We start from the raw sequence: 83,379 nt of genomic DNA on the forward strand, positions 1-83,379 counted from the left end.
GTGGCCGCCAGCGGCACCAATCTGGTTGAGCGTGACGGCATTTCCCATCGGCACTCGGCGAAGTTCGTGCTGATTGGCACCATGAATCCCGAAGAGGGTGAACTGCGTCCACAGCTGCTCGACCGTTTCGGCTTGAATGTCGCCCTTGGTGGCCACACAGCGCCGACCGAACGAGGCCAGATCATCCGTCGTCGCCTGGATTTCGACAGCGATCCGCAAGGATTCTGCGCCGAATGGGAGTCGGCGCAGTCATCTCTGCGCGAACGTTGCCAGCACGCACGCAACGCCCTGGCGAGTATTCCTCTCGACGACCAGGCGCTGGCCCGGATTACCGAGCGCTGCTTTGCCGCTGGCGTCGATGGTTTGCGCGCTGACCTGGTCTGGCTGCGTGCCGCCCGGGCTCACGCCGCCTGGCGCGGGGCGAACGCTATCGCCGAGGAAGATATCGACGCCGTTGCCGAGTTCGCCTTGCGCCATCGTCGTCGCGAGCATTCGCCGCCGGCACCTGCGCAATCTCAAACTGTGCAACAAACCGCGCCGCAGAACGACAATCCGGGTGAAGGGCAGGGCCAGTGGGGCGAATTGCCTGCCCAGGCGCTGGCGACCGGCGCACGACGCGAAGTGCCGAGCTGGCCAAAAAAGCCCTAGGCATTCGCCCTCGCTGCGACGCGGGGGCGAATGCCAGACCCCGAGCCGGGCGACTGGACCATGGCAAACAGGGCGTGCGTCACGCCGCCCGCAGCGGCTCGGTCAACTGGCCCGGCACCTTGCTCAATGGCCGGCCGCGTCGGCGCGACGACCTGATGTTTCAACTGCGCACGCGTTCGCCCCATGAACTGTGGCTGGTAATAGTCGATGCCTCCGCATCGACCCGCCGTCATCAGGCATTGAGTGATGCCAAGGGCTTGTTGGCGCAGTTGTTCGACGATGCCTATCGCCAGCGTGCACGTCTGGCCTTGCTAACGGCCAGCGGTGCTGCTCCCAAGTGGCAGGTGCAGGGATTGAAGGCTTCCACGGGGCTGCGCCATTGGCTCGACGGCCTGGGTGCCGGCGGTGGCACGCCGCTGCTGGCGGCATTGAGCGAAGCAGGGCGGTGGCTTGCCGCACGGCAGAAACGTTTTCCGGCAGAGCAGCAGCGGTTGCTGCTGGTGACCGATGGCAGGCTGAAGGACTGGTCGCTGTTGCCGACGCTTGCGTGTCCGGGGCTGTTGATCGACATCGAGCGCGGACCGATTCGGCTTGGGCGTAGCCGGGTGCTGGCGGCGCAGTTGCAGGCTGAGTATCGGCATATTGACGAGTTGCTGCCTGGTTGAGTTCTGTTTGGCAGTTCCGGCCTCTTCGCGAGCAGGCTCGCTCCCACAATTGATCGGTGTTGAACACAAGCTTTGTAATCGCCCGAAAACCCCTGTGGGAGCGAGCCTGCTCGCGAAAGCGGTGTACCTGCCAACCTCAAATTTGAGTCACTTGCCCATCGCCCGCCGGTACTGCCGGGTACGCTTGCCTATGTACAACCGGTCGACAATCAACGCCCATAGCGCCGAAACCTCAGGCCGGGTTTTGCGCCCACGGCTCAAGCGATGCAGCTGGAACTTCACCACCGCCATGCTCGCCAGCGCCGCCAGGGGTTTGCGCTTCCACTGGATCGGCGGCAGTTGTGGGTGGCTGTGCTTGCCTTCTCGCCAATGCTTGACCAGGTGCGGCTCCACGGCCAGTGCGGTGCCGATGCCGGCCATGGCGATGCCGCTGTCGAGGACCTGTTCGACGATTGCCAGACGCCGGATCCCGCCCGTCACCATCACCGGCATGCGCGCCACGCTGGCCAGTTCGCCGGCCATTTCCAGAAAGTACGCCTCCCGGGCCAGGGTCCGGCCGTCGCGCGCTTCGCCTTGCATGGCCGGTGCTTCGTAACTGCCGCCGGAGAGTTCCAGCAGGTCGATCGGTTGCTCGTTGAGCCACAGGATCACTTGCCGTGCATCATCGGCATCGAAGCCACCGCGCTGGAAATCCGCTGAGTTGAGCTTTACCGACACACAAAATTGCGGCGATACCGCCTGGCGAACCGCTTCGACGACGGACAACAGCAGGCGCGCGCGATTCTCCAGCGGACCACCCCAGCGATCAGTGCGTCGATTGGTCAGTGGCGACAGGAACTGGCTGAGCAGGTAGCCATGGGCGGCGTGGATCTGCACACCGGTAAAACCGGCTTTCTCCGCCAGTGCGGCGCTGGTGGCGAAACGTCGGATGACCTCCTGGATGTCGTCCTCGCCCATGGGCTTGGGTTCGGTGAACATCTTCGAGAATTGGCCGAGATCCAGCGCAACCGCCGAAGGCGCCAGTGCTTGCTGGCCGAGGTTGGCCATGGTCTGGCGGCCAGGGTGGTTGAGTTGCATCCAGAAGTGCGCACCACCGGCCCGGCCGACACTGGCCCACTGGCGGAAGCGTTTCAGATGCCGCTCGTCCTCCAGTGCGACACCACCAGGGCCGGTCATGGCGCGGCGGTCGATCATCACATTGCCGGTCAGCAACAAACCGGCTTCACCTTCGGCCCAGGCTTGATACAGGCGAAGCAGTGCCTGATCGGGTACTTGATCGGTGTTGGCGAGGTTCTCTTCCATCGCGGCTTTGGCAATGCGATTGGCGATGGTCTGGCCGTTGGGCAAATTCAAGATTCGGAAGGGTGACATGCTTGACTCCTCATACTGATGAGTAGAGGCTAAGCTTAAAGTTAACTTTAATGTCAAGCAGGAAAATGAGGCCGCAATGGAAATTGGTGAATTGGCGCAGTTGAGTAGATCAATAGGCAATAGGTGTGTAGCCGATCAAACTCATGCTGGAAAACTCGGCTTTAACCTCAGCCGGCGCCGATGTTTTTCAACACTTCGTCTTCAATGATTTTGTACATCACCGACCTTGCTCCACGCTTGAATTGACTCGATATTTTCCAGAGTTGCCCCAGCTATCCAGATGTCTTTTTTCTTGGAAACCTCGATTTTTCATTCTTGTTTTTTATTGGCAAGAACTGTTTGCGACACGAGGTAGGCAAACGACTCGTTGTTTTTGTTCTCCGCATAAACACGAGATTCATCTCCAGGCTGTAACGGAGCGACGGACATTTGATATGCAATGGTTCTGTCCGGCTTCCAATTGATAAAATTCAACCCCATAAAATTCGGGATAACCGTTGCGCCCCCAAAGACGTCTCCGGGGGGAAGCAAGAATATTGTGGTGATGGACGTTTTTATCGGGAAGAAAATCGCGCCAGGGTAAGTACCGCACAGTGGAAACCCGGGGGTGCCTTGCCTGCACTTCGCCGGGGGTTCTTGCCCAACGACCAGTTTGGTGGGAGGCGAACTGACATCGTTAACAAAAACCGAGATTGAAATCCCCTTGCCAGGCAGGCTCTGCAGATTTAGCGGGGTCATTGCGAAGTCACCATTGGCGAGGGTGGTGACCTGTTTAAGGATGGTTCCATCGCTGGTTAATGCAGTCACCATGAACGGCCCCGTTGTTCCGGTACCAACGATAGTTCCCGTAATCGATGTGGCGCTTTTTGACAGCGGTGTCGTGACGCAAACTTCCGGACCGTTTTGGCCGATAAATTTTCCGTTGACCAGATATTTGCATTCTTCGGTTACGGAGGTGACAGACATCTCCTGTTGAACGTTACAGCCTGCTAATCCAACTCCCAGTAAGGCACAGAAACATAATCCCTTTGGCGTCTTCATTTCACATTCCCTTGAATGGGGGGTATGAATCAGATGAGACTCCAGTATTTCTACATGTCTTGCGCAGGTCTACTGTCAGAGTTGACAGTAGTGACAGCCGGCCTGGACGCAGATGGAACTGTGGCATGTCGTGGTCATGTGCACACTGATTGAGCGTTATCACTTCACCCTGTAGCTATCGCTAGCACTTGTTTGACGGGAAGATGGCTTTGCCATGACACAGACTCAAAACCATGCACAAAATCCTGCTCAAAACGGCCAGCCCCCCCCAAGGACCTGTTCGAACGCCCGCAATCGCCACGACTGGCGGAATTTCTCAAAAGCCCCCGTTTTTGATCTTTCAGTTTTCAATCAGGAGAAACACTCATGAGCATTACTCGTTACGGCACCGGCAGTACCGCCGCTGGCGGTCAGCCTCGTCCTTTCGCCCGCGCCGTTGAAGCCGATGGCTGGCTGCACGTTTCCGGGCAGGTGCCGGCGGTGGACGGCGAGATTATTACGGGCGGAATTGTCGAACAGACCCACCAGACCATGAAGAACCTGATCGCGATTCTTGAAGAGGCCGGTTATGCCCTGGAAGATGTGGTGCGTGCTGGCGTGTGGCTGGAGGATCCGCGGGATTTCACCAGCTTCAACAAGGTCTTCGCCGAGTACTTCAAACCCGAGCACGCCCCGGCGCGGGCTTGTGTGCAGGCGAGCATGATGGTCGACTGCAAGGTCGAGATCGACTGCATTGCGTACAAGAAAAAGGCTTGAGGTTTGCGGTGAATTCTTCGCGAGCAAGTCCAATCGTCGCACCGCCGCTCCCACATATGGAATGCGTTTACCGATGGGTGCTGATCGCAAGCGCCAACAACCTGGCCCGTCGCATCAACGAATAACAGCGGCTACCTGCAGCCGCGTGAACGAGGAGTTCGACCATGTCTTCTGCCCCCCAAACTGCCAGCGTGGATAAAGGCGCGGCGCCCATCGGTGCCAGCCTGGTGCGTGATGTCAGCCTGCCTGCGTTGGTACTGCATCGCGAGGCGCTGGAACACAACATCCGCTGGATGCAGGCGTTCGTCAGCGACAGCGGAGCGGAACTGGCGCCCCATGGCAAGACCAGCATGACCCCGGCGTTGTTCCGTCGCCAACTGGATGCCGGTGCCTGGGGCATCACCCTGGCCAGCGCTACGCAAACCCGCGCTGCCTACGCCCATGGCGTGCGCCGTGTCCTGATGGCCAACCAGTTGGTCGGCACGCCGAACATGGCATTGATCGCCGACCTGCTGGCCGACCCGACGTTCGACTTCTATTGCATGGTCGATCACCCGGACAACGTCGCCGACCTCGGTGCCTACTTCGCCTCCCGTGGCGTGCGCCTGAACGTGATGATCGAATACGGCGTGGTCGGCGGGCGTTGCGGTTGCCGCAGCGAACAGCAAGTGCTCGACCTGGCCAAGGCCATCGCTGCGCAACCGGCCCTGGCCCTGACCGGGATCGAAGGCTACGAAGGGGTGATCCATGGTGATCACGCCGTGACCGGTATCCGCGATTTCGCCGCGTCGCTGGTGCGTCTGGCGGTGCAGTTGCAGGACAGCGGCGCCTTCGCCATTGCCAAGCCGATCATCACCGCGTCGGGGTCGGCCTGGTATGACCTGATTGCCGAGTCCTTCGAAGCACAGAACGCCGCCGGACGCTTCCTCAGCGTGCTGCGTCCCGGCAGTTACGTGGCTCACGACCATGGTATCTACAAGCAGGCGCAGTGCTGCGTGCTCGACCGTCGCAGCGACCTGCACGAAGGCCTGCGCCCGGCGCTGGAAGTGTGGGCGCATGTGCAGTCGTTGCCGGAGCCGGGGTTTGCGGTGATTGCCCTGGGCAAGCGCGACGTCGCCTACGACGCCGGTTTGCCGGTGCCGTTGCGACGCTACAAGGCGGGCGTGGTGCCGGCCAGCGGCGATGACGTGAGTGCCTGCAAAGTCACCACGGTCATGGACCAGCATGCGTTCATGACCGTGGCGCCGGGGGTTGATCTGCGGGTCGGCGACATCATTTCGTTCGGCACTTCGCACCCGTGCCTGACGTTCGACAAGTGGCGTGTCGGCTGTCTGGTCGATGAGCAACTGAACGTCATCGAGACCATGGAAACCTGTTTCTAAGGCTCAGGACCGAGGTGCTGCCATCGCGAGCAAGCTCGCTCCCACAGTTGGTCGCATTCCAATGTGGGAGCGGGCTTGCCCGCGAAGAGGCCCTCAAGCCAACTGCATCAATCCCGGTAAAACACCTGCACCAGGTGATACCCGAACTTGCTCTTGATCGGCCCATGCACCACCCGCAGCGGTTTCTTAAAGATCACCGCATCGATCACGCCAACCATCTGCCCCGGCCGCACTTCGCCGAGGTCGCCGCCGCGCTTGCCCGACGGGCAAGTCGAATACTTCTTGGCCAGCACATCGAACGCTTCACCCTTGGCGATGCGTTGTTTGAGCTGCTCGGCTTCTTCCGAGGTTTTCACCAGGATATGGCGGGCTTGAGCTTTCATGGGGCGGTTACCTTGCAACGATGCTGGTTATGTGGGTGGCAGCGGGGGGGCGCGATTATGCCTCAACTCAGTCCGGTTGACCGATCATCGTGCGAATCTTGTTGGCCAGCAGGTCGATGGAAAACGGTTTGGTCACCATGTCCATGCCTTCTTCAAGGAAACCCTGGCGCTCGGCAGCGATCTGCGCGTAACCGGTCATGAACAACACTTTCAGTCCGGGACGATGCTGGCGGGCGATTTCTGCCAGTTGTCGGCCGTTCATGCCCGGCAACCCCACGTCGGTCACCAGCAGGTCCACCCGCAGGTCGGACTCCAGCACCGGCAGCGCGTCTTTGGCATCTTCAGCTTCATGGGCGCGGTAACCGAGTTCCTTGAGCAGGTCCAGTACCAACATGCGCACCGCCGCATCATCCTCGACCAGCATCACCGTTTCGCCGGCAATCGCCGCTGGCGCCTCGCCGACCACGGGTGACAAGACTTTTTCCGGCTCGGTCGAATGCAGGCGCGGCAGGTACAAACGCACGCTGGTGCCCCGTCCGGGCAGGCTGAACAGGCTGACATGGCCCCCCGATTGCTGGGCAAAACCGTAGATCATCGACAAACCCAGGCCGGTGCCCTGGCCGATGGGCTTGGTGGTGAAGAAGGGGTCGAATGCCTTGGCTAGCACCGAGGGCGTCATGCCGGTGCCGTTGTCGTTGACGGCAATCATCACGTAGTCGCCGGCCTTGACCGGTTCCAGGGTCGTGATGTCGCTGCCGTCGAGGTACACGTTGGTCGTTTCGATCTGCAACTCGCCGCCGCCTGGCATGGCGTCCCGGGCGTTGATCACCAGGTTGAGCAGGGCGTTTTCCAACTGACTGACATCGGTGTTGACCCGCCAGGTGTGCTCGGCCAGTTGCAGCTTTAGTTCAATGTGGTCGCCCTTGGTACGTCTGAGCAGGTCCTCAAGCGAGCGAATCAGGTCATTGGGGTTCAGCGGCGTGCGATTGAGCGACTGACGCCGGGAGAACGCCAGCAAGCGATGGGTGAGGGCGGCGGCACGGTTGGCCGAGGACACTGCCGCCTCGGTGAACCGGCCGATCTCGCTGGCGCGGCCTTCGGCGATGTAGCGCTGCATCAGGTCGAGGCTGCCAATGATGCCGGTGAGCATGTTGTTGAAGTCATGGGCGATACCGCCGGTCAGCTGGCCGACGGCTTCCATTTTCTGGGCATGGCGCAAGGCGTCTTCGGCACGCTCACGCTCGAACATCTCGTTTTGCAGACGCTCGTTGGCCTCGGCCAGTTGTCGGGTGCGGGCGGCCACCCGTTCCTCAAGGGTTTCGTTCAGGTTGCGCAAGGCTTCTTCGGTCATTTTGCGTTCGGTTTCGTCGATCACGAAGATGTAGAAACCGTTGACCGCACCATCTGCACCGTGGCGCGGCAGGTAATTCATCAAGGCCTGGCGCAGGCTGCCGTCGCGGTGCGGTGTGCTGATGCTGAAACAGCAGGGCCGGCCGGACAGTGCCTCGGTGATGTACGGGGCGCGTAGCGCGTAGGCTTCTTCGCCGAGCACTTCAAGAATGGTTCGCCCGTATAGCTCTTGCGGCGTCAGCCCGTACCAGTCGAGGTACGCCGCGTTGTTGAGGCGAAAGCGTTCTTCGCGGTCGACGTAGCTGATCAGGACCGGCATGGCGTTGATGATCAGTTGCAGCTCGGTCTGGCTCTGGCGCAGGGCCTGTTCGGTGAGTTTGCGCTCGGTCAGGTCCAGGGCGGCGCCGAGGAATCGGATCGGCCGGCCGTGATGGTCCTTGTAGCAGCGACCGCGGGCAAACACCCAGCGCATCTGGCCGTCGGTTTGCAACAGGCGATATTCCTCGGCGTATTCGCTGCCGTGGGTGATGCAGTGCTTGATGCTGCGGGCAATCAGGGCGCGGTCCTGCGGGTGTACGCCGTGCAGGTATGCGCTGATCGGCAACTGGTTGGCCATGGCCGGGTCGACGCCGTGGAGCTGGGCAAAATGCACATCGGCGACGAAACGGTCCTCGCTGATGTCCCAGTCCCAAGTGCCGACCGCATCGGTGGCGGCGAGGGCCAGTTGCAGGCGTTCCTCGGTTTCACGCTGGGCCTTGAGGCTGGCCGCCGAGCGTTGTTCGAGTTCGAGGGCGATGCGCCGGCGTTCGTTGGTTTCGATGGCGGTGACCAGGATCCCGGCCACCTCGGCACCTTCGTCGCGGATCGGGCTGTAGGTCAGGTCGAGCCAGAAGTCGGACTCCTGGCCCTCACGTTGCAGGGTAAAGCGCTGCTCGCTGTAGGTTCGTACCTGACCTTGCAGGACGGCGCTGTAGATCGGGTCGGTAAAGTCTTTCAACTCTGGCCAGATCAGGTGTGTCGGTTGTCCGAAAGCTTGCGGATGCTTGCTTGCGGTGAGCAGGGCGAAGCCGTCGTTGTAGATCTGTGTCAGTTGCGGGCCCCATAGCAGCAGCATCGGCATCGGTGAGTGAATGACGATGTCCACGGCGGTTCGCAGGCTCTGTGGCCAGGTGCTGGCAGCGCCCAGCGGGCTGCTTGCCCAGTCGATCCGGGCGATCAGGGCCTGGGCATCGCTGGCGGTGGGTATTGCGTTCATCCGGGAGTCCTGCGCCTGAGTCGCTTTAGCTGGCGTCTATTCTTGCACAGGTGATCGATTGTGGAGGAACCGTCATGGTGAACGGTTAAGCGACACAGGACCCTGTAGGAGCGAGCTCGCTCGCGATGGTCGTCAACGATAACGCGGGTTGGCAGGTGCCCCGTGGCGCTCTCGGGTTTATCGCGAGCAAGCTCGCTCCTACAGTCAATCCTGGAGTTCTGGACGATCGCGGTACTGCTCCAGCGCTTCGGGATTGGCCAGGGCATCGGTGTTTTTCACCTTCTGTCCATGCACCACGTTGCGCACCGCCAGTTCAACCACCTTGCCGCTGATGGTCCGGGGAATGTCGGTGACCGCGACAATCTTCGCCGGCACATGACGCGGCGTGGTGTTGGCGCGAATCGTCTGGCGGATCTGTTGTTGCAATGCCTCGTCCAGCTCAAGCCCGTCGCGCAAGCGTACGAACAGCACCACCCGTACGTCATCCTGCCATTGCTGTCCGATGGCCACGCTGTCGAGCACCTGCGGGATCTTTTCCACCTGGCGGTAGATCTCTGCCGTGCCGATGCGCACGCCGCCGGGGTTGAGCACGGCATCGGAGCGGCCGTGGATCATCATCCCGCCATGGGGCAATTGTTCGGCGTAGTCGCCCTGGGCCCAGACGCCGGGGAACAGGCTGAAATAGGACTGGCGCAGCTTTTCGCCATCGGCATCGTTCCACAGGCCAACGGGCATAGCCGGGAAGTGCCGGGTGCAGACCAGCTCACCTTTTTCGCCGATCACCGGCTGGCCGGCGTCGTTCCATACCTCGACGGCCATGCCCAGGCTCTTGCCCATGATTTCGCCGCGCCGCACCGGCGACACAGGGTTGCCGTTGACGAAGCACGAGACGATGTCGGTGCCGCCGGACATCGAGGCCAGGCACAGGTCAGGCTTGAAGTCGCGATAGACGAAGTCGTAACTCTGGGGCGACAGCGCCGAGCCGGTGCACAGCAACGTCTTGAGGCTGCCCAGGTCATGACTGTCACGAGGCTTGATGCCGCTGCTTTCGAGGGTGGCGAGGTATTTCGGGCTGGTGCCGAAGACGCTGATGCCTTCGTCGTCGATCAGGTCGATCAGGCGTTGCGGGTCAGGGTGGAATGGCGAGCCGTCGTACAGCACCACCGCGCTGCCGACCGCGAGGGCCGAGACCAGCCAGTTCCACATCATCCAGCCGCACGTGGTGTAGTAGAACAGGCGCTCGCCGGGGCCAAGATCGCAGTGCAGGCCGTGTTCCTTGACGTGTTGCAGGAGTACGCCGCCGGTGCTGTGGATGATGCATTTGGGCACGCCGGTGGTGCCGCTGGAGTAGAGGATGTACAGCGGATGGGCGAAGGGCACCGGGACGAAATCCGGCTCGCCGCCGGGTGCGTAGAAATCGTCCCACAGCGTCACGTTGGCCGGGCTGTTGAAGTGTTCGATGTGCGCCTGTGGGCGAGCGTAAGGCACGACGATCAGCTGTTGCAGTGACGGCAGGCGCTGGAGGATCTCGTTGATCTTGGCGGTCTGGTCGATCTCTTTGCCGGCATAGCGGTAGCCGGCGCAGGTCACCAGCACTTTCGGTTCGATCTGGCCGAAACGGTCAACCACCCCCTGGGTGCCGAAGTCCGGTGAAGAACAGGACCAGACAGCGCCGAGGCTGGTGGTGGCGAGCATGGCCACCAGGGTTTGCCAGGTGTTGGGCATGCACGCGGCGACCCGGTCACCCACACCGACGCCGGCGGCGATCAAGCCGTTTTGAAAGCCGGCGACATGCTCTGCCAGCTCGGCCCAGGTCAAATGTTCACGCTGACCGTTTTCGCCAACGGCTACCACGGCGATTGCATCATCGCGGCGCTGCAGCAGGTGTTCGGCAAAGTTCAGCGTGGCGCCTGGGAACCACTGGGCGCTGGGCATCTGCGGGCCTTCGAGCAGCACGGCGTCGGGTTGTTCGTGGAAGCGGATGTCGAAGAAATCGACGATGGCCTGCCAGAAATCCGGGCGTTGTTCGATGGACCACTGGTGCAGGGCCGGGTAGTCGTCAATCTTGAGGTGATACCGCTGATTGATGAAGCGCCGGAAGGCCTCCATGCGGGTCTTGCCGATGCGTTTGACGTCGGGTTGCCAGAGGATGTCGGACATGGTTTGCCTCTTCTTATGTCTTTAGATCCATTCGCGGGCAAGCCCGCTCCCACAGGGGATCACATTTCCATGTGGGAGCGAGCCTGCTCGCGATGAACGATGATGCGGTCTAACAGATGATCACTGCGCCAACCACCCACCATCCACATTCCACGCCGCGCCCCGCACCTGGCTGCCGGCGTCGCTGCACAAAAACAGCACCAGTTCACCCAGTTGCGGCGGTGTCACGAACTCCAGCGATGGCTGCTTTTCAGCGAGCAGATCATGCTGCGCCTGCTGTGGGTCAACGCCTCTGGCGGCACGATCGTCGATCTGTTTCTGCACCAGCGGCGTCAGTACCCAGCCTGGGCAGATCGCGTTGCAGGTGACCTGGGTGGTCGCGGTTTCCAGCGCGACCACTTTGGTCAAGCCGATCACCCCGTGCTTGGCGGCGACATAGGCGGACTTGCCCACTGAACCGACCAGGCCATGCACCGAGGCAATGTTGATCACCCGGCCCCAGCCCTTGGCGCGCATGCCCGGCAGGCTCAAACGGGTGCTGTGGAACACCGACGACAGGTTGATCGCGATGATCGAATCCCAACGCTCCACCGGAAATTCATCCACCGCTGCCACATGTTGAATGCCGGCATTGTTGACCAGGATATCGACGCCGCCGAACTCACGCTCGGCGTAGGCGATCATGTCGGCAATTTGTGCCGGGTCGCTGACATCGGCCGGGTGATGGCCGACCTTGCCGCCAAACTGTTCCACCTCGGCGATTACTTGGGTGGCATCGCCGAAGCCGTTGAGGATCAGGTTGGCCCCGGCCCTGGCCAGGCTGAGGGCGATCCCCAGGCCGATACCGCTGGTGGAACCGGTGACCAGTGCGGTCTTGCCCGAAAGAGTCGTCATGTATACCTCACACAATGCCAGTGGCGTAGAAAGTGCCGATCACCACGAAAACCGCCAGGGTCTTGATCAGCGTAATACAGAAAATGTCTTTGTAAGCCTCGCGGTGGGTCAGCCCGGTGACCGCCAGCAGGGTAATCACCGCGCCGTTGTGCGGCAGGGTGTCCATGCCGCCGCTGGCCATCGCGGCGACCCGGTGCAGCACTTCCAGCGGAATGTTCGCCGCATGGGCGGCACTGATGAACTGCTCGGACATGGCCGCCAGCGCAATGCTCATGCCACCGGAGGCGGAGCCGGTGATGCCGGCCAGCAGGGTCACGGTAATCGCTTCGTTGACCAGTGGGTCGGGAATGCTCTTGAGCCAGTCGGCCAACACCAGAAAGCCCGGCAGGGACGCGATCACCGCGCCGAAGCCGTATTCCGAGGCGGTGTTCATCGCCGCCAGCAACGCGCCGCTGACTGCGCTTTTACTGCCTTCGGCGAGTTTGCGGCTGATCGCCTTGTAGCCAAACACCAGCACCATGAGGATGCCGACCAGCAAGGCTGCCTGTACCGCCCAGATCGCCGTGAGCTTGGCGATGTCCGTGGTTACCGGTGCGGCCATGCCTGGCAGCGAGAGGCTGTGGGTCTTGCCGTACACCTGCGGAATCCAATGGGTGAACAGCAGGTTCATGATGCCTACCGCCAACAGTGGCGACAGCGCGAGCCACGGGTTGGGCAGCTTGAGGTCGGGGGCGGTTTCCGGCTCGTTGCGCAGGTCGGATCCATAACCTTCACCGGCGCGCTGTGCCTTGTTGCGTTGACGCTGGAGAAACAGCATGCCGGCACAGAACACGAAGATCGTGCCGATCACGCCCAGCCACGGCGCCGCCCAGGCAGTGGTGTTGAAGAAGGTGCTGGGGATGATGTTCTGGATTTGTGGCGTGCCGGGCAGGGCGTCCATGGTGAACGAGAACGCGCCCAGGGCAATGGTCGCCGGGATCAGGCGCTTGGGGATGTTGCTCTGGCGGAACATTTCAGCGGCAAACGGGTAGACCGCGAACACCACCACAAACAGTGACACGCCGCCATAGGTGAGCAAGGCGCAGACCAGCACGATCACCAGCATCGCCTGGCGGGTGCCGAGCAGGCGAATCGCCGCGGCGACGATCGAGCGCGAGAAGCCGGACAGTTCGATCAGCTTGCCGAACACTGCGCCGAGCAGGAACACCGGGAAATACAGCTTGATGAAACCGACCATTTTTTCCATGAACACCCCGGTGAAAGCGGGGGCGACGGCAGAGGGGTCGGTGAGCAGGACTGCGCCGAGGGCGGCAATCGGGGCAAAAAGGATAACGCTATAGCCACGGTAGGCAGCCAGCATCAGCAGCGCGAGGGCTGCCAAGGCAATGATCACACTCATGGTGTGTCTCCTGGGTTGTTATTTTTGTAGGGTGGAACTGGGTAGCAGAGGTGTATAGCGGGTTTTGTGCCAAGTACTTAACTTGTTGAAATATAAGGATATATTCTGAAGTTGGTGAACTGATTTGGGATTGCTGTCTCTTGTTTGAGACTTGTATTGGGAGTGCCGGCCTCTTCGCGGGCAAGCCCGCTCCCACAGTTGACAGAGTGGGTCAGGCGGAATGCTTTCTCCTGTGGGAGCGGGCTTGCTCGCGAAGGTCTGTCTAACAATGGAGATTCATGTCTCTTTAGAGAGACTCAGCAATCCCCAACGCCACCATCTTCTTGTATAACGTCGACCGCCCCAGCCCCAGTCGCGTCGCCGCCTCAATGACCTTGCCCCCGCATTGCGCAAGGGTCGTTTCGATCAGTTGCCGGTCAAATCGCTCCCGCGCCGCACTGAAGGTTTCATGGGCAAAGGGCTCCTGGGCCAAGGGCGCCACGCGCTCAACCCGGGTGAACGTACCAATCGCCGCGCGGATGTCTGCCGCCGTCAGGCGCAAGTCATCGCTGAGCAGCGCCGCGCGCTCCAGCACATTGCGCAATTCCCGGATGTTCCCCGGCCAGGCGTGTTGCCCCAACAATTCCAGGGCTTCGTGATGCAGTTCATGCTGGCTGCGCAGTTCCTCGAGAATCGCTTCGCTGAGCGCCGGCACGTCATCTAGGCGCTCGCGCAGGGGCGGCACCTGGATCGGCAGCACGTTGAGCCGGTAGTACAAGTCGGCGCGGAACTCGCCGCGTTTGATCGCCGCTTCCAGGTCGGTCGAGGTCGCGGCGATCACCCGTACATCGCTCTGGATTACCTCATTGGACCCCACCGGTTCGAATTCCTTTTCCTGCAGCACCCGCAGCAGTTTGCTTTGCAGGGGCAGCGGCATGTCGCCGATTTCGTCGAGGAACAATGTGCCGCCCTGGGCGATCTGCAATTTGCCGGCGCGGCCCTTGCGGTCGGCACCGGTAAACGCGCCGGGGGCGGTGCCGAAGAATTCGGCCTCCAGCAGTGATTCGGGAATCGCCGCGCTGTTGATACTGACAAACGCCTTGTGCGCACGGGGTGAGGCATTGTGGATGGCCTGGGCCAATAACTCCTTGCCGGTGCCGGTTTCGCCGAGCAGCAGTACCGGAGATTCGGTACTTGCACTGCGCCGGGCGCGGCGTTTGACTTCCAGGCTGGCGGCGCTGGTGCCGATGAAATGGGCGAAGTTGTATTTGGTCTGCCGCGCCCGCAGCAGCGAGCGGGTGGAGGCCAGTTCTTCCTGCATGCTCATGTAGCGTTTGAGCATCGGCGACAGGCTGCGCAGTTCGTCGAACAGGGCAAAACCGATGGCGCCGATCACCACGCCGGCATCGTCGTGAATCGGCAGGCGCATGACCACCAGCGGTTCTTTTGGGGTGTCTTGCATGTCCAGCAGAATCGGCCGGCCGGTGCGCACCACTTCACGCAACAGGCTGCCGGGGATCACGCTTTCGCAGGGCTTGCCGATCGCCACTTGCGCCGATTGCAGGCCGAAGCGCCGGGCATAGCGCTCATTCATCCAGACGATGTTGGCATCGCGGTCGACAATCACCGTGCCCTCGCTCGATTGCTCGATGATTTCGAACAATGAACGGATCGCCAGCAGGCGAACGCGCTGGTAGTCCTTGAGGCTTTCGGTGGTGTTCATGGGGGCTGATCCTGATTATGTTTTGCCTGTACTGGCCCCTTCGCGGGCAAGCCCGCTCCCACAGGGGATTTGTGAACGACACAGATCAACTGTGGGAGCGAGCCTGCTCGCGAAGGCCGCGCCGCGGTCCAACGGCAAGATTATGCCTGCCCCAACAACGCCGCCGCCAACAGCTCCTTGGTATACGGGTGCTGTGGCGAATCGAACACCTCATGGCTGGCGCCGCGCTCCACCACTTTGCCGTCCTTGATCACGATCATGTCGTGGGCCAGGGCGCGCACCACCGCCAGGTCGTGGCTGATGAACAGGTAGGTCAGACCGTGCTTTTCCTGGAGCTGGCGGAGCAGGGCGACCACCTGTTTCTGCACCGTGCGGTCCAGCGCCGAGGTCGGTTCGTCGAGAAGGATCAGCGCCGGTTTGAGCACCAGCGCCCGGGCGATGGCGATGCGCTGGCGCTGACCACCGGAGAATTCGTGGGGATAGCGATGACGGCTTTGCGGGTCGAGGCCGACTTCGCTCAGTGCGCGGATCACTTCGGCGTTGCACTCTTGGGGGCTCAACTGGCTGTGCACTTCCAGGCCTTCGCTGATGATCTGCGCCACCGACATTCGCGGGCTGAGGCTGCCGAAGGGATCCTGGAACACGACCTGCATTTTCTTGCGCCACGGCCTTAGCTGTTTTTGCGTCAGGCCGTCCAGCGCCTGGCCCTGAAAGCGGATGCCGCCTTCGGAATCGAGCAAACGCAGGATCGCCTGACCGAGCGTGGACTTGCCGGAACCGGATTCACCGACAATGCCCAAGGTCTTGCCGCGCTGTATGTTCAGGCTGATGCCATCGACGGCACGCAGCCAGGTCTTGCGTTGGAACAGGCCGCCACTGACGGGAAACCGCACCTGCAGATCGTTCACCTCCAGTACGTTTTCGCGCTCATCCCGGGGCAAGGCTTCGCCCTCGGGTTCGGCGTGCAGCAATACGCAGCTGTAAGGGTGCTTCGGTTCAGTGAACAGGGTTTCGCACGGCGCTTGCTCGACGATTTCCCCGGCCTTCATCACGCACACGCGCTGGGCGATGCTGCGCACCAGATTCAGGTCGTGGCTGATCAGCAGCAGCGACATGCCCAGCCGCTGTTGCAGGGACTTGAGCAGCAGCAGGATCTTGCGCTGCACCGTCACATCCAGCGCGGTGGTCGGTTCGTCGGCAATCAGCAGTTCCGGTTCGCACGCCAGGGCCATGGCAATCATCACCCGCTGGCGCTGGCCGCCGGACAGTTGATGCGGATAGGCCTTGAGGCGTTCCTCGGGTTTCTGGATGCCCACCAGGTGCAGCAGTTCAAGGATCCGTGCCTGCGCCGCTTTGCCTGCCAGGCCTTTGTGCACCAGCAAGGTTTCGCCGATCTGTTTTTCGATGCTGTGCAGCGGGTTCAGGGACGTCATCGGTTCCTGGAAGATCATCGCAATGCGGTTGCCGCGCAGTTGTCGCAACTTGCCGGCATCGGCACCCACCAGTTCCTGGCCGCGATAGCGGATGCTGCCCGTTGTCCGGGTATCGGTTTGCGGCAGCAGTTGCAGGATCGAGTGGGCCGTCACCGACTTGCCCGACCCCGATTCGCCCACCAGCGCCAGGCATTCGCCGGGGCGGATGTCCAGGCACAGATTGCGCACCACGGTCTGGCCACTGAAGGCCACGCTGAGGTCACGGATTTCGATCAGGTTGGTCATTGCAGCCGTCCGCTCAAGATCTCGGATCGAAGGCATCTCGCAACGCCTCGCCGATAAACACCAGTAAAGAAAGAATCAGCGCCAGGGTGAAGAACGCCGTCAGGCCCAGCCATGGCGCTTGCAGGTTCTGCTTGCCCTGGCCGATCAGTTCGCCCAGGGAAGCGCTGCCCGCCGGCATGCCGAAGCCGAGGAAGTCCAGTGCCGTCAGGGTGGAAATCGCCCCGGTGAGAATGAACGGCAGGTAGCTCAAGGTCGCGTTCATGGCATTGGGCAGAATGTGCCGGACTATGACTTTGCGGTCGGTCAGGCCCAGCGCGCGCGCGGCCTTGACGTATTCCAGGTTGCGCCCGCGCAGGAACTCGGCGCGCACCACGTCCACCAGGGCCAGCCATGAAAACAGTGCCATGATTCCCAGCAGCCACCAGAAATTCGGCTCGACGAACCCCGACAGGATGATCAGCAGGTACAGCACCGGCAACCCGGACCAGACTTCCAGCAGGCGCTGGCCGAGCAAATCCACCCAGCCCCCGTAATAGCCTTGCAGGGCACCTGCCGCAATGCCGATCAGCGCGCTGACAAACGTCAACATCAAGGCAAACAGGATCGACACCCGGGCACCGAAGATCACCCGGGCCAGAACGTCCCGCGCCTGGTCGTCGGTGCCCAGCCAGTTGACGCTGGTGGGCGGACTTGGAGCGGGTTTGTTCAGGTCATAGTTGGGCGTGTCGTCACTGAATGGAATCGGTGGAAAGAGCAACCAGCCACCATCCTTCTTGATCAGCTTCTGCACGTAGTCGCTGCGGTAGTCGGCCTGGAACGGCAGTTGCCCGCCGAACTCCTGTTCGGTGTGGCGCTTGAACACCGGGAAGTACCACTGGCCTTGATAGCTGACCATCAGCGGTTTGTCGTTGGCGATCAGTTCGCCGCCCAGGGTCATCAGGAACAGGCCGACAAACAGCCAGAGCGACCACCAGCCCCGACGGTTTTTCTTGAAACGCTCGAAGCGCCGGCGCGCCAGCGGTGAAAGCTTGAGCATCAGGCGTTCCTCGCGGCAAAGTCGATACGCGGGTCGACCAGGGTGTAGCAGAGGTCGCCGACCAGTTTTATCAAAAGGCCGAACAGGGTGAAGATGAACAACGAGCCGAACACCACCGGATAGTCCCGGGAAACCGCTGCTTCGTAACTCATGCGGCCTAGGCCGTCGAGGGAGAAGATCACTTCGATCAGCAGGGAACCGGCAAAAAACACACTGATGAACGCCTGGGGAATGCCCGATACCACCAGCAGCATGGCATTGCGGAACACGTGCCCATAGAGCACCCGTCGTTCACTCAAACCCTTGGCCCGGGCAGTGACCACGTACTGGCGGGTGATTTCATTGAGGAACGAGTTCTTGGTCAGGATGGTCAGCGTGGCGAAGCCGCCGATCACCAGCGCGGTCACCGGCAACACCAGATGCCAGAAGTAATCGGCCACTTTGCCAATGGTCGACAGCGATTCGAAGTTGTCCGAGACCAGTCCACGAACGGGGAACCAGTTCAGCGAAGTGCCGCCGGCAAACACCACGATCAGGAACATCGCAAACAGGAACGCCGGCATGGCATAGCCGATGATGATCGCGGTACTGCTCCAGATATCGAAATGGCTGCCATGGTGCACGGCCTTGCGGATGCCCAGGGGAATCGACACCAGGTAAGTGATCAGCGTCGCCCAGAGCCCGAGGGATATGGTCACGGGCATTTTCTCGAGGATCAGGTCGGTGACGGTGGCACCGCGGAAGAAACTCTTGCCGAAGTCCAGGCGCGCGTAGCTGGTGAGCATCAGCCAGAGGCGTTCGTGTGCCGGTTTATCGAAGCCGTACTGTTTTTCAATGTCCTTGATCAGCTGCGGATCAAGCCCGCGACTGGCCCGGGACTTGCCGTTCATGGGCTCGCCGGAGCCGCCGCCGACCGCGGCACCGCCGATGCCCTGCAAGTGTGCGATGGCCTGTTCGACCGGACCGCCCGGTGCCGCCTGGACGATGACAAAGTTGACCAGAAGAATGATCACCAGCGTCGGAATGATCAGCAGCAGGCGCCGCAGTATGTAAGCCCACATCAGTGCGGCCCTCCGGGTTTGCCACGGCGGATACGCTCGGCCGTCATCTGTTGGTTGGTCAATGGCGTGGTGCTCATCTCCCACCAGCTCTCGATGGCTTCGTCATTGCTCGCTTGCACGTTCGGGATGCCGAAGCGGTTCCACCACACCGTCGAGGTGCCCGGCGGGTAATAGTTGGGAATCCAGTAGTAATTCCATTGCAGCACCCGGTCCAGGGCATGGGCGTAATGCAGCATGTCAGCCTGGGTGTTGGCCCGGATCAGCCCGGTGATCAGGGTGTCCACTGCCGGGTTCTTCAACACCATGTAGTTGTTGGAGCCCGGGTCGGTGGCCGCCTCGGAACCGAAGTAATTGAGCAGTTCGCCTCCTGGAGAAGTGGTGACGGGGTAGCCGGTGACGATCATGTCGTAGTCGCGGCTCATCAGGCGGTTGACGTACTGGGACGAGTCGATGCGGCGGATATTGAGGTCGATACCGATCTGTTTCAGCGTGCGTTTATAGGGCAACAGCAGACGGTCCATGCCGTTCTGGCTGACCAGGAAGGTGAAGCTCAACGGCTCGCCGTCGGCATTGACCAGTTGGTCGCCATCGGGTTTCCAGCCGGCCTGTTCGAGCAAGTCCAGGGCCTGTAGCTGCTTGTCGCGAATCACGCCGCTGCCATCGGTCTTCGGCGCCTCGAACACCTGGGTGAAGACTTCGTCGGGAATCTGCCCGCGCAGCGGTTCGAGAATCGCCAGCTCCCCGGCATCCGGCAGTTGCCGGGCGGCGAGATCGGTGTTGGAGAAAAAGCTCTGCTGGCGAATGTACATGTCGCGCATCATCTGCCGGTTGCTCCACTCGAAGTCCCACAGCATCACCAGCGCCTGGCGTACGCGTCGGTCCTGGAACATGGGCTTTTGCAGATTGAACACAAAACCCTGGGCCGGCTGCGGCGCCTCGGTGGCGAGGTGGGCCTTTTGCAGACGACCGTCGCTCAGTGCCGGACTGTCGTAGCCGATGGAATAGCCGGTGGCGGAAAATTCCCGGTTGTAGTCATAGGCGCCACCGCGCAGGACCTGGCGCGCCACGTCGGTATCGCCGAAGTACTCGATGCTGAAATGATCGAAGTTGTAAAGGCCACGGCTGACCGGCAGGTCCTTGCCCCACCAGTCGGGATTGCGTTCGAAGGTGATGCTGCGCCCGGAATCGATCTTGCCCACTTTATAGGGGCCGCTGCCCAACGGCGCTTCATAGCCGCCGCCACCGGCAAAATCGCGAGTCTTCCACCAGTGTTCGGGAAACACCGGCAGGGTCGCGATATCCAGCGGCAGGGTGCGATTTTCGTTGTTCTTGAAATCAAAGCGGATAGTCAGAGGAGATTCCACTTCCACGCCTTTGACGTCGGCGAACTGGGTGCGGTAACGCAGGCTGCCCTGGGTCATCAGCAGGTCGAAGGTATAGCGCACGTCTTCGGCGGTAATGGCTTTGCCATCGGCAAAACGCGCCTTGGGGTTGAGGTAGAAACGCAGTGACAGGCCGTCCTCGGAACGCTCCATCTTCTCTGCCACCAGGCCGTACACGGTGTACGGCTCGTCCAGCGAGCGCTGGGCCAGCGGCGAATAGAGCAAACCGTCGATCTGTGTGACGCCGATGCCTTTGTCGATGTAAGGCAAGACATGGTCGAACTGCCCGATTTCGATCGCCGATCGCCGCATCGTGCCGCCTTTGGGGGCCAGCGGATTGGTGTAGGCGAAATGACTGAAGCCGGCAGGGTATTTTGCCGGTTCGCCGTACACGGTCATTGCCGGTTGCGGTGCTGCATTCACACCCGCGGCACCCGACAGCAGGGCCACGGCCGTGAACAACAAGGTAGGGAAAGCCAGTCGCATTGTCAGCCTTAGAGCCGGGTGGTCGTTAACGACAATTTGTACGCTAGCGGCGCTTCCCTCGCCAGCCGAATTACGTGTGTGAAACACAACGGCCCACCAAAAGGCGGGCCGTTGAATAGCTCAAGCGTCGATCAGTCCTGACGGCTGGTCACTTCCAGCAGGTGGTAACCGAACTGGGTCTTGACCGGGCCCTGGACCACGTTGAGCGGCGCGCTGAAAACCACGGTGTCGAATTCCTTGACCATCTGGCCTGGACCGAACGAACCCAGATCACCGCCCTGGCGGCTGGAAGGGCAGGTGGAGTTTGCCTTGGCAACTTCGGCGAAATCGGCACCAGCCTCGATTTGGGCCTTGAGTTCGTTGCACTTGGCTTCCGAGGCAACAAGGATGTGACGGGCAGTGGCTCTGGCCATGGGAAAATACTCCATTCAATATTCGGTAAAATGCGCAGCCTACCGGATTCAGTGAGCTATTTCTCCTCAAAGTTCCGCTCCATGCGGGATTCGCGGCAGGTAGCCGCTTAAAGGCCGGCGGCTCTCAAGCGCTCGGCATGCTGGACATACAGTTCGACCGGGTCGACGCCTGTGCGCAACTGGCCTGCCGGCTGCCCAAGGGTGTCCAGGTGATCCAGCGCATAGTCGGAGCGGATAACCGTGCCCAGGTGAGAACTGAAGCGACCGACCAAACCGTCGTTCTGCCCGGCTTCCGTGACGAAATACCCGGAAAGGAGCCGACAGAAACCGTTGAGCGGATCGAGCGCATTGAGCCCCTCTTTGAGCACATTCGAAGGCACTATGCCGCTCCACGAGTAGTAACGAACACCGTTGACCCGTTCGTTACCCTTGCCACCCCAGGTGGCGGGCAGCCCTTGCGGGTATTTGTCATTGAAGGCGCCTACGCCGTCGGTGGTCAGTGCATTGAGGGCGGCAATGGCGTTGCGCGGCTGGTACCGGTTGTCGCTCAGGGTCGCGAGGAAGTCGGCGAAGAGGGTCACCACCGTCTCGGCCACATGTTCCGGCAGACGGCCCGGTGTCAATGCCTTGCGCAGGAAATCGGCGAGCTCCGAGCCATGGTTCGGCCCGCTGACGGAAGTCACCGATGCCACACTGCGTGGTGCAACCGCTGCGGCATAACGTGCGGCCAGTGCACCCTGGCTATGGCCTATGAGGTTGACTTTGCAGGCACCGGTTCCTTCCAGTACCCGCTCGATCTGCATGAGCAATTGCTTACCGCGTACTTCGTTGTCATGGATGGCCGACAAGTGGGGAACGAACACCCTTGCTCCGGCATTCCTCAGCGCCTGCCTGATGTCGTGAAACAGCTCGAACTTGCCGATTCTTTCGAAGCCGAAAAGGCCGTGGATCAGCAGTATTGGATAACGAGTGCTTGCATTCCTTTGCATATTCACACCTTTGCACAGAAGTTCGTCGGGACTGCATGGCGTTTCACTCTAAAACACTCGAGGTTGGCGCGATGTATGAAAAGTCCGCTGAAACCTCCGGAAAGCGGAATAGTGCAAGTGTGAATGCTGAAGATTTGCTGAGGTTTTAGTCGGAATCGTTTGACGATTTTTCACGGCAATCAGGTTGCTCTTGATCAAAGACCTACTTCGTATGTATCGATTTTCCGAGCGAGGCTGAGTGAGAGGCCGACATCACGGCGGGTAGTCGTGAGGTTAAATACACGTCACCCAAGCCGGCCACCCGTTCGGTGTTTATTCCAGGGACTGGAGCGAATGAATGACTGTTTATGAACCCGACACCTTGAATCTCGTACAGCGACCATTGCCACCGCCCTTACTGGAGCAGGCGGAAAACGGCGTTCTGAACCCCTCTGACCGAAAAGCCGTGATCAGGGTCTGTCCTTACCCAGGCATGACCTGTGGCGACAAATTGCTATTGAATTGGGTGGGGCTGGATGCCGATGGCCTCGCCTGCAATCATCAGGTGACGCGTTTCGTCAGTGACGACAGGGTCGGCGAGGACATGATCTTTGCTGTGGGTAGCGCTTATATCGAGGCGCTCGACGGTGGTTCACTCGAAATCAGCTACTCGCTCTTGAGCAGTCGTTTTACCGGGATCATGCACTCCCATCGTTTACAGCTGTGTGTGGGTGATGTGCAATCAGACCTGTTACCCGCGACGGTGGACGACGCGGTGGGCAGAACGCTTGATCCGGATCGGGTCAAGGAAGGGGCGATCGTTACAATCAAACCCTATGCGCGCATGACGGCGGGCGACTGGGTGTTGCTGACCTGGACGGGTGTTTCGCTCGAAGCAAGCTTCAGTGATGCACTCAAGGTCGAGTCCTTTGCTGTGGGCAATGAGTTGTCGTTCTGGGTCAGCCCGGAGTGCATTGCGCCCAATCTGGGGTCTTCCGTTTCCGTTGATTATTGCGTCAAGCAAGCAGGACATGGCCCTCGATACTCTGAAGTAACGACACTGATGATTGGCAAGATGGAGCGGGGACCACTGCCAGCACCCGTTGTGCTGGAAGCCGACGAAGGCTGGGTGGATCTGCATGACGTGCAGGATGGGGTGACTGTCGTCATCGAAAACCCCAGGGCTGAAAAAGGGGAGCTGGTTTGCCTGAGATGCGAGGGGGAGAAATTCAACCACTGTGACGAGCGAGAAATCACCAGAGACACCGTGGGCGAGCCGTTGATATTCATCGTTCCCTACCGGTTCTGGAGGGAGCATCGAGATTCTGCGATCCGTGTTTCCTGTTCGGTCGAGCGCCTTGATGACAGCTCTCAACAATCCGGGGTGACACGGGTTAAGGTGCAATCCCTGATGGGGCATTGATCGCCATTTGCCCTCCAGTCTTCAGATGAAGGCCGGAGGGCGGACAGGTGATGCCGGTTATTGGGCGTTGTCTTGCACTCGCAGCCGATCTGCCGCTTCAAGCAACAGCTGTTCTGTCCCGGCCCAACCAAGGCAGCCATCGGTCACTGACACACCGTATTGCATTGACGAACTCAACGGCTGACAGCCCTCGAACAAATGGCTCTCGATCATCATGCCGATCAGCGAACGATCACCTTGCAGACGCTGTTCAAGCACATCGTTGAACACGGCCGGCTGGCGCAACGGGTCTTTGCCGCTGTTGGCGTGACTGCAATCGACCATGATGCGGGCCGGAATCCTGAGCCGGGCCAAGTCACTGTTCACCCGGGCGATACTGGCGCTGTCGTAGTTCGGCCCGCGATGGCCGCCGCGCAATACCAGGTGAGTGTCCGCATTGCCCGGGGTTTGAATGATCGCCGGATGTCCCTGGCTGTCGACACCGAAATGGCGATGGGGATGGGCGGCGGAACGCATGGCGTCGCTGGCGACAGCGACACCGCCGTCAGTCCCGTTCTTGAACCCGACAGGCATGCCCAGGCCGCTGGCCATTTCCCGATGGATCTGCGATTCCGTGGTCCGGGCGCCGATCGCCACCCAGCTCAACAGGTCATCGAAGTAGCCGGCGGCCATCGGCTGCAGCAGTTCAGTGGCGACGGGCAAACCCAGGCGGAGCATTTCGCGCATCAGCTCGCGGGACAGCGTCAGGCCTGCGGCCATGTCATCGCTGCCATCCAGGTGCGGATCGTAGGCCAGGCCTTTCCAGCCAACCGTGGTACGGGGTTTTTCGACGTAGGCGCGCATCACCAGGAGCATTTCGTCGCTGACTTCTGTGGCGAGGCGGGCAAGGTTGCTGGCGTATTCGAGGGCTGATTCCGGATCATGGATCGAGCATGGGCCTACGATGACCAGCATACGGGAGTCTTCACCGTTGAGAATCGCGCGAACCGCCTGGCGGTGGGTGGCGACTTGCTGGGTCAGGAGGTTGCCGAGGGGCAATTGCTGTTTGAGTTGCAATGAGCTGGGCAGACGCAGGGTCAGCGCTTCATTGGCAGGGCTCAAGGTGGATAGCGGCAGTGCGGAGACGGACGAGTTCATATTCAAGGCTTCCTGGGCTGGTGGCGGGTTCGTGCCCGCTCGCTCGGCCCTACTGGGGTGTTCGACAATTGGCCAGACTGGCGGTGTGTGTGCGCTTGCCACCTGTGGGTGACCGATCGGAGGCGGCAGGCTGTCCCGAGCGGTGGGTGGTAAATCGCCAGGCGGTAAAACTGTCGTAACGGTAATAAGTGGCGTAGTTCATGTTCTGAATCCTCTAAATGTCTGGTGTGTCGCTAAAAACGTTGGGGCTGAAAAAACAAAACCCCCGGTCGGGAGGCCGACCGGGGGTTGAGAATTCTCTGGTGGCGACCCGTTTAAAGTGGGCGCCGTGTGGGTATCAGGCGCGCCAGTGGCTAAACCAATACCCAAAATAAAAGCTGACCGGAGCACAGCCGTCGTTCACCCGGACAGCCGCAACCGAGCGCAGGGCGCTGGCGGTACGAAGCTGTGAGAGGGTGCTGAACATGGTCTGTCTCCAATGGATGGGTCGAGCTTACTAGAGGCCGGTGCGCAGATTCAATCAGAAAATGCTATTGGCCGGCGACAGGGTTTTCTATCGCTTGAGTGGCCTGAGGGTTGTGACAAACTCTGCGTCTGTTCAAAAGCACATCGACACAAGGACGCTTCATGTTACCGCTGACCATCGCTGCAGCCCAATCGATCTCTATCGCCGGAGACATTGCTGGCAATATCGCCAGGCACCAACGCTTCATCGCGGCAGCCGCGGAGCAGGGCGTGCAGTTGCTGGTGTTCCCTGAATTGTCGCTGACCGGCTACGAGCGCGGGCTCGCGGCCGAGCTGGCCATTGTGTCGGATGACGCCCTTCTGCAACCGCTGCGAGACGTCGCCCGGGCAGTCGGTGTGACGGCTGTTGTCGGTATGCCGATTCGACTGCCGGATAACCAGTCGGTCCTGATCGGTGCGCTGGTGCTGGGGGCCGATGGTTCGCTTGGGGTCTACAGCAAGCAGCATCTGCATCCCGGGGAAGAAGTGGCGTTTGCACCGGGCGCCGGGGGGGCGCCCCTTACCATCGGGACAGACACTATTGCTCTGGCGGTCTGCGCCGACTTTTCCCACTCCAGCCATGCCGCTGCTGCAGCGTGCCAGGGTGCAGATGTCTACGCCGCAGGCGTGCTGATCACGGAAAACGGCTACGTCGCGGATACCGCGTTGCTGCAAGGCTATGCCGCGCAGCACGCCATGGTGGTGTTGATGGCCAATCATGGTGGTGCGACAGGTGGCTGGGGATCGGCAGGACGCAGCGCGATCTGGGCGTCGGACGGTTTGTTGATTGCGGCCGCCACCGGTACCGGCAGCCAGATGGTTGTGGCCCGGCGCAACAGCGAGGGCTGGAGCGGGGAAGTCGTCGCCGTGGAGCCAGCGTGATGGACTGCGCATGGCGTGTGGCCACGCCAGAGGATCTGGCTTTCGCCCGCCACCTGACCTGTAAAAACATGCTGCGCTACTACATTCGGCACGACCTGATATGGCAGGACGAAGCTTTTGACGTGGCCTGGGCAGGGCGGGACAACCGCATGCTGACAAGCGGTGATCAGTTGCCGGGTTATGTGAGCTTGAGCCGTGATGCCAGAGCGTTGTACATCCGCGAACTGCAGGTCGTCGAAGCGTTTCGCGGGCAGGGCATTGGTTCCTGGGCAATCGATCAGGTACTGTCAGTCGCGTACCAGGAGCGGCGACCGGCGCTACGCTTGACGGTTTTTGAAAATAACCCGGCGCGGGCGTTGTACGAGCGCAAGGGATTCACAGTGGTGGGTAAGGATGAATGTTTCCTGAGAATGCAGCTTGATATCAATCCATGACATTGGCGCAACGCGTTTGCGACCGGCCTTTCAAGATGAATTGAAACTTTTAATCTGATGCTTTCCGCTAGGTCTGCCAGATGCTTTTTGCTAAGGTGTCTGGCAACCCAATAAGACCATATCGCGAGGTGTCTGCTTGATTAGGGTGCTAGTAGTCGATGACCATGATCTCGTTCGTACAGGCATTACACGAATGCTGGCTGACATCGATGGCCTGCAAGTAGTCGGCCAGGCCGAGTCGGGTGAAGAATCCCTGCTCAAGGCGCGTGAGCTGAAACCCGATGTGGTGTTGATGGACGTCAAGATGCCGGGTATCGGCGGTCTTGAGGCCACTCGCAAATTATTGCGCAGTCATCCGGATATCAAGGTCGTCGCGGTGACCGTGTGTGAAGAGGACCCGTTTCCTACGCGGCTGTTGCAAGCCGGTGCGGCAGGGTACCTGACCAAGGGGGCAGGTTTGCCGGAAATGGTCCAGGCCATCCGCCTGGTGTTCGCCGGGCAACGCTACATCAGCCCGCAAATTGCCCAGCAACTGGCGATCAAGTCCTTCCAGCCCACCAACGACTCGCCTTTCGATGCCCTGTCCGAGCGGGAAATCCAGATCGCGCTGATGATAGTCGGCTGCCAGAAAGTACAGATCATTTCCGACAAATTGTGCCTGTCCCCGAAAACCGTGAACACCTACCGTTACCGCATCTTCGAAAAGCTTTCGATCAGCAGTGATGTCGAGTTGACGCTGTTGGCGGTGCGTCATGGCATGGTCGACGCCAGCCTCTGAAAATGACCGAAACCTTTGATCCGAGCGCCTTTCTGTCGACCGTCAGCGGGCGCCCCGGCGTGTATCGCATGTTCGACAGCGAAGCGCGGTTGCTTTACGTCGGCAAGGCGAAAAACCTCAAGAATCGCCTGTCGAGTTACTTTCGCAAGACCGGGCTTGCCCCCAAGACCGCCGCACTGGTCGCACGTATCGCCCAGGTCGAAACGACGATCACCGCCAACGAAACCGAAGCCTTGCTGCTCGAGCAGACGCTGATCAAGGAATGGCGCCCGCCCTATAACATCCTGCTGCGCGACGACAAATCCTACCCCTATGTCTTTCTCTCCGACGGAGAGTTTCCGCGCCTGAGCATTCATCGCGGTGCGAAAAAGGCCAAGGGCAAGTATTTCGGTCCTTACCCCAGCGCCGGCGCGATCCGCGAAAGCCTGAGCCTGCTGCAAAAGACGTTTTTCGTTCGGCAATGCGAAGACAGCTATTACAAGAACCGCACCCGTCCTTGCCTGCAATACCAGATCAAACGCTGCAAGGCACCCTGCGTCGGGCTGGTGGAACCCCAGGTGTACGCCGAAGACGTGCGCCACTCGGTGATGTTTCTTGAAGGACGCAGCAGCGCGCTGACTGACGAGTTGTCTGCCGGGATGGAAGAAGCGGCGATCAATCTGGAGTTCGAGCGAGCGGCCGAGCTGCGGGACCAGATTGCGTTGTTGCGCCGGGTTCAGGACCAGCAGAGCATGGAAGGCGGGACCGGGGACGTCGATGTGATCGCCGCGTTCGTCAACCCGGGCGGTGCCTGTGTGCACTTGATCAGCGTGCGGGGCGGGCGGGTGTTGGGCAGCAAGAACTTCTTCCCTCAAGTCGGTATTGAAGAAGATGTTTCTGAAGTCATGGCCGCGTTTCTTGGCCAATACTTCATCAGCAGCCCTGAACGCGACTTGCCCAGCGAGTTGATCGTCAATGTGGTCCACGATGACTTTCCAACACTGATCGCGGCCATCGACGAGCTGCGCGGTCGTGAACTGACCATCAGCCATCGCGTGCGTGGTACGCGAGCGCGCTGGCAGCAATTGGCCGTGACCAATGCCGAGCAGGCGCTGAATGCGCGCCTGGCGAATCGTCAGCACATTACGGCGCGCTTCGATGCACTGGCCGAGGTGCTGAAACTCGATGAGCCTCCACAACGCCTGGAGTGCTACGACATCAGTCATTCCAGTGGCGAGGCGACAGTGGCGTCCTGCGTGGTCTTCGGCCCCGAAGGCCCGATCAAGTCCGATTACCGCCGGTACAACATCGAGGGTGTTACGGCCGGCGATGATTACGCGGCGATGCACCAGGCGTTGACCCGACGCTTTAGCAAACTGAAGGACGGGGAGGGCAAGCTGCCGGATATCCTGCTGGTGGATGGTGGTAAAGGTCAGTTGTCCATGGCCCGTGACGTGCTCGATGAACTGGCCGTACCTGATCTGATCCTGCTCGGCGTGGCAAAAGGCGCGACGCGCAAGGCCGGTTTCGAAACCCTGTACCTGAACGATGCCGCGCACGAGTTCACCTTGCGCGGCGATTCTCCCGCGCTGCATCTGATCCAGCAGATTCGCGACGAAGCCCACCGATTTGCCATCACTGGGCACCGCGCCCGGCGTGGAAAAACCCGTCGGACGTCTACACTGGAAGGCGTCGCTGGCGTCGGTCCAACACGTCGGCGGGATTTGTTGAAACATTTTGGTGGATTGCAGGAGCTGTCTCGTGCAAGCATCGAAGAAATTGCCAAAACCCCCGGGATCAGTAAAAAGCTCGCAGAGTTGATTTATGCAAATCTGCACAGCGAGTAGAATGCCCCCTCACCTCGTAGCCAGTTGTGCCGATGAATATCCCTAATCTGATTACCGTTCTACGCGTTCTGCTCATTCCGATCTTCATTTTGCTGTTCTACCTGCCTTACCAGTGGAGCTACCTGGCTTCCGCCTCGGTCTTCGCCTTTGCTGCCGCCACCGACTGGCTGGACGGCTACCTGGCCCGCCGCCTGGAACAAAGCACACCGTTCGGGGCTTTTCTCGATCCGGTTGCCGACAAGCTGATGGTCGCGGTTGCGCTGGTACTGTTGGTGCAGGAACACGCAAACCTGTGGCTCACGCTGCCGGCTGCCGTGATCATCGGTCGCGAGATTGTCGTCTCGGCCCTGCGCGAATGGATGGCCGAACTGGGCGCACGTGCCCACGTCGCCGTATCGAACCTTGGCAAATGGAAAACCGCCGCGCAAATGCTCGCGCTGGTGATCCTGCTGGCCAATCCCAAGGATTTCAGTTTCTGGGTCTTGCTGGGCTATACGCTGCTGATGGTGTCGGCCGGCCTGACTTTGTGGTCGATGGTCCAGTACCTGCGGGCTGCCTGGCCACATCTGAAGACCGACGTTGAAAAGAAATAAAACTTTTTTGAATCAAAGGGTTGACGGGGCTTCTGGATTCTATAGAATGCGCCACACCAAGACGCGGGAATAGCTCAGTTGGTAGAGCACGACCTTGCCAAGGTCGGGGTCGCGAGTTCGAGTCTCGTTTCCCGCTCCAAGTTTGTACGCATTTGATGTCGCGCTACTAGATATCAAATGTTTTGAGGCCGAGTAGCAAAATGGTTATGCAGCGGATTGCAAATCCGCCTACGCCGGTTCGATTCCGACCTCGGCCTCCACTAATAAACAAGCTCCGTAGATCTATGATTTACGGAGCTTTTTTATTTTCAGCAGCCTGCAAGATTTAGTCTTGAAAAGGGTATTTGCGAACTTGCTTCACCGGGGCGGGATGTATATATTTCCACCTCTGCTGCACAGGCGTCAGAATTGCCAGATCGTTATTTGGCACAACCTGGACGCTTCACCGCGCTACCGCCCGAATGGCGAAACTGGTAGACGCATGGGACTTAAAATCCCCCGCTCGTAAGGGCGTGCCGGTTCGATTCCGGCTTCGGGCACCATGAATATCAAGGGCTTGCGTGAGATACCTCATGCAGGCCCTTAGTTTTTTCCGCCTTCAAAAAATCTTTTTCGCAATTCGCTAATGCCCGGACTGCATGCTCTGCAGGGAACCGGTAAATTTCGACACGCTGCCTGAAACGGGCTTTACTGAAACAAGTCGTGCGGATTATCGAGGGCTGCATGTTCTCGGCAGCCGGTACTGGCTGGATGCCGGGTCCACATCTACACCCGTCGATGTTGAGGGCCAGCCCATGTCCCGGTTCCTCTGCGCCATGTTGTTCGCGCTGTTGCTAGTCGGCTGCGCCACCACGCGCTTGCCCCATGACTTCAGCGAGGCGATCCCCGCCAGCGAATCGGCTTTCGGGCGTTCGATCCAGACTCAGGCCGCCGCGCATGAGGGGCGCTCGGGTTTTCGCTTGCTGCCCAACAGCAGTGAAGCATTCCGGGCGCGCGCCGAGTTGATCCGCAATGCGCAGAAAACCGTCGATCTGCAGTACTACATCGTGCATAACGGTCTCAGCACCCGGGCACTGGTTAATGAAATGCTGCTGGCTGCCGATCGCGGCGTACGGATACGTATGCTGCTCGATGACACGGCCACCGACGGCCAGGAAGAAGTCATCGCTACCCTGGCGGTGCACCCGAACATCCATATCCGCGTCTTCAACCCTTTGCATCTGGGGCGCAGTACCGTGGTGACTCGAACCATGGGTCGCTTGCTTGATCTCTCCCAGCAGCACCGACGCATGCACAACAAACTGTGGCTGGCTGACAACAGCGCAGCCATCGTCGGCGGACGCAACCTGGGGGATGAATATTTCGACGCCAAGCCCGATCTCAACTTCACCGATATGGACCTGCTTTGCATCGGCCCGGTCGCCGAGCAGTTGGGGCACAGCTTCGATCAGTACTGGAACAGCGCCTTGAGCCAGTCGATCAGTGACTTCCAGATCAACAAGCCGACAGCACAGGACTTGCTCGAGAGCCGCCAACGTCTGGAGCAATCGCTCCAGTCCTCACGTACCGAGCACAGGGCTTTGTACAACCATCTCATGACCTACCAGACTCGACCGCAATTCGAGACTTGGCGCAAGCAGCTGATCTGGGCCCATAGCACGGCGATGTGGGACGCTCCGAGCAAGGTCCTGGCTGACGGCGAACCGGCACGCGCGTTATTGATGGCCACACAACTGCGGCCTGAACTTGATGGCGTCAGCAACGAGCTGATCATGATGTCGGCCTACTTCGTCCCGCAAAAGTCGGGCATGGACTATCTACTGGGTCGTGCTGATGCCGGCGTTGATGTGCGCCTGCTGACCAACTCACTGGAAGCCACCGATGTGCCGGCGGTGCATGGCGGCTATGCACCGTATCGCAAGACGCTGCTCGAACATGGCGTGAAACTCTATGAGCTGCGGCGTCAGCCGGACGACCCCGGCCGCAGCTCTTCGTTTGGACTCAGTGGTGGCTCGGACTCCAGTCTGCACACCAAGGCCATGATCCTGGACAAGCAGAAGGTGTTCATCGGTTCGTTCAATTTCGACCCGCGTTCAGTGTTCTGGAACACTGAAGTCGGGGTCCTGGTCGACAGTCCCGAACTGGCCGGCTACGTGCGCCAGGCGGCGCTTGAGGGCATGGCGCCGGCCATGAGTTACCAGGCCCGACTGGAAAACGGCGAAGTCGTCTGGTTCACCGAGGACGACGGCCGCCAACATACCTTGCGCAAGGAACCCGGCGGCAAATGGCGCAGCTTCAAAGCCTGGCTCAGCGACAAGGTCGGTCTGGAGAAGATGCTCTGAATCAAAACCCGGAGTCCCCCTCTGGTCTCGTCGTGCAACAGGGATTTACAAAGAACCCGTTCGATAAGGGTGACGTGATCAAGCTGGAGGTCTTCTGACGTTTTTGCCTGCACCTGCCTGACTCAGGCGCCTTGCATGAGCTGGCTTGCCAGCAATGGTCGTTAACGAAAACGCGTGTGAACTGGATAAACGCGGCGCGCTTGAGTCCATCGCCAGCAGGCTGGCTCCTACAGTTTCAGCGTGGGCACGGTCCCTTGTGGGAGCTGGCTTGCCAGCGATGGTCGTTAACGATAACGCGGGGGAGCTGGATGAACGCGGCGCACTGGAGTCCATCGCCAGCAGGCTGGCTCCTACAGTTTCAGCGTGGGCACGGCCCCTTGTGGGAGCTGGCTTGCCAGCGATGGTCGTTAACGAAAACGCGTGTGAACTGGATGAACGCGGGGCACTTGAGTTCATCGCCAGCAGGCTGGCTCCTACAGTTTCAGCGTGGGCACGGTCCCTTGTGGGAGCTGGCTTGCCAGCGATGGTCGTTAACGAAAACGCGTGTGAACTGGATGAACGCGGGGCACTTGAGTTCATCGCCAGCAGGCTGGCTCCTACAGTAGTTACCCGGGATTGTGCGAAGAACCTTATTTTTGAGCGTGATGAATGACACAACGAAATATTTTGCTGTTGACTTTGTTGTTCATGTTTTTGACAGGTTGCACGACGATGCCACCCAAGGATCAGGACAATCTCTGCAGTATTTACCGTGAGTATCCCGACTGGTACGAGGACTCGCTGGAAATGCAGAGTGAATATGGGACACCACTGCATGTGGCCATGGCGATCCTGAAGCAGGAAAGCAGCTACGTGGCGGACGCATTGCCGCCGCGTGACTACCTGCTCTGGGTGATCCCCTGGGGGCGAGTCAGTTCGGCCTATGGTTATGCGCAGGCTCAGGACCCGGTGTGGGGTGAGTACAAGGACAGTACCGGCAACGGCGGTTCACGTGACAGTTTCGACGACGCGATCATGTTTATCGGCTGGTACACCACGGGCACGCAACGTCAGCTCGGAATCTCCAAATGGGACACCTACAATCAGTACCTGGCTTATCACGAGGGGCGTGGGGGCTTTAGCCGCAATACCTATCGCAGTAAACCGTGGCTGATGCAGGTTGCCCGGAAAGTGCAAAAGCAATCGGAGATTTACAACGCCCAACTCAAGCAGTGTCGCCAGGCGCTGGAAGATGATCGCGGTGGGTGGTTCTAGCGCGGCAGAGACTCCGCTAGCGGGCGTTATGCGGGATCAAGGGCTTGCCAGCGAAAGCCGATACAAGCCCTTGTCGGTTTCTGCGCCATCATTTCTGCCTTGATGGTGGTTGCCGGATTTTTTTCAGGAAACCGGGCCGGTCTTGCGACGATCGCTGCCGGTCGGGTTGCCGATGTTGATCAACCTTCTTTCCTGCAACACGTTTTCCAACGCCTGGCGGTCTGACGGGGTCAATTGATGCTCTCGCTCCTTGAGCTCCAGCAGGATCGGGGTGGACCACTGGCGGTAGGTTTGTTCGGCACTACGATTGAGTGACATGCGTTTTCTCCTTGATCAGGCTCCTGCCAATTAAGGCGCCGCAGTTCGATACGCAAGAGACCCTAGCCGACGTACCCTGTTCTCGCCAATGCATTACATCGTACGCCCATTTCCCCAGATGCCCGCAGCTGCCGTGGGCTGCACGTAGTCGCTGAAATCGCGGGCCGTCCGTCGAACTCCGTCATCCGAACGCTCGTCGAACGCTACAACGCTGAGAGCCGTCGTTGCATTGAACAGGGATTGGAGGCTGTCGAGGATGCCCAGGGTTTGCAGGCCGCCTATTGGCAGTTGCTTTTGATCTGGCACCTGGGCGAGGCGACCATGCGGCTGGCTGTCACTTGTACGCCAGAGGAAGGGCGCGCGCTGGTCGAGGCATTCAAGCGCATGTCCCTGCGCGAGGTCATGGAGCCAGCGTGCAGGGACATCTGATCGCAGTAAAAGCTGCCTAAACGAAAGGTTGGCCGGCAAATCCCCGTGGCAGTCGTTGCAGGCCGGCCATCGCAGTCAGTCGTTCGGTCCAGGCTGAACGCCAGTTATCGGCGGTGTGCACGGCTTTGGCTTTGCGTGCTGCGCGGCGGGCAGCGTTGCGTTCAGCCTTGCGGGCTTCTTTGTAGGCGTCGGTGTTTCGGCAGCTTCTGCATTTCACCCGATTGAGTTCGCGGGTCGATACCAGGTTGTTGCCGTGGTGACCGCAGGCCAGGTGCCCGCTGACTTTGAAATGAGTGACCATTGGAACGTCTCCTTGGTGACGTGTGATCGGTTGACCCCACGTGAGCGGTGACGTTCGATTGGTTTTGCGCAACAAAAAATCCCGGCACGAGGTCGGGTTGCAAGAGAGGGGGAAAACTCGGCAGGCAGACAGCTATCCGGAGGCGTTAGTGCCACCGGTCATGCTGCCCGAATCGGGCCTGTCCTCGTACCGCGAGTCCGTGGCGGATCATCTGAACCGAGGCAGAGGCCGGTCGACAGGCTGGAGAGAAGACAGCGTGTGCCGGATCAGCGGCGTGTCCTTCTCGATGTCGTTCAGGCGATCACGAATTCTGAGGGCGGTGGGGTGTCCGCCTTGATGATCGACCCAGTCGGCGATTTCCTTGCAGGCCGCAGCCAGGCGCGCCTGACGGGAGTCCAGCAAGGTGAGCAGGGTGGTGATGGACTCTTTTTCGGACATGGGAGACACCTCCGTTCAAGAAACCTGGAGTGGCAGCAAAAAGCCCGCTGGGAGCGAGCTTTCTGCCGTTGGGGTCGCTGTTCCTTCAGCCATTTCAGTATAGACCCGTTAAAAAATGGTGACAGGCCCTCAAACTTGTCGGGCTGTCACTTGTGATTTGGCGTTCAACTGCCGGCAAACACGCTGAGCGTCTTCTTCAGTGTCGTAGCCATCGCCGATAAACCCTTGGGTGCGGGTATCGGCGATGCGATACCAGACCTCTGCATCCGGAGGCAGATGGTCATTTTCACCCGCACGGCGGCCATGGATGATGATCTTGTTGCAACGCTTCACGACGAAAATGTCTTCCATGGCGTCTCCGCAGCGGATTCGTGTTCAGTTCAACTATAGAAGTCATTGGTGATCGTGCAAAAAATAGGCAGGTCAATTCGTCGGTTCAGGCGCGGCGGGCATTCTCTCAAGGAAGATCGCCAGCCTGACTTCCTCGGCCGATAGCCCCTTGCGCGCCCTGGTCCTTGGCAGTTGCGCCAGATCACCGAGAACAAAGCCATCCAGCACTGCCGGGTGGATATAGCATTTGCGGCACACCGCTGGAGTATTGCCGAGCTGCCTGGCCACATTCTTGACCATTTCCACCAGGTGCCGCCTGGCATCCGTTTCAGGCTCCCACTGCAGTTTGCGCAACATCGCCAGGGCCAGGACGCTGCCGGCCCAGGTGCGGTAATCCTTGGCGGTGAAATCGGCGCCGGTGAGGGTTTGCAAATAGCTGTTGATGTCGGATGAACTGACGGTGTGCCGGTCTCCGTTTTCATCCAGATACTGAAACAGGTTCTGCCCGGGAATGTCCTGGCAGCGTTTGATGATCCGCGCCAGTCTTCGGTCTTTCACGGTGATCTGGTGTTCGACGCCACTTTTTCCGCGGAACTGGAACAGGATGGCACTGCCGTTGATCTCCACATGGCGGCTGCGCAAGGTCGTCAGGCCGTAAGAGCGGTTGTCCCGGGCATATTGGCTGTTGCCGATACGGATCAACGTCGTGTCCAGCAGGGTGATGACCGTGGCCATGACTTTGTCGCGACTGAATCCCGGTGCCGCCAATTCGGCTTCCAGTCGCTGACGCAGTTTCGGCAAGGCCAGCCCGAACTCACGCAGGCGCAAGTATTTGTCGGCGTCGCGCACCTCCCGCCAGCGCGGGTGATAACGGTATTGTTTGCGACCCCGGGCATCCCGCCCGGTGGCCTGCAGGTGCCCGCATGGATCGGCGCAGATCCACACCTGGGTATAGGCGGGTGGCACCGCGAGTGCGTTGAGGCGTTTGATCGCCTCCGGGTCGGTGATGCGCTGGCCCGCCGGGTCGAAATAGGCGAATCTTCCGCGCAGTTTCCTGCGGGTGATGCCCGGCTGAGTGTCATCGACATAATGCAGGTCAGGTGGCAGTGCGTCGGGCATGACAGGCGTCCAGGGCGAGGAATCACGGGGCGTTACAGCCATGGACCGCGCCCCGCTGCAGTCGTGCCGGCGGATTTACGCCAGCACCGCGATCGCTTTGATGAGTGCCCAGAGTTGCTGGCCAGGGTGGATGTTCAGGTGATCACGGGAATAACGCGTGATCCGCGCCAGCAGCGGCGTACCGGCGGCGTCCAGGCGAATCAGCACATGGGCGGCGTTGTCGGCGTTCATTTCACTGACCACGGTGACCGGCAGGCGATTGAGAATGCTGCTTTGCCCGGCACTGTGCAGGTTCAGGCTGACATCCCGCGCCTGGACCTTGCAGCGCAGTGCCTGGCCTGTATCCATGGGCGTATGCGGTACTCGAATGTTGAGGCTGGTGCCGGGCAATTGCAGGCTCAGCAATTGATAGTCCGCGTCATAGGCGCTGACACGACCCTCGATCACCACGCCAGCGTCGTCCCCCATGGCCAGAGGCAAGTCGAGGCGCGCCAGGGTCTGGCCGATCGGGCCGCTGGCCAGTGCCTTGCCGTTGCTGAGCAACACGATATGGTCGGCCAGCCGCGCGACCTCATCCTGGGAGTGGCTGACGTACAGCACCGGAATGTCGAGTTCGTCGTGCAGGCGTTGCAAGTAAGGCAGGATTTCATTTTTGCGTTGGGCATCCAGCGCGGCCAGTGGCTCGTCCATCAACAACAGTTTCGGGCTGGTGAGCAAGGCGCGGGCGATGCCGACGCGCTGTCGCTCGCCGCCCGAAAGGTGTTGCGGGCGCCGATCCAGCAAATGGCTGATGCCCAGCAGCTCGCTGGCGTGGGCCATGTCGACCCGACGCTGCGGCTTCGGGATGCGCTTGAGGCCAAACTCCAGGTTGGCCAGCACCGACAGATGAGGAAACAGGCTGGCTTCCTGGAACACGTAGCCCAGCGCGCGTTTGTGCGGCGCGACGAAAACCTTGTTTGCGCTGTCTTGCCAGACTTCATCGTTGACCTGGATAAAACCCTGATCGGCTCGTTCCAGGCCGGCGATGCAGCGCAGGCAAGTGGTCTTGCCCGAACCGGAATGACCGTAAAGTGCTGTGACGCCACGGCCCGGCAGTTGCAGGTCGACGTCCAGGGCGAAGCCCGGGTAATCCAGTTTCAGGCGCATATAAATCATCGGTCAGCTCCAGCCCGCTTTGGTTTTTCGGCTGGAATACAGTGCCAGCAAGACGACAAACGAGAACACCAGCATCGCCCCGGCCAGCCAATGGGCTTGGGCGTATTCCATGGCTTCGACGTGATCGTAGATCTGTACCGAGACCACGCGGGTCTTCTCGGGAATATTGCCACCGATCATCAGCACTACGCCGAACTCGCCGACGGTGTGGGCGAAACCGAGAATGGCGGCGGTAATGAAACCGGGGCGTGCCAGGGGCAGCGTCACGCTGAAAAAGGTGTCCCAGGGATTGGCCCGCAGCGTCGCAGCCACTTCGAGCGGGCGCGTGCCAATGGCGGAAAAAGCGTTTTGCAGCGGCTGGACGACAAAGGGCATCGAATACAACACCGAACCGATGACCAGCCCTGCAAAGCTGAACGTGAGGGTGCCAAGACCGAGTGATTGGGTGAACTGGCCAATGAACCCGTGAGGGCCTAGGGCCAGCAACAGATAAAAACCGATCACAGTCGGTGGCAACACCAGGGGCAGGGCGACAATGGCCCCGACCGGGCCGCGCAACCAGGAGCGGGTGCGCGAAAGCCATAACGCAATCGGAGTGCCGACAATCAGCAGGATGACGGTCGTCAGGGACGCCAGTTTCAGGGTCAGCCAGATGGCGGAAAAATCGGCACTCGATAGCGACATTTTAGATTTCGTAGCCGTAGGACTTGATGACAGCTGCCGCTTTCGGCCCCTTGAGGTAGTCAACCAATGCCTTGGCGGCCGGGTTGTCCTTGCCCTTGTTGAGAATCACGGCGTCCTGTTTGATCGGGTCGTGCAGGCTGGCCGGAACGATCCAGGCCGAACCACTGGTGATCTTGCCGTCCTTGTAGATCTGCGACAGGGCGACAAAACCCAGCTCGGCGTTGCCGGTGGAGACGAACTGATAGGCCTGGGTGATGTTCTGGCCTTCAACGATCTTGTCCTTGACCTTGTCGGTCAGACCTTCTTTGGCCAGCACCTGGGTTGCCGCGAGGCCGTAAGGCGCAGCCTTCGGATTGGCAATGGACAGGTGCTGGTATTTGTTCTTTCTCAGCACATCGCCCTTGGCATCGACGTAGCCTTCCTTGGCCGACCATAGCGCCAGGGTGCCGACTGCGTAGGTGAAGCGCGAACCCTTGACGGTGTCGCCTTCAGCCTCGAGTTTTTTCGGGGTGCTGTCGTCTGCCGAGAGGAACACTTCGAACGGCGCGCCGTTTTTGATCTGGGTGTAGAACTGGCCGGTAGCGCCAAAGGCGGTGACCAGTTTATGCCCGGTGTCCTTTTCGAAATCAGCGGCGATGGCCTGGATGGGCGCTGTGAAGTTGGCAGCGACAGCCACCTGGACTTCGTCCGCCTGGGCTGAGCCGAAGGCGAATACGGCGAGCAGGCTCGTGAGGCACGCAGGGGCAAAACGTGAGACGCGAATGGACATGAAACGGCTCCGTTAAAGGCAATTGCAGCAAGGGTAAATCGTTATGTACATAAATATATAGCGAATTGCCTTTTAACGGAATGTATTGCCAAAAAACTGTATACAATTTTGACGAAAGTGAAGCTCAGGGGCGACCCAGCAGCCTCGCCAGTCCTTCTTCAGCCAGTTTTCGAGTCAGCGCCTCGGTGGTCAATTCAACGCCGAGAGTAAATGCCTGGCCGGCCCAGAGATTGCTGAAGTCCGCTTCACCTTTGGCCCGCAACGGCATCAACGCGCCACCGGCCAAAGGGAAGGCCGGAGCCTTGGCGCTCATGGGTCCCAGTTCGCGCATCACCCGATTAAGAATGCCCCGGGCCGGGCGACCGGTGAACACGTTGGTAACCGCCGTCTCGCTTTCCTTGGCGGTGCGCAACGCTTTGTGATGGGACGGGCTGACCTTGGCCTCCGGGGTGAACAGGTACGCGGTGCCCACCTGTACCGCCGAAGCGCCGAGCATGAAGGCGGCGGCGACGCCTCGTGCATCAGCAATGCCGCCAGCGGCAATTACTGGCACTTTCACTGCATCGACGACTTGCGGCACCAGGGCGAAAGTCCCCACCTGGCTGCTCAGGTCATCGCTGAGGAACATCCCGCGATGACCTCCGGCCTCAAAACCCATGGCAATGATCGCATCGCAACCATGCTGCTCCAGCCACACCGCTTCTTCGACGGTGGTGGCCGAGCACAACACTTTCGCACCGGTGGCTTTGACCCGGTCCAGCAGGGATTTTTCCGGCAGGCCAAAGTGAAAGCTCACCACTTCAGGGCGAAATTCTTCGATCACTTGGCAGGCCGCGTCATCGAACGGCGCCCGATTGGACACGGGGGTTGGCGCAGCGAAATCGGCACCGAGTTCCTGGTAGTAGGGCTGCAGCAGGTTTTTCCAGTCCTGCGCGCGTTGCTCATCAGGGGCTGGAGGCTGATGACAGAAGAAATTGACGTTGATCGGGCGCCGGGTGTGTTGGCGGATGGTTTTCAGCTCTTCGCGCAGTTGATCGATGCTGAGCATCGCCGCTGGCATCGAGCCGAGGCCGCCGGCATTGCAGGCCGCAATCACCATGGACGAGTTTGTGGCACCGGCCATCGGCCCCTGAATGATCGGCAGTTCGATCCCGAGCAGGTCAAGAATGCGGGTATCTGGCCATTGGTTCATGTGCTGTGTTCTCCGACGTTGAAGCAGGGCAGGGACGGTAGAACAGGATTTGTAACGCAACGATTGGCGCAAGGCCAGTCGTCTTTTCATTTCGCCAGGCTTGCTTCGCGCCCGATGGGGTGGCTGATTGGCTTATAGTCGAGTACGACAATCTGTTGCCATGTGTTATTTCAATTGCACCACAATCCGACTGATTCCATTGAGAGGCCTTAATGTTCAAAGGTATTTTGATCGACAAAGACGACAGCGGTTACCGGGCCACACTGCAAGAGATCCAGGACGATCAGTTACCCGAGGGCGATGTCACGGTGCGTGTCGCCTACAGCACGCTGAACTTCAAGGATGGCCTGGCGATCACCGGCAGCAGTCCGGTGGTGCGCAAATTCCCGATGGTACCGGGCATCGACCTGGCCGGTGTGGTCGAGGTCAGCGGGCATCCGGACTACAAGGTCGGTGACCATGTCCTGCTCAATGGCTGGGGTGTAGGGGAAGGGCATTGGGGCGGCCTGGCGCAGAAAGCCCGCCTGAACGGTGACTGGCTGATCCCGCTGCCCAAGGCATTCACCGCCGCCCAGGCGATGGCCATCGGTACGGCGGGCTACACGGCCATGCTGTGCATCCTGGCTTTGGAACATAACGGTGTGACGCCCGGGCAGGGTGAAATCCTGGTCACCGGCGCCAACGGTGGCGTCGGCAGTTTCGCCATCGCGTTGTTGAGCAGGCTCGGCTACCGGGTGGTCGCGTCCACTGGGCGTACCTCGGAGCACGACTACCTGAAGCAACTGGGCGCCAGCGAAATCATCGATCGCGCCACCTTGTCCGAGCCGGGCAAACCCTTGGCCAAGGAGCGCTGGGCGGCCGTCATCGATTCGGTTGGCAGCCACACCCTGGCCAATGCGTGCGCCAGCACCAAGGCCAATGGCACCGTCGCGGCCTGCGGTTTGGCGCAGGGCATGGACTTTCCGGCGTCCGTTGCGCCATTCATCCTGCGCGGTGTGACCCTGGCCGGCATCAACAGCGTGACCCAGCCCAAAGCCAAGCGCGTGGAGGCCTGGAGTCGCCTGGCCGAGGACCTGGACTTCAACCTGTTGCCGCTGATCAGTCACGAAATCGGCTTGAGCGAAGCCATCGACGCCGCGCCGCGCTTGCTTGCCGGGCAGTTGCGCGGGCGCGTGGTGGTGGATGTGAATCGCTGATTACCGCGATTCGCGCTCCAGCAACTGGCGTTTGCGCTCGACACCCCAGCGATAGCCCGAGAGATTGCCATCGCTACGCACCACGCGATGGCACGGGATCGCCACGGCCAGGCTGTTCGCGCCGCAGGCTTGAGCCACGGCGCGAACGGCTTTTGGCGAACCGATGCGTAGCGCGACATCGGCATAGCTCGCCGTGCTACCAACGGGAATCTCCCGCAGAGCTTGCCAGACCCGTTCCTGGAATGCGGTGCCGCGCACGTCCAATGGCAGGTCCAGGCCAATCGCCGGGGCTTCAATAAAGCCGACGACCTTGGCAATGAGCGCTTCGAACGCCTGATCGGCGCCAATCAAATTGGCTCGCCGGAACTTGTCTTGCAGATCACAGACCAGTTGGTGCGGATCATCGCCGAGCAAAATCGCGCAAACCCCGCGTTCACTCTGCGCCACCAGAATCGCCCCCAGCGAACACTGGCCCACGGCAAAACGAATGTCGTTGTTTTGACCGGCCGCGCGGTAGTCCCCGGGTTTCATTCCGAGCAGTTGGTCTGCCGCTTCATAAAACCGGCTGTTGGAGTTGAAGCCGGCGTCATACAGGGCATCGGTCACCGAGCCGCCATCTGCCAGGCGCTCGCGCACCTTGCGTGAGCGATGGGCATCGGCGTAGCCCTTGGGCGTCAGGCCGGTGACGGCTTTGAACACGCGATGGAAGTGGAAGCTGCTCAATCCCGCAGCTTCGGCCAATTCGCCCAGGGTGGGCAGCGTTTCGGCGCGTTCAATCTGGCGGCAGGCAGCGGCCACTGTGGCGGCATGCTGCGCAGCGAGTTCGCTCTGATCCTTTGCCGCGCGCTTGCTCGGACGATAACCCGCGGCCCGGGCCAGTTCGGCGCTATCGAAGAATTCGACATTCTGTGGCTTGGGCAGGCGTGCGAGGCTGCTGGGGTTGCAGTAGATGCCTGTGGTCTTCACGGCATAGACAAACTGCCCGTCAGCCTTGGGATCGCGCGCGACCACGGCGGCCCAGCGCGGATCGTTTTCGGTGGTGATCTTGGTCGATCGGGTTGTCATGGCGTCACGTCCTTTGAGGAGTTGCCTGCACATTAACCATGGGGCAATTCCCACACACTCCGGCGCTTGCGGTCAAATTCGAAGTCTTCATCCGGCGGTGCGGAAGGTGAAGTTGATGCGTTGCTCGCCCAGCCTCGGGTGGCAGCCGTCCTTGATCGGCAATACGCCGTGATAACGCAGGCGATCCACGCCACCCCAGACCACGATGTCACCATGCAGCAGGGGGATGCGCTGGCTTTTGTCGCTGCGTGCAAAACCGCCGAACAGGAACATCGCCGGCAAGCCCAGCGATACCGAAACGATGGGGGCTGCGTAGGAATGTTCGTCCTTGTCTTGATGCAATGACATTTTTGCCCCGGGGATGTAGCGGTTGATCAGGCAGGAATCGGGCACAAAGTCGCTGAACCCCGCTGTCTGTGCCGCCGCTTGGGCCAGTTGGAGAAACACTTCGGGCATCATTGGCCAGGGCTGACCGGTTTGTGGATCATCGCGGGTGTATCGATAGCCGCTGCGGTCCGTGGTCCAGCCGAATGTGCCGCAACTGCTCAGGGCGACCGACATGGTAAAGCCGCCGGGTGTGACCATCTGCCGAAACGGCGCGGCCTGCAGCACTGCCTCCAGGGCGGGCAGCAAACGCTCCAGCCAGGATAGGGCGAAGCCTCGCAGCACGTATGACTGTTCGCCGATTTGCTCGCGCCTGGGCTCTTGCTCGGGCTCTGCATCGGCAAACAGATCGAAAGTCAGCGAATTCATGGGCTCATGCCGCATCGTGAAAGATGATTCCAAGGGTATGCCGTTTGCCGCTGTGCAGGCGACTCACGCCGTGGCGCAGGGTCACGCGGTAGTAACCGCGGGTGCCTTTGACCGGCCGCTGGTTGACGGCAAAGATCAGCCCGTCACCTTTGTTCAGGTCGATGACCATCGGGCGTGATTGCATGCGCGGGCGTTGTTCGGTCATGACAAATTCGCCGCCGGTGAAGTCTTGATCGGGGTCTGACAGCAGAATCGCCACTTGCAGCGGGAAAACCTGCTCACCGTACAGATCCTGATGCAGGCAGTTGTAGTCCTGCGGACCATATTGCAGCAATAAGGGTGTCGGACGGTTCTGACCAGCGGCATGACAGCGCTCGAGGAAGGCCGGATGAGTGTCAGGAAAACGCTGCGGCAAGCCCATTTGTTCATGCCAGCGATTGGCGATGGGCACCAGGCGCAGGTAGAGCGCGCTGCGCAAGCGAGTCACAAGGTCCGGCAACGGGTAGCTGAAATACTTGTACTCGCCGCGGCCGAAGCCGTGACGAGCCATCACCACGTGCGAGCGAAAGGGCTCGGTCCGGGGGTACAGGGCGCTGACCTGATCACAAGCCTTGTGGCTCAGCAGTGAAGGGATGACGGCGTAACCGTCCAGGTCAAGTTGCTGTTCCAGCCGGGGCCAGTCCAGCCGGTCCAGATATTGCTCGCTCATTGCCGGGCCTCTTGTGGTTGAGGTGGCCAGTCTGCAAGACATGAATGAAGCAGGCACTCCGGCGCTTGCGGTCGAACTGCGAACGGGAGCCGACGTCCATTGTCGCTCCGGATTGCGTTACAGCGCTTTGCTGACGCTGATTTCGCTGATGACGTCGTCCGGTCCATGAATGGCATCGAGCGCCGCTTTGGCTTCTTCTGCGGTGCCGTTTTCAAGCTGGGCAAACTCGAAGCGGCGCTCACCGTTGAGTTTGTATTTGATGACGTACTTGGTCGTTTGGGCCACGGTCGTATCTGCCTGTCTTGTGTTTCGGGTGTGCTGATCAGCTCAGTTTCGTGCTGGAACGGCGAATGATTTTGATCGAATGCGTCAGGGTGGGCTTGCGCGTCACGCTGATAGCGCGGCGGTTGACGGTGTCGATCGTGATGTTCCAGAAACCGGTGCTGGGGGCGGTGATGCGCGCCGGAAACGTGTCGAACGCACCGCCGTGATAGGTGTGACGGCCACCATTCTTGAAGCTGCGGAAGTTGGCGTCGTTCATCAAACGGATGTTGCACATTTGGGAGCATTGAATGACGACGATGTCGTCTTCATTGAGGTGCTCGCGCTGATGGATAAATTTCATGGGGCGCCTCCAGAAGGGCTTTTTCTACAAAATCAAAACGATAGCATGGGCGATGGGCGCAGTTTATCAGCCCGAAGGCCTTATTATCCGGCCGCTTTGACAATAAAAAACGCTAATTTCACCTTTGATGAGCGATAAAGCAGTTTGCCTCGGAGAAAAAACGCATCTGCGTTGTCCGAGCCTCTTTATCGGAGGTTTTGTATGAAGTGGGGTTTGTGGGTTGTTTCGCTGGCGGCATTGGTGAGTGGTTGTGCGAACGTCTCTGACATCAACGAGTCACTGCCGACCATGAGCGTGATTTCTGGCAAGAACCCCCATGAATATGCGCAATGCCTCAGCGAAAAACTGACCGACAGCCGTGGCGCCTTGCAAATCGAGCCGCACAAGGATGGCCTGCGTGTGATTGTGCCGCTCAAGTTTTCCACGGGGCCGTCAGCCGTATTCGACATTGAAGAGCGCTCGGGTGGCAGCAGCATCAAGCTGCACGAAAGCATGTCCAACGTCCCGGTGCGTCCAAAGGATGTACAGAAGGCTGCCACCGAGTGCATTTCCGGCTGATAAACTATCGATCCACAGCACCGATGCCGCCAAAGCCTGGCTTTGGCGGCATCGTCATTTCTGGAGTCGACTATGAAACGAGAGCAGGTCCGGGAGCGCCATGCAGAGGGACTTATCACGGCCACCCATGTGATCCAGAATCCGGCGGAGCTGGGGGAATGGATCGTGTTTTTCAAGAAAAGCGCCGGGCGCAGCTATTTCCTGGTGGATGACAATGACGAAGTCGAGTCCTTTGGCAAACTCGACGAGTTGATCGAAACAGTACGCGGACTCGGGATCAAGTTCGCCGAAATTCATCTGTAGGGCCGAGCCCCTTATTTGCAGACCACCACGACGCTGCGGTTCTTGTAATTGCCGATATCGGCGCCGAGGGTTTTTTCACTGACCTTGAGCGCTGGCGTGCCGTCGGTGCCGACAATCCGGTAGCCGGTACCTGCGCAGGAGGCATCGGCCTTTTCGTAGCAGGCGGCCCAGGAATTCGCCTCTCCCGAGCAATCGATCGTCAGACCCTGCTCTCCGTTGCCCAGGTAGGTTTCTTCCGACGTTGCGCAGCCGCTCAGGGCCAATACCGCTAGCAAAGGCAAAATTTTATTCATGGTTTGATCATCGTCAGGGGGGTGGGCTAAGGCTGAGACAGCGTCGGACTCAAAAGGTTATAGCCAAAGGCCACTTCTTTTTCGGTGTTCATTAAAAAGCCCTGCGCCATGGCAGGGCTTTCGCATCGAGCGTCGATCAGCTCTTGTCCTTGCCGCGTCGCTTGGGTTCCGGGTGCTCAAGCTCCAGCACCGAGGCCACTTCTATTGCCAGGGCTTCGGAAGGGAAAGGCCCTGCGATATTTTCACCGGCGACACTGGCCACCCACCATTGGCCGTCTTTCACCTTGTTGATCAGGAATCCGTTGACGCTTTTTTCTTGCGACATCTATTTGCCTCGTTGTCTGGTTCAATCGCGCCATGATACCGGCAAACGCACGCAACGGGGCCGATGGGTGTATGGTGATGGGTTCCGGGCGGTAGAAGGCCGTGCATTTGCGCCAGTCTCTGCTATGCATAAGAGGCTGTGCACTCCCGCAGGGAACTATCGGCAAGATTATTTCTCTATGTTGGCATCGGTTAGCCAGAGCGGGGCATTGTAAGGTGCTCGCCGCCTGATTAGACTGCGCCGAAACTCGTACACGCACAGCCTTACAAGGACTTATATGATCAAGAAATGCTTGTTCCCAGCAGCCGGTTACGGTACTCGCTTCCTGCCAGCGACTAAAGCCATGCCCAAAGAAATGCTGCCGGTGGTGAACAAGCCACTGATCCAGTACGGCGTCGAAGAGGCACTGGATGCCGGCTTGAACGAAATCTCCATCGTCACCGGTCGCGGCAAGCGCGCCCTGGAAGACCACTTCGACATCAGCTACGAGCTGGAAAACCAGATCAAGGGTACCGACAAGGAAAAATACCTGGTCGGCATCCGTCGCCTGCTGGATGAGTGCTCGTTCTCCTACACTCGCCAGACAGAAATGAAAGGCCTGGGTCATGCGATCCTGACCGGTCGCCCGCTGATCGGCGACGAGCCGTTCGCCGTGGTGTTGGCGGATGACCTGTGCGTCAACCTGGAAGGTGACGGCGTACTCAAGCAGATGGTCAAGCTGTACAAACAGTATCGCTGCACCATCGTCGCGATCATGGAAGTCGACCCGCAGGAAACCAGCAAGTACGGCGTGATTGCAGGCGACCTGATTGGTGACGACCTGTACCGCGTGCGCAACATGGTCGAGAAACCAAAACCGGAAGATGCCCCGTCGAACCTGGCGATCATCGGTCGTTACATCATGACGCCGGACATCTTCAGCCTGATCGAACAAACCGAGCCAGGCAAAGGCGGCGAAATCCAGATCACTGACGCCCTGATGAAACAGGCGCAAGATGGGTGCGTGATTGCCTACAAGTTCAAAGGCAAGCGTTTCGACTGCGGTGGCGCTGAAGGCTACATCGACGCGACCAACTTCTGCTTCGAGAACTTCTACAAGACGGGCAAGGCTTACTGATAGCTGGTGACCTGTTTGTATCGAAAAGCCACCTTCGGGTGGCTTTTTCATTTTCCGGCCTCATATCGTGTTCAGCGCTTGCTCCACAAATGTCCGCAGGTATGCTGGTCACCTGCCGAGGAGATTGAAAATGGCCTACGATTTTGACCTTTATGTGATTGGTGCCGGTTCCGGCGGTGTACGGGCTGCGCGGTTTGCCGCCGGGTTTGGTGCGAAAGTGGCGGTGGCCGAGAGTCGCTACCTGGGCGGCACTTGTGTGAACGTCGGCTGCGTGCCGAAAAAATTGTTGGTCTACGGTGCGCACTTCGCCGAGGATTTCGAGCAGGCATCCGGTTTTGGCTGGAGCCTGGATGAAGCGCAGTTCGATTGGGCGACGCTGATCGCCAACAAGGACCGTGAGATCAATCGCCTCAATGGCATTTATCGCAACCTGCTGGTCAACAGCGGCGTGACCTTGCATGAGGGGCACGCGAAAATCGTCGATCCGCATCAGGTCGAGATCAATGGCGAGCGCTTTACCGCCAGGAACATCCTGATCGCGACCGGCGGCTGGCCGCAGATTCCGGAGATTCCGGGGCACGAGCATGCCATCAGTTCCAACCAGGCATTCTTCCTCAAAGAGCTGCCCAAGCGGGTGTTGGTGGTGGGCGGTGGCTACATTGCGGTCGAGTTCGCCGGGATCTTCCATGGCCTGGGTGCCCAGACCTCGTTGTTGTATCGCGGCGAACTGTTCCTGCGCGGCTTTGACGGTTCGGTGCGCAAGCACTTGCAGGAAGAGTTGACCAAGCGTGGCATGAACCTGCAATTCAACGCGGACATCGAGCGCATCGACAAGCAGGCCGATGGCAGCCTGAAAGTCACGCTCAAGGACGGCCGCCAGCTGGAAACCGATTGTGTGTTCTACGCCACCGGGCGTCGTCCGATGCTGGACAATCTCGGGCTGGAAAACACCGGGGTCAAGCTCGACAAGAAGGGTTTTGTCGAGGTCGATGAGTTGTATCAGACCGCCGAGCCGTCGATCCTGGCGCTGGGCGATGTGATCGGTCGTGTTCAACTGACGCCGGTCGCACTGGCTGAAGGCATGGCGGTTGCGCGACGCCTGTTCAAGCCTGAGCAGTATCGTGCGGTGGATTACAAGATGATCCCGACGGCAGTGTTCAGCCTGCCGAACATCGGCACCGTCGGTTTGACCGAAGAAGAGGCCCGCGAAGCCGGCCACGACGTGCAGATCTTCGAAAGCCGCTTCCGGCCAATGAAGCTGACCCTGACAGAGTGCCAGGAGCGCACGCTGATGAAGCTGGTGGTGGATGCCAAGACCGACAAGGTATTGGGTTGCCACATGGTCGGCCCGGAGGCCGGTGAAATCGTCCAGGGCCTGGCGATTGCCTTGAAGGCTGGCGCCACCAAGCGCGACTTCGACGAAACCATCGGCGTGCACCCGACGGCCGCCGAAGAGTTCGTCACCATGCGCACGCCGGTCGCCGGTTAATCGTCCTTCGCTGCGTCTGCCGCTGCCGCAAGGGTTGCGGCCAGACGTACGCGTTCTTCCAGATCCGTCCGGGTCCTGGTCAGTTCAATTTCCAGTGACTTGTTGAGCTGCGACTGCTCATCGACGTTCTGCTTGAGTGCCTGACTTTCCAGCAGGGCGACGCGCAGGCGTTCCTGGAGGAGGGTGCGTTCGCCGTCGACGCGGGTGGCCTGTTCCAGCAACTGATCCTGGCGGGTATTGCTTTGCTTGAGTTGTTCCTGCAGCAGGCTCAGCTCGCGCAGTGTGCCGCGGTTTTCAGTCAGCAAGCGTTCGTTGTCGCGGTGCAACTGGGTGATTTCATCCTGGCGTACCAGTGCGCTTTGTTGTGCCTGGCGCAGTTCCATCTGTAGCTGTTGCACCTGGCCTTCGTGGCGACTCATTTCCTGTTCGCGCTGTTCCTTGACCGCATTGCGGTAGTGCTCCAGTGCGTCGCGGGTGTGCAGGTGCTTTTCCTCGAGGGAGCGGATCTGCTCGTCCTTGTCTTTCAAGCGCAATTCGAAATCGGCCAGCGCCTGGTTCATCCCGGCGTTACGGGTTTGCTCCGTTTGCAGCATGGCGCGGGTTTCTTGCAGGGCCTCGGATTCCTGAGTCAGTGCCAGGCTCTGGAACTCGTATTGCTGGTGCAGTTCGCTGTTGGCCTCTTGCGCTTCGTCGAGCTGTTTTTCCAGCGCCTTGCGTTGTTCCTCGTACTGCGTGCGCGCCTGGTCGATGGGTTCCTGCGCTTGCTCCTTGAGCCGTTGTGCGAGCCGCGCCACCAGCGCCATCAGTTCGTCGTCAATCGGTTCCGCGGGCGCTTCGACCGTCTCGGTCCTGTCATCGAGCTCTTTGAGGTAGCGATGAATCGTGGTTTTCGAGCCGGTATTGCCCATTTCGATCCGTACGGCATCGATGCTGGGGTTTTCGCCACGGGCGAGGATCGCCAACCGAGCGGCTTGCACCACCGCTTTATTTACACCGCCGCGTGCCATGAGATCTCCCGGGTTTTGTTGATGTGGTACGTACCACGTAAATACACATTGTACCATTCAATTGATAAAGTTAAATACTGAATGCAATTAACACGGGATATACTGGTATTACCCCGTGTGATAGCAGTTTCGAGGTATTCCTCGCGCTATTTCCGTACACATACCCTTGTAGGAGCGAGCTTGCTCGCGATAACCCCAAGACCGCCGCGGGGCACCTGCCAACCAGCGTCATCGTTAACGATCATCGCGAGCAGGCTCGCTCCTACAAGTCGGTCAAAACAGGTTCATGTCCTATGAGCGATCTGGATCGCTATCTGCAAGCCGCAACTCGCGACAACACCCGTCGCAGCTATCGGGCAGCCATCGAACACTTCGAAGTCACGTGGGGCGGGTTTCTGCCGGCAACCGGCGACAGCGTGGCGCGCTACCTGGTGGCGCACGCCGGCGTGTTGTCGATCAATACGTTGAAACTGCGCTTGTCGGCCTTGGCGCAGTGGCACAACAGCCAGGGTTTTGCCGACCCCACCAAGGCGCCGGTGGTGCGCAAGGTGTTCAAGGGCATCCGCGCGTTGCATCCGGCCCAGGAGAAACAGGCCGAACCCTTGCAGCTTCAACACCTGGAGCAGGTGGTCAGTCGTCTGGAGCTGGAAGTGCAAATCGCAAGGGCCGAAGGCGACCGACCGGGATTGCTGCGGGCCAGGCGCGACATGGCGTTGATCCTGCTGGGCTTCTGGCGCGGCTTTCGCAGCGACGAGTTGTGCAGGCTTCAGGTTGAACACGTGCAGGCCAGCGCCGGTTCCGGCATCAGCCTTTATCTGCCGCGCAGCAAGAGTGATCGCGACAACCTCGGCAAGACTTATCAGACGCCGGCTTTGCAGCGGTTGTGCCCGGTGCAGGCTTACATCGAATGGATCACCGAAGCGGCACTGGTGCGTGGGCCGGTGTTTCGTGGCATCGATCGCTGGGGGCATCTGGGTGAGGAGGGGTTGCACGCCAACAGCGTGATTCCCTTATTGCGCCAGGCACTGGAGCGCGCAGGCATTGCCGGCGAACTCTACACCAGTCATTCCTTGCGCCGTGGCTTTGCGACCTGGGCGCATCAAAGTGGCTGGGATCTGAAGTCGCTGATGAGTTATGTGGGCTGGAAGGACATGAAGTCGGCCATGCGCTACATCGAAGCCAGTCCGTTCCTCGGGATGGCGCGCCTCACGGAAAAGCCGATTGAGTCATAGAGATCGTTTTCTTCTATAAATACAGTCGGCTAATAGCGAAAGCCAATCAGCAGCATCAGGTTTGCCAATGAGCCTTCCGTTCGTCGAGTGGGTAAAGTTCTCTCCATCAACTTCTTAACCCCTGACGGAGAGTCAACGATGCCTATCATCAACAGCCAAGTTAAACCGTTCAAAGCTGACGCATTCAAAAATGGCGACTTCGTAAAAGTCTCGGACGCTGACCTGAAAGGCAAGTGGTCTGTCGTGTTCTTCTACCCGGCCGACTTCACCTTCGTCTGCCCGACCGAGCTGGAAGACCTGGCTGACAACTACGACGCCTTCCAGAAGCTGGGCGTCGAGATCTACAGCGTTTCCACCGACACCCACTTTGCCCACGCTGCCTGGCACAACACTTCGCCAGCCATCGGCAAAATCCAGTACACCATGATCGGCGACCCGACCCACGCCATCTCCCGCAACTTCGACGTGCTGATCGAAGAAGCAGGTCTGGCTGATCGTGGCACCTTCGTGATCAACCCGGAAGGCCAGATCAAGATCGTTGAACTGAACGACGGCGGTGTAGGCCGTGACGCTTCCGAGCTGCTGCGCAAAATCAAGGCTGCCCAGTACGTCGCTGCTCACCCCGGCCAGGTTTGCCCTGCCAAGTGGAAAGAAGGCGAGGCCACTCTGGCGCCGTCCCTGGACCTGGTCGGCAAGATCTAAGTCTGTGACGCGCTTCATCAGGGCGGACTTCCGCACCTTCTAAGCAAGCTGCACCGCCCAATAAAAACGCCCGGGCGAGATTCGCTCGGGCGTTTTTTTATGTCTTCGCAAAAGCAAAAAGGAAATCGCCCGTATGTTGGACACCAATCTTAAAGCCCAGTTGAAATCGTACCTGGAACGGGTCACCCAGCCGATCGAGATCGTTGCTTCCCTCGACGACGGTGCGAAATCCCAGGAAATGCTCGAACTGTTGAAAGACGTTGCCAGTCTTTCCACCCAGATTACTTTGCTCGACAACGGTGATGATGCACGCAAGCCATCGTTCTCGATCAATCGCCCGGGAGCCGACATCAGCCTGCGTTTCGCCGGCATCCCGATGGGCCATGAATTCACTTCGCTGGTGCTGGCCTTGCTGCAAGTCGGCGGTCATCCGTCCAAAGCCAGTGTTGAGGTGATCGAGCAGATTCGCTCGCTCAAAGGTGAGTTCAACTTCGAGACTTACTTCTCGCTGTCGTGCCAGAACTGCCCGGACGTGGTCCAGGCGCTGAACCTGATGGCGGTACTGAACCCGAACATTCGCCACGTCGCCATCGACGGTGCACTGTTCCAGGCTGAAGTCGATGAGCGCCAGATCATGGCGGTCCCAAGCATCTACCTCAATGGTGTGAATTTCGGTCAGGGCCGCATGGGTCTGGAAGAAATCCTCGCGAAGATCGACACCAGCGGCATTGAGCGTCAGGCCGAGAAAATCAGCGCCAAGGATGCTTTTGATGTGCTGGTGGTCGGCGGGGGCCCGGCCGGTGCTTCGGCGGCCATCTATGCGGCCCGTAAAGGCATTCGCACCGGTGTCGCGGCCGAGCGTTTTGGTGGTCAGGTGCTGGACACCATGGCCATCGAAAACTTCATCTCGGTGCAGGAAACCGAAGGGCCGAAACTGGCCGTGGCCCTGGAAGAACACGTCAAACAGTACGACGTGGACATCATGAATCTGCAACGTGCCGACAAACTGGTGCCCGGCAAGAATGGCGAGTTGCACCAGATTCACTTCGCCAGCGGCGCATCGCTCAAAGCCAAAAGCGTGATTCTGGCGACTGGAGCGCGGTGGCGTGAAATGAACGTCCCGGGCGAACAGGAATACCGCAACAAAGGCGTGGCGTACTGCCCGCACTGCGACGGCCCGCTGTTCAAGGGCAAGCGCGTGGCAGTGATTGGCGGCGGTAACTCCGGCGTCGAGGCGGCCATCGACCTGGCGGGCATCGTGTCCCACGTCACGCTGCTGGAGTTCGACGTTCAGTTGCGCGCCGATGCGGTGTTGCAGCGCAAGTTGCACAGCCTGCCGAACGTCACCGTGATCACCAGTGCGCAAACCACCGAAGTCACCGGCGACGGCCAGAAGGTCAACGGCCTGCGCTACAAGGATCGCCAGAGCGACGAAGTGCGCAGCGTGGAGCTGGAAGGGATCTTTGTGCAGATCGGTTTGCTGCCCAACACCGATTGGCTCAAAGGCACGATTGAGCTGTCACCCCGTGGCGAGATCATTGTCGATGCTCGCGGTGAAACGTCGGTGCCGGGTGTGTTCGCCGCCGGCGACGTGACCACTGTGCCGTACAAGCAGATCGTGATTGCGGTGGGCGAGGGCGCCAAGGCTTCGCTAAGCGCCTTCGATCACCTGATCCGCACGTCCGCCCCGGCATAAAACCCGGCGCTGAAAACACAAAACCCCATGAACGATCATGGGGTTTTTTGTGTCTTGCACATCACTTATGTAGGAGCGAGCTGGCTCGCGATGGTCGTCAACGATAACGCGGGTTGGCAGGTGCCCCGCGGTGTACTCAGGTTTATCGCGAGCAAGCTCGCTCCTACAGTGGAGCTGGCTGGATGATCTCGACCCAGTAGGCGTCCGGGTCCTTGATGAATGCCAGGCTCTTCATGCGGCCATCGCTCAGGCGTTTCTGGAAATCGCAGCCCAGTGCTTCAAAGCGCTCGCAGGCGGCGACGATGTCCGGCACCGAGATGCAGATATGGCCGAAACCACGCGGGTCGGTGTTGCCATTGTGGTAGGCGAAGTCCGGGTCGTTCTCTGTGCCATGGTTGTGGGTCAGTTCGAGAATACCGGGGATCGATTTCATCCACTCGGTGCGCGCGGCGGCATCGGCCGGGATCTGGTTTTTGTCGACCAGCGCCAGGAAATACAGGCTGAACTCGGCTTCCGGGAAGTCGCGTTTTTCCACCAGGCTAAAGCCCAGGATGCGTGTGTAGAAGTCCAGGGACCTGGTGATGTCCTTGACCCGCAGCATGGTGTGGTTGAAGACAAATTTCTGCGTGGCAGTGTCCGGTTGGGCGGTGACGCCGGGGAAGGTGTTCAATTCGTGCAGGCTCATGGGCCCTCCGGAAAATATGTGGGCTAACGAATGGAGACAATGATACGCAAGGGTTCGGACATCACCAAACCCAAACAGTCGGCTATTGCCTGACAGCCGGCCTGGGCCCAGACTTTACGGCTTGATCCGTGAGTGCCGATTGCAATGATTCGATTCCGTAACCTGCTGTTTATCCTGCTGAGTGTGTTTTCGCTGGCTGGTGCTGCTCATGCCGATGCGCCAGTGGTGACCTGGCCGCAAGGCTGGCAGATCGAAGCCGTCCCTGACTCTGCGGCGGGGGTGAGTCGCCAGCGGGCGGTGAAAAATGATCAGGACGGATCGCCGCTCCTGGTGATGGAGCTGACCATGAGCCCGGTGCAAAGCGATCATCAGGTAAACCTCGAAGGCGTTTTGCTGGAGATGCGCAAGTCAGTTCAAAAAGACTTCTTTCAGGGTGGGTATCAAAGTGTCTGTACGCGAATTCATTCGACTACCTTGAGTCGATTGGCCGCGCTGGAAACAACCTGCACCGTCACGCAAAACGGCAGGCATGTGCTTTCGCAAACATTGGTGGTCGCGGTGGATGCCGATAAGGCCTATGTTTTTTCCTATGCAGGGCAGGCCGAGGCTTATAAGGCGAGCCAGGATGAAATAGACGCAGCCCGTAACAGCTTGAAACTTTAGTGGGCGACAGTGCTTTTTCGATGCATGAAAAAAATTTTAGATATCCAAATGGATTAAGCACAAAGTAGTTGGCGGCCAGGTAGTTGTCTTGTGCTCGCCGCGGGCATTTAGATAGCGCATGAAAAAGCCCTGCTTAAGCAGGGCTTTTTTGTCGCCGCGAGAGTTAGCCGCGCAGCCAGGAATCGACGGTGGCTGCACCGTACTGTTCTTTCCAGGCTTTCAGGCCGCGGTGATTGCCGCCCTTGGTTTCAATCAGCTCGCCGGTGTGCGGGTTCTGATAAACCTTGACCACACGGGCGCGGCGGGTTTTCGGTGCTGCTGCTTGCAGGCCGGATTTTGCCGGGTTCGGGTCGAGAATGGCGATGATGTCGCGCAGGCTCTTGCCATAGGTTTTCATCAAGCCCTGGAGCTTCTCTTCGAATTCGATTTCTTTCTTGAGCCCGGCATCGTTCTTCAGGGATTCCAACTGCTTGAGCTGTTCTTGAAGGGCCTTTTCGGCTGCACGAAATTCAGCGAGTCTGGACAATATCTTTACTCCAATAGTGTGTTTGGCTGATACCAACCGCAAACAAAGCTATAAGCCAAGAGCCTTGAAGCGACTCGGTGATAGTGGCTCACCTGCCAAATTAGCGCAGGCAGGAAAAATTGTAGTAGTTAATTGGCCAAGAGTAAATCCTGTCTTTTTCTTCATGTAACGTCAGTAGTGTCTTGATTCAAATTTATGCCTGTAGTCGTTGTTTTATCGATTAAATTTTCGAGTTAATGGTCGCTTAATGCACTAATGAATTCCGTCCCGGGCATGGGTTTGCCGAACAGATAACCCTGCAGGAAGTTGACCTGGCGAGCGCTGAGGTAATCACTCTGCTCACGGGTTTCGACACCTTCGGCAACCAGGGCAAGGTCGAGTTTGACGGCCAGGTCGATGATGCTGTCGAGGATGTGGCTGGAGAGGGTGTCGATGCCGATCATGGCGACAAAACTCTGGTCTATTTTCAGGAAGTCGACATTGAACTGCCGCAGGTAGCCAAGGCTTGAATGACCCGTGCCGAAATCGTCGATGGCGATCTTCACGCCCAGTTCGCGAAGTTGCTCGAACAGTTGCAGGGTGATCGCCGTTGGCTCGATAAGTTCGCGCTCGGTCAGTTCCAGTACCAGGTAGATCGAGCCCGGCTCGAACGCATCGAGAAACTCGCGGCAATCCTTGACCAGATCCAGGTCCTGGCAATGGCTGGCGGTAATGTTGATGCCAATGTGAAAGGGTTTGTTGAATCCGGCGGATTTCGGCGCGAGCAGGGCGGCGGTTTGTCGCATGAGCGAACGGGTCATCGGTACGATCAGTCCGCAGTGCTCGGCAAACGGGATGAACAGGTCCGGACGCACCAGGCCTTCCTTCGGATGTTTCCAGCGCATCAGCACTTCAGTGCCGGACCAGCTTTTGCTGTCGCCATGCACCACGGGCTGGAAATACGGAATGAACTCAGCGGCTTCCAGTGCCCGCTGCATTTCCTGGGTGGGGGCCGATGAGCGCTTTTGCAGGAAGTGACCAATTGACCCGGCAATCACACCGAAGAAAATCAGCAGACTGAACAGGGGGGGATACTCGCTACTCATGTATCGCCAGGTTTCGCCTTTGGGAAAACCGGCTTCCACGGCAAAAGCATAGTGCCCGGAGGTCAAGCGGCTCTGCGCAACGGGTAATTCAGGCGCGGCACCTGTGTGAACCTTGCCATCGGCGGACATCCAGTCCGGGCCAACTTGCAGCACCAGCAAGGTCTGGCGGCCGATCAAGCGCAGAACGTTGCCCAAGTGATAACCATAGAGGGTCGTCAGCGCACCTTTTTTTCCTTCGCTCAGGCGGTACACCAGCAAGGCGGTGTCGGGTGTCACCGGATTGCCGTTCATGAGCCACAAAGCGCCCTGGGTGTAGTCTCCGGGGCTGACCGTCTCCTGGTAGTCGCCGAACAGCGAGCTGCAATAGAGGTTGTTGTCCCACACCAGATTGGTCGAGCGCACGAATGGGCGACGAGTGACCTGCTCGCGCAGCGCCAGTTTGACGTCACCGCAACTTTGGCCAGCCATCGGCAGCAGTTCGCGTGCGGCCTGAGCGGCGTTGTCGAGCATCAAGTCGAACTGACGAACTGCTTCCTCGGCGGTTTTTTCGGTGTCTTGCTTGAGCGCACGCCCTGCCTGCATGTAAAGAATGATGGCCCCTAGCAGCACCGGGAGCAATCCGCTGATCAGGGTGACAGCAACTTTTGTGCTGCGACTGCGGGTTTTGGCTTTCAGCGGCATTCGCGAGTCCCGTCACGAAGAAGTAAGGCTCTCAACAACTGGCAGGGCGATACGCCTCCCATAAAGAGTTCGGGTAATGGCCATGATAGTTGGCCCTTGGTAGTTGTGCTGGTAGCTATGCCGCTCAACGCAGGTCGAGGCTTGCGGCCAGTTCGATAAAGGCCAGCGTCGCGGGTGATGCCTGGCGTCGATCGAGTACCGCCAGGCCGACCTGGCGCACCACCGTCGGCGACAGCGGTTTTTTCACATAGCGGCTGTCTGATTGATTGGGTAATGAACCTTCGGCGACTACCGTCACCCCGTCGCCGCGAGCGACGACATCCAGGGTGCTCATCAGCTGTGAGCAGCGATAACGGATGTTGGGCGTCAGTCGGGCCGCAGTGAACAGGCGTGAAACCAGCTCCGAAGAACCGGCCTCGGTCAGCACAAACGGGAAGGCGCACAGGTCCTTCAGGTTCAGGCTGTCGTGAACCGCCAGCGGGTGGTCGGCGGGCAGCAGCGCGACCATCTGGTCTTCGATCAGCGCGACCGTGTCGAAACGCTCCTCGGGCAACACCACGAAGCCGATGTCGATCCGTCGCTCCTCCAGCCACTGCAGTACCTGGCGGTCAGGGCCTTCATCGATATGCACTTCTATGCCGGGATGGGCGGCGCGGTACTGCTGCAGAATCAACGGCAACAATTTGATCGATGAAGTCGGCCCGAACGAGCCGATACGCAACGTGCCGCGTTTCATGCCCCGCGCATCGGCCGCTTCCTGGCGCAGGGTGTTGGCCAGGCCCAGCATCGCTCGGGCGCGAAGCAGTAACTGCTGGCCAATGTCGCTTGGCTCGACCCGGGTTTGATGCCGGCGCAACAACTCGACCCCTAGCTCCTGCTCCAAAGACTTCAAGGCATGGGACACCGCCGATTGGGAAATGCCCAGGCGATTGGCCGCTGGCGTGAAGCCGTGGAGTTCGGCCACGAGGGAGAAAATCTCCAGTTGAGTGAGGGTCATGAGTATTTGCTCATTTTACAATGACTGACTATTAGTCGAATGATAGATCATCTCTCCGATATCCGACCCTGGAACCTTATGACGATCTGTGAGCAAACCCTGTCAAAACCCTCGGATCTGCCGGTGTATCTGAAACTGGCAGGCGTCAGCATGGTGTGGGGCGGCACCTTCGTTGCCGGACGCTTTCTGGCCGACGGCCTCAGCCCGCTGCTGGCTGCCAGCCTGAGGTTTTTACTGGCCAGCGTGGCATTGCTGCTGTTTGTACGCATGGCGCGGATACCGCTGCTCCGGCCCAGCGCCCGGCAATGGCTGCAATTGCTCCTGCTTGGCTTTTTCGGGATCTTCTTCTACAACCTGTGCTTCTTTTATGGCCTGCATTACATCAACGCCTCACGGGCATCCTTGATCGTGGCGCTGAACCCGGCGGTGATCGGGCTGGCTTCCTGGTTGCTGTTCAAGGAGCGCTTGAACCGGACGAAAGTCGCCGGTATCGCGATTTGCATGGCAGGCGCGAGCATGGTGATCGTCAGTCGCAACCCGCAATTATTGGCCGCCGGTACCGATGCCTGGATCGGCGATTTGCTGATTTTCGGCTGCGTGCTCGGTTGGGGCGTCTACTCGCTGTGCTCCAGAGAACTGAACCAGACCCTGGGGCCGGTGCAAACCGTGACCTGGTCGATTCTGCTGGGCACCGTCATGCTCTGGATGACCTGCCTTGTCCGTGGCGAGGTGAGCGTCACCGCGATCGCCCACCTCGGTGCCCAGCAATGGTTGAGCCTTCTGTATCTTGGCGTGCTGGGTTCGGCGCTGGCGTACATTGGCTACTACGACGGCATCCGTAAAATCGGTGCGACGCGTTCCGGGGTGTTCATTGCCTTGAACCCGTTGACAGCGGTGATCCTGGGAGCGCTGTTGCTCGATGAGCCGTTGACGCTGGCCATGTGCCTGGGTGGCGGGCTGATACTGGCGGGGATTTTCCTCTGCAACAAACCCCTTGCGCGGGTAAGGAAAAAGGGGATTTGATACAGAAGGCGGACAAATTGATTTACGCTGTGTAGAATCAGGTTACGCATACAATAATAATCGTCTTCTGGCAGCAGAAGCCTCGCCCGCAAGAGCCTTGGGTCGACAATGAAGATATTCGGGTTTCAACTGATCTACGGTGATTTTCTCGCCCGCAGTGTGCGGGGCATCTCTTGTGCGCCACCCAGCGGTCTCAGCATTGCTTACAACTAACCTTAGTTAATTGATAAAAAATGATGAGGCGCCAACCATGGCAGATTTATACGAAAACCCGATGGGCCTGATGGGCTTTGAATTCATCGAGCTCGCATCGCCGACCCCGAACACCCTGGAGCCGATCTTCGAGATCATGGGCTTCACCAAGGTGGCGACCCACCGCTCCAAGGACGTGCACCTGTATCGACAGGGCGCGATCAACCTGATCCTCAACAACGAACCCCACAGCGTCGCCTCGTACTTTGCGGCCGAGCACGGCCCGTCGGTGTGCGGCATGGCGTTTCGCGTCAAGGATTCGCAAAAGGCCTACAAGCGTGCCCTGGAACTCGGCGCCCAGCCGATCCACATCGAAACCGGCCCGATGGAGCTGAACCTGCCGGCGATCAAAGGCATTGGCGGCGCTCCGCTGTACCTGATCGACCGTTTCGGTGAAGGCAGCTCGATCTATGACATCGACTTCGTGTTCATCGAAGGCGTTGACCGCCACCCGGTCGGTGCCGGCCTGAAGATCATCGATCACCTGACCCATAACGTGTATCGCGGTCGCATGGCCTACTGGGCCAACTTCTACGAGAAGCTGTTCAACTTCCGCGAAATCCGCTACTTCGACATCAAGGGCGAGTACACCGGCCTGACCTCCAAGGCCATGACCGCACCCGATGGCATGATCCGCATCCCGCTGAACGAAGAATCGTCCAAGGGCGCCGGGCAGATCGAAGAGTTCCTGATGCAGTTCAATGGCGAGGGCATCCAGCACGTTGCGTTCCTGTCCGATGACCTGATCAAGACCTGGGACCACCTGAAAAGCATCGGCATGCGCTTCATGACCGCGCCGCCGGAAACCTACTACGAAATGCTCGAAGGCCGTTTGCCGAACCACGGCGAGCCGGTCGGCGAACTGCAGGCGCGTGGCATCTTGCTGGACGGTTCGTCCGAGTCGGGCGACAAGCGTCTGCTGTTGCAGATCTTCTCGGAAACCCTGATGGGGCCGGTGTTCTTCGAATTCATCCAGCGCAAGGGCGACGACGGTTTCGGCGAAGGCAACTTCAAGGCGCTGTTCGAATCCATCGAGCGTGACCAGGTTCGTCGTGGCGTGTTGTCCACGGACTAAACCATTACACCGATAAACCTGTGGGAGCGAGCTTGCTCGCGATGGCGGTGTGTCAGTCAACATTGATGTTGAATGTACAACCGCCATCGCGAGCAAGCTCGCTCCCACATTGTTTTGTGTCGGTGGTTAAGGCCTGCGCTGCCGCACCAGATGCTTGAACCCTTCGAACACCAGCACCAGCACCGCCATCCAGATCGGGATGTAGGTCAGCCATTCGCCGGCCTTGATGCTCTCTCCCAACAGCAGCGCCACGCCCAGCAGCAGCACCGGTTCGACGTAGCTCAACAAGCCGAACAGGCTGAACGGCAGCAGGCGGCTGGCAATGATGTAGACCACCAGCGCCGACGCGCTGATCACACCGAGCAGCGGGATCAGCAGCGACAACCATGGATGCTGGTCAAACACGCCAAAACCCTGTGCACCACTCTGAACGAACCAGAAGGCCACCGGCAGCGTCAACGCCATGTCCAGCCACAAGCCGCCGAGGTTGTCTGCTGCCAGCCGTTTGCGCAGAACGAAGTAGGCCGGATAACCAATGCAGACCAGCAAGGTCGCCCAGGAAAAACCACCGACCTGATACACCTCGTTGACCACGCCCAGGCAGGCGAACACCACGGCGACCTTTTGCAGGTACGACAGGCGTTCGCCATAGGCGATCCGCCCGGTCAACACCATGGTCAGCGGCAGCAGGAAGTAACCCAGGGATACATCCAGGCTGTAACCGTTGAGCGGCGCCCACATGAACAGCCACAATTGCACGCCGAGCAGGGCAGAGGAGGCGATCAGCGCGCCAATCAGCTTCGGATCGGCCTTGGCGCGCCGCACGATCTCCAGCACGCGCTTCCACTCGCCGGACACCACCATGAACACGGTCATGCACGGCACGGTCAGCAGCATGCGCCAACCGAAGATTTCCACGCCGCTCAAGGGGGTGAGCAGCGATGTGTAGTAATACATGACGGCAAACAGCACCGAGGCTGAAACCGATAGGGCGATACCTTTAGACAAGCTGTCCTCGCGTGATTTTGAGTGAGAGTGAAACGGGCGCAGAGGATACGTGTTTTTTCAGGCGAATATTGACCGATCAATCAACACGGAACCTGTGGGAGCGAGCTTGCTCGCGATAGCGGTACACCAGCCAACATTGATGTTGAATGTGAATCTGCTATCGCGAGCAAGCTCGCTCCCACATGGGAAAGGGCTGATCAGCTAATGCGCGGTTTACGCCCCGACACAAAATGGCTCACATCATTGAACCCCGGTGTCGACGCATGCCCCGGTGTCACCAGTGAATCGATGAACGCCTCATCCTCGACCGTGATCTTCACAGCCTGCGCCTTAGTGTAGGCGTCCCATTGCGCTTCGGTACGCGGCCCGACAATCGCCGAGGTCACGGCGCTGTTGTTCAGCACCCAGGCAATCGCGAACTCGACGATGCCAACGCCGCGCTCCTGGGTGTACTGCTGGATCTGCTGGGCGATGCGCAGGGATTCGACGCGCCATTCAGTCTCAAGGATGCGTTTGTCCTGGCGACCGGCACGGCTGTTGGCGTCCGGTTCCACATCCGGCGCGTATTTGCCGCTGAGCACTCCGCGCGCCAGCGGGCTGTAGGGCACCACGCCCAGACCATAGTTTTGCGCCGCCGTGATTTGCTCGGTTTCAGCCTGGCGGTTGACGATGTTGTACAGCGGCTGGCTGATCACCGGCCGGTCAACGCCGAGCTTGTCAGCCACGCGAATCACTTCAGCGATGCGCCAGCCACGATAATTGGACAGGCCCCAATAGCGGATTTTGCCCTGGCGAATCAAGTCGCCGATGGCCGATACCGTGACGTCCAGCGGCGTGTTGTGGTCTTCACGGTGCAGGTAGTAGATGTCGAGGTAGTCGGTGCCCAGGCGCGTCAGGCTGGCGTCGAGACCGTTGAACAGATGCTTGCGGCTCAGACCGCTGCGGTTGGGCACACCGTCCACGGGACCGAAGCCGACCTTGGTGGCCAGCACCCATTCATGACGGCGGCTGGCGATGGCCTCGCCGACGATTTCCTCGGAACGGCCGTTGGTATAGACGTCGGCGGTGTCGATGAAATTGATGCCCTGGTCCCAGGCCTTGTCGATGATGCGCAGGGAGTCTTCGGTACTGGTCTGTTCGCCGAACATCATGGTGCCCAAGGTCAGGGTGGACACCTGCAGACCCGAATGACCCAGTGTGCGATAGCTCATGAGCAAATCCTTTTACCGGTGGGAAAGGCTCAATCAGATACCAGAACTGCACCCTGGAGCAAACGCAAATCGAATCAAATGTGGGAGCAGGCTCGCTCCCACAAGGGTGGTGGTGCTTAGGCGCGCAACGTACGGGTCATGCGCAACGCCAGCAGACTGCCGCAGACAATCACCCCCGCCAGCAGGTACAGCGCCGCATCGGTCGAACCGGTGCTGTCCTTGACCCAACCCACCAGGTACGGGCTGAGGAAACCGGCCATCTGGCCCATCGAGTTGATCAGCGCCAGGCCGCCGGCGGCAGCGCCGGCACTGAGCAGGGCGGTCGGCACGGGCCAGAACATCGGCAGGCCCGTGAGGGCGCCCATGGTGGCGATGGTCAGACCGAGAATCGCGATGGCCGGGTTGGCGGCGAAGTTCACCGCGATCAGCAGCCCCAGCGCGCCCATCAGCATCGGCACCACCAGATGCCAGCGACGTTCTTTGCGCAGGTCCGCCGAACGGCCCACGATCAGCATGAACACCGCAGCCAGCAGGTAGGGAATCGCACTGAGCCAGCCGATTACCAGGTTATCGCCAAAGCCCAGGTTCTTGATGATCGATGGCAGCCAGAAGTTGATCGCGTAGACGCCGCTCTGGATGCAGAAGTAGATCAGGCCGAAGGCCCAGATCGCCGGGTTCTTGAACACCGCCAACAGCGAATCCGTCGTGGTTTTCGGTTTGTTGGCCAGGTCTTCAGCGTGGTCGGCTTCCAGCACCGAACGCTCGAAGGGGGTCAGCCATTTCGCATTGGCGTAACTGTCACTGAGCAGGAAATAAGCCAGCGCACCGAGGATCACCGTCGGAATGCCTTGCAGCAGGAACATCCACTGCCAACCGGCGAGGCCGCCCTGGCCCGCGGCGAAGTGGTTGAGAATCCAGCCGGAGAAGGGGCTGCCGAGCAGGCCGGATACCGGGATCGCCGACATGAACAACGCCATGATGCGGCCACGGCGGAAGGTCGGGAACCACTGCGAGAGATACAGCACCACGCCCGGAAAGAACCCGGCTTCGGCGGCACCGGTGAACAGGCGCAGGGTATAGAACTCGGTCGGCGTGGTGACGAACAGCAGGCAGGTCGACAGCGTGCCCCAGGTCATCATCATCAGCGCGATCCAGCGCCGAGGACCGAATTTCGTCAAGGCCAGGTTGCTGGGTACGCCGCACAGCACGTAACCGATAAAGAAGATGCCGGCGCCCAGGCCGTACACGGTTTCGCTGAACTTCAGCGCGTCGAGCATCTGCAGCTTGGCAAATCCAACGTTGACCCGGTCGAGGTAGTTGAACAGGTAGCAGATGAAAATGAAGGGGATCAAACGCAGGGTGATGCGTTTGTAGACGGCGTTTTTGTCGTCAGCGATGGCCTCGGACGCTACGGCGCTCTGTGTCATGGCGGCTCTCTCTTTATTATGATTTTTTGCGATGCAAAGGGTAACGTTGATCGCCCAGAGAGTCTTGACCACCCTCAGGGCGGCTGTCTTTGTGCCTGAGCACAGGGTTTGCAACCAAGGCCTGTGCGGGTGAACAACCCGTTCCATCACCGTCTTCAAGGATCACTTGCATGTTCGAACTCGATCACGACCTGGCCCAGGACATCGTCGACCGGGCGATGGCCATCCTGCCGTACAACGTCAACGTCATGGACAGCCAGGGCCTGATCCTGGGCAGTGGCGAACCGGAACGGGTCAACACCCGGCACGAAGGTGCGCAACTGGTCCTGGCCAACGGCCGCGTGGTGGAGATCGATGCGCAGACGGCGATTCATCTCAAGGGCGTGCAACCGGGCATCAACCTGCCGCTGTTGCTCGATCAGCGCCTGATCGGCGTGCTGGGTATCACCGGCGAACCCGAGCAACTGCGCACCTATGCCGAACTGGTGCGCATGACCGCCGAGATGCTGGTAGCCCAGCGCAATCAGCAGGCCGAACAGCAATGGCGGCGCCAGCGCTGTGATGATCTGTTGGCGCTGCTGCTCAGCGAAGCCGGGGACTCTCCGCGACTGATCGATGAAGCGCAGCAGTTGGGCCTCAAGCCGCAAATGACCCGGGTGCCGTACCTGTTCGAACTGGGCCTGGAACATGCTGCGGGGCAAACCGTCGAGGCACTGAGTGCCTGGTTGACCACCCGCCACCCGGACAGTTGGTGCGTCAGCTCGGCCAAAACTTCGTTGCTCTGGTGTCGGCCCGCGAGTCAGTCGGTCGAGAACGAGCGTTTGCTGGACAAGCTTGACGGCCTCGGCTGGAACATCCTGCGCATTGCCGTCGGTGGGCAAGCCGATGGGCTGGCGGGGTTGCGTCGCTGCTATCGCCGGGTCGGTGACTTGCTGGCCTACGGGCGCGAAGTGTTGCCGCGCTCCCGGCTGTTGACGCTCAACCGCTATCGACTGCCGGTGATGCTCTGGCGCCACCGCAACGACGACGCCCTCGACGAATTGCTCAACCCGCTGCGCAAGGTCATTGCCAAGGACAGCAATGGTCAGTTGCTGGCGACCCTGCGCAGTTGGTGTGAACACGACGGCCAGAGCCAGGCCTGCGCCGAGGCGCTGGGCATTCATCGCAACAGCCTGCGTTATCGCATGGAACGGATTGCCGAGCTCAGCGGCGTCGATCCGCTGCGGCTTGATGGAATGCTCGCGTTGTATCTGGGCGTGCAACTGCTGCCCGAGCCAGACTCAATTTCGTGAGCGACAAAATCCCCCTGTAGGAGCGAGCTTGCTCGCGAAAAACCAGAGGACGCCGCGGTAAGTCTGATTTCCCGCGTCATCGTTACCCTCCATCGCGAGCAAGCTCGCTCCTACAGGTGAAACGTCTGCCTCGGGTTTTGTGGAAATGAACAATAATCCTCAACACCGCTTGTGCAGCGGACCGGCGTTATTGTTCATGGCGGCTGGCAGCATGTGGGCATTGGAACTGGAGAATTCCCATGAAAATCGTAATCGCCCCCGACTCGTTCAAGGACAGCCTCAGCGCTCAAGGCGTAGCCGACGCCATTGCCTTGGGATTGGCGCAGGTCTGGCCTGATGCCCAACTGGTCAAATGCCCGATGGCCGACGGCGGGGAAGGGACTGTCGAGTCGATTCTTGCCGCCTGCGAAGGCGAACTGCGTCGCACCCTGGTTCGCGGGCCGCTGGGGGCCATGGTGGATGCCGCCTGGGGATGGTTGCCGCAGAGCCACACCGCAATCATCGAAATGGCCGAGGCCAGCGGTTTGCAGTTGGTCCCGGTGGCGCAGCGGGATGCGTGCATCAGCAGCACCTTCGGCACCGGGCAATTGATCCGTGCCGCACTGGATGCCGGTGCACAACGGGTGATCCTGGCGATTGGCGGCAGCGCGACTAACGACGGCGGCGCCGGTGCCGTGCAGGCCCTGGGCGTGAAATTGCTGGACGCTCAGGGGCAGACGCTGTCACCGGGCGGACTCGCCCTTGCGCAATTGGCCCGGGTGGACCTGAGCGATATCGATCCGCGTCTGGCGCAGGTGCGCTTCGACATCGCTGCCGACGTCAATAATCCGCTGTGCGGCCCCCACGGCGCCTCGGCGATTTTCGGCCCGCAAAAAGGCGCCTCGCCCGTGCAGGTCCAACAACTGGACCGGGCGCTGGGGCACTTTGCCGACCATTGCGCGGCCGCTTTGAGCAACGACGTTCGCGACGAACCGGGGAGTGGCGCGGCGGGTGGCCTGGGGTTTGCCGCCAAGGCGTTCCTGGGTGCGCAGTTCAAGGCCGGAGTCGAGGTGGTCGGCGAACTGGTGGGTCTGGCCGAGGCGGTTGCAGGCGCCGATCTGGTGATCACCGGCGAAGGGCGTTTCGATGCGCAAACCCTGCGCGGCAAGACGCCATTCGGTGTGGCGCGTGTCGCCAGGCAACACGCCGTGCCGGTCATCGTCATCGCCGGCACGCTGGGCGAGGGGTATCAGGCGCTTTATGAGCACGGCATCGACGCTGCGTTCGCCCTGGCAAGCGGGCCGATGACCCTGGAACAGGCCTGTGCCGAGGCGCCGCGCTTGCTGCGTGAGCGGGCAACCGACATCGCGCGTGTCTGGCGGATGGCCGTCCGCTGCGACTGAGGGTTTTTCTGTGGCGAGGGGGCTTGCCCCCGTTGGACTGCGAAGCAGTCCCGCTTTTTGCCTGGTAAATCCAGTATACGTATTGCGGCTGCTGCGCAGCCGAACGGGAGCAAGCCCCCTCGCCACAAAGTCCCCGATGGCAATTTCGAGGGTGGATTTGAACGCCATGCTGGCGCGTTTCGTGATTTGAGATAGGGTTGTGGCTTGGAGTACCCGCGCGACAGGAGAACAACATGCGCTACTCAGCCTTGACCCAACGAATCGCCGGTGACGGTGCGGCGGCCTGGCAGATTCACGATCGAGCGCTGCACTTGCGCGAACAGGGCGTCGACGTCCTGCTGTTGTCCATTGGCGACCCCGACTTCGATACGCCGCAACCCATTGTCCAGGCCGCCATCGCCAGCCTGTTGGCCGGTGATACGCACTACCCTGAAGTGCGCGGCAGTCGAGGGCTGCGCGACAGCATTGCCCGCCGGCATCGGCAACGCAGTGGCCAGGTGGTGGATGGCGAACACGTGATCGTCTTTCCGGGGGCGCAGTGCGCGGTGTATTCGGTGGCGCAGTGCCTGCTCGACCCGGGCGATGAAGTGATTGTCGCCGAGCCGATGTACGTGACCTATGAAGGCGTGATCGGCGCGTGTGCGGCCACCGTGGTCCCGGTGCCTGTGCGCCCGCAGAACGGGTTTCGCGTCGACCCGCTGGATGTCGCGGCGCGGATCACGCCCAAGACACGCGCCATACTGCTCAACAGTCCGAACAATCCATCCGGCGCCAGTTTGCCACTGGCCATCTGGCAAGAGCTGGCGGCACTGTGCATTCGTCACGATTTGTGGCTGATCAGTGACGAGGTCTACAGCGACTTGCTGTACGAAGGCCAGCACATCAGCCCGGCGAGCCTGCCGGGCATGGCCGAGCGCACCGCGACGATCAACAGCCTGTCCAAATCCCACGCCATGAGTGGTTGGCGGGTGGGCTGGGTGATTGGGCCCAAGCCCATGGCGGGTCACCTGGTCAATTTGTCGCTGAGCATGTTGTTCGGTATCCCGGATTTCGTGCAGAACGCTGCGCAGTTGGCGCTGGACCGGGACCTGCCGGAAGTGGCCTCGATGCGTGAAGAGTATCGCCAGCGCCGCGACCTGGTGTGTGCAAGCCTGGGGCAATGCCCGGGGCTCAAGCCGATACGCCCGGACGGCGGAATGTTCGTGATGGTCGATGTGCGCCAGACCGGGTTATCGGCCCAGCGCTTCGCCGAGCGACTGCTGGAAGGTTATGGCGTGTCGGTGTTGGCCGGTGAAGCATTCGGGCCGAGTGCGGCGGGACATATCCGCATCGGTCTGGTGGTGGATCAGATGAAGCTGGCTGATGCATGCCGGCGCATTGCTTTGTGTGCGACGGATTTGCTGGAGGTGCGGCGGGCCTGAAGGATTTGTGTTGCCTGTGCTGCCCTCTTCGCGAGCAAGTCGAATCGTCGCACCGCCGCTCCCACATTTGATCTTTATTGTTCACAAGTACTGTGTTCACAGCAAATCCATTGTGGGAGCGGGCTTGCTCGCGAAGGCTGCCTGACAGGCACCGAATACCTCAGCCCTTCCACGCCCCAACATTCACCAGATTGGCCGGCCGCTCACCGGCCAGCGCCGCCAACAGGTTGTCCACCGCGCACCTGGCCATGGCCTCCCGTGTTTCATGGGTGGCCGAGCCGATGTGTGGTGTGGCCACCACGTTGTTCAACTGCAGCAACGGCGAGTCCTGATTCAAGGGTTCGTGGTCGAACACATCCAGCCCCGCCGCGCGAATCCGGCCCGTGCGCAAGGCTTCGATCAGCGCCGCTTCGTCCACCACTTTACCCCGCGAAATATTGATGAAGATGGTCTCGGGACGCATCTGGGCGAACTGCTCTGCGCCGATCAGCCCTTGGGTTTCAGCGGTCAGCGGTAACGTCAGGCAAACGAAATCGGCCTGTTGCAACAGTTCCGGCAGGCTTCGATAGCGCGCATTGAACCGCTGTTCCACTGCCGGTTTCGGTGACTGGCTGTGGTAGATCACCGGCATGCCAAACCCGAAATGCCCGCGCTGCGCCAGGGCCTCGCCAATACGGCCCATGCCGATGATGCCCAGGGTTTTGCCGTGCACGTCGCTGCCGAAATGCGCAGGGCCGATGTTGCGGTTCCATTGGCCGGCGCGAACCAGATTCGCCAGTTCCACTACCCGCCGGGCGGTCGCCAGGATCAGTGCAAACCCCGTGTCGGCGGTGGTTTCGGTGAGCACATCCGGCGTGTTGCTCAGCAGGATTCGCCGTTCGGTGAGGTAGTCGATGTCGTAGTTGTCGACGCCCACCGAGACGCTGGCAATGGCTTGTAGGTCGGGCGCCAGGTCGAGCAGTTCGGCATCCAGCTTCAGGCTGGCACCGAGCAAACCGTGAGCGAGGGGCAGGGCCTCGCGCAGTTTGCCCAGGCCCTCGGCATCAAGGTTTTCGACCAGCGTCACTTCGGCCTGCTCGTGCAAGCGAGCCATCAATAGCGGCGAGAGTTTCTTGTAGAGGACGACCTGCTTTTTCATCTTCGGGATCTCAACTTCAATTCAGGAATGTGCCGTGGCGGCGCGCGTTACCGTGGCCGAGGGCCGCTCCCGGTCGCTGGCGCCGGGCTTGAGGAAAATCGTCAGTACCACCGAGAACATCAACGCGCCGCTCATCAACAGGTACGACGCACCCGGCGAGCCGGTGGAGCTGTTCAGGTAACCAACCAGATAGGAACCGCCAAACGATCCGAGGGCGCCCATGCTGTTGATCAGCGCCATGGCGCCACCCGCGACGTTGGCCGGGAGGATCTCCGGGATGATCGCGAAGAAGGGGCCGTAAGGCGCGTACATGCAGGCGCCGGCAATCACCAGCAGGGTGTAGGACCACCAGAAGTGTTCGGCACCCAGGGCGTAGGAGCCATAGAAGGCGATCGAGGCAATCAGCAGTGGCGGCCAGACGAAACGTTTACGTTTTTGCAGTTTGTCCGAACCCCAGGACACCAGCAGCATGCCGATCACTGCCGCCAGGTACGGCAGCGCCGACAGCCAGCCGGCCTGGACCATGTCCATCTGCGCGCCGGCCTTGAGGATCGACGGCAGCCACAACACGAAACCGTACACGCCAATGCTCCAGCAGAAGAACTGCAGGGCCAGGATGATCACTTTGGGAGAGCGGAAGGCTTCGGCGTAGTTCTTCACGGCCTTGATGCCGACCTGTTCGGCGGCCAGTGCGCTTTCCAGATCCTGCTTTTCCTGATCGTTGAGCCACTTGGCCTGTGACGGACGATCATCGGCCAGGCGCCACCAGATGAATGCCCACAACACCGCGGGCAAACCTTCGACGATGAACATCCAGCGCCAGCTGTAGTGCTGCACCAGGTAGCCCGAGACCACTGACATCCAGAGCATGGTCACCGGGTTGCCGAGGATCAGGAAGGTGTTGGCCCGCGAGCGTTCGGCGCGGGTGAACCAGTGGCACAGGTAGATCAGCATCGCCGGCATGACGGCCGCTTCGACCACGCCGAGCATGAAGCGAATGACGATCAGCCAGTAGGCATTGGAGACAATCCCGGTCAAGGTCGCCAGGCTGCCCCAGAGGATCAGGCTGACGAAAATCAGCTTCTTCACACTGTGTTTCTGCGCGTAGATCGCGCCGGGTACCTGGAAGAAAAAGTAGCCGAGGAAGAACAGCGCGCCGAGCATCGACGACAAACCTGGTGTGATCATCAGGTCCGCCGCCATGCCGGACGCGGCGGCGAACCCATAGTTGGCGCGATCCAGATACGCCAGGCTATAGGTGATGAACACGATGGGCATGATGTACCACCAGCGGCGGGTGGCGAGCGTTGCGGTTTTCATGAGTGGTGCTCCTGAGCTTGTTGTTTTTGTCGCAGCAGGTAACGGTGTTTAGATCTTCAGTGACTGTGCTGGCCTCATCGCGGGCAAGCCCGCTCCCACAGGATCGAGTCCGACGCAAAACCTGTGGGAGCGGGCTTGCCCGCGATGGCGGCCTCGAATTCGCTGAGCATTTCGGATCGGGTAGGCAACCCCTCCATATCCCCCCGGCTCTGCACCGCACGGCTGCCAATCCAGTTGGCGCGTTTCACGGCCTCGGCAAAGCTATGGTTTTCCAGCAGCGCGCTGATCATGCCGACGGCAAAACCATCGCCGGCGCCCACCGTATCGACCACCGTTGCCACCGGCACGCCAGCGACGAAACCTTGATCAAGATGGGTGCGGTAGTAAGCACCGTGCGGTCCAAGCTTGATCGCCACAGCTTCGGCGCCCTGGTCGAGGTAGAAGGCGGCAATGTCGGCCGGGTCTTCGAAACCGCTCAGCAATCGACCTTCGCTCAAGCCCGGCAGCACCCAATGGGCGAGGGCGGCGAGGCGGTTGATCTCGGTGATCATTTGTCGTTCGCTGGCCCACAGGCTCGGGCGCAGGTTCGGGTCGAGGGACACGCTGCGCCCGGCCTCGCGCATGCGCGTCATCAACTCGAACGACATCTGCCGCGCCGACTCCGACAGCGCCGGGGGAATGCCGGTGGCGTGCAGGTGTCGGGCCTTGAGCAACTCGGGCACGATCGAGTGCGGCGACAGGTGACTGGCCGCCGAACCACGGCGGAAGTACTCGACCACCGGGTCGCTGCCATCGTCGGTGCGGGACTTGAGTTGAAAACCGGTCGGGTGGGCGGTGTCGATGTCGACGTGACGGCAATCCAGGCCTTCTTTTTCCAGGGTGTCGACCACGAACCGGCCCAACGAATCGGCACCGACCCGACTTAGCCATGCCACGTTGAAGCCAAGCCGGGACAAACCGATCGCCACATTGCTGTCAGCCCCGGCGATGCGTTTGTGGAAGGCGCCAACGCTGGCCAGGTCGCCATCCTGCTCGGCAACGAACATCGCCATGGTTTCGCCGAAGGACAGAATATCGATCTCAGACATGAGCACTCTCCCGTTGCGCCTGGCCGAGGCGGGCGAGGGCCGCCACGTGTTCGCGGGTCAGTTGCACCAGGTCATCGCCTTGCAGCGGATACTCCGCGGCCCGCATGACGCCTTGGGCCATGTGCCCCAGCAGCTGTTCCCACTGATGCAAGTCGCTGGCGGTCGGCGCGATGGCGACCAGCTTGTCGTCGGCACGACGCGTAACCGCTTTGCAGTGCACATAGCCGACGTGGCGTCCGAGGAGGCGCGCGGCGCTGGCGGCGGACTGGTCCTGCCAGTGCCAATTGCCGATATCGAAGGTCATCTTGATCGGCAAGTGGTGTTGCTCGACCTCAGTGAAAAAGCGCTGGAAGGGTTCGATGCGCCCGCCGTGCAGGGTCTGGTCGTTTTCCACCAGCAACTGCACGGGGCTGGCGTCCAGCAGCCGGGCGAGGGCGTGCAGGTCGCAGTTGTCAGTGAAATAACCCAGGGACACTTTCAGCCATTTGGCACCGAACGCCTGGGCGCGTTGCAGGGCGGTGATCAGTGCTGGATTGGGCCTGGATTGTCCGGCCAACCAGAGTTCCATTGGCGATGAATACACGCTCTCCAGGCCTTCTGCCTGAGTGGCATTGGCCAGTTGAACGGGGTCCTCAATGGTCAGCAATTCCTCGCGCCACTCAATACGCGTGGCGCCGGCGGCGGCCAGTACTTCGATAAAACTGCCTTGGCCGCGCTGGCGCACCAGGTCGGCGCCGTAGCTGGAAAGGCTGATGGAAACGGCGGGTTTGTTCATTGTTGTTTTACCTCTGAAACCGGTTTCATTTTTGTTCAAAAAAAAGGGTGATTTTTAGGGCCCCATCGCGGGCAAGCCCGCTCCCACAGGATCTCTGGGGTACACAGCATTTGTGAACGACACAAATCACTGTGGGAGCGGGCTTGCCCGCGAAGGGGCCGGAACATTCACCGAAAATTTCCAAGGGTCGACCCCCTGACAATCAACCGCGCCGAAAAATCCAGCGTCCGCACTGCCCCGTCATCCCCCCGCAGCCGCTTGAGCAAACACTCAAACGCACTGGCGCCAATCTCGGTTGTTGGCTGGGCCAGCGCAGTTATCCCGCTACCCACCAACGGATACCAATCCAGGTCATCGAGGGCGATCAAGCCCACATCCTCGAACAGGTTGCACTTGAGTTCACGCAACGCATGGGTGCAGGTCAGCGCCGCAATGCCGTTCGCGCAAAACAGCGCTTTCGGGCCGGGGCCGGGCGTGTCGAGGAAGGTTGCAAGTTTTGCGGTCAGTTCACTGCCGGTTTCGATGAGGCTGCCATGGAGGGCCGGGCGCAGGGCAATTTGCGCCTTGAAACTGGCGACCCGCTCGATCCGTGAACTGGTGCCATCGAACGGTTCGGTCACCATCAACACGTCGCGGTAGCCGCGTTCTTCAAGATGCGCAAGGGCCATTTCAACGGCTGCCGGATTGTCCAGCCCGACCATGTCGCTCTCAAGGTGCTCGACCTTGCGGTCCACCAGCACCAGGGGCATTTCCCGGTGCAGTTCGTGCAATTCGTCACGGTGATGACCGAGGGTGTTCACGATCAGGCCTTCGATGTTGTACGAGCGCAGCAGGGCCAGGTGCTGGCGCTCTTGCTCGTCGTCGCGGTCGGTGTTGCACACCACCAGGCTATAGCCGTGCTGACGGCAGGCGGTTTCCACCCCGTGCATCACGGCAATTGAATAAGGGTTGCGGATATCGGCCACCAGCATGCCGATCAGGCGGGTGCGCCCGCGTTTCAGGCCTCGGGCCATCTGGTTCGGGCGATAGCCCAGTTCGGCAATCGCCTGCTCGATGCGTTGGGCGATGGCATCGGAGAGCAGGGCGCGGTCTTCGCCGATGAACCGTGAAACGCTGGCCTTGGAGACCTTGGCGTGTTCGGCCACGTCGAGCATGGTCACGCGGCTGCGCTGGGCGGCGGAGAAATCGTTCACGGTCTGAAACCTTCTTATTGGATTTATAAGGTCGAGCGCTTCGTGAGATAGCGCTGAAACCGGTTTCAGAAGACACCAAAAGCCAATTCGCCGTCAAGCCCCGGATTGTCGATTGTCGAAAAAACACTGACCGGTGGCGTTCAGGCCAGCACACTCAGCCACGCTGAACCCAGCAGCACCAGGCCCATGCAGCGATTGAAACGTTGCATGGCCCGGGGCGAGCGCAACCAGCGACTCGACCCGGCACCGAGCAGCGCCCAGCCCCCCAGGCAGGGCAAGGAAACCAGAAAGAACACCCATGAAAGATTGATCACATGGACGAGCCGATCTTCGCCCGCTCCAGCGAAGACACTGACCACCGCCAGCGCCATCATCCAGGTTTTCGGGTTGATCCATTGCAGGCTGGCGGCGCCCACCCAACCCAGTCGAGCAGCGGTTTTCTGCGTGCTGATGGCTTCGGCCGGCGAACGGATGATCTGCCAGGCCAGATAACTCAGCCACGCTACCCCGACCCATTGCATGACGTTTTGCAACGCGGGCCAGGCCGTCAGTGAAGAGCCAACGCCCGTGCCCACCAGCAACACCAGCGTCGCGGCACTGGCGCAGGCGCCGAAGATAATCGGCAGAGCGGCGCCCAAGCCGTATCGGGCACTGTTGCTGAGCACCAGAATATTGGTCGGTCCGGGTGTGATGGACGCCACAAAGGCAAAGAGCAGGAAGGGCAGCAACGTCGGGAAAGAAGAGAGCATCGCGGGCAAACTCCGGTAAAGATCAGTGAAACCGATCTTCACAATCCCCGGCGTTACTTGTCTGGAAGATTTGAGCAGCGCTTGCGGTACAGCGCCGGTGTCAGGCCGTAGGCGCGCACGAACCATCGGCCCAGATGGCTCTGGTCGGCAAAGCCCAGCGCCATCGCCACCGTCGCCGGTTGCTCGCCTCGGGCCAGCATTCGCCGGGCGGTTGCCAGGCGCAATTGCACCAGATACGCGTGGGGCGCCATGCCGTAAGCGGCCTTGAACGCGCGGGTCAGGCGGAAGCGGTCGACACCTGTGACGGCTGCCAGTTGATCGAGGCCGATGTCGTATTGCGCGTTGGCATGCAGGTAGTCCCGGGCCTTCTGCGCCACGCGCGGCAGACGCGGGTCCTGGCCATCGCGTGCGCGCCAATGCAAGTGGCTGGTCAGGCGCTCGAGCAACGTGTCGAGGGCGGTCTGGCGGACGATCTTCAGCTCACCGCGATGCAGGGTTTCAAACGCCAGGCTGGTGGCCTGGGCCAGGCGCGCATCGCAGGCCAGGGTGGCGGCGAAACTCAGTTGGCTGTTGTCGGGGGCATGATCGAACACGGCGCCGAGTTCGCGCTGTAACCACTGCGGATCGAGGTACAGCATGCGGTAGGTAAAACCGTCGGCGGTCGGTGCGTCACCGTCATGGATGTCACCGGGCTCGAGCAAAAACACCTTGCCCGGCGTGCTCTGGTGCCTGGCCCGTCGGCAATTGAATTGCTGGACCCCTTGCTCGGTGACGCCCACCAGATAACTGTCATGCCAGTGCGGGTCGTAGGCGTGACCTTCGAAATGCGCGCGCAGAGTCTCGATGCCGGTGTCGGCGTCCTGGGACAGGTCGATCCAGTTGTGAGGGCTCATCTTGCACCTGCGGGGCGGATTGCCGAGCTATTTAACGCCTGCTGCAAGTGCGATGACTAGAACGTTTGTGCAGGCATCAGTTGAACAGGCCCGCCGCAATATTGATTGAGAACCCGAGGATGGCAGTGTTGAACAGAAAACCGATCAGCGACTGCGCCAGCACGATCTTGCGCAAATCACGGGTCGCCACGCCGACATCCGAGGTCTGCACCGCCACGCCGACGGTGAACGAGAAGTACAGGAAGTCCCAGTAATTGGGCGTCGTCAGGCCTTCAGCAAAGCGCAGCGCCGGCTCTTTGCCTTCCCAGGTGTAAAACAGGCGCGCGTAGTGCACGCTGAAAATCACCCCGATCAGCAGCCACGAGCCGATCACCGAAAAAGCAGTGAAGCCGTAGTGCAGGAGCTTGCGCGTGGTTTCAAGGTCTCTGCTGCCAGCCAGTTCGAAGGTGATAGTCGCCAGGCTGGCCAATGCCGCGATGCACACCACCAACAGCACCAGTCCGGCGTTTTCATCTTCGATTTCGGCGATGCGTTTCACGTCGGTCGCTTTTGAACGCACGGTGAGCCAGGACATCAGGATCAGGTAAGTCCAGACTCCGGCATTCCAGCCGATGAGGATTTTACTGATCACCGAATCGGCCGGAACCAGGATGCCCGCCGCGATACCGAGCGTCGTGGCGGCGGACAGGCGAGGGTGGGTGTGGGTGAGGTAGGGCATGGAGGCTCGACGGGTTGGGGCGATGCAATCACCTTAGCCCAGGGTGGTCAGTTCTGACTATATTCCTGAAACCAATGAGATCCCTGTGGGAGCGGGCTTGCCCGCGATGGCGGACCGTCTGGCAACATTGATGTTGGATGTGACGGCCTCATCGCGGGCAAGCCCGCTCCCACAGGTTTTTGTGGTGTTGGTCAGTATGGTTTATGGCGCTTGCGCACCAGTTTCATCACCACCACAAAAAACACCGGCACGAACACCACGGCCAGCGTCGCCGTGATCATCCCGCCGATCACCCCGGTGCCGATGGCCTGCTGGCTCGCCGAACTGGCGCCGGTCGCGATCGCCAGGGGCACCACGCCAAGGATGAACGCCAGCGAAGTCATGACGATCGGCCGCAACCGCAGGCGGGCCGCTTGCAGGGTGGCGTCGACCAGGTCGTGGCCTTCGTCGTACAGGCTCTTGGCGAACTCGATGATCAGGATCGCGTTCTTCGCCGACAGGCCGATGATGGTGATCAGCCCGACCTTGAAGAACACATCGTTGGGCATGCCGCGCAAGGTCACGGCCAGCACCGCGCCGAGCACACCCAGCGGCACTACCAGCAGCACCGAGGTCGGGATCGACCAGCTCTCGTACAACGCCGCCAGGCACAGGAACACGATCAACAGCGACAACCCCAGCAGGATCGGCGCCTGGCTGCCGGACAGGCGTTCCTGCAGCGACAACCCGGTCCATTCCTGGCCCAGGCCCGCCGGGCCTTGCGCCACCAACCGCTCGATCTCGGCCATGGCTTCGCCTGTGCTGTGGCCCGGCGTCGGTTCACCGGAAATGCTGATCGCCGGATAGCCGTTGTAGCGGGTCAACTGCGCCGGGCCCTGGGTCCATTTGGCCTGCACGAAGGCTGACAAGGGCACCATTTTTCCGTGGGTGTTGCGCACGTGGATCTTCAGCAGGTCTTGCACCTGGCTGCGCTGGTCGCCCTCGGCCTGCACCACGACGCGCTGCATCCGCCCCTGATTGGGGAAGTCGTTGATGTACGCCGAGCCCACGGCCGTGGACAGCACGTTGCCGACGTCGGCAAAGGACACCCCCAGCGCGTTGGCCTGCTTGCGGTCGACCACCAGTTGCACCTGCGGCGCCTCGGCCAGGGCGCTTTCGCGCACGTTCATCAGGATCGGGCTTTTTTCGGCGGCCGCGAGCAAGTCGGTGCGCGCTTGCATCAGCTTCTCATGGCCGAGACCACCGCGATCCTGCAGGCGGAACTCGAAGCCGCTGGACGTACCCAGGCCATCCACGGGCGGTGGCAGCACGGCAAAGGTCACCGCGTCCTTGATCTGGCTGAGGGCGACGTTGGCCCGGTCGGCAATCGAGCTGGCCGAATCGTCGCTGCCGCGCTCGGACCAGTCTTTGAGCGTGCTGAACGCCAGCGCCGCATTTTGCCCGCTGCCGGAGAAGCTGAACCCGAGAATCACCACGCTGTCGCGAATGCCCGGCTCACCGGCGTTGTGTGCTTCCACCTGCTCGGCCACCTGCACCGTGCGGTTCTTGCTCGCGCCCGGTGGCAACTGGATGTCGGTGATGGTGTAACCCTGGTCCTCCACCGGCAGGAACGAGGAGGGCAGGCGACTGAAGGCCAGGCCCAGGCCGATCAGCAGCACGCCGTAGATCAACAGGTAGCGCCCGGTGCGTTTCAACGCGTAGGCGACCCAGCCTTGATAGCGCTCGGTCAGTTGCTCGAAGCGGCGGTTGAACCAGCCGAAGAATCCGCTCTTTTCGTGGTGCTCGCCTTTGGCAATCGGCTTGAGCAGCGTCGCGCACAGGGCCGGGGTCAAGGTCAGGGCGAGGAAGGCCGAGAACAGGATCGAGGTGGCCATCGACAACGAGAACTGCTGGTAAATCACCCCGACCGAGCCTTGCATGAACGCCATCGGAATGAACACCGCGACCAGCACCAGGGTGATGCCGATGATGGCCCCGGTGATCTGCCGCATGGCCTTGCGCGTGGCTTCCTTGGGCGACAGGCCCTCGGTGGCCATGATGCGCTCGACGTTCTCCACCACCACGATGGCGTCGTCCACCAGAATGCCGATGGCCAGCACCATGCCGAACATGGTCAGCACGTTGATCGAAAACCCCAGCGCCAGCATCGTCGCAAAGGTGCCCATCAACGCCACCGGTACCACCAGCGTCGGAATCAGCGTGTAGCGGATGTTCTGCAGGAACAGGAACATCACTGCGAACACCAGCAGCATGGCTTCAAAGAGGGTGTAGACCACCTTGGTGATCGAGACCTTGACGAAGGGGGAGGTGTCGTACGGGATCGAGTACTCGACGTTCGCCGGGAAGTAGCGCTTGAGTTCATCCATCTTCGCCCGCACCAGGGTCGCGGTGTTCAGGGCGTTGGCGCCCGGCGACAACTGCACGGCGACGGCGGTGGACGGCTTGCCGTTCAGGCGCGTGGAAAACTGGTATTCCTGGCTACCGATCTCGACCCGCGCCACATCGCTGATGCGCACGGTCGAACCGTCCGGGTTGGCCTTGAGAACGATGTCGGCAAACTCTTCGGGGGTCGACAACTGACCCTTGACCAGAATGGTCGCGGTGATTTCCTGGGTGGTGCGGGTCGGCAGATCGCCGATGCTGCCGGCCGACACCTGGGCGTTTTGCGCGACGATGGCGGCGTTGACGTCCGCTGGCGTCAGGTTGAAGGCGAGCAGTTTCTGCGGGTCGATCCAGATCCGCATCGCCCGCTCGGCGCCATACAGCTGCGCCTTGCCGACGCCGTCCAGGCGCTTGATCTCGTTCATCACATTGCGCGCCAGGTAATCGCTGAGCGCCACGTCGTCGAGTTTGCCGTCGCTGGAGGTCAGGGTGATCAACAGCAGGAAACCGGAGGAGACTTTCTCCACCTGCAAACCTTGCTGGATGACCGCTTGCGGCAGGCGTGACTCCACGGCCTTGAGGCGGTTCTGCACATCGACCTGCGCCAGTTCCGGGTTGGTGCCCGGCTGGAAAGTGGCCTTGATGGTCGCGCTGCCGAGGCTGCTCTGGGATTCGAAATACAACAGGTGATCGGCGCCGTTGAGTTCTTCCTCGATCAGGCTGACCACGCTTTCGTCCACGGTTTGCGCCGAAGCGCCGGGGTACACGGCATAGATTTCGATCTGCGGCGGCGCGACGTCGGGGTACTGGGCGACCGGCAACTGCGGAATGGCCAGGGCACCGGCCAGCAGGATGAACAACGCGACCACCCAGGCAAACACCGGGCGGTCGATAAAGAACTGCGGCATAAAAAAGCGTCCTGCTTACTGACCAGTCACCTGGGCAAGTGGAAGAGGGGAGTCGTCGATCTGCACTTTCTCGCCGGGGCGGGCGTGCTGCAGGCCCTCGATGACGATGCGGTCGCCGGCTTTCAGGCCGCCGGTGACGATCCAGCGATCGTTCTGCACGGCGCCCAGTTCGACCGGTTGCTGGCCGACGCGCTGTTCGGCGTCGAGCAGCAGCACCTGGGCGATGCCCGCGCTGTCGCGCTGGATGGCCCGTTGCGGCACGCTGATGCCCTGGCGGTTGACCGCTTGTTCCAGGCGCACGCGCACGAAACTGCCGGGCAGCAGGTCGAGGTCGGGGTTGGGGAACTCACTGCGCAGGATGATCTGGCCGGTGCCCGGGTCGACGGTGATGTCGCTGAACAGCATTTTGCCCGGCAGCGGGTAGAGGCTGCCGTCATCCTGAATCAGCGTGGCCTTGGCCTGGTCCTGGCCGACCTGCTGCAACTGGCCGGAACGGAAGGCGCGGCGCAGTTCGTTGAGCTCACGGGTGGACTGGGTCAGGTCGGCATGAATCGGATTGAGTTGCTGGATCAGCGCCAGCGGCGTGGTTTCGTTCTGCCCGACCAGCGCGCCTTCGGTGACCAGCGCACGGCCGATGCGCCCGGAAATCGGCGCGGTGACGGTGGCGTAGCCGAGGTTGAGTTTCGCCCGCTCCACCGCAGCCTTGTTGGCCGCGACGTCGGCGGCGGTCTGTCGCACGTTGGCCCGGGCGTTGTCGTAGTCCTGGCCGCTGATGGCCTTGTCGTCGATCAACTGGGCATAGCGCTGTTCCTGCAACCGGGCCTGGAACGCGTTGGCCTCGGCCTTGCGCAGCGCTGCTTCGGCGCTGTCCAGATCGGCCTTGAACGGTGCCGGGTCGATGCGGAACAGGACATCGCCCTGTTTCACGTCACTGCCTTCACGGAAGGTGCGCTGCAGGACTACGCCGGCCACGCGGGCACGCACTTCGGCCATGCGTGGTGCGGCAATCCGTCCGCTCAGTTCGCTGCTGATGGTCAGTGGTTGTGCTTCGATGGTCTCGATGCGAACCGTGGCCAGCGGCGCCTGTTCCTCGGCGTTCGAGGCCTTGTCGCACGCGGCCAGTGTCAACGCCAGAGCAATCAGACTGAGCCTGGCAAGCAGATTCTTCGACATGTAATACCCCAATAAAGACTCCCAGCATCCTACTGGGCGCAGGCGAGGGTAGCGGTGAAGCTTTGTTGGTGCTGTGTGAAATTGTGTAAGGGTTTTACTCGGAGACGAGTGAGGGCGTATATCCTTCAGTCCTTGAACTTTATTGCGCCTGTCAGGCCGCCTTCGCGAGCAGGCTCGCTCCCACATTTGAAATGCGGTCCCCTGTGGGAGCGAGCCTGCTCGCGAAGAGGCCAATGCAGACGCCACGGCTCTTTCTGGAAACACCCCATGCCCAACATCCTCCTGGTCGAAGACGACACCGCCCTCGCCGAACTGATTGCCAGCTACCTGGAGCGCAACGGTTATTCCGTCAGCGTGATCGGTCGCGGTGACCATGTGCGCGAACGTGCGCGGCTCAATCCGCCGGACCTGGTGATCCTCGACCTGATGCTGCCCGGCCTCGACGGCCTGCAAGTCTGTCGCCTGCTGCGCGCCGATTCGGCGACCTTGCCGATCCTGATGCTCACCGCCCGCGACGACAGCCACGATCAGGTACTGGGCCTGGAAATGGGGGCCGACGATTACGTGACCAAACCCTGCGAGCCACGGGTGCTGCTGGCGCGGGTGCGGACCCTGTTGCGCCGCAGCAGCCTCAGCGAGCCGCAGACCGCCAACGACCGCATTCTGATGGGCAACCTGTGCATCGATCTGTCCGAACGCACCGTGACCTGGCGCGAGCAATTGGTGGACTTGTCCAGCGGTGAGTACAACCTGCTGGTGGTGCTGGCCCGGCATGCCGGGGAGGTGCTGAGCCGCGACCAGATCCTGCAACGCCTGCGCGGCATCGAATTCAACGGCACCGACCGTTCGGTGGACGTGGCGATTTCCAAGTTGCGGCGCAAGTTCGACGACCACGCCGGCGAGGCGCGCAAGATCAAGACCGTATGGGGCAAGGGCTACCTGTTCAGCCGTTCCGAGTGGGAATGCTGAGCCGATGTTCAGAATCCTCTTTCGCTTGTACCTGGTGACCATCGTTTCGTTCAGCGCGGCGATTTATCTGGTGCCGGATCTGGTGGTCAAGGTGTTCCAGGAGCGCTTTGTCACCTACAACCTCGATTACTCCCGTGGCCTGCAAACGCTGATCGTCAAACAGTTTCACGCGGCCCCGGCCGAACAGTGGCCGGCCCTGGCCGCTGAGATGGACAAGGACTTCAATCCGCTGCACATCGTGCTCAGCGGTAACGATGACAGCAGCCTGACGCCCGAAGAGCAGCAGCGCTTGCAGCGGGGCGAGAACGTTGTGCGCGTGGGTGACTGGGGCTGGCGCACGCTGGCGGTTGCGCCGCTGAATGAGCGCACCGTGGTGCAAATGGTGGTGCCGCCGGACCCGCTGGACGTCAACCTGTTGTACTGGAGCATCAACGTACTGATCGGCGCGACCATGCTCGCGTGCCTGTTGCTGTGGTTGCGCCCGCACTGGCGTGACCTGGAACGCCTCAAGGGCGCGGCCGAGCGCTTTGGCAAGGGCCACCTGGGCGAGCGCACGCAAATCTCCCCGAGTTCCAACATCGGCAGCCTGGCCAGTGTGTTCGACACCATGGCCGGCGACATCGAGAACCTGCTCAACCAGCAGCGCGACTTGCTCAATGCGGTGTCCCACGAGTTGCGCACGCCGCTGACGCGCCTGGATTTTGGCCTTGCGCTGGCGCTGTCCGACGACTTGCCGGCAGCCAGCCGCGAACGCCTGCAAAGCCTGGTGGCGCACATCCGGGAGCTCGATGAGCTGGTGCTGGAGCTGCTGTCCTACAGTCGCCTGCAAAACCCGGCGCGACTACCGGAGCGGGTCGAAGTGTCGCTGGATGAGTTCATCGACAGCATCCTTGGCAGCGTCGACGAGGAGCTGGAATCCCCGGAGATTGTCATCGACGTGCTGCTGCACGGCCAGCTCGAACGCTTCAACCTCGACCCGCGCCTGACCGCCCGCGCCTTGCAAAACCTGCTGCGCAACGCCATGCGCTACTGCGAAAAGCGTATCCAGATCGGTGTGCAGGTCTGTGCCGGCGGCTGTGAAATCTGGGTCGACGATGACGGTATCGGCATTCCGGATGACGAGCGCGAGCGGATTTTCGAACCCTTCTACCGTCTCGACCGCAGTCGAGACCGCGCCACGGGTGGTTTCGGGCTGGGATTGGCGATCAGCCGCCGCGCCCTGGAAGCCCAGGGCGGCACGCTGACGGTGCAAGCCTCGCCGCTGGGCGGGGCGCGGTTTCGCTTGTGGTTGCCATTGCCGGTCTGATTTCGACAAACGGCCGCATCATCTGTCAGGTTTGACAGTAGCAAGGTGCCACGCTTACGGGTCTCATTAGCCTGCGAAGTCAATACAGGCGGCGAGGCTGGAGGGACGAATGGGCGCGCCAATAATAAAAACCTGCGGGCAGGGCACGATCAGTGCGATCAGGGAAGTCAAGGTCGAAAGCGTGTCGACAAAATTTGCGATGGTCATGCCTGATGGCGGCTGTTGCACCTTGGCGATCCGGATTGGACCGAACATGACCGCAGAGGGTAACGCCTGTTTTCTTGTCGGCGATGCGGTGAGATTCACGATGACGAGCGGGGTGGATGGTGTGCCGCCAAGGGTACAAGACCTTGAGAAGTCGGGCGTCGGCCGCAGTACAACATGATGGTTTGCGGGGGCTTTTTACGCCCCCGCAAACCTGTGCCTGCGTATCAAGCGCTCAACCGGCCCCGCAACAGTTTGGCCATCTCCTCCAGATCCGTCATTGGCTGATGCCCGATCAGCATCCAGGCGTGCTCCATGTCCGCCCAATACACGATGTTCAGCTCGCGTCGCTGTTCCCGGGCGAAATGGCGGCTGCCGCTGTTGGAGCGGGTCACGCACAACGCCATGGGGCCGTGCGCCGGATCGAGGTAGGTGATCTGGGCGATGGGGGCGCCGTCGTACTCGAGGATTTGCGCCCGCTTGAACTCGGCACGGGGCAGGCTCAGTTTTGCCGGCGCGAGGTCGAGGCCCAGGCGCGCATCGATGGTCTGCAGTTGGGCCCGTTGGGAGGCTTCATCAGCGGGCAGGTGATCCAGGGTTTCCGGCACGTAGAGCGCCATGTAGTCGGCCACCAGACCGCGCCAGCTGTGAGTCTGCTGACTCGCTCGCCAGCCGAGGAACAAACGGTCCGCCAGCACGCCGCCAGCCAGCAGCCCGGCCGCGGCGGCCAGGAACCAGCGTCGGCTGAGCCCGGGGCGGGCGGGGGAGGGAAGCGTGGCAAGCATGG

At 60.4% G+C, this 83,379-nt stretch carries 80 protein-coding genes, 3 tRNA genes and 1 pseudogene (1 of these 84 only partly in view); 33 read left to right on the forward strand and 51 right to left on the reverse strand.

Features of this window, described 5'->3' with window-relative positions:
- Nucleotides 1-648, forward strand: partial view of an ATP-binding protein gene (locus Q8X48_RS14230; protein WP_407802536.1) — the 3' portion only. The gene continues 360 nt to the left of window position 1, outside the view; 648 of the gene's 1,008 nt are visible here — the last part of the coding sequence; the start codon falls outside the window, past its left edge; its stop codon occupies nt 646-648.
- Nucleotides 649-767: 119 nt separating this feature from the next.
- The gene (locus Q8X48_RS14235; protein WP_407802542.1) at nt 768-1,313 is read left to right on the forward strand and encodes a vWA domain-containing protein; all 546 of its coding nucleotides are present in this window, start codon (nt 768-770) and stop codon (nt 1,311-1,313) included.
- A gap of 147 nt (nt 1,314-1,460) precedes the next feature.
- Here the strand turns inward: Q8X48_RS14235 and Q8X48_RS14240 are convergent, their stop codons facing one another.
- Together Q8X48_RS14240 and Q8X48_RS14245 are read right to left on the reverse strand one after the other, a co-directional pair.
- A complete protein-coding gene (locus Q8X48_RS14240) occupies nt 1,461-2,684 on the reverse strand; it encodes an NADH:flavin oxidoreductase/NADH oxidase family protein (protein ID WP_407802534.1) in 1,224 nt (407 codons plus the stop codon).
- A 309-nt stretch (nt 2,685-2,993) separates the two neighbouring features.
- The gene (locus Q8X48_RS14245; RefSeq protein ID WP_407802533.1) at nt 2,994-3,725 is read right to left on the reverse strand and encodes a hypothetical protein; all 732 of its coding nucleotides are present in this window, start codon (nt 3,723-3,725) and stop codon (nt 2,994-2,996) included.
- 366 nt (nt 3,726-4,091) lie between these two features.
- Here Q8X48_RS14245 and Q8X48_RS14250 point away from each other — a divergent pair, with 366 nt between their 5' ends.
- On the forward strand, nt 4,092-4,481 hold the full coding sequence (locus Q8X48_RS14250) for a RidA family protein (RefSeq protein ID WP_015094895.1): 390 nt from the start codon (nt 4,092-4,094) through the stop codon (nt 4,479-4,481).
- Nucleotides 4,482-4,645: 164 nt separating this feature from the next.
- Nucleotides 4,646-5,863 (forward strand): amino acid deaminase, encoded by a 1,218-nt coding sequence (locus Q8X48_RS14255; protein ID WP_407802531.1) that lies wholly within the window; start codon nt 4,646-4,648, stop codon nt 5,861-5,863.
- Nucleotides 5,864-5,970: 107 nt separating this feature from the next.
- Here the strand turns inward: Q8X48_RS14255 and Q8X48_RS14260 are convergent, their stop codons facing one another.
- The 12 genes from Q8X48_RS14260 to Q8X48_RS14315 form a co-directional block, all read right to left on the reverse strand.
- Nucleotides 5,971-6,246, reverse strand: a complete 276-nt coding sequence (locus tag Q8X48_RS14260; protein WP_007898282.1) for a peptidylprolyl isomerase — start codon at nt 6,244-6,246, stop codon at nt 5,971-5,973.
- Between the two features lie 67 nt (nt 6,247-6,313).
- Nucleotides 6,314-8,851 (reverse strand): PAS domain-containing hybrid sensor histidine kinase/response regulator, encoded by a 2,538-nt coding sequence (locus tag Q8X48_RS14265; RefSeq protein WP_407802530.1) that lies wholly within the window; start codon nt 8,849-8,851, stop codon nt 6,314-6,316.
- Nucleotides 8,852-9,055: 204 nt separating this feature from the next.
- Entirely contained in the window at nt 9,056-11,011 is a 1,956-nt protein-coding gene (locus Q8X48_RS14270; RefSeq protein ID WP_407802529.1) for an acetoacetate--CoA ligase, read from the reverse strand.
- A gap of 120 nt (nt 11,012-11,131) precedes the next feature.
- A complete protein-coding gene (locus tag Q8X48_RS14275) occupies nt 11,132-11,905 on the reverse strand; it encodes a 3-hydroxybutyrate dehydrogenase (protein ID WP_407802528.1) in 774 nt (257 codons plus the stop codon).
- A gap of 7 nt (nt 11,906-11,912) precedes the next feature.
- Nucleotides 11,913-13,304: a GntP family permease gene (locus Q8X48_RS14280; protein WP_407802527.1), complete on the reverse strand. Its 1,392-nt coding sequence runs from the start codon at nt 13,302-13,304 to the stop codon at nt 11,913-11,915.
- A gap of 286 nt (nt 13,305-13,590) precedes the next feature.
- A complete protein-coding gene (locus Q8X48_RS14285) occupies nt 13,591-15,006 on the reverse strand; it encodes a sigma-54 interaction domain-containing protein (protein ID WP_407802526.1) in 1,416 nt (471 codons plus the stop codon).
- A gap of 140 nt (nt 15,007-15,146) precedes the next feature.
- Nucleotides 15,147-16,724 (reverse strand): ABC transporter ATP-binding protein, encoded by a 1,578-nt coding sequence (locus tag Q8X48_RS14290; protein ID WP_217838220.1) that lies wholly within the window; start codon nt 16,722-16,724, stop codon nt 15,147-15,149.
- Between the two features lie 13 nt (nt 16,725-16,737).
- Entirely contained in the window at nt 16,738-17,760 is a 1,023-nt protein-coding gene (locus Q8X48_RS14295) for an ABC transporter permease (RefSeq protein WP_007974697.1), read from the reverse strand.
- Nucleotides 17,760-18,821 carry a microcin C ABC transporter permease YejB gene (locus tag Q8X48_RS14300; protein ID WP_407802524.1) on the reverse strand — a complete coding sequence of 354 codons (1,062 nt, stop codon included), beginning with the start codon at nt 18,819-18,821 and terminating at the stop codon, nt 17,760-17,762. The genes Q8X48_RS14295 and Q8X48_RS14300 overlap by 1 nt, the downstream gene beginning before the upstream one ends.
- The gene (locus Q8X48_RS14305) at nt 18,821-20,689 is read right to left on the reverse strand and encodes an extracellular solute-binding protein (RefSeq protein ID WP_095966786.1); all 1,869 of its coding nucleotides are present in this window, start codon (nt 20,687-20,689) and stop codon (nt 18,821-18,823) included. The genes Q8X48_RS14300 and Q8X48_RS14305 overlap by 1 nt, the downstream gene beginning before the upstream one ends.
- Nucleotides 20,690-20,820: 131 nt before the next feature.
- Complete coding sequence (locus Q8X48_RS14310) at nt 20,821-21,102, reverse strand: peptidylprolyl isomerase (protein ID WP_015094906.1); 282 nt, start codon at nt 21,100-21,102, stop codon at nt 20,821-20,823.
- Nucleotides 21,103-21,209: 107 nt separating this feature from the next.
- The gene (locus Q8X48_RS14315) at nt 21,210-22,091 is read right to left on the reverse strand and encodes an esterase/lipase family protein (protein WP_407802523.1); all 882 of its coding nucleotides are present in this window, start codon (nt 22,089-22,091) and stop codon (nt 21,210-21,212) included.
- A gap of 337 nt (nt 22,092-22,428) precedes the next feature.
- On the opposite strand from Q8X48_RS14315, the gene Q8X48_RS14320 reads away from it, so the two are divergent.
- The gene (locus tag Q8X48_RS14320) at nt 22,429-23,493 is read left to right on the forward strand and encodes a hypothetical protein (protein ID WP_407802522.1); all 1,065 of its coding nucleotides are present in this window, start codon (nt 22,429-22,431) and stop codon (nt 23,491-23,493) included.
- Between the two features lie 57 nt (nt 23,494-23,550).
- Here Q8X48_RS14320 and Q8X48_RS14325 read toward each other — a convergent pair whose 3' ends face one another.
- Nucleotides 23,551-24,630: a 3-deoxy-7-phosphoheptulonate synthase gene (locus Q8X48_RS14325; protein WP_126045607.1), complete on the reverse strand. Its 1,080-nt coding sequence runs from the start codon at nt 24,628-24,630 to the stop codon at nt 23,551-23,553.
- 627 nt (nt 24,631-25,257) lie between these two features.
- Here Q8X48_RS14325 and Q8X48_RS14330 point away from each other — a divergent pair.
- From Q8X48_RS14330 to Q8X48_RS14380, 11 genes are all read left to right on the forward strand, one after another.
- On the forward strand, nt 25,258-26,016 hold the full coding sequence (locus Q8X48_RS14330; RefSeq protein WP_407802520.1) for a carbon-nitrogen hydrolase family protein: 759 nt from the start codon (nt 25,258-25,260) through the stop codon (nt 26,014-26,016).
- Complete coding sequence (locus Q8X48_RS14335) at nt 26,016-26,450, forward strand: GNAT family N-acetyltransferase (RefSeq protein ID WP_407802519.1); 435 nt, start codon at nt 26,016-26,018, stop codon at nt 26,448-26,450. The genes Q8X48_RS14330 and Q8X48_RS14335 overlap by 1 nt, the downstream gene beginning before the upstream one ends.
- A gap of 136 nt (nt 26,451-26,586) precedes the next feature.
- Complete coding sequence (gene gacA, locus Q8X48_RS14340; RefSeq protein WP_008015884.1) at nt 26,587-27,228, forward strand: response regulator transcription factor GacA; 642 nt, start codon at nt 26,587-26,589, stop codon at nt 27,226-27,228.
- A 2-nt stretch (nt 27,229-27,230) separates the two neighbouring features.
- A complete protein-coding gene (uvrC, locus tag Q8X48_RS14345) occupies nt 27,231-29,054 on the forward strand; it encodes an excinuclease ABC subunit UvrC (protein ID WP_015094912.1) in 1,824 nt (607 codons plus the stop codon).
- Nucleotides 29,055-29,086: 32 nt separating this feature from the next.
- On the forward strand, nt 29,087-29,647 hold the full coding sequence (gene pgsA / locus Q8X48_RS14350) for a CDP-diacylglycerol--glycerol-3-phosphate 3-phosphatidyltransferase (protein WP_015094913.1): 561 nt from the start codon (nt 29,087-29,089) through the stop codon (nt 29,645-29,647).
- A 63-nt stretch (nt 29,648-29,710) separates the two neighbouring features.
- A tRNA-Gly gene (locus Q8X48_RS14355) sits at nt 29,711-29,786 on the forward strand.
- Between the two features lie 47 nt (nt 29,787-29,833).
- Nucleotides 29,834-29,907: transfer RNA gene (locus Q8X48_RS14360), tRNA-Cys, on the forward strand.
- A 195-nt stretch (nt 29,908-30,102) separates the two neighbouring features.
- Nucleotides 30,103-30,189 (forward strand) — tRNA-Leu (locus tag Q8X48_RS14365).
- A 252-nt stretch (nt 30,190-30,441) separates the two neighbouring features.
- Nucleotides 30,442-31,989, forward strand: a complete 1,548-nt coding sequence (locus Q8X48_RS14370; RefSeq protein ID WP_407802364.1) for a phospholipase D-like domain-containing protein — start codon at nt 30,442-30,444, stop codon at nt 31,987-31,989.
- Between the two features lie 154 nt (nt 31,990-32,143).
- The gene (locus tag Q8X48_RS14375) at nt 32,144-32,641 is read left to right on the forward strand and encodes a hypothetical protein (protein WP_407802766.1); all 498 of its coding nucleotides are present in this window, start codon (nt 32,144-32,146) and stop codon (nt 32,639-32,641) included.
- Nucleotides 32,638-33,243, forward strand: coding sequence for a transglycosylase SLT domain-containing protein (locus Q8X48_RS14380; RefSeq protein ID WP_407802362.1), 606 nt, complete (start codon nt 32,638-32,640; stop codon nt 33,241-33,243). Before Q8X48_RS14375 ends, Q8X48_RS14380 begins: the two co-directional genes overlap by 4 nt.
- A gap of 123 nt (nt 33,244-33,366) precedes the next feature.
- On the opposite strand, the gene Q8X48_RS14385 is transcribed toward Q8X48_RS14380, so the two are convergent.
- On the reverse strand, nt 33,367-33,561 hold the full coding sequence (locus tag Q8X48_RS14385; RefSeq protein ID WP_407802361.1) for a hypothetical protein: 195 nt from the start codon (nt 33,559-33,561) through the stop codon (nt 33,367-33,369).
- Between the two features lie 174 nt (nt 33,562-33,735).
- Here Q8X48_RS14385 and Q8X48_RS14390 point away from each other — a divergent pair.
- Nucleotides 33,736-33,990, forward strand: a pseudogene (locus Q8X48_RS14390) (TetR/AcrR family transcriptional regulator); the annotation flags it as partial.
- A 16-nt stretch (nt 33,991-34,006) separates the two neighbouring features.
- On the opposite strand, the gene Q8X48_RS14395 reads toward Q8X48_RS14390, so the two are convergent.
- The 8 genes from Q8X48_RS14395 to Q8X48_RS14430 all read right to left on the reverse strand — a co-directional run bounded on the left by Q8X48_RS14395 (nt 34,007) and on the right by Q8X48_RS14430 (nt 39,978).
- Nucleotides 34,007-34,291 carry a hypothetical protein gene (locus Q8X48_RS14395; protein ID WP_007975979.1) on the reverse strand — a complete coding sequence of 95 codons (285 nt, stop codon included), beginning with the start codon at nt 34,289-34,291 and terminating at the stop codon, nt 34,007-34,009.
- A 207-nt stretch (nt 34,292-34,498) separates the two neighbouring features.
- The gene (locus Q8X48_RS14400; RefSeq protein WP_007975977.1) at nt 34,499-34,729 is read right to left on the reverse strand and encodes a hypothetical protein; all 231 of its coding nucleotides are present in this window, start codon (nt 34,727-34,729) and stop codon (nt 34,499-34,501) included.
- Nucleotides 34,730-34,858: 129 nt separating this feature from the next.
- The gene (locus Q8X48_RS14405; RefSeq protein WP_126045673.1) at nt 34,859-35,080 is read right to left on the reverse strand and encodes a hypothetical protein; all 222 of its coding nucleotides are present in this window, start codon (nt 35,078-35,080) and stop codon (nt 34,859-34,861) included.
- 72 nt (nt 35,081-35,152) lie between these two features.
- Complete coding sequence (locus Q8X48_RS14410) at nt 35,153-36,178, reverse strand: DNA topoisomerase IB (protein WP_407802359.1); 1,026 nt, start codon at nt 36,176-36,178, stop codon at nt 35,153-35,155.
- A 75-nt stretch (nt 36,179-36,253) separates the two neighbouring features.
- Entirely contained in the window at nt 36,254-37,333 is a 1,080-nt protein-coding gene (modC, locus tag Q8X48_RS14415) for a molybdenum ABC transporter ATP-binding protein (RefSeq protein WP_407802358.1), read from the reverse strand.
- A 3-nt stretch (nt 37,334-37,336) separates the two neighbouring features.
- Complete coding sequence (modB, locus tag Q8X48_RS14420; RefSeq protein WP_015094922.1) at nt 37,337-38,017, reverse strand: molybdate ABC transporter permease subunit; 681 nt, start codon at nt 38,015-38,017, stop codon at nt 37,337-37,339.
- A 1-nt stretch (nt 38,018) separates the two neighbouring features.
- A complete protein-coding gene (gene modA, locus Q8X48_RS14425) occupies nt 38,019-38,786 on the reverse strand; it encodes a molybdate ABC transporter substrate-binding protein (protein ID WP_407802357.1) in 768 nt (255 codons plus the stop codon).
- A 124-nt stretch (nt 38,787-38,910) separates the two neighbouring features.
- Nucleotides 38,911-39,978, reverse strand: coding sequence for an NAD(P)H-dependent flavin oxidoreductase (locus tag Q8X48_RS14430; protein ID WP_407802355.1), 1,068 nt, complete (start codon nt 39,976-39,978; stop codon nt 38,911-38,913).
- A gap of 212 nt (nt 39,979-40,190) precedes the next feature.
- On the opposite strand from Q8X48_RS14430, the gene acuI reads away from it, so the two are divergent.
- A complete protein-coding gene (acuI, locus tag Q8X48_RS14435) occupies nt 40,191-41,174 on the forward strand; it encodes an acrylyl-CoA reductase (NADPH) (RefSeq protein WP_407802354.1) in 984 nt (327 codons plus the stop codon).
- On the opposite strand, the gene ada is transcribed toward acuI, so the two are convergent.
- From ada to Q8X48_RS14460, 5 genes are all read right to left on the reverse strand, one after another.
- A complete protein-coding gene (gene ada, locus Q8X48_RS14440; protein WP_407802353.1) occupies nt 41,175-42,239 on the reverse strand; it encodes a bifunctional DNA-binding transcriptional regulator/O6-methylguanine-DNA methyltransferase Ada in 1,065 nt (354 codons plus the stop codon). It lies immediately after the preceding gene.
- A gap of 87 nt (nt 42,240-42,326) precedes the next feature.
- Nucleotides 42,327-43,007: a DNA oxidative demethylase AlkB gene (gene alkB / locus Q8X48_RS14445; RefSeq protein WP_407802350.1), complete on the reverse strand. Its 681-nt coding sequence runs from the start codon at nt 43,005-43,007 to the stop codon at nt 42,327-42,329.
- Nucleotides 42,997-43,701, reverse strand: coding sequence for a 2OG-Fe(II) oxygenase (locus tag Q8X48_RS14450; RefSeq protein ID WP_407802349.1), 705 nt, complete (start codon nt 43,699-43,701; stop codon nt 42,997-42,999). The genes alkB and Q8X48_RS14450 overlap by 11 nt, the downstream gene beginning before the upstream one ends.
- A 117-nt stretch (nt 43,702-43,818) precedes the next feature.
- Nucleotides 43,819-43,986: a hypothetical protein gene (locus Q8X48_RS14455; protein WP_008020806.1), complete on the reverse strand. Its 168-nt coding sequence runs from the start codon at nt 43,984-43,986 to the stop codon at nt 43,819-43,821.
- Nucleotides 43,987-44,023: 37 nt separating this feature from the next.
- Complete coding sequence (locus Q8X48_RS14460; RefSeq protein ID WP_007912251.1) at nt 44,024-44,326, reverse strand: DUF1883 domain-containing protein; 303 nt, start codon at nt 44,324-44,326, stop codon at nt 44,024-44,026.
- Nucleotides 44,327-44,527: 201 nt separating this feature from the next.
- Between Q8X48_RS14460 and Q8X48_RS14465 the strand changes: the two genes are divergently transcribed.
- On the forward strand, nt 44,528-44,884 hold the full coding sequence (locus tag Q8X48_RS14465) for a hypothetical protein (protein ID WP_407802348.1): 357 nt from the start codon (nt 44,528-44,530) through the stop codon (nt 44,882-44,884).
- A 72-nt stretch (nt 44,885-44,956) separates the two neighbouring features.
- Complete coding sequence (locus tag Q8X48_RS14470) at nt 44,957-45,187, forward strand: hypothetical protein (RefSeq protein WP_102702150.1); 231 nt, start codon at nt 44,957-44,959, stop codon at nt 45,185-45,187.
- A gap of 11 nt (nt 45,188-45,198) precedes the next feature.
- On the opposite strand, the gene Q8X48_RS14475 is transcribed toward Q8X48_RS14470, so the two are convergent.
- Both Q8X48_RS14475 and Q8X48_RS14480 read right to left on the reverse strand, forming a co-directional pair.
- Nucleotides 45,199-45,480, reverse strand: a complete 282-nt coding sequence (locus tag Q8X48_RS14475) for a hypothetical protein (protein ID WP_015094930.1) — start codon at nt 45,478-45,480, stop codon at nt 45,199-45,201.
- A gap of 136 nt (nt 45,481-45,616) precedes the next feature.
- Nucleotides 45,617-45,805, reverse strand: coding sequence for a hypothetical protein (locus Q8X48_RS14480; protein ID WP_407802347.1), 189 nt, complete (start codon nt 45,803-45,805; stop codon nt 45,617-45,619).
- Nucleotides 45,806-46,082: 277 nt separating this feature from the next.
- On the opposite strand from Q8X48_RS14480, the gene galU reads away from it, so the two are divergent.
- Together galU and gorA are read left to right on the forward strand one after the other, a co-directional pair.
- Nucleotides 46,083-46,922 (forward strand): UTP--glucose-1-phosphate uridylyltransferase GalU, encoded by an 840-nt coding sequence (galU, locus tag Q8X48_RS14485; RefSeq protein ID WP_007975949.1) that lies wholly within the window; start codon nt 46,083-46,085, stop codon nt 46,920-46,922.
- A gap of 130 nt (nt 46,923-47,052) precedes the next feature.
- The gene (gorA, locus tag Q8X48_RS14490; protein ID WP_407802346.1) at nt 47,053-48,411 is read left to right on the forward strand and encodes a glutathione-disulfide reductase; all 1,359 of its coding nucleotides are present in this window, start codon (nt 47,053-47,055) and stop codon (nt 48,409-48,411) included.
- On the opposite strand, the gene Q8X48_RS14495 is transcribed toward gorA, so the two are convergent.
- A complete protein-coding gene (locus Q8X48_RS14495; RefSeq protein ID WP_126045685.1) occupies nt 48,408-49,418 on the reverse strand; it encodes a DNA-binding protein in 1,011 nt (336 codons plus the stop codon). The genes gorA and Q8X48_RS14495 overlap by 4 nt on opposite strands.
- Before the next feature lie 293 nt (nt 49,419-49,711).
- Between Q8X48_RS14495 and Q8X48_RS14500 the strand changes: the two genes are divergently transcribed.
- The 3 genes from Q8X48_RS14500 (at nt 49,712) to ahpF (ending at nt 53,048) form a co-directional block, all read left to right on the forward strand.
- On the forward strand, nt 49,712-50,650 hold the full coding sequence (locus Q8X48_RS14500) for a site-specific integrase (protein ID WP_407802345.1): 939 nt from the start codon (nt 49,712-49,714) through the stop codon (nt 50,648-50,650).
- Between the two features lie 138 nt (nt 50,651-50,788).
- Entirely contained in the window at nt 50,789-51,352 is a 564-nt protein-coding gene (ahpC, locus tag Q8X48_RS14505; protein WP_007975937.1) for an alkyl hydroperoxide reductase subunit C, read from the forward strand.
- A 133-nt stretch (nt 51,353-51,485) separates the two neighbouring features.
- A complete protein-coding gene (gene ahpF, locus Q8X48_RS14510) occupies nt 51,486-53,048 on the forward strand; it encodes an alkyl hydroperoxide reductase subunit F (RefSeq protein WP_407802344.1) in 1,563 nt (520 codons plus the stop codon).
- A 163-nt stretch (nt 53,049-53,211) separates the two neighbouring features.
- Here ahpF and gloA read toward each other — a convergent pair whose 3' ends face one another.
- A complete protein-coding gene (gene gloA / locus Q8X48_RS14515) occupies nt 53,212-53,733 on the reverse strand; it encodes a lactoylglutathione lyase (RefSeq protein WP_217838264.1) in 522 nt (173 codons plus the stop codon).
- Between the two features lie 144 nt (nt 53,734-53,877).
- On the opposite strand from gloA, the gene Q8X48_RS14520 reads away from it, so the two are divergent.
- A complete protein-coding gene (locus tag Q8X48_RS14520; protein ID WP_407802343.1) occupies nt 53,878-54,396 on the forward strand; it encodes a DUF4946 domain-containing protein in 519 nt (172 codons plus the stop codon).
- Between the two features lie 163 nt (nt 54,397-54,559).
- Here Q8X48_RS14520 and Q8X48_RS14525 read toward each other — a convergent pair whose 3' ends face one another.
- The 3 genes from Q8X48_RS14525 to Q8X48_RS14535 form a co-directional block, all read right to left on the reverse strand.
- Nucleotides 54,560-54,922, reverse strand: a complete 363-nt coding sequence (locus Q8X48_RS14525) for a histone-like nucleoid-structuring protein, MvaT/MvaU family (RefSeq protein ID WP_007975932.1) — start codon at nt 54,920-54,922, stop codon at nt 54,560-54,562.
- 233 nt (nt 54,923-55,155) lie between these two features.
- Entirely contained in the window at nt 55,156-56,688 is a 1,533-nt protein-coding gene (locus Q8X48_RS14530; protein ID WP_407802342.1) for an EAL domain-containing protein, read from the reverse strand.
- A 124-nt stretch (nt 56,689-56,812) separates the two neighbouring features.
- Nucleotides 56,813-57,685, reverse strand: coding sequence for a LysR family transcriptional regulator (locus tag Q8X48_RS14535; protein WP_407802341.1), 873 nt, complete (start codon nt 57,683-57,685; stop codon nt 56,813-56,815).
- Nucleotides 57,686-57,763: 78 nt separating this feature from the next.
- Here Q8X48_RS14535 and Q8X48_RS14540 point away from each other — a divergent pair, with 78 nt between their 5' ends.
- The gene (locus Q8X48_RS14540) at nt 57,764-58,708 is read left to right on the forward strand and encodes a DMT family transporter (protein WP_407802340.1); all 945 of its coding nucleotides are present in this window, start codon (nt 57,764-57,766) and stop codon (nt 58,706-58,708) included.
- A gap of 250 nt (nt 58,709-58,958) precedes the next feature.
- Entirely contained in the window at nt 58,959-60,035 is a 1,077-nt protein-coding gene (gene hppD, locus Q8X48_RS14545; RefSeq protein ID WP_095966635.1) for a 4-hydroxyphenylpyruvate dioxygenase, read from the forward strand.
- A 126-nt stretch (nt 60,036-60,161) separates the two neighbouring features.
- On the opposite strand, the gene rarD is transcribed toward hppD, so the two are convergent.
- From rarD to Q8X48_RS14560, 3 genes are all read right to left on the reverse strand, one after another.
- Nucleotides 60,162-61,043, reverse strand: coding sequence for an EamA family transporter RarD (gene rarD / locus Q8X48_RS14550; RefSeq protein ID WP_407802339.1), 882 nt, complete (start codon nt 61,041-61,043; stop codon nt 60,162-60,164).
- Nucleotides 61,044-61,240: 197 nt separating this feature from the next.
- Nucleotides 61,241-62,254, reverse strand: a complete 1,014-nt coding sequence (locus Q8X48_RS14555; RefSeq protein WP_407802338.1) for an aldo/keto reductase — start codon at nt 62,252-62,254, stop codon at nt 61,241-61,243.
- A 116-nt stretch (nt 62,255-62,370) separates the two neighbouring features.
- Complete coding sequence (locus Q8X48_RS14560) at nt 62,371-63,681, reverse strand: MFS transporter (protein WP_407802337.1); 1,311 nt, start codon at nt 63,679-63,681, stop codon at nt 62,371-62,373.
- A gap of 170 nt (nt 63,682-63,851) precedes the next feature.
- Here Q8X48_RS14560 and Q8X48_RS14565 point away from each other — a divergent pair, with 170 nt between their 5' ends.
- The 3 genes from Q8X48_RS14565 to Q8X48_RS14575 all read left to right on the forward strand — a co-directional run bounded on the left by Q8X48_RS14565 (nt 63,852) and on the right by Q8X48_RS14575 (nt 67,776).
- The gene (locus tag Q8X48_RS14565; RefSeq protein WP_407802336.1) at nt 63,852-64,973 is read left to right on the forward strand and encodes a sugar diacid recognition domain-containing protein; all 1,122 of its coding nucleotides are present in this window, start codon (nt 63,852-63,854) and stop codon (nt 64,971-64,973) included.
- 239 nt (nt 64,974-65,212) lie between these two features.
- On the forward strand, nt 65,213-66,355 hold the full coding sequence (locus Q8X48_RS14570) for a glycerate kinase (RefSeq protein WP_407802335.1): 1,143 nt from the start codon (nt 65,213-65,215) through the stop codon (nt 66,353-66,355).
- Between the two features lie 233 nt (nt 66,356-66,588).
- Nucleotides 66,589-67,776, forward strand: a complete 1,188-nt coding sequence (locus Q8X48_RS14575; protein ID WP_407802334.1) for a pyridoxal phosphate-dependent aminotransferase — start codon at nt 66,589-66,591, stop codon at nt 67,774-67,776.
- A 160-nt stretch (nt 67,777-67,936) separates the two neighbouring features.
- Here Q8X48_RS14575 and Q8X48_RS14580 read toward each other — a convergent pair whose 3' ends face one another.
- The 10 genes from Q8X48_RS14580 to Q8X48_RS14625 form a co-directional block, all read right to left on the reverse strand.
- Nucleotides 67,937-68,914 (reverse strand): 2-hydroxyacid dehydrogenase, encoded by a 978-nt coding sequence (locus tag Q8X48_RS14580; protein ID WP_407802333.1) that lies wholly within the window; start codon nt 68,912-68,914, stop codon nt 67,937-67,939.
- 21 nt (nt 68,915-68,935) lie between these two features.
- Nucleotides 68,936-70,234 carry an MFS transporter gene (locus Q8X48_RS14585; RefSeq protein WP_102675164.1) on the reverse strand — a complete coding sequence of 433 codons (1,299 nt, stop codon included), beginning with the start codon at nt 70,232-70,234 and terminating at the stop codon, nt 68,936-68,938.
- 74 nt (nt 70,235-70,308) lie between these two features.
- Complete coding sequence (locus Q8X48_RS14590) at nt 70,309-71,322, reverse strand: sugar kinase (RefSeq protein ID WP_407802332.1); 1,014 nt, start codon at nt 71,320-71,322, stop codon at nt 70,309-70,311.
- On the reverse strand, nt 71,315-72,097 hold the full coding sequence (locus Q8X48_RS14595) for a sugar phosphate isomerase/epimerase family protein (protein WP_407802331.1): 783 nt from the start codon (nt 72,095-72,097) through the stop codon (nt 71,315-71,317). Before Q8X48_RS14595 ends, Q8X48_RS14590 begins: the two co-directional genes overlap by 8 nt.
- Before the next feature lie 167 nt (nt 72,098-72,264).
- Complete coding sequence (locus tag Q8X48_RS14600) at nt 72,265-73,290, reverse strand: LacI family DNA-binding transcriptional regulator (RefSeq protein ID WP_407802330.1); 1,026 nt, start codon at nt 73,288-73,290, stop codon at nt 72,265-72,267.
- A 140-nt stretch (nt 73,291-73,430) separates the two neighbouring features.
- The gene (locus Q8X48_RS14605; RefSeq protein WP_407802329.1) at nt 73,431-74,039 is read right to left on the reverse strand and encodes a LysE family translocator; all 609 of its coding nucleotides are present in this window, start codon (nt 74,037-74,039) and stop codon (nt 73,431-73,433) included.
- A gap of 53 nt (nt 74,040-74,092) precedes the next feature.
- Nucleotides 74,093-74,932 (reverse strand): AraC family transcriptional regulator, encoded by an 840-nt coding sequence (locus Q8X48_RS14610; RefSeq protein WP_407802327.1) that lies wholly within the window; start codon nt 74,930-74,932, stop codon nt 74,093-74,095.
- 76 nt (nt 74,933-75,008) lie between these two features.
- On the reverse strand, nt 75,009-75,650 hold the full coding sequence (locus Q8X48_RS14615) for a DUF1345 domain-containing protein (protein WP_407802326.1): 642 nt from the start codon (nt 75,648-75,650) through the stop codon (nt 75,009-75,011).
- Nucleotides 75,651-75,841: 191 nt separating this feature from the next.
- The gene (locus Q8X48_RS14620; RefSeq protein ID WP_407802325.1) at nt 75,842-78,940 is read right to left on the reverse strand and encodes a multidrug efflux RND transporter permease subunit; all 3,099 of its coding nucleotides are present in this window, start codon (nt 78,938-78,940) and stop codon (nt 75,842-75,844) included.
- Between the two features lie 15 nt (nt 78,941-78,955).
- The gene (locus Q8X48_RS14625; RefSeq protein ID WP_407802324.1) at nt 78,956-80,113 is read right to left on the reverse strand and encodes an efflux RND transporter periplasmic adaptor subunit; all 1,158 of its coding nucleotides are present in this window, start codon (nt 80,111-80,113) and stop codon (nt 78,956-78,958) included.
- A gap of 267 nt (nt 80,114-80,380) precedes the next feature.
- Here Q8X48_RS14625 and Q8X48_RS14630 point away from each other — a divergent pair, with 267 nt between their 5' ends.
- Both Q8X48_RS14630 and Q8X48_RS14635 read left to right on the forward strand, forming a co-directional pair.
- Nucleotides 80,381-81,082 carry a response regulator transcription factor gene (locus Q8X48_RS14630; RefSeq protein ID WP_007970971.1) on the forward strand — a complete coding sequence of 234 codons (702 nt, stop codon included), beginning with the start codon at nt 80,381-80,383 and terminating at the stop codon, nt 81,080-81,082.
- A 4-nt stretch (nt 81,083-81,086) separates the two neighbouring features.
- On the forward strand, nt 81,087-82,388 hold the full coding sequence (locus tag Q8X48_RS14635; RefSeq protein WP_407802323.1) for an ATP-binding protein: 1,302 nt from the start codon (nt 81,087-81,089) through the stop codon (nt 82,386-82,388).
- A gap of 66 nt (nt 82,389-82,454) precedes the next feature.
- Here the strand turns inward: Q8X48_RS14635 and Q8X48_RS14640 are convergent, their stop codons facing one another.
- Nucleotides 82,455-82,694: a hypothetical protein gene (locus tag Q8X48_RS14640; RefSeq protein ID WP_407802322.1), complete on the reverse strand. Its 240-nt coding sequence runs from the start codon at nt 82,692-82,694 to the stop codon at nt 82,455-82,457.
- A gap of 125 nt (nt 82,695-82,819) precedes the next feature.
- A partial coding sequence (locus Q8X48_RS14645; RefSeq protein ID WP_407802768.1) for a transcriptional regulator occupies nt 82,820-83,379 on the reverse strand: 560 nt, incomplete at its 5' end.

It is taken from the genome of Pseudomonas sp. QLc11A (genome assembly GCF_052112305.1).
GTDB lineage: Bacteria > Pseudomonadota > Gammaproteobacteria > Pseudomonadales > Pseudomonadaceae > Aquipseudomonas > Aquipseudomonas laurylsulfatiphila.

Excerpts from the sequence above, each read along its gene's own strand:
- Q8X48_RS14240 (WP_407802534.1), bottom strand. The coding sequence starts at position 2,684 with ATGTCACCCTTCCGAATCTTGAATTTGCCCAACGGCCAGACCATCGCC.
- Q8X48_RS14245 (WP_407802533.1), bottom strand. The coding sequence starts at position 3,725 with ATGAAGACGCCAAAGGGATTATGTTTCTGTGCCTTACTGGGAGTTGGA.
- Q8X48_RS14250 (WP_015094895.1), top strand. The coding sequence starts at position 4,092 with ATGAGCATTACTCGTTACGGCACCGGCAGTACCGCCGCTGGCGGTCAG.
- Q8X48_RS14255 (WP_407802531.1), top strand. The coding sequence starts at position 4,646 with ATGTCTTCTGCCCCCCAAACTGCCAGCGTGGATAAAGGCGCGGCGCCC.
- Q8X48_RS14260 (WP_007898282.1), bottom strand. The coding sequence starts at position 6,246 with ATGAAAGCTCAAGCCCGCCATATCCTGGTGAAAACCTCGGAAGAAGCC.
- Q8X48_RS14265 (WP_407802530.1), bottom strand. The coding sequence starts at position 8,851 with ATGAACGCAATACCCACCGCCAGCGATGCCCAGGCCCTGATCGCCCGG.
- Q8X48_RS14270 (WP_407802529.1), bottom strand. The coding sequence starts at position 11,011 with ATGTCCGACATCCTCTGGCAACCCGACGTCAAACGCATCGGCAAGACC.
- Q8X48_RS14275 (WP_407802528.1), bottom strand. The coding sequence starts at position 11,905 with ATGACGACTCTTTCGGGCAAGACCGCACTGGTCACCGGTTCCACCAGC.
- Q8X48_RS14280 (WP_407802527.1), bottom strand. The coding sequence starts at position 13,304 with ATGAGTGTGATCATTGCCTTGGCAGCCCTCGCGCTGCTGATGCTGGCT.
- Q8X48_RS14285 (WP_407802526.1), bottom strand. The coding sequence starts at position 15,006 with ATGAACACCACCGAAAGCCTCAAGGACTACCAGCGCGTTCGCCTGCTG.
- Q8X48_RS14290 (WP_217838220.1), bottom strand. The coding sequence starts at position 16,724 with ATGACCAACCTGATCGAAATCCGTGACCTCAGCGTGGCCTTCAGTGGC.
- Q8X48_RS14295 (WP_007974697.1), bottom strand. The coding sequence starts at position 17,760 with ATGCTCAAGCTTTCACCGCTGGCGCGCCGGCGCTTCGAGCGTTTCAAG.
- Q8X48_RS14300 (WP_407802524.1), bottom strand. The coding sequence starts at position 18,821 with ATGTGGGCTTACATACTGCGGCGCCTGCTGCTGATCATTCCGACGCTG.
- Q8X48_RS14305 (WP_095966786.1), bottom strand. The coding sequence starts at position 20,689 with ATGCGACTGGCTTTCCCTACCTTGTTGTTCACGGCCGTGGCCCTGCTG.
- Q8X48_RS14310 (WP_015094906.1), bottom strand. The coding sequence starts at position 21,102 with ATGGCCAGAGCCACTGCCCGTCACATCCTTGTTGCCTCGGAAGCCAAG.
- Q8X48_RS14315 (WP_407802523.1), bottom strand. The coding sequence starts at position 22,091 with ATGCAAAGGAATGCAAGCACTCGTTATCCAATACTGCTGATCCACGGC.
- Q8X48_RS14320 (WP_407802522.1), top strand. The coding sequence starts at position 22,429 with ATGACTGTTTATGAACCCGACACCTTGAATCTCGTACAGCGACCATTG.
- Q8X48_RS14325 (WP_126045607.1), bottom strand. The coding sequence starts at position 24,630 with ATGAACTCGTCCGTCTCCGCACTGCCGCTATCCACCTTGAGCCCTGCC.
- Q8X48_RS14330 (WP_407802520.1), top strand. The coding sequence starts at position 25,258 with ATGTTACCGCTGACCATCGCTGCAGCCCAATCGATCTCTATCGCCGGA.
- Q8X48_RS14335 (WP_407802519.1), top strand. The coding sequence starts at position 26,016 with ATGGACTGCGCATGGCGTGTGGCCACGCCAGAGGATCTGGCTTTCGCC.
- uvrC (WP_015094912.1), top strand. The coding sequence starts at position 27,231 with ATGACCGAAACCTTTGATCCGAGCGCCTTTCTGTCGACCGTCAGCGGG.
- pgsA (WP_015094913.1), top strand. The coding sequence starts at position 29,087 with ATGAATATCCCTAATCTGATTACCGTTCTACGCGTTCTGCTCATTCCG.
- Q8X48_RS14370 (WP_407802364.1), top strand. The coding sequence starts at position 30,442 with ATGTCCCGGTTCCTCTGCGCCATGTTGTTCGCGCTGTTGCTAGTCGGC.
- Q8X48_RS14375 (WP_407802766.1), top strand. The coding sequence starts at position 32,144 with ATGGTCGTTAACGAAAACGCGTGTGAACTGGATAAACGCGGCGCGCTT.
- Q8X48_RS14380 (WP_407802362.1), top strand. The coding sequence starts at position 32,638 with ATGACACAACGAAATATTTTGCTGTTGACTTTGTTGTTCATGTTTTTG.
- Q8X48_RS14385 (WP_407802361.1), bottom strand. The coding sequence starts at position 33,561 with ATGTCACTCAATCGTAGTGCCGAACAAACCTACCGCCAGTGGTCCACC.
- Q8X48_RS14395 (WP_007975979.1), bottom strand. The coding sequence starts at position 34,291 with ATGGTCACTCATTTCAAAGTCAGCGGGCACCTGGCCTGCGGTCACCAC.
- Q8X48_RS14400 (WP_007975977.1), bottom strand. The coding sequence starts at position 34,729 with ATGTCCGAAAAAGAGTCCATCACCACCCTGCTCACCTTGCTGGACTCC.
- Q8X48_RS14405 (WP_126045673.1), bottom strand. The coding sequence starts at position 35,080 with ATGGAAGACATTTTCGTCGTGAAGCGTTGCAACAAGATCATCATCCAT.
- Q8X48_RS14410 (WP_407802359.1), bottom strand. The coding sequence starts at position 36,178 with ATGCCCGACGCACTGCCACCTGACCTGCATTATGTCGATGACACTCAG.
- modC (WP_407802358.1), bottom strand. The coding sequence starts at position 37,333 with ATGATTTATATGCGCCTGAAACTGGATTACCCGGGCTTCGCCCTGGAC.
- modB (WP_015094922.1), bottom strand. The coding sequence starts at position 38,017 with ATGTCGCTATCGAGTGCCGATTTTTCCGCCATCTGGCTGACCCTGAAA.
- modA (WP_407802357.1), bottom strand. The coding sequence starts at position 38,786 with ATGTCCATTCGCGTCTCACGTTTTGCCCCTGCGTGCCTCACGAGCCTG.
- Q8X48_RS14430 (WP_407802355.1), bottom strand. The coding sequence starts at position 39,978 with ATGAACCAATGGCCAGATACCCGCATTCTTGACCTGCTCGGGATCGAA.
- acuI (WP_407802354.1), top strand. The coding sequence starts at position 40,191 with ATGTTCAAAGGTATTTTGATCGACAAAGACGACAGCGGTTACCGGGCC.
- ada (WP_407802353.1), bottom strand. The coding sequence starts at position 42,239 with ATGACAACCCGATCGACCAAGATCACCACCGAAAACGATCCGCGCTGG.
- alkB (WP_407802350.1), bottom strand. The coding sequence starts at position 43,007 with ATGCGGCATGAGCCCATGAATTCGCTGACTTTCGATCTGTTTGCCGAT.
- Q8X48_RS14450 (WP_407802349.1), bottom strand. The coding sequence starts at position 43,701 with ATGAGCGAGCAATATCTGGACCGGCTGGACTGGCCCCGGCTGGAACAG.
- Q8X48_RS14460 (WP_007912251.1), bottom strand. The coding sequence starts at position 44,326 with ATGAAATTTATCCATCAGCGCGAGCACCTCAATGAAGACGACATCGTC.
- Q8X48_RS14465 (WP_407802348.1), top strand. The coding sequence starts at position 44,528 with ATGAAGTGGGGTTTGTGGGTTGTTTCGCTGGCGGCATTGGTGAGTGGT.
- Q8X48_RS14470 (WP_102702150.1), top strand. The coding sequence starts at position 44,957 with ATGAAACGAGAGCAGGTCCGGGAGCGCCATGCAGAGGGACTTATCACG.
- Q8X48_RS14475 (WP_015094930.1), bottom strand. The coding sequence starts at position 45,480 with ATGAATAAAATTTTGCCTTTGCTAGCGGTATTGGCCCTGAGCGGCTGC.
- Q8X48_RS14480 (WP_407802347.1), bottom strand. The coding sequence starts at position 45,805 with ATGTCGCAAGAAAAAAGCGTCAACGGATTCCTGATCAACAAGGTGAAA.
- galU (WP_007975949.1), top strand. The coding sequence starts at position 46,083 with ATGATCAAGAAATGCTTGTTCCCAGCAGCCGGTTACGGTACTCGCTTC.
- gorA (WP_407802346.1), top strand. The coding sequence starts at position 47,053 with ATGGCCTACGATTTTGACCTTTATGTGATTGGTGCCGGTTCCGGCGGT.
- Q8X48_RS14495 (WP_126045685.1), bottom strand. The coding sequence starts at position 49,418 with ATGGCACGCGGCGGTGTAAATAAAGCGGTGGTGCAAGCCGCTCGGTTG.
- Q8X48_RS14500 (WP_407802345.1), top strand. The coding sequence starts at position 49,712 with ATGAGCGATCTGGATCGCTATCTGCAAGCCGCAACTCGCGACAACACC.
- ahpC (WP_007975937.1), top strand. The coding sequence starts at position 50,789 with ATGCCTATCATCAACAGCCAAGTTAAACCGTTCAAAGCTGACGCATTC.
- ahpF (WP_407802344.1), top strand. The coding sequence starts at position 51,486 with ATGTTGGACACCAATCTTAAAGCCCAGTTGAAATCGTACCTGGAACGG.
- gloA (WP_217838264.1), bottom strand. The coding sequence starts at position 53,733 with ATGAGCCTGCACGAATTGAACACCTTCCCCGGCGTCACCGCCCAACCG.
- Q8X48_RS14520 (WP_407802343.1), top strand. The coding sequence starts at position 53,878 with ATGATTCGATTCCGTAACCTGCTGTTTATCCTGCTGAGTGTGTTTTCG.
- Q8X48_RS14530 (WP_407802342.1), bottom strand. The coding sequence starts at position 56,688 with ATGCCGCTGAAAGCCAAAACCCGCAGTCGCAGCACAAAAGTTGCTGTC.
- Q8X48_RS14535 (WP_407802341.1), bottom strand. The coding sequence starts at position 57,685 with ATGACCCTCACTCAACTGGAGATTTTCTCCCTCGTGGCCGAACTCCAC.
- Q8X48_RS14540 (WP_407802340.1), top strand. The coding sequence starts at position 57,764 with ATGACGATCTGTGAGCAAACCCTGTCAAAACCCTCGGATCTGCCGGTG.
- hppD (WP_095966635.1), top strand. The coding sequence starts at position 58,959 with ATGGCAGATTTATACGAAAACCCGATGGGCCTGATGGGCTTTGAATTC.
- Q8X48_RS14555 (WP_407802338.1), bottom strand. The coding sequence starts at position 62,254 with ATGAGCTATCGCACACTGGGTCATTCGGGTCTGCAGGTGTCCACCCTG.
- Q8X48_RS14560 (WP_407802337.1), bottom strand. The coding sequence starts at position 63,681 with ATGACACAGAGCGCCGTAGCGTCCGAGGCCATCGCTGACGACAAAAAC.
- Q8X48_RS14565 (WP_407802336.1), top strand. The coding sequence starts at position 63,852 with ATGTTCGAACTCGATCACGACCTGGCCCAGGACATCGTCGACCGGGCG.
- Q8X48_RS14570 (WP_407802335.1), top strand. The coding sequence starts at position 65,213 with ATGAAAATCGTAATCGCCCCCGACTCGTTCAAGGACAGCCTCAGCGCT.
- Q8X48_RS14575 (WP_407802334.1), top strand. The coding sequence starts at position 66,589 with ATGCGCTACTCAGCCTTGACCCAACGAATCGCCGGTGACGGTGCGGCG.
- Q8X48_RS14580 (WP_407802333.1), bottom strand. The coding sequence starts at position 68,914 with ATGAAAAAGCAGGTCGTCCTCTACAAGAAACTCTCGCCGCTATTGATG.
- Q8X48_RS14585 (WP_102675164.1), bottom strand. The coding sequence starts at position 70,234 with ATGAAAACCGCAACGCTCGCCACCCGCCGCTGGTGGTACATCATGCCC.
- Q8X48_RS14590 (WP_407802332.1), bottom strand. The coding sequence starts at position 71,322 with ATGTCTGAGATCGATATTCTGTCCTTCGGCGAAACCATGGCGATGTTC.
- Q8X48_RS14595 (WP_407802331.1), bottom strand. The coding sequence starts at position 72,097 with ATGAACAAACCCGCCGTTTCCATCAGCCTTTCCAGCTACGGCGCCGAC.
- Q8X48_RS14605 (WP_407802329.1), bottom strand. The coding sequence starts at position 74,039 with ATGCTCTCTTCTTTCCCGACGTTGCTGCCCTTCCTGCTCTTTGCCTTT.
- Q8X48_RS14610 (WP_407802327.1), bottom strand. The coding sequence starts at position 74,932 with ATGAGCCCTCACAACTGGATCGACCTGTCCCAGGACGCCGACACCGGC.
- Q8X48_RS14615 (WP_407802326.1), bottom strand. The coding sequence starts at position 75,650 with ATGCCCTACCTCACCCACACCCACCCTCGCCTGTCCGCCGCCACGACG.
- Q8X48_RS14620 (WP_407802325.1), bottom strand. The coding sequence starts at position 78,940 with ATGCCGCAGTTCTTTATCGACCGCCCGGTGTTTGCCTGGGTGGTCGCG.
- Q8X48_RS14625 (WP_407802324.1), bottom strand. The coding sequence starts at position 80,113 with ATGTCGAAGAATCTGCTTGCCAGGCTCAGTCTGATTGCTCTGGCGTTG.
- Q8X48_RS14630 (WP_007970971.1), top strand. The coding sequence starts at position 80,381 with ATGCCCAACATCCTCCTGGTCGAAGACGACACCGCCCTCGCCGAACTG.
- Q8X48_RS14635 (WP_407802323.1), top strand. The coding sequence starts at position 81,087 with ATGTTCAGAATCCTCTTTCGCTTGTACCTGGTGACCATCGTTTCGTTC.